This window comes from Salipiger sp. H15 (genome assembly GCF_040409955.1).
In the GTDB taxonomy this organism is placed as follows: Bacteria; Pseudomonadota; Alphaproteobacteria; order Rhodobacterales; family Rhodobacteraceae; genus Salipiger.
In genome coordinates, this window is the sequence record NZ_CP123384.1 from 1212501 (window position 1) to 1325312 (window position 112812).

Here is a 112812-nt window from a genome sequence, read left to right on the forward strand (position 1 = left end):
GTGGTGTTTCGCTAGGCGTCAGCCTTGCTCTTTCTGGATCGGATCAAGCGCGAGAAGGGCGTTTGGTGGATGCCTTGGCAGTAAGAGGCGATGAAGGACGTGATACTCTGCGATAAGTCCTGGGGAGCTGAGAATAAGCTTTGATCCAGGAATTTCCGAATGGGGCAACCCACCTGAAAGTTCGTTATAATTGCTTCGGCACTTTATAACGGGCTTAAACAGGTACTTTTAACCTGAATACATAGGGTTTTAAGAGCAAACCCGGGGAACTGAAACATCTAAGTACCCGGAGGAAAGGACATCAATAGAGACTCCCCTAGTAGCGGCGAGCGAACGGGGACCAGCCGAGTCCTGAGAGTGAATAGAATGGTCTGGAAAGGCCAACCATAGCGGGTGACAGTCCCGTATATGAAGCTCGATGGAACGTATCAAGTAGGGCGGGACACGTGAAATCCTGTTCGAAGATCGGAGGACCACCTCCGAAGGCTAAGTACTCCTTACTGACCGATAGCGAACCAGTACCGTGAGGGAAAGGTGAAAAGCACCCCGACGAGGGGAGTGAAACAGTACCTGAAACCGAACGCCTACAATCAGTCGGAGGGACCTCGAGTCCTGACGGCGTACCTTTTGTATAATGGGTCATCGACTTGGTCTATCTAGCAAGCTTAAGCCGTTAGGTGTAGGCGCAGCGAAAGCGAGTCTTAATAGGGCGTCGAGTTAGATGGATCAGACCCGAAACCGAGTGATCTAGGCATGACCAGGATGAAGGTTGGGTAACACCAACTGGAGGTCCGAACCCACACCTGTTGAAAAAGGTCGGGATGAGTTGTGCCTAGGGGTGAAAGGCCAATCAAACTCGGAGATAGCTGGTTCTCCGCGAAATCTATTTAGGTAGAGCGTCATCCGAATACCCCGGGGGGTAGAGCACTGGATGGGTAATGGGGCCCCACAGGCTTACTGATCCTAACCAAACTCCGAATACCCGGGAGTACTAGATGGCAGACACACTGCGGGTGCTAACGCCCGTAGTGGAGAGGGAAACAACCCTGACCTCCGGCTAAGGCCCCCAATTCATGGCTAAGTGGGAAAGCAGGTGGGACGACCAAAACAACCAGGAGGTTGGCTTAGAAGCAGCCATCCTTTAAAGATAGCGTAACAGCTCACTGGTCTAATCAAGTTGTCCTGCGGCGAAGATGTAACGGGGCTCAAGCCATGAGCCGAAGCCGAGGATGCGCATAGCGCATGGTAGCGGAGCGTAGTGTGACATAGCACCTATCCTCTTCTGCATCCTTCGGGATGCAATGGAGGACAAGGTGCTTTCTGTGAAGCCGGGCTGTAAGGCATCCGGTGGAGAGATCACTAGCGAGAATGATGACATGAGTAGCGACAAAGAGTGTGAGAGACACTCTCGCCGAAAGTCCAAGGGTGCCTGCTTAAAGCTAATCTGAGCAGGGTAAGCCGGCCCCTAAGGCGAGGCCGAAAGGCGTAGTCGATGGGAACCAGGTCAATATTCCTGGGCCATGTGGTGGTGACGGATCGCAGGGGTAGTTCTTCCTTATCGGATTGGAAGGGCTGCTGAGCGGTTCCTGGAAATAGCCCCACTTTTAGACCGTACCCTAAACCGACACAGGTGGACTGGTAGAGAATACCAAGGCGCTTGAGAGAACGATGTTGAAGGAACTCGGCAAAATACCTCCGTAAGTTCGCGAGAAGGAGGCCCAGTTTCAACGCAAGTTTTGGCTGGGGGCACAAACCAGGGGTGGCGACTGTTTACTAAAAACACAGGGCTCTGCGAAGTCGCAAGACGACGTATAGGGTCTGACGCCTGCCCGGTGCCTGAAGGTTAAAAGGAGGGGTGAGAGCTCTGAATTGAAGCCCAGGTAAACGGCGGCCGTAACTATAACGGTCCTAAGGTAGCGAAATTCCTTGTCGGGTAAGTTCCGACCTGCACGAATGGCGTAACGACTTCCCCGCTGTCTCCAACATCGACTCAGCGAAATTGAATTGCCTGTCAAGATGCAGGCTTCCCGCGGTTAGACGGAAAGACCCCGTGCACCTTTACTACAGCTTCACACTGGCATCAGGCCATGCATGTGCAGGATAGGTGGTAGGCTTCGAAGCAGGAACGCCAGTTTCTGTGGAGCCTCCCTTGAGATACCACCCTTGCATTGCTTGATGTCTAACCGCGGACCGTTATCCGGTTCCGGGACCCTGTGTGGCGGGTAGTTTGACTGGGGCGGTCGCCTCCTAAAGCGTAACGGAGGCGCGCGAAGGTTGGCTCAGAGCGGTCGGAAATCGCTCGTTGAGTGCAATGGCAGAAGCCAGCCTGACTGCAAGACTGACAAGTCGAGCAGAGTCGAAAGACGGCCATAGTGATCCGGTGGTCCCAAGTGGGAGGGCCATCGCTCAACGGATAAAAGGTACGCCGGGGATAACAGGCTGATACTGCCCAAGAGTCCATATCGACGGCAGTGTTTGGCACCTCGATGTCGGCTCATCTCATCCTGGGGCTGGAGCAGGTCCCAAGGGTATGGCTGTTCGCCATTTAAAGAGGTACGTGAGCTGGGTTTAGAACGTCGTGAGACAGTTCGGTCCCTATCTGCCGTGGGTGTAGGATACTTGAGAGGAGTTGCCCCTAGTACGAGAGGACCGGGGTGAACGATCCACTGGTGGACCAGTTGTCGTGCCAACGGCAGTGCTGGGTAGCTATGATCGGACAGGATAACCGCTGAAGGCATCTAAGCGGGAAGCCCCCCTCAAAACAAGGTATCCCTGAGGGCCGTGGAAGACCACCACGTCGATAGGCCGGAGGTGTAAGTGCAGCAATGCATTCAGCTGACCGGTACTAATGGCCCGATAGGCTTGATCCGATCCAGGAACAGCAAGGCTGTTCCGATCAGACAAAAGCATACAACCCCTACACATACTTGACTTGGAAATGCTGCATCCAGCACGTGAGACGTGTCGGCCCGCAACCTGCTTCGCAGGTCGCTTCCGCCGACCAGACCCACTTGCTGCCTGCAGCAAGTGGGTCTTTCTCGGTTTGGTGGTCATAGCGCAAGCAAAACACCCGGCTCCATTCCGAACCCGGCCGTTAAGTGCTGCCGCGCCAATGGTACTGCGTCTCAAGACGTGGGAGAGTAGGTCACCGCCAAACCTAGCAAGGCCCACAAAAACCGTATCTCTCAAAACGATCTCCCCTGTCGCGGGATGGAGCAGCCCGGTAGCTCGTCAGGCTCATAACCTGAAGGTCGCAGGTTCAAATCCTGCTCCCGCAACCAACCCCCCACCAGCCGCCCCTAGGGCGGCTTTCGTGCCTTTTGACTTTCCCCATCATGCGGCACCGACTGTTTCGAGACGTTGGGTCCTTGCGGCGCGCGATCTCCGCACTGGAGGTCGGTCGTCGAAGATGAATTGAGGAGCTGCGGGACCCGTGTGAGCCATTGCCGCGGTTCGAACGCAGGTGCAAATCACCGGCCAATTGCTGCACTTCGGCGCAACAGACGGCGGAAGCCGTCCTGGTCATCGCCATCAAAAGGGTCATATGTCTGGCTCTTGATGAGCCTGCTATTTGTCATTCTTAAATCGGAGACGAATTTTTCGCGGCTCTCAATAGTCAGGGAGTGCGATGCTTCTTGTCGAAAATAGTCTTACGTATCAAGTCTGATTGCGGCATTTATATTCCATCATGGTGCGGAAAATTGCATTAATGGATGCCGTCACAATTTCTTGAAACACTTCCAGTGCGGAATTGCAGAGAGCGCCTCTATTCCTAAACCCTCCTTCCCATAGGCCTCCCAGCGCCACCAAGACCCGCCTCCATGCCGCCTCGCCCCGTCCGCAAATGCGCCCGGTTTCCTCAAGGAATGGACATTTTGTCCCGACTTCCGCCCACCGAATCACCCCCGGCGGACATGACACCACGGTGATCCCGCCGATTCATGCGGTCACGATATTGCGCAATCCCGGCATTGCCCTTGCCAAGTCCATCTCTTTCAAGGCTTTTGGTGAAACCAATCCTTCAAGACGCTACGTCACCACGCATTACTGCATTGCGGGTATGCGCGTGGCGAGTATTTTGCCGCAATTCCCAGCCCCGGCTCCCGGGGCCGATCCGTCCGATGGGATCCGGACCGCAGATGTCACCACTACAGGGAGAGGACATGACCCGCTTTTCGCGACTGACGATGACAGCCCTTCTGTCGAGCACCATGCTCGTCGCAGGCATCACCGCCGCCACCGCCGCCACCCATCCGGAGACCGGCGAGGAACTGGCCGCTGACCAGACCTTCACCTACCGCCTGCTGGACGACATCAGCTCGCTCGATCCGCAGATCGTCGAGGACGTCGAGGGCTCGGCCGTTGCGCGCGACCTCTTCGAAGGCCTGATGAACCAGGACGAGCAGGGCAACCTCGAGCCCGGCGTCGCCACCGGCTACACCGTCAGCGACGACAAGCTCGTCTACACCTTCACCCTGCGCGACGAGGCCAAGTGGTCGAACGGCGATCCGGTCACCGCGGGCGATTTCGTCTTCGCCTGGCGCCGGGCCGTCGATCCCGCGACCGCCTCGCCCTACCAGTGGTTCATGGAGCTGATGTCGATCAACAACGCGAAAGCGATCGTTGCCGGCGAGATGGGCCCCGAGGAGCTGGGCGTGAAGGCGGTGGACGACCACACGCTGGAAGTCACCCTCAGCAAGCCGCTGCCCTACTTCGTGCAGATGACCACGCACTCGACGACCTACCCGGCGCCGCAGAAGGTGATCGAGCAGTTCGGCGCCGAGTGGACCAAGCCCGAGAACATCGTCTCGAACGGCGCCTACGTGCTGACCGAGTACCGCCCGGGCGAGCGCATCGTGCGCGAGCGCAACCCCCAGTACTGGGACAACGAGCACACCATCCTCGACAAGACCGTCGCGCTGGTGATCAACGACGAGAACGTGGCGCTGACCCGCTACCTCGCCGGCGAGCTCGACCGCACCGAGGTGCCCGCAGGCCAGTTCCCGCGCCTGCAGAAGGAGCACCCGGAAGAGGCGATCAGCTTCCCGCGCCTGTGCAACTACTACTACACCTTCAACCTCAGCGACTCGGGCCCCGAGGCGTTCAAGGATCCGAAGGTGCGCCAGGCACTCTCGCTGGCCGTCGACCGAGACATCATCGCCAACAACATCAAGGGTGGCGGCGAGCCGCCCGCCTACAGCTTCACGCCCGAGGCGGTTGCCGGCTTCGCCCCGCCGAAGAGCGAGATGGCGTCGATGACCCAGGCCGAGCGTGACGCCAAGGCCAAGGAACTTCTGGCCGAGGCCGGCTACGGCCCCGAGAACCCGCTCAGCTTCGAAGTCATGTACAACACCGACGAGGCGCACGAGAAGATCGCCGTGGTGATGACCCAGATGTGGAAGCAGAAGCTCGGCGTGCAGGCGAAGCTGGCCAACATGGAGTGGAAGGTCTTCCTCGACACCCGCGGTCGCCAGGCCTTCGACATGGCGCGTGGCGCATGGTGCGGGGACTACAACGAGGCCTCGACCTTCCTCGACCTGATCCAGAGCGACTCGGGCTACAACGACGGCAAGTACTCGAACCCCGAGTATGACGCGCTGCTGGCCGACGCGAAGACCGCCGAGGACACCACCCCGCTCTACACCGCGGCCGAAGAGATCATCGCCACCGATGTGCCGGTGATCCCCGTCTACCACTACGCCGGCGTCTACATGATGGACAGCGACGTGGGGAACTGGCCAGTCGAGAACGTCGAGCAGAACTGGTATTCGAAGAATCTCTACAAGATCGCCGAATAACCATCTCTAACCCGCCGCCCCTGCGCCGCGTGCGCCGGGGGCGGCGCCCTTTTCCGGATCCTCCAGAATGCTGACCTATGTCATTCGCCGCCTGCTGGTCGCGATCCCGACGATCCTTTTGCTGGTCGTCGCGTCCTTCCTGATGATGCATGTCGCGCCGGGCGGGCCCTTCACCTCGGAACGGCCGCTGCCGCCCGAAGTGCTGGCCAACATCAACGCGCAATACGGGCTCGACCAGCCGCTGTGGAAACAGCTCTGGGACTATTTCTACAACATCGTCATCCATTTCGATTTCGGACCCTCCTTCGTGCAGAAGGACCGCAGCGTGAACGACATCATCGCGCAGGGCTTCCCGATCTCGCTGACCTACGGCTCGCTGTCCTTCCTCGTCGCCACCGCCGTCGGTGTCGGCCTCGGCATTGCCGCCGCGATCCGCCACAACACCTGGATCGACTACCTTGCCGTGTCGCTGGGCATTGCCGCGCAGGCGCTGCCGAACTTCATCATGGGCCCGATCCTCATCCTGACCTTCACGCTCTGGCTCGGCATCCTGCCCGGCGGCGGCTGGAACGGCGGGCAGTGGCCCTATCTCGTGATGCCGGTCATCGCGCTCTCCACCTCCTACATGGGCTCGATCGCGCGGATCACGCGCTCGTCCATGCTGGAAGTGCTGAACTCGAACTTCATCCGCACCGCGCGGGCCAAGGGCCTGAGCAACAGCGCCATCGTCTTGCGCCACGCGATGAAGCCGACGCTGCTGCCGGTGATCTCGTATCTCGGCCCGGTCTTCGTCTACGTGCTCACGGGCTCGGTCTTCGTCGACCTCTACTTCTCGACCGGCGGTCTCGGGCAGTCCTACGTGAGCTCGGCGCTCACCCGCGACTATGCCGTGCTGCTCGGCGTGACCATCCTCTACGGCGCGCTGACCGTCGTGGTGAACCTGCTGACCGACCTCGCCTACGCGTGGTTCGATCCGAAAATCCGTTACTGAGGAGGCTGACCCCGTGTTCGGAAAATCCGAAAAGGCGGCGGAACTGGCCGCCGACATCACCGATTTCAAGGTCGTCCGCGGCCGCTCGCTGCTGCGCGACGCCATGGGGCGCTTCGTGCGCAACAAGGCCGCCATGGCCAGCGTCGTCGTGCTGGCGCTGATCGTCGCCTTCGTCGTGTTCGGGCCGCTCTTCGCGGTCTGGGACAACGAGGAAATCGACTGGGCCCGCATGGGCGACATCCTCGTGCAGGGCGCGCCCTCGATCGAGACCGGCCACTTCTTCGGCCTCGACGAGCTGGGCCGTGACCTCTACGCGCGCACCATCCAGGCGACGCAGACCTCGCTGCTGGTGGGCCTGATCGGCGCCGCCATGGCGCTGCTCGTCGGCACCGCCTGGGGCGTGATCGCGGGCTTCTACGGCGGCCGGCTCGACAGCATCATGATGCGCGTCGTCGACATCCTGCTGGCGATCCCGCTGACGCTGATCCTGATCCTCATCCTCGTGGTGGCCGGGCGGAACTTCGTCACGCTGTTCATCGCGCTCGGCGCGGTGTCGTGGCTGACCATGGCGCGGATCGTGCGCGGCCAGACGCTGGCGCTGAAGACTCGCGAGTTCATCGAGGCGGCGCGCGCCGGCGGCGTGAGCGAGGGGGCGATCATCTTCCGCCACATCCTGCCGAACCTCATCGGCGTGGTCATCGTCTACGCGTCGCTGCTGGTGCCCGAGATGATCCTGGCGGAGAGTTTCATCTCCTTCCTCGGCCTCGGCATCTCGGAGCCGATGACCTCGCTCGGGCGGCTGATCGCCGAGGGCGCGGGCACCATGGGCTACGGCACGCTCTGGCAGCTGCTCTTCCCGCTGTTCTTCTACGTCACCATCATCATCACGATGTTCTTCATCGGCGATGGCCTGCGTGACGCCCTCGACCCGAAGGATCGCTGACATGACCATTCTTTCCGTGAAGGACCTCAAGGTCGGTTTCGAGACCCAGGACGGCCGCGTTCAGGCGGTGAAGGGCGTCTCCTTCGACATCCGCGAGGGCGAGTGCCTCGGCATCGTCGGCGAGTCGGGCTCGGGGAAGTCGCAGAGCTTCATGGCCGCCATGGGCCTCTTGCCGAAGAACGGCGTGGCGACGGGCTCGGTGGCGCTGCAGGGCTCCGAGATCCTCAACCTGCCGGTCAGCAAGCTGAACCGCATCCGCGGCGACAAGGTCGGGATGATCTTCCAGGATCCGCTGACCGCGCTGACGCCGCACCTCAAGGTGGGCGAGCAGATGGCCGAGGTGCTGAAGGTGCACCGCGGCATGTCGGGCCGCGAGGCCGAGAAGCACTGCCTCGACTGGCTCGAGCGCGTGCGCATCCCCGAGGCGAAGCGCCGCCTGAAGCAGTACCCGCACGAGCTTTCGGGCGGCATGCGCCAGCGCGTGATGATCGCCCAGGCGATGCTCTGCGAGCCGCGGCTGCTGATCGCCGACGAGCCGACCACCGCGCTCGACGTGACCGTGCAGGCCGAGGTTCTCGACCTCATGGACCAGCTCAAGCGCGAGCTCGGCACCGCCATCGCCCTCATCACCCATGACATGGGCGTGGTGGCGCGCATGTGCGACCGCATCAAGGTCATGCGCCTCGGCGAGTTCGTCGAGGAAGGCGAGGTGACCGAAATCTTCTCGCAGCCCCGCCATGACTACACCCGCCGCCTGCTCGACGCGATGCCGCGCATCGACAAGGGCGAGGCCGGTGGCCGCGTCGAGGGCAAGGAGATCCTGCGCGTCGACGACATGAAGGTGCACTTCCCGATCAAGATCGAGGGCGGCATCTTCGGCAAGACCGTGCCGCTGAAGGCGGTCAACGGCGTCAGCTTCGGCCTGCGCGCCGGCGAGACGCTGGGCATCGTCGGCGAGTCCGGCTGCGGCAAGTCCACGCTGGCCCGCGCCGTGCTGCGGCTGGTCGATCCCACCGGCGGCAATGTCAGCTGGCTGGGCAAGCCGCTGCACGCGATGGACAAGCAGGCGCTGAAGAAGGAACGCAAGGACCTTCAGATCGTCTTCCAGGACCCGCTCGCCAGCCTCGACCCGCGGATGACCATCGCCGACTCGATCGCCGAGCCGCTGAAGACCTACCGCCCCGAGCTGACCAAGTCCGAGCGGCGCGAGGAAGTGCTGCGGATGATGACCCGCGTGGGTCTCGAGCCGGAGAAGTACAACCGCTACCCGCACGAGCTCTCGGGCGGCCAGAACCAGCGCGTGGGCATCGCCCGGGCGATGATCAACCGGCCCAAGCTGATCATCTGCGACGAGGCGGTCTCGGCGCTCGACGTGTCGATCCAGGCGCAGATCGTGAAGCTGCTGAAAGAGCTGCAGGCCGAGTTCGGCATGTCGATGCTCTTCATCTCGCACGACCTGTCGGTGGTGCGCGAGATCTCGAACCGGATCATGGTGCTCTACCTCGGACGGGTGGTCGAGATGGGCGATGCCGAGACGATCTGTTCGAAGCCCGCGCATCCCTACACCCAGTCGCTGATCTCGGCCGTGCCGATCCCCGACCCGGTGGCCGAGCGCGCGCGTACCCGCATCCGCCTGCCCGGCGAGCTGCCCTCGCCGCTCGATGCCAAGGCGGCGCTGCGCTTCCTGCCCTCGCGGCTGGCGGTGGGCGACGTGGACTACGTGCCGCAGCTCGACCAGATCGCGCCGGGTCACTACGTGGCCGAGCATGACGACATCGCCCGCATCATGAAGGCGGGCGCGGCCTGACCGGGCCCGGTTGCGAAGAGAGATGACAGGGGCGGGCCTTCGGGTCCGCCCCTTTTCGTTGCGCGGCTCCCTCGTTCCGACAACTGCCGTAGATTTATTGGACGGATCGGTCTATTAATGATTCATGACCATGCCCGACTCGCCCTCCGTCGTCCCCGAGAAGCCCCGCCGCGGCCGTCCGCGCGGCACGCCGGACGCGTCCGAGGCGCGGCAGAAGCTGATCCGCGCCGGGCTCGTCCACCTGACCGAGCGCGGCTATTCCTCGGTGGGCGTCGACGAGATCCTCAAGGCGGCGGGCGTGCCCAAGGGCAGCTTCTACCACCACTTCCGGGGCAAGGCCGATTTCGGCCTCGCCCTCGTCGCCGCCTACAACGCCTATTTCACCGAGCTTCTCGACCGCGCCTTCCTGAACGAGGGGCGCGCGCCGCTCGACCGGCTCCGCGTCTTCACCGAGAAGGCCGAGGAGGGCATGGCCCGGCACGGTTTCCGGCGCGGCTGCCTCGTCGGCAATCTCGGGCAGGAGATGGGCGCGCTGCCGGACGAATTCCGCGCCGCGCTGACCTGCGTGCTCGAGGACTGGCAGGCCCGCACCGCGCGGCTCCTGCGCGAGGCGCAGGCGCAGGGCACGCTGAGCCCCGATCATGACCCCGAGGCCTTGGCAGAGGTCTTCTGGATCGGCTGGGAGGGCGCCGTGCTGCGCGCCAAGCTCGAGCTTCGTCCCGAGCCCCTGCGCCGCTTCGCCACCACCTTCTTCCGTCTCATCGAGACCTGACCAGACAAGCTGAAAGGACGACACAATGAAGGCCATCCTGATCGAGAAACCCGGCGAGACGCAGACCGTCTCGGTGACCGAGGTCTCCGAGGACCAGCTGCCAGAGGGCGACGTGCTGGTCGAGGTCGCCTACTCGACGCTGAACTACAAGGATGCGCTGGCGATCACCGGCGCCGCGCCGGTGGTGCGCGCCTTCCCGATGGTGCCGGGCATCGACTTCTCGGGCACCGTGGCGGAAAGCGCGCACCCGGACTTCAAGCCGGGCGACCGGGTCGTGCTGAACGGCTGGGGCGTCGGCGAGGTGCACTGGGGCGGGCTGGCCGAGCGCGCCCGGGTGAAGGGCGACTGGCTGGTGCCGCTGCCCGCGGCGATCGACCTGCGGCAGGCGGCGGCGATCGGCACGGCGGGCTACACGGCGATGCTCTGCGTTCTGGCGCTGGAGCGGCACGGGGTGACCCCCGACAAGGGCGAGATCGTGGTCAGCGGCGCGGCGGGGGGCGTCGGCAGCGTCGCGACGGCGCTGCTGGCGGCAAAGGGCTACGAGGTGGCGGCGGTGACCGGCCGTGCCGCCGAGGCGGACTACCTGCGCGGCCTCGGCGCGGCCTCGGTGATCGACCGGGCCGAGCTGACCGGCAAGCTGCGCCCGCTGGCGAAGGAACGCTGGGCCGGCGGCATCGACGTCGCGGGCAGCACGGTGCTCGCCAACATGATCTCGATGATGAAATACCGCGGCGTCGTCGCGGCCTGCGGTCTGGCGGCGGGCATGGACCTGCCGGCCTCGGTCGCGCCCTTCATCCTGCGCGGCGTGACGCTGGCGGGGGTCGACAGCGTGATGTGCCCGAAACCCGACCGGCTCGAGGCCTGGTCCCGGCTCGCGACCGATCTCGACCTCGGCAAGCTCGAGGAGATGATCCACGAGCTGGCCTTCGACGAGGTCATCGGGGCCGCGCCGAAGTTCCTCGAGGGTGCGGTGCGCGGGCGCATCGTCGTCCGGGTCGGCGCGTGACGAGGCTGGAGACGCAGAGATGAACGAACGTGCCGACACACCGAACCTGGCGCTGCGCCTGCAGGATTGCCCGAACTGGCTCTACCTGCTGCGCGAGTTCGATGCGCTCTACCGCCACGGCTCGGCCGGCGGCAGCAAGCTCATCCGCGCGCACCGCAAGCGGGTGCGCGAGTCGCTGGCCGCGATCATCGACGCCGATCCCGAGGTCGTTGCGCGCCCGCCCGAGGCGAAGCCGGTCACCGCGCACCTGCCCCGCGCGCTCGACCTCGGCGAGCGCGGCGCGGTGAGCGGCATGGCACGGGCGCTGTCGCGCGTCGCGGAGCAGCTCACCTGGGAATACGGCTACGAGAAGGTGCCGAAGGCGCTGGCCCGCAAGTACGCCTATTGCGAGGTGCTCGGCCCGCGCGGCCCGGTTCAGGCCGAGAAGCTGGTGCTGGGCTTCGTGCTCTTCGCGCCGGGGACCACCTATCCGCAGCACAGCCACCACGAGATCGAGGAGAGCTACATCTCGGTCGCCGGGGACTGGTCCGAGAATGACGCCGCGGTTCATGCGCCGGGCTCGCTGATCTTCAACCGCCCCGGCCTCGAACACCGGATCACCACGGCCGAGCTCGACCCCTGCCTGCTGGCCTATGCCTGGACCGGGTCCGAGGAGCGGCTCACCACGCCCGGCATGAAGCTGACCTCGCCGCGCAAGGCACGGATGGCACAGGGAATCTGAGCGCGTTCGCGAGGCTCCGGAAAGACGAAAGGCGCCCCGAGGGGCGCCTTTGCGTAATTGGTCGGAGTGAGAGGATTCGAACCTCCGGCCCCTGCCTCCCGAAGACAGTGCTCTACCAGGCTGAGCTACACTCCGACCGTGCCGCGGGGAGTAGCCCAGCCTCAGACCTTTGGCAAGGGCCTATTCGCCCCTTTTTCTCGCCTTTTCATCGTGCGCAGAAGCGAGCCGACGCGCAGGGTGGTTCCGAACTCGATACGGGTGCGCGTGCGCAGCACCGGGGTGTTCTCGGAGGACTTCGCACGCCCCTCGCGCAGCACGATGTAGACGCCGCTGCCGATGATCAGCGATGCGCCGAGCAGGGTGATCGAATCGGGGAACTCGTCGAAGAAGATCGCGCCGTAGAGCGTGGCCCAGAGCAGCTGCGAATATTGCATGGGGGCGACGATCACCGCCTCGCCGGCGCGGTAGGCGGTGATCAGCAGCGCCCCCCCGGCCATGGCGAGAATCGCCATCAGTCCGACGGCGCCGAGATGCTCGATCGGCATCGGGTGATAGACGAAGGGCAGGGCGCAGCCCATGATGATGAAGTTGGCCATCATCGGGTAGAGCAGCAGCACCACCGAGCGCTCCTCGTGGCCGATCTTGCGCACCACGATGGACGAGAGGCTCCCGAAGACCGCCGCAACCAGCGCTGCCGCGTGTCCGAGGGTCAGTTCCGTCGCGCCGGGGCGCAGCACAACGAGCACGCCGGCAAGGCCGACCAGCACCGCCAGCCAGCGGCGCAGGCGCACCTGCTCGCCGAGGATGGGAATCGCCAGAACGGTGATCAGCAACGGCTGCGCGAAGATGATCGCGTAGGTCTCGGCCAGCGGCAGCACCGAGAAGGCGTAGAAGGCGCAGAGCCCGGTGATCACCGCCGAGAGCGTCCGCGTCGCGGTCCACCACGGATGGATCGGGCGCAGGTGGCCCGCCGTGGTGTCGCGGATCAGCATGAGGCTGACCAGCGGGAAGCTCAGCAGTACCGAGAAGAACACGATCTGCACGGGGCTGTAGTCGGCCCCGAGGAACTTCACGATCACGTCGTGAGTCGAGTAGATGCCAAAGGTGATCAGCGCGATGAGCGCGCCTTTTGCGTTTGATCCCATGGGTGCTGATCCGTCTGTTCCGCCTCGGGACTAGGGTTAGCGCCAATCGGGGGGAATTCAACGCAGGACCGCGCGGAACGTGAAAACGGGGCGGCCGATGACCGCCCCGTTCCAACCTGGACCGGCGATGCTTCGCCGTTCCGCCTCAGAGGCTCGCGTCGAGGGCGGCGAGGATCGCGGTGCCCATTTCCGAGGTCGAGACCGGCTGCTTGCCTTCCTCGCCCAGCAGGTCCGCGGTGCGGTAGCCCTCGGCCAGCACTTTCTCGATCGCCTGCTCGAGGCGGGCCGCCTCGTCGCCCTTGTCGAAGCTGTAGCGCAGCGCCATGGCGAAGCTGAGGATGCAGGCGATGGGGTTCGCCTTGCCCTGGCCCGCAATGTCGGGCGCCGAGCCGTGCACCGGCTCGTAGAGCGCCTTGGGACGGCCGTTGGCCATCGGCGCACCCAGCGAGGCCGAGGGCAGCATGCCGAGCGAGCCGGTCAGCATCGCCGCGAGGTCGGACAGCAGGTCGCCGAAGAGGTTGTCGGTGACGATCACGTCGAACTGCTTGGGCCAGCGGGTCAGCTGCATGGCGCCGGCGTCGGCGTACATGTGCGAGAGTTCCACGTCCGGGTACTCGGCATCGTGGATCTCCTGCACGACGTCGCGCCACAGGATGCCCGATTCCATCACGTTGGCCTTCTCCATCGAGCAGACCTTGTTGTTCCGCTTGCGCGCCATCTCGAAGGCCGAGCGGGCCACGCGGGCGATCTCGCTCTCGGTGTAGCGCTGGGTGTTGATGCCGACGCGCTCGTTGCCTTCCTTGATGATGCCGCGGGGCTCGCCGAAGTAGACGCCCGAGGTCAGCTCGCGGATGATCATGATGTCGAGACCGGCGACCACGTCCTTCTTCAGCGACGAGAAGTCGGCCAGCGCGTCGAAGCACTGGGCCGGGCGCAGGTTGGCGTAGAGGTCCATCTCCTTGCGCAGGCGCAGCAGGCCGCGCTCGGGCTTCACCGAGAAGTCGAGCTTGTCGTATTTCGGGCCGCCCACGGCGCCGAGCAGAACGGCGTCCACTTCCTGCGCCTTGGCCATGGTCTCGTCGGTCAGCGGCGTGCCATGCGCGTCATAGGCGCAGCCGCCCACGAGGTCTTCGCTGACATCGAACTTGAGGCCGCGCTTGTCGCCGAACCAGTCGATGACGCGGCGGACCTCTGCCATCACCTCGGGGCCGATGCCGTCGCCGGGCAGGATGAGAAGCGAAGGGTTGCTCATGGAAAGTCTCTCCTCGGAATGTTGCGCAATCGCGTAGCGGAGAGGGGCGGAATGGTCAAGAAATCAGGGGCGTTTCGCAATTTCAGGCACGCTGACTGTGACCGTGACCAGCCGGTGCGCCTGGCCCGTCAGCGGAGCGCCGACCCGCGCCCGCGCGATCCCGAGCGTTGCCGAGGGCAGGATGTAGCTGACCCGCAGCGGCCCGGTGGCGGGCCAGTCGGCGGTGGGCAGGCCCGGCAGGGGGTCCTGCAGGCGCGGATCAGCGAGCAGGCCCGCCATCTCGGAGCGCAGGCCCTCGCCCTTGTCCGGGTCGAGATTGGCGTTTCCGATCAAGACGTAAGGCTCCTCGGGCGGCGGGCCGAGCGCGCCGTCGAGGATGCGGCGCCAGAGCGCGATCTCGTCGGCGTTGCGCCGGCCGTTGCGATCCTCGGGCCCGTCGAAGACCGGCGGCGTGGCAGCGAGGCAGAGCAGCGTCAACAGGCCCGCGCCGCCCCCCATGCGTACTGCCCAGTGGCCGGTCGAGGACAGGCGTTGCAGATCCGCCGCAGGGTCGGCCGCGGTCATCCGGCTGCCGGGCAGGTCGCGCCAGAGCAGGTCCGAGACATCGCGGACCAGCGTCAGCGGCTCGCGCGAGAGCAGCGCCATGCCGTGCTGGCCCGAAAACTCGCCGAAGCCCTGCGCGTCGCGCGGGCCACCCAGCTGCCCGTCACCGTCGAGATCCGCGCCGCTGGCGAGCCCGGAATTCGGCCGCAGCGCGAGGCGGTGGGGATAGGCCGCGCCGCGCTCCTCGAGCCGGGCCGCCAGTTCGGCCAGCGCTGCGAGGCCTAGGTCGAAATCCATGTCGGTGAGCAGCAGCAGGTCGGCATCGGCGGTGACGATCTCGTCCAGCACCGCGGGCAGGGGATCGCGCAGCTCGGCAAGGTCGCGCAGCAGCAGGCCGGGGCCCTTGCGGCTGAGATCGGCATGCCAGGTGGCGAGGGTGATCTCGGCCGCGCGCGCGGGCAGGGCGCAGGCGAGGAGCGCGGCGAGCAGAAGCGCCGGCAGCCGCAGCCGGGTCAGATGGTCTGCGCCTCCGCCTGTGCATAGGCGCGGCGGCGCTTTTCCTCGATCAGCGCGGCGATGCGCATCAGCGCGACGCCCCGCATCACCAGGCTTGCCGGAAGGAAGGCCCATGCGCTCATCGTCCAGATCAATGTCTGCGGCTCGGTCAGCGACAGCAGGTCGATGGTCTGCGACGCCAGTTTCATCACCGCCGGGATCAGGAATGGCAGAAGGAAGCCTAAGGCGACGTTAACATTGCCGTCGCGGTTGAGCCGGTAGAGCACGTCCTTGCCGATCGTCGGATCGAAGAGCGGCAGGTTGACCCAGAAATTGAAGGCGCCATGGCGAATCGGCCAGTTCAGCAGCCGGACGGTCAGCACGAAGCCCAGCATGCTCGCCGCCGACAGCAGGTAGGCGATGCCGGCGTGGGTGCGGATGCGCGCGACATCCGCCGCGCTCATGTCGTCGGTGGCCAGCAGCACCATCAGCCGCACCGGCGAGAAGGGGAAGTCCAGCCAGTCGCCGACCGTCGTGGCGATGCGCTCGAGCCCCTGCGAGAGCGGCGTGGGCGCGATCTCGCCCCGGCAGAGCAGGGTCAGCACGAGCACCGTGACGAAAAGCGCGACGAAACGCAGCCGGTTGAAGGGCGGGGCGTCGCGGAACTCGAGAATCGAGGGGTAGTCGCCGACGTATTCGACGAAGGTCAGCAGCGCCGCCACCAGCGCGAGAAGGCCGGTGATCTGCGCCATGTCCGCGCCGCCGGGCAGCAGCACCGCGGGCATCGCAATGAGCAGGGCCATTGCAACGGCGCGGACTCCGGCTTTGAGAAAGCGCGTAATCACCAGTTCTGCCCTTTTTCCGGTCGTGCCGGGCCGGACGCTGTGCCGCGCCCCTCGTGCCCGCCGGGTGCGTTCCTGCCCCCTGGTTTTTCACTGACCCCGCCGCGCCGGCGGATTGCCTCATTATTGCCCAAATTTTGCCTACTTCTGACCTGCGCGGCAAGCGTGACCAAAGGGGACCGGCGAAATCCGGCGGTTTCATGGTGGAAAAGGTGCGAAATTGCATCAACTCCAACTGGCATCCGGCGGACCGGCAGCCCTGGCCCGGGACCCCGCGGACGGTCGGGAGCGGCCGGATCCGCGACGGCTTTCTCAAGGAAATCATTAAGCAACAGGTCGTCCCGGCGGGCATGGCGGGCCGGTCCTTGCGGGCAGCGCGTACGTCTTAAGCGCGAGTTTTCTTTCCTGTTATCATCTTGTGAGGGATATCCAAGACATTTGACCTGACGCAACGTCGAACGCAGAGTTTCCGTGTTCTGACTGGCGCCGTAGCGACATGTTCTTGGAGGGCGATGATGTACCAGGCACTTACGGTGGACGAGGCGGTGGCGCTGATCCCGGACGGGGCGCGGATCATGCTCTCGGGCTTCATGGGGGTCGGCACGCCGGACCGGATGGTCCGCGCGCTTGCCGCCTCGGGCAGGAAGGAGCTCACGGTCATCGTCAACGACGCCGCCCGGCCGGACCGCGGCGTCGGCCCGCTGGTCGCCGCGCGCTGCCTGCGCAAGTTCATCGGCAGCCACATCGGGCTCAACCCGGATGTGCAGGAGCAGATGCGCGAGGGCACGCTCGAGGTCGAGCTGGTGCCGCAGGGCACGCTGGTCGAGCGCATCCGCGCCGCCGGGGTGGGGCTCGGCGGAGTGCTGACGCCGACGGGGCTGGGCACCAAGGTGGCCGAGGGTAAGCAGGTGATCGAGGTCGAGGGCAGGCCCTACCTGCTCGAGCCGCCGCTGCGCGCGGATTTCGCGCTGATCGCGGCGCGCAGCTGCGATTACGTGGGGAACCTGACCTACATGCTGACCGCGACGAACTTCAACCCGATCATGGCGCTGGCCGGCGATGTGGTGATCGCCGAGCCCGAGGAGATCGTGCCGGTGGGGATGATCCCGCCCGACGCGGTGAAGACCCCCGGCGCGCTGGTCGATCACGTGATTCGGAGGGTGGCATGACCGAGGCCGTGATGGATCCCAAGGAACTCATCGCCCGTCGCTGCGCCGCCGAGGTGCGTCCGCACACGCTGGTCAACCTCGGCATCGGCATCCCGACGCTGGTCTCGGACCATCTCGACGAGGGCATGGGCGTGTTCTTCCAGGCCGAGAATGGCGTGGTCGGCATGGGGCGGCGCCCGCCCGAGGGCATGTCGGACCGGCACCTGACCGACGCGGGCGGCAGCTTCGTCTCGGCGGTGCCGGGCGCCTCGACCATCGACAGTGCCTTCTCCTTCGGGCTGATCCGCGGCGGGCACCTCGACCTGACGGTGCTGGGCGGGCTGCAGGTGGACGAGCGCGGCCATCTCGCCAACTGGATGATCCCCGGGGTCTACGTGCCCGGCATGGGCGGGGCGATGGATCTCGTCACCGGGGCGAAGCGGGTGATCGTGGCGATGATCCACTGCGCCAAGGGCGGGGCGCCGAAGATCGTGCCGGAATGCACCCTGCCGCTCACCGCCGAGCGGCGCGTCGATCTGATCGTCACCGAGCTTGCGGTGATCCGCCCCGAGGCGGACGGGCTGCACCTGATCGAGACCGCGCCGGGGATCACCGTCGAGGCTGTGCGCGCGGCGACCAGCGCGCGGCTCATCGTGACGGGCGAGGTGCCGGAGATGGATCTTTCGCGCTCGTGCTGAGGGAGGAGGGGGCTCTGCCCCCGCCGCAGGACTTGCGGCAAAGCGGGAAGGAGGGGGCTCTGCCCCCGCCGCAGGACTTGCGGCAAAGCGGGAAAGAGGGGGCTCTGCCCCCGCCGCGCTGCGCGCGACTCCCCCGGGATACTTGGACCATGTGGAAGCCGGGAGCGGCGCGGGTCTTCCACATGGGTCAAATATCCCCGCCGGAGGCAGGCCGGACGGTGGCGCGAGCGCGGCGCCGGGAAGGGGCGGGCGCGGGCAAGGAAAAAGGGCTGTCCCCGCGGGGACAGCCCTTCCTGTTCGCTGATGTGCCGGAGGCTCAGACCCAGGGGCGGGACTGGGCGGCGGCGGCCTCGAACGTGTCGATCGCGCCGGCCTTTTCCATGGTCAGGCCGATGTCGTCGAGCCCCTCGATCAGGCAGTGCTTGCGGAAGGGGTCGATCTCGAAGGCGAATTCCTCGCCGTCCGAGGTGGTGACCACCTGGTTCTCGAGGTCTACGGTCATGCGGGCGTTGGCGCCCTTTTCCGCGTCCTTCATCAGCACGTCGACGGCCTCTTGCGGCATGACGATGGGCAGCATGCCGTTCTTGAAGCAGTTGTTGTAGAAGATGTCGGCGAAGGAGGTGGAGATCACCACCTTGATGCCGAAGTCGGCGAGCGCCCAGGGCGCGTGCTCGCGCGAGGAGCCGCAGCCGAAGTTGTCACCGGCGACGATGACCTGCGCGGCGCGGTACTGCGGCTTGTTGAGCACGAAGTCCGGGTTCTCGGAACCGTCGTCGAGATAGCGCATCTCGTCGAAGGCATGCACGCCGAGGCCCGAGCGCTTGATCGTCTTCAGGAACTGCTTGGGGATGATCATGTCGGTGTCGATGTTCACCAGCGGCATGGGCGCCGCGATCCCGGTCAGCTTCTCGAATTTTTCCATCTGTCCCTCCTTGGGGATGGGGCGGGATCCGGGGGGCACATCCGATGCACATCTCATGCACAAGGCATGTGGCTGCGCGGGTGCCCGGCCGGAATCGCCGGAATAGGGGAAGGGGTCCCGCGCGGGGACCCCGGGATCGCTCAGGCCTCGACCGGCGCGGCCATGAAGTCGCGCACGTCGGTGAGGTAGCCGGTGACCGCCGCCGCCGCCGCCATGGCCGGGGACATGAGGTGGGTGCGCCCGCCCTTGCCCTGACGGCCCTCGAAGTTGCGGTTCGAGGTGGCGGCGCAGCGCTCGCCCGGCGCCAGCTGGTCGGGGTTCATCGCGAGGCACATGGAGCAGCCGGCAAGCCGCCACTCGAAGCCCGCGTCGATGAAGATCTGCGCAAGCCCCTCTTCCTCGGCCTGGGCGCGGACGAGGCCCGAGCCCGGCACGACCATGGCGCGCATGCCATCCTTGACCTTCTTGCCCTTGAGGATCTCGGCCGCGGCGCGCAGGTCCTCGATCCGGCCGTTGGTGCAGGAGCCGATGAAGACCGTGTCGATCTTGATGTCGGTCAGCTTCTGGCCGGGCTCGAGGCCCATGTACTGCAGCGCGCGCTTGGCCGCCTCGACCTTGCCGCCGGTGAAGCTTTCCGGCGCGGGAACCACGTCGGTGATCGCCAGCACGTCCTCGGGCGAGGTGCCCCAGGTGACGACGGGGGCGATGTCCTCGCCCTTGATCGTCACGACCTTGTCCCAATGCGCGTCCTCGTCGGAGAAGAGCGTCTTCCACCAGGAAAGCGCGGCCTCGAACTGCGCGCCCTTCGGCGCGTGCGGGCGGCCCTTCACGTAGTCGAAGGTGGTCTCGTCGGGCGCGATCAGGCCGGCGCGGGCGCCGCCCTCGATGGCCATGTTGCAGACCGTCATCCGGCCTTCCATCGACAGCGCGCGGATCGCCTCGCCGCAATACTCGATGACGTAGCCGGTGCCGCCGCCGGTGCCGGTGTGGCCGATGACCGAGAGCGTAATGTCCTTGGCGGTGACGCCCGGACGCAGCTGGCCGGTGATCTCGACCTTCATGTTCTTCGACTTGGACTGGATCAGCGTCTGGGTGGCGAGCACGTGCTCGACCTCGGACGTGCCGATGCCATGCGCCAGCGCGCCGAAGGCGCCGTGGGTGGCGGTGTGCGAATCGCCGCAGACCACGGTCATGCCGGGAAGGGTCCAGCCCTGCTCGGGGCCGACGATGTGCACGATGCCCTGGCGGACGTCGCTGACCGGGTAGTAGTTCACGCCGAAGTCGCGGGCGTTCTTGTCGAGCGCCTCGACCTGGATGCGGCTCTCCTCGTTCTCGATGCCGTTCTCGCGGTCGAGCGTCGTGGGCACGTTGTGGTCGGGCACGGCGATGGTGCGCTCGGGGGCGCGGACCTTGCGGCCGGACATGCGCAGGCCCTCGAAGGCCTGGGGCGAGGTGACCTCGTGCACGAGGTGGCGGTCGATGTAGAGCAGGCAGGTGCCGTCAGCGTCCTGCTGGACGACGTGGGCATCCCAGATCTTGTCGTAGAGCGTCTTGCCGGACATGGGGGTCCTCTCGGGGTGTATATGTCTTGGAATTTGGCTTGGGCTTGGCGCAGGAAGAGAGCCCCCGCGCCGGGGCGGGCTGCAAGACAGCCTTATAGGCGCGCCAGAACCGTGAAGTTCGCGCCGTGGAACCGTTCGCGCAGACGCACGCGGTCACCGAGGTCAAGAAGCCGAGTCATGCCGCCGGGATACCTCTTTGCCGCGCGCCGATCAACCCATCGCGCGCGATGGCGGAAGGTTTGGAACTTTCGCGGCGGCCGCGCGTAGTTTTGTTACCGCCGTGGAGGAGATGCCATGTCATTGATGAACGCCATGCACCTGGTCCTGATCGCAACGCTGCTCTGGGGGCTGCTGATGAGCCTGCCCCAGGCCGAGGCGCAGGAGATCACCCTGAACCTGCCGAAGCCCTGATCCGGGGCACCGCCCGGGCCCGGGGCCCCGCGAACGGGGCTCCGCCGCGACCGAGCCTTGGGGATCAGGGCCTTGAGCCGGAACGGGCGTGGTGCCACGCTGGCGGGGTGAGGAGCCCCGCGCACGCATGAACCCCGAGACCGACCTTCCCGACCCGGACCGGACGCCCTTCGAGGCGCTGAAGGAGACCGGGCTCACCCTGCTCGGGCAGGTCGACACCTTCCTTGCCATCGTGCTGCGGCCCTGGATGTTCTACCAGTTGGGGATCGCGCTGGCGCTGTTCGGCGCGGCGCACCTGCTGCGCGCGCTCCTGGGGCCAAGGCTCTACGAGTGGATGCGGGCGCGCGAGGGCTGGCCGAAATGGCGGATGCGCGTGCTGATCGTGCTGCACCGGCGGCTGCGGATGATCATCTTCGTCACGCTGATCTGGGTCGTCATCGCGGCGATGCACCAGATCACCTGGCCGTCGCGCACCTACCTGCTGGAGATCATCGCGCAGCTTTCGACCGCCTGGCTGCTGATCGCGCTGATCACCCGGCTGATCGGCAACCCGGCGCTGCGCTCGCTGGTGCGCTACGGGGCCTGGGGCTACGTCACCATGTGGATCCTCGGGCTGACCGACGAGGCGCAGGCGCTGCTGGAAAGCGCCGCGGTCAGCTTCGGCGAGTCCAAGCTCTCGCTCTGGCTCATCCTTCAGGCAGTGGTGATCCTCGTCGCGCTGATCGCGCTGGCGCGGTTCCTCGCCACGGCGGGGGCGGCGAGCATCCGCAGGAACGAGGGGATCAGCCCCTCGATGCAGGTGCTGGCGGTGAAGTTCCTGCAGGTGGCGCTCTACGGCGCGGCCTTCTTCCTGGCGCTGAAGCTGGCGGGGGTGGATCTCACCGGGCTCGCGGTGCTCTCGGGGGCGATCGGCGTCGGGCTCGGCTTCGGCTTGCAGAAGGTGGTGTCGAACCTCGTGTCGGGGATCATCATCCTGCTCGACAAGTCGATCAAGCCGGGCGACGTGATCTCGATCGGCGAGACCTTCGGCTGGATCAACGCGCTGGGCGCGCGCTACGTGTCGATCACCACGCGCGACGGCAAGGAATACCTCATCCCGAACGAGGACATGATCACCGGACAGGTGGTCAACTGGTCGCATTCGAACGAGCTGGTGCGCGTCGACATCACCTTCGGCACCTCCTACGGCGACGACCCGCACCTCGTGCGCGAGGTGGCGATCAAGGCGGCGCAGGGCGTCGGAAGGGTGCTGAGCAGCCGTCCGCCGGTCTGCCACATCACCGGCTTCGGCGACTCGGGCGTCGACTACATCCTGCGGTTCTGGATCATCGACCCGTCGCAGGGGCTGACCAACATCCGCGGCAACGTCTTCCTCGCGCTCTGGGATGCGTTCAAGGCGAACGGCATCTCGATCCCCTTCCCGCAGCGCGAGGTGCGGATGCTGGGCGGGAGCCGCGGCGGGGAGGCGGCCGGGGAGGGCGAAGGCGAGGTGACGGAACGTCCCGGCTGACAGCGCCGCTGCGCTGCGGCATGGTCCGCGCGACCTGCGAGACGCAACGGAAAGGGAGATCCGTCATGGCCATCGAAGCTTCGGAAGAAATCGTCATCCTCGGCGGCGCGCGCACCGCCATCGGCACCTTTGGCGGGTCGCTGAAATCGGTGCCGCCGATCGAGCTCGGCACCGTGGCGGCCAAGGCGGCGCTGGAGCGCGCCGGGGTCGAGGGCGGGCAGATCGGCCATGTCGTCTTTGGCCACGTGCTGAACACCGAGCCGCGCGACATGTACCTGTCGCGCGTCGCCGCGATGCAGGCGGGCATTCCCGACACCACCCCGGCGATGAACGTGAACCGGCTCTGCGGCTCGGGCGCGCAGGCGATCGTCTCGGGCGTGCAGGCGCTGATGCTGGGCGATGCCGACTTCGCGCTGGTCGGCGGCGCCGAGAGCATGAGCCGCGCGCCCTACATCGTGCCGGACCAGCGCTGGGGCGCGAAGATGGGCGACATCCGCACCGTCGACATGATGCTGGGCGCGCTCAGCTGCCCCTTCGGCACCGGCCACATGGGCATCACCGCCGAGAACGTCGCCAAGGAGCACGACATCCCGCGCGAGGCGCAGGACGCCTTCGCGCTGGAAAGCCAGCAGCGCGCGGCGCGGGCCATCGAGGCGGGTCTCTTCAAGGAGCAGATCGTGCCGGTCGAGATCGCCTCGCGCCGTGACACGGTGATCTTCGACACCGACGAGCATCCCAAGGCCACCACCGCCGAGGCGCTGGCGGGGCTGCGCCCGGCCTTCGACCGCGCCGGCTCGGTCACCGCGGGCAATGCCTCGGGGCTCAACGACGGCGCCGCGGCGCTGGTGCTGGCGCGCGGCGCGGCCGCTGCGGCGGCGGGGCTGACGCCGCGGGCGCGGGTGCTGGGCTACGCCCATGCCGGGGTGCGCCCCGAGGTCATGGGCATCGGCCCGGTGCCGGCGGTGCAGAACCTGCTCGCGCGCACCGGCCTGTCGCTTGCCGATTTCGACGTGATCGAGAGCAACGAGGCCTTTGCCGCGCAGGCGCTGGCGGTGAACAAGGGGCTGGGGCTCGACCCGGCGAAGGTCAACCCGAACGGCGGCGCCATCGCGCTTGGCCACCCGATCGGCGCGACCGGCGCGATCCTCGCGGTCAAGGCGCTCTACGAGCTGGAGCGGACCGGCGGGAAAAAGGCGCTGATCACCATGTGCATCGGCGGCGGACAGGGCATCGCGCTGGCCATCGAGCGGGTCTGAGCGGAGCGGAACAGCGCGGCACGTGAAGGGGCGAGGGGCGCTGCCCCGCGCGCCGGAGGCGCGGCAGGTGAAAAGGCGAGGGGCTCTGCCCCTCGCGCTCCCCGGCGTATTTGGAAAGAGAAGAAGGGGCGGGGTTCTTCGGGCGCGGCGCGTTTCGGGGGTGCGGCGCGTCTTGCGTTTCGGGGGCGGGCGTTTCGGGGGCGGGCGGCGTGGTCAGAGTTCGACGCGTTTCCAGAGGCCGGGATAGAGCGTCGGGAAGCCCTGCGGATCGACGGTGATCTGGGCATTGTGGCCGGTCTGCGTGGCCTCGTAGCCGATCAGCCCGCCGCGCTCGCGCGTGTAGCTCTGCTCGAGCGGGTCGAGGCGCGGGCCGGGCAGGCGCAGCCAGGCGGAACAGACGGTGAGGCGGCCGACCTCGGGCAGGCGGCGCAGCGGCACGAGGTTGGTGGCGGGGGTGAAGGCGAAGCTCACGTCGGTGCAGCCGGCAAGCTCGGGCTGCTCGGTGCCGTTGACCAGCCAGGCGCCGTTCCGGCGGGTGAGCCGGGTGCGGACCTCCTCGCCGCCGGCAGTGCCGGTGATGTCGGCGCTGCGCGGCAGCCAGTCGGGCCCGCAGCGCACCACGTAGTCGAGCGCCGCCCAGCCGGTGCCGTCGCGGAACCGGGCGTGGCCGACCAGCATGTAGCCGTCCTTGTGGCGGGCGAGGCGGCACTTGTCCTCGCCGTCGCGGTCGAGCGCCCGCCAGTGGATCGTTGCAAGGGTCTCGCTCATCAGGGTGCGCCGCGCCGGGACTCATGCCCGGGACCGGAAGACCCGGTCGGACCGGGGAAAAAACATCGCATGTCCAACTCCTCCCAAAGTCGGCCCTACCATGGTGCCCCTGCCCTTGCGTAAAGGCAAGCGAGCGTTTTGCATCGGTTTTCTTAAGGCAATCTTCACCTTGCCCCGCCCATGCTGGATCGGTCGCAGAGGGCTTGGAGCATGGAGATCGCGGCACGGCTGGCCGAGGAACGGCGCGCACGCCTCGCGGCGGAACGGCTGCTGGAGCTGAAGCAGGCGGAGCTTTTCGCCGCCAACCGCAAGCTCGGCACCCATGCGCGCCAGCTCAGCCACGAGATCACCGAGACCCGGGCCGAGGTCGCCACGGTGCGCGACGAGAACCTGCGGGTGAAGACCCAGCTCGGCGCCGCGCACCAGAAGATCGAGCTGGTCGAGGGGCAGCTCTGGACCGCGCTGTCCTGCATGCGCGACGGCTTTGCCACCTTCAACGCCGAGCGCCGGATGGAGCTTGCCAACCCGGCCTGGCTGGGGCTCTTCGACGGGCTCGACACGATCCGCCCCGGGGCGGGCTACGCGCATGTGCTCGACATGATGGTCGAGGAGGGGATCGTCGATCTGCAGGGCGAGCATGGCGACGACTGGCGCGCGCGCATGGCGGCGCGCTGGGAGGCCGACCCGATCCCCACCGAAACCATCCGCATCTACACCGGCCAGTTCCTGCAGCTGCAGGACCGGCACCTTCCCGACGGCGGGGTGGTGACGCTGAGCTTCGACATCACCGAGCTGATGCGCATGTGGTCGGCGCTCGAGGAGCTGCCGGACGGCTTCGTCATCTACGACGCCGAGGACCGGCTGCTGATGTGCAACGAGACCTACCGCGGCATCTACCGCGAGAGCGCCCCGGCGATCCGCCCCGGTGCCAGTTTCGAGGACATCCTGCGCTTCGGGCTCGAGCGCGGCCAGTACCGCGAGGCCGCCGGGCGCGAGGAGGACTGGCTGGCCGAGCGGCTGGCGGCGCATCGCAGCACCGGGCGCGAACTCGAGCAGCAGCTCGGCGACGGGCGCTGGCTGCGGGTCTACGAGCGGCCGCTGTCGGATGGCGGCCGGGTCGGGCTGCGCATCGACATCTCGGAGGCGAAGCGCATCCAGCAGGAGCTCGAGGAGGCGCGGCAGCGGGCCGAGATCGCCAGCCACGCGAAATCCTCCTTCCTCGCCAACATGAGCCACGAGATCCGCACGCCGATGAACGGTGTGGTGGGCATGGCCGAGCTGCTGATGGACGGCCCGCTCAGCGAGGCGCAGCGGCTCTGCGCCGAGACCATCCGCAGCTCGGGCGAGGCCCTGCTGCTGATCATCAACGACATCCTCGACTACTCGAAGATCGAGGCGGGGCGGATGGTGATCGCCGCCGAACCCTTCGACCTTGGCCGGGCGATCGACGAGGTGGCGCGGCTGCTGCTGCCGGCGGCGCAGGGCAAGGGCGTGGCACTCAAGGTGGACTACCCGGCGGAGCTGCCGCGCGGCTTCGTGGGTGACGGCGGGCGGATCCGGCAGATCCTCACCAACCTTGCCGGCAACGCGGTGAAGTTCACCGCCGAGGGCGAGGTGGGCATCGCCGTCTCGGGGCGGATCGAGGGCGAGATGGCGGGGCTGGAGATCCGCGTCTCGGACACCGGCATCGGCATCGCGCCGGACAAGCTCGAGCATATCTTCGGCGAGTTCAACCAGGTGGAGGACGCGCGCAACCGGACCTTCGAGGGCACCGGGCTCGGGCTGGCGATCAGCCGGCGGCTGGTGGCGATGATGGGGGGCGAGATCTGGGTCGAGTCCGAGGTCGGCAAGGGCGCGCTCTTCGGCCTGCGCCTGCCGCTGCCGCTGGGCGATGGTGCGGGCCTGCGCGGGGAGGCGGCGGCGGTGGCCGCGCCCTCGGCGCTGCCGCCGCTCGACGTGCTGCTGGCCGAGGACAACCGCACCAACCAGCTGGTGTTCCGCAAGATGGCCGAGGCGCTGGGGCGCGAGCTGGCGTTGCGCTTCGCCAGCGACGGGGCCGAGGCGGTGGGCGCCTTCGAGGCGCGGCGGCCGGATCTGGTGTTCATGGACATCTCGATGCCGGGGATGGACGGCAAGGAGGCGACGCAGCGCATCCGCGCGATGGAGGGGGAGGGGCCGCATGTGCCGATCATCGCGGTGACCGCCCATGCGATGAGCGGCGACCGCGAGGCGCTGCTGGCGGCGGGGCTCGACGATTACCTCACCAAGCCGCTGCGCAAGGCCGAGCTGGCGCGGCTGATCGAGCGCTGGGGCGTGCCCGGCGCGGCCGCCGCCACGCCGGACCTGCCGGATCAGGCGGCGTTGGAATAGGGGCGGATGAAGACCGGCTGGTCCGCAGTCGAGCGTTCCTCGTCATAGGCATAGCCGCCGAGGTCGAAGTCGCGCAGAGCCTCGGGGTCGGTGATGCGGCGGGTGACGATGAACCGCGCCATCGCGCCGCGGGCGCGCTTGGCATAGAAGCTGACCACCTTGGGCGCGCCATCCTTGTCCTCGAGGAACTGCGGGGTGATCACCCGCAGTTTCAGAGCCCTGGGGCAGACCGCGCCGAAATATTCCTGGCTGGCGCAGTTCACCAGAACCTCGGCGCCGACGCTGTCGCCCTGCGCGTTCAGCGCGTTGGACAGCTGCGCGCCCCAGTAGTCGTAGAGCGACTTGCCGCGGCTGGTCTTGAGGCGCGAGCCCATCTCCAGCCGGTAGGGCTGGATCGCGTCGCGCGGGCGCAGCACGCCGTAGAGGCCGGAGAGGATCCGCAGGTGGTCCTGCGCGTAGTCCATTTCCTCGGGGTCGAGCGAGGTGGCGTCGAGCCCCTGGTAGGTGTCGCCGGCGAAGGCCAGCGCGGCGGGGCGCAGCGCCTCGACCTCGGGGGTTTCGGCATAGTCGCGGAAGCGGTCGTGGTTGAGCTGGGCGAGCGTGTCCGACAGGTGCATCAGCTTCTTCAGGTCACCGGTGGTCAGGCCGCGCGCGGTCTCGACCAGCCGCAGCGCATCCTCGCCGAAATCCGGCGTGGTCATCTCGGTCTCGCGCGGGGCCCAATCCAGCTTCTTTGCGGGCGAAATCACCACGAGCATCCGCGGTCACTCCTCGAACATTTGCAGAACTTCGGGACGGGTCTAATCGGCTTCGGCGAGAAGGTCCATGAAGGCCGGGCCGAACCGGACAAAACGTCGCTCCCCGAGGATACGCTCGAGGTCCTCGGGCGCGGGATCGCGCAGCCCGGCGATCTTCGCCAGCAGCGAGGCCGAGCAGGAGAGCGGCTTTTCCGTGCCATCCTCGCCGCGGATCAGCTCGGCCTGGGCGCTCATCAGCCGGTCGTAGAGATCGCCGGTGCCCCGCGCCGCGGCGCGCATCCGCAGCGGGTGCGTCTCTTCCGGGGCGCCGCCGGTGATCACCGAGAGGAACTCGGCGCCGTAGCGTTCGAGCTTCTTGGCGCCGACGCCCGAGATCGCGCCCATCTGGTCCAGCGTCTCGGGGCGGCGCTCGGCCATCTCGATCAGCGTGCGGTCGGGGAAGATCATGTAGGCGGGCAGCGCGGCGGCCTCGGCCAGCGCGCGGCGCTTGGCCTTGAGCGCGGACATCAGCGGCGCGTCCTCCTCCGAGACCAGCGTCTTGACCTGCGGGCGGCGCTGGGCGGCCTTGTCGATCACGTCGCGGCGCAGCGAGATGCTCTCCTCGCCGCGCAGGATCGGGCGCGCGGCCTCGGTCATCACCAGCGCGCCGTGGCGCTCGGGGTCGGGGCGGACGAGATCGCGGCCCATCATCTGCCGGAACACCGCCTGCCACTGGCCCTTCGTGAGATCGCGGCCGACGCCGAAGGTCGGCAGCCCGTCGTGGCCGCGCTGGCGCACCTTGTCGGTGTCATTGCCGAGCAGGATGTCGATGAGGTGCCCGGCGCCGAAATTCTCGCCGGTGCGCAGCGCGGCGGAGAGCGCCTTGCGCACCGCCTCGGTGCCGTCGAAGACCTGCGGGGGGCTGTCGCAGAGATCGCAGTTGCCGCAGGGCTCGGCCGCTTCGCCGAAGTAGCGCAGCAGCGTCTGGCGGCGGCATTCCAGCGCCTCGGCGAGGCCCAAGAGCGCGTTGAGCCGGCCATGGTCGGCGATGCGGCGCTCGGGCGGGGCCATGCCCTCGTCGATCTGCGAGCGGCGCAGGCGGATGTCGTCGGCGCCGTAGAGGGTCAGCGTCTCGGCCGGGGCACCGTCACGCCCGGCGCGGCCGATCTCCTGGTAATAGGCCTCGATGCTCTTCGGCAGGTCGGCATGGGCAACCCAGCGGATGTCGGGCTTGTCGACCCCCATGCCGAAGGCGACGGTGGCGCAGACGATCAGCCCGTCCTCGGTGGCGAAGCGTTCCTCGACCTCGCGCCGGGCCTCGGCCTCCATGCCGCCGTGGTAGAAGCAGCTCGGATGCCCCTCTTCGCCGAGCGCCTTGGACAGAGCCTCGGTCTTGGCGCGGGTGCCGCAGTAGACGATGCCCGAGCGGCCGCGGCGGGCGGCGGCGAAGCGCAGGATCTGCGTGCGGGGACTGTCCTTGGGCGCGAAGGCGAGGTGGATGTTGGGCCGGTCGAAGCCGCGCAGGAAGGTCTCGGGCTGGGTGCCGTCGAAGAGCCGGGTGACGATCTCGGCCTGGGTCTCCTGGTCGGCGGTGGCGGTGAAGGCGGCGATCGGCACGCCGAGCGCGCGGCGCAGCTCGCCGATGCGCAGGTAGTCGGGGCGGAAGTCGTGCCCCCACTGGCTGACGCAATGCGCCTCGTCCACGGCGATGAGCCCGACCCCGGCCTGCGCCAGCATGCGCTGCGTGCCCGACGAGGCGAGCCGTTCCGGCGCCAGGTAGAGGAGCCGCAGCGAGCCGTCCTCTAGCCCCTGCCAGACCGCGTCGGTTTCCTCCTGGGTGTTGCCCGAGGTCAGCGCCCCCGCCGTCACCCCGGCCTCGCGCAGACCGCGTACCTGGTCGCGCATCAGCGCGATGAGCGGCGAGATGACCACGGTGAGCCCGCCGCGCAGCAGCGCCGGAAGCTGGTAGCAGAGCGACTTGCCGCCGCCCGTGGGCATGATGGCCAGAACATTGTGCCCCGCCGCCACCGCCTCGACGATCTCTCCCTGCCCGGGGCGGAAGGCGTCGTAGCCGAAAATGTCCTTCAGCAGCGCCTCGGCGGGCGCGGTGTCGCGTGGCATGGGCTGGGGGCCTGATTTTATGGTGACTGCTCTAGGACGCAGACTCTCACACTAAGATTCGGTGAACAAGGCCCCGCGCCCGCTTCCGACGCGCGGTTCGGCCTGTCGGAGGCCGGATTTGCGTATTTGAAAAGAGAGGAAGCAGGAGGCGGCGCCCCGTTGCGGTCACTCGGAGTCGATCCGGCCGCGCATCGCCTTGACCTCGCCGCGCTCCTTCTTGGCCTTGATGCGGCGGTTCTTGGAGCCGAGCGTCGGCTTGGTGGCGATGCGGCGGCGCGGCTTTTCCAGCGCCTTGCGGATCAGCTCGGCGAGGCGCTCGCGGGCGATCTCGCGGTTGCGGGCCTGGCTGCGGGTGTCCTCGACCTGCAGCACCAGCGCGCCGTCCTTGGTCCAGCGGCGGCCGGCGAGGCGCTTCAGCCGGGCCTTGACCGGCGGCGTCAGGCTGGGCGAGCGCTCGGCCTCGAAACGCAGCTCGACGGCGGTCGAGACCTTGTTCACGTTCTGCCCGCCCGGGCCGGAGGCGCGGATGAACTGCTCGGTAAGCTCCCAGTCCGAAATGCTTATGGTGTCGGTGATGCGCAGCATGGCGGGGACATTAGCGTGGAACGGGGGCGGTGCAAGCGGCGCGGGGCGGAAAGCACGAGACCCGCGCCGGGGCGCGGGTCCAATCGTAAATGGGCCACGCGGCCTGTCGCGTGACCCATTCGAGACGTCAAGGAGGCGGGGCCGGTTAGGGCAGCGCCAATTCGGGTTCCTTCACGCCAGGGGCTGCCCTAGCGTACTGCCCTCCGAACTGTCCCAACACCCTTCTCCAATGCTTCTCTAGACACTGGATCACCTCCTTTCAGCTGTTTTGAAAACGCAATTTCAGCGTGCCATGGAAAAGCACATCCGCAAAGCGTTTTTGCAGCCTCAGGCGATTGCCCTAGAGGAAAGTGCCTTAGAAACGATCATTCGGAAGGGAACGAGGGCGAGGATGGCCAGCGAGAGCTTCACCATCCAGTCCGCGAGGCCCAGCGAGACCCAGAGCGGCACGGTCGGACCGGCGCCGAGCAGCGGCAGGGTCTCGTTCGCCCAGGACACGTCGTTGCCGGGCTCGAGGAAGCTGAGCGCGCCGGCGAAGGCCACCGAGAAGAAGATCACCGTGTCGAGCGAGCTGCCGACGAGGGTCGAGGCCAGCGGCGCGCGCCACCAGGCGCCGTCGCGCAGCCGGTCGAAGATCGCCACGTCCATGAGCTGCGCGGTGAGGAAGGCGGCGCCGGAGCCGAGCGCCACGCGCAGCGTCACCGCCGGGTAGCTGTAGCCGTCGCCCTGCAGCATCACCTGCGTGCCGATGAGCGAGCAGATCACCCCGGTGACGAAGCCCGCGAGCACCACCTTGCGCGCCGCCCGCACGCCGTAGAGGCGGTTCATCAGGTCGGTGACGAGGAAGGCGACGGGGTAGGTGAAGGCGCCCCAGGTCAGCCACTGGCCGAAGAGGATCTGCACGAGGATGTTCGAGGCCAGCACGGTGGCGGCCATGGCGATGATGCCGGGAAGGAAGGAGCGTGTCATGATGGTGACCCGTTTTAGCAAGGTGGCGGGGAACTTGGCCCGCCTGCCGGGCGGACGGACGGGTCCTTACTGGCTGAGCCCGTGCAGATCAAGCGATTCCGGCACGTCGTATTCGACGAACTGGGTCTTCTGGAAGAACTTGAAGTTGTCGTCCGAGATCATCGTCAGCCGCAGCCGACCCGGGGACGAGCGCCAGACCGCGATGCCCTCGAGGTTGTCGTGCTGCAGCGGGCGGCTCTCGAACAGGGTCTGCTCGTTCGAGATCCTGTCGTCGGTGATGTCGAAGCGCCGCACCCGGCTGCGGAAGGCGTAGCCGGTGAACTCGCGCTCGAGCAGGTAGAAGCGCCCGTCGGGCCCGATGTCGGCGCCGACCGCGAGGAAGCCGCCGCGCCGGGGCAGGTCGAAGACGTGGCTCCAGTTTCCGTCCTCGAGCCGCCAGACCGGGAAGGGGCGGGTGAGCCGGCCGGAGCGCTCGGGCAGGGTCAGCAGCCGTCCCTGCGCATCGATGGCGAGCGCCTCCATCCCCGAGTTGCCCTCGAGGCTGCGGTAGAAGGGGCCCCTCGGCAGCACGGTGGCGGGCAGGTCGTAGCGCTCGGAGGCGTGGATGCGCGGCGGGCCCTCGAAGGAGACGTAGAGCCGCCCGTCGGGTCCGATGGCGAGCCCCTCGGCATCGTCGATCTCGGGGTCGATCCGGCTGCCGGTCTCGTCGAGCAGCTTTTCCACCGGCGTGGACTCGAGCCCGGTGATGCGGCTGTCCTCGCGCTCGAAACTGCCCATGACGATGCTGCCGCGATCGCTGATCGCGGTGAACTGCTGCCCGTCGTCGCTGACCTCGAGCCCGGAGAAGCCGCCGAAGCGGTCGTGCGAATTGCTCCAGGTGTAGGTGCCGACGTAGCGCACGCCGGGCGGCCCGTCGGGCGTGTCGGCGCAGGCCGACATCGCCAGCAGGCTCGCCAGTCCGGCGATGCGGGCCGCGCTCAGCGCGCGGCGAGAACGGAAGCGCATTGGGCCGGAAGGTCACCCATCACCAGTTCGCGCTTGGGTGTCGGGGTCACCTTGGGCGCGTTCGGGTCGGGTTTCGGAGGGTTGAGGATGTTGTTCACCCAGGCCTGCGCATCGGCGCAGCCGTCGCCGGCGGGCGGCGGGTCCTGGTTGACGCAGGAGGCATCGCCGCGCGGGCAGTTCAGGCGCACGTGGAAATGGTAGTGGTGCCCGTACCAGGGACGGATCTTGCGCAGCCAGGAGCGGTCGCCGGTCTCGTCCTTGCACATCTGCACCTTGGCGCCGGGGAAGACGAAGATGCGCGCGACGCGCGGGTCCTGCGCCGCGGCCTTGAGCAGCGCGTGGTGCTGCGGCGTCCACTTGTCGTTGACGTAGGCGCCCGCGGCGCGCTGCATCGAGATCGACGAGAGGTCCTCGCGCTGCTGGCGCGTCAGGTGCAGGTTGTCGGTGGGGCGCATCCAGATGTCGGCGTCGAGCCCCATCTGGTGGCTGGCATGGCCGGTCACCATCGGCCCGCCGCGCGGCTGGCTCATGTCGCCGACGTAGATGCCGTTCCAGCCGGGCAGCTGCGCCGCCTTGCGCGAGAGGTCCTCGAGGAAGCCGACCAGCTCGGGGTGGCCCCAGTTGCGGTTGCGCGACAGGCGCATCGCCTGCCAGGTCGGCCCGGTCTCGGGCAGCTGCTGCGCGCCGGCGACGCAGCCCTTGGCATAGGAGCCGAAGGCGGCGGGGGTCAGCTGCGCCGGCACGCTCTGCGCGCCGAAGAGCTGCTTGGCGTTCTTCGTCGAGATCACGCCGGTGACCTTGGGCAGCTCGGCGGTGCTGGTGGCGCGCGGGGCCGGGCGGTCGTCGCTGCAGGCGGCGAGGCCCAGGGCAAGCGCGGAGGCCAGGGTGAGGGTCGTCAGGGTGCGGATCATTCTGCTCGATCTCCGTCTGGTTTCACCCAGAGTAACAGACCGAGCCCCACGACGAAAAGCAGGATCAGCGGCGTGACGCCGATCCGCTGCGATCCGCTCAGCAGGGTGGCAGCGCCGATGAGCAGCGGCGCAAGGAACGAGGTCGCCTTGCCGGAAAGCGCGTAGAGCCCGAAGGCCTCGGTCATCCGCGCCGGGTCGGCCTGGCGCACCATCATGCTGCGCGAGGCCGATTGCAGCACGCCGCCGCCGGCACCGATGAGCACGCCGAAGAGATAGAAGGCGAGGTCCGGCAGCTTCGATCCCTCGGGGACCGGCAGGCCGAAGACGCTCTGCCGGTCGACCAGCACGATGGCGAGGGCGACCAGCGCCAGCAGCACGATCATCGCCACGATCACCGGCTTCGGGCCGAGCTTCGTGTCGGCCTTGCCGCCGAGCCAGGCGAAGAGCGCGCCCGAGACGATGGCGAGAATGCCGAAGACCCCGGTGTCGACCACCGACCAGCCGAGCACGCCCGCCGCGTAGATGCCGCCGAAGGCATACATGCCGTTGAGCGCGTCGCGGTAGAACATCGACGCGGCGAGATAGGCGAAAAGCGACGGGCGGCGGGGCAGGCGGCGCAGCGTGTCCTTGAGCTGCGCGAGGCCGCGGCGCAGCGCGCCCCTCGGCGCGGCCACGGGTTTCGGCTCCTTCACCCAGAGGAAGAACGGGATCATGAAGACCGCGTACCAGAGCGCGGTGAGCGGGCCGACGGCGCGGGTGCCCTCGCGCTGGGCGGCGTCGAGGCCGAGCACCGGGTCGAGCCCGAGCAGGGTCTTGCCGGTCGCCGCGCTCTCGGCGAAGAGCGCCAGCATCAGCGCCAGCGAGATCAGCCCGCCGACGTAGCCGAAGGCCCAGCCGTTGCCCGAGATGCGGCCGATCTCCTCGCGCGGGCCGAGGTCCGGCAGCATGGCATTGGTGAAGATCGTGGCGAACTCCATGCCGACGAGGCCGAGCGCGAAGAAGAACAGCGTGGCGGCAAGGTTGAACGCGCCGGGCGCCGCGAACCAGAGCATCGCCGAGCCGAGCACGTAGAGCACCGAGAAGAGCCAGATCCAGCGCATCCGGTGGCCGCCGCTGTCGGCCATGGCGCCGAGCACCGGGGCGAGGATCGCGATGACCAGCCCCGCCGCGCCGATGCCGAAGCCCCAGGCCGCCTGCGCGGCGCTGCCGTCACCCATCAGCTCCTTCACGTAGGGCGCGAAGATGAAGGTGATCAGCAGCGTGTTGTAGGGCTGGCTGGCCCAGTCGAAGAAGAACCAGCCCCAGATGCGCCTGCGCAAGCTCCTGTTCGTCGTCATGCCCTGTCCTGCCTGCACTGTCCTGCCCTGTCCCTGGCCGTTTGCGGCGATAGAACAGGGGCGGCGGCGCCAAGGCAAGGCCGCGCCGGGCTCAGGCGGCGTTTTCGCCGGCGCGGAGGTCGGCGGGCTCCGCCACCGCGGGCGCGGCGGCGGCGGGCAGGGGCGCCGGCACCGGCTCCTGCATCGGCGGCCAGGGGCGCTGGGTCTCGCTCTCGATCCAGGTCCCGACCCAGTCCGGCAGCGGCGGCGAGACGGTGTCCCCGCCGAGCAGGCCCATCACCCGCCCGGGCGCGATCATCCCCGCGCCGGAGGTGACGGCGGTGCGGAACACCGCGTGGCTGGCGCACTCCCCGTCCGATTTCCACATGCTCTGCTCGATGTAGAGGAACCGCGCGTCCCAGCCGATCAGCCGGCTGTGCATCTCGATCCGGTCGAAGAGCTTCACCCGCTTGCGGTAGCGCACCATGGTCCCGGCGATGGCAAAGCCCCAGCGCTCGCGCTTGAGCAGGGCGAGCAGGCCGCTGCGCCGGGCCATCGGCATGCGCCCGAGATCGTAGAGCGTCAGCACCCGGCCGTTGTTGAGCTCGGCGAACATGTCGAGATCCCAGGGCCAGCAGACGTGGCGCGTCACGCTGGTCTCGCCCGGCTCGAGCGGCAGGGCGTTGCGGACGAGGAACAATTCCTTGGCGAGGCGCAGAAACGGGTACATGGGCGCTCCTTTCGGAGGGCAAAAGGGTCGCAGGGTGACGCCTGCGTCAACCGCGACCTTGCGGCACTCTTGAGCTTTGCGCCGCGGCTGCCTAGGTCTTGGGACGGTTTCATTCACAAAGGGCGCACCCGCATGCAATCGCTGTTCCAGATCCTGATGCTGATCCTCGACGTGGTCTGGTTCATCATCATCGCGCATGTGATCATGAGCTGGCTGATCAACTTCCAGGTGCTGAACCTGCGCCAGCCGCTGGTCGCGCAGATCTGGGACGGGCTGAACCGCCTGCTCGAGCCGATCTATTCCACCATCCGCCGGGTGCTGCCGCCGATGGGCGGGCTCGACCTCGCGCCGCTGGTCACGCTGATCGCGGTCTACGCGATCCGCATCATCCTGCAGAATAACGCCGGGCTCTTCCTTAGCTACTGAGAAAGAGGGGGCTCCGCCCGCCGGAGGAAGTGGGGGCTCCGCCCGCCGGCAGTAAGTGGGGGCTCCGCCCCCGAGGCGCTGCGCGCCTCTCCCCCGGGATATTTGAGACAAGTGGAAGCGGGGGACGGGGCGCGTCCTCCGCTTCTTCTCTTTTCAAATACGCCCTTTCGGAGCGGCCTCACTCGGCGGCGCGGCGCCGGGTCTTGGGCGCGGTGATCGGCAGGTAGTCCAGCGGCTCGCGGTGCTCTTCGAAGTTGAAGACATTGGCGCGGATCTCGGCGCAGCGGTCGAGGTCGACCTCGGCGCAGATCACCTCGTCGCCCGATGTGCTGGCCTTGGCGACGATCTCGCCGGTGGGCGCGACGATGATCGAGCCGCCGATCAGCACCGAGCCCTCCTCGAGCCCGGCCTTGGCCACGGCGACGCCCCAGGTGCCGTTCTGGTAGCAGCCCGCCATGACCGAGAGCTCGTTGTGGAAATACTGCAGGTGGTCGTGCTCGGGCGCCGGGGCGAAATGGATCGGGGTGTTGTAGCCGAGGCAGACCAGCTCGGCGCCGCCGAGGCCGAGCACGCGCCAGGTCTCCGGCCAGCGGCGGTCATTGCAGATGCACATGCCGAGCTTGCCGCCCAACATGTCGAACACCGGCCAGCCGAGGTCGCCCTTCTCGAAATAGCGCTTCTCGAGGTGCTGGAAGGGGCGCCACTCCTCGTTCTCCCAGTGCCCGGGCAGGTGGATCTTGCGGTACTTGCCGGCGATCTCGCCGTCGGGGCCGACGAGGATCGCCGTGTTGTAGTGGTGCCCATCGGGGGTGAGCTCGGCATAACCGAGGTGGAAGCCGATCTCGAGCTCCCTTGCCAGCGCGAAGAGCGGCGCGGTGGCGTCGTTCGGCATCTCGGTCTCGAACCACTGGTCGAGCCCGGGGCCGGCCTCGATGAACCAGCGCGGGAAGAAGGTGGTGAGCGCAAGTTCGGGGAAGACCACGAGCGAGGCGCCGCGCGCCTTGGCGTCCCGCATCATCGCGCAGAGGCGGGCGACGGCGGAGCTGCGCGGCTCGTCCTTCGCGATGGGGCCGAGCTGGGCGGCGGCGACGGTGAACTTGCGGCTCATGGCGGATCCTTTCAGGGGGTTGATCTGATCTGGGAGGCGGGCGCGCCGACGAGCTCTTCGTAGAGCCCGGGGTCGGTGTCGCCCTCGGTGCCGAAGGTGAGGATGCGGGAGGCCTCGTCGAGGCCGAGCAGCGCGCGCGCCTCGGGGTCGGCCATGGCAAGGCGCAGCCCGGCGACGCCGGCGACGGCGGACTCGCCCGCGACCAGCGCGGGATCGCCGCCTGTGGGGAAGGCGAGGCGGCGCATGGCGGCGACGGCGGCGGCATCGGACAGCGCGATCACCGCGTCGCCGTGGTCCTGCAGGATTTCCCAGGCGAGGGCCGAGACCTCGCCGCAGGCAAGCCCGGCCATCAGCGTGCCGAGATCGCCGTGCACCGCGGTGCGCGTGCCGGTCCGGTAGGAGGCGAGGAAGCAGGCCGCCTGGTCGGGATCGCAGAGGATGATCCTCGGGCGGTTCGCGCCGTAGCGGCGCACCGCCTGCGCGGTCACCGCCGCGGCCATGCCGCCGACGCCGGTCTGCAGGAAGATGTGGGTGGGCGGCTGGTCCAGCGCATCCAGCGCCTCGGCCGCCATCAGCTCGTAGCCCTGCATCACGTCGCGCGGCACGTCCATGTAGCCGGGGTAGGAGGTGTCGGAGACCACGAACCAGCCTTGCGCCGTCGCCACCTCCTGCGCCGCGCGCACCGAGTCGTCGTAGTTGCCTGGGGTGCGGCGGACCTCGGCGCCGTAGGCCTCGATCGCCGCCTTGCGGCCCTCGGAGACGGTGGCATGGATGAAGATCACGCAGGCGCAGCCGAAGCTCTGTGCGCCCCAGGCGACCGAGCGGCCGTGGTTGCCGTCGGTGGCGCAGCAGACGGTGATCCCCGCCGCCTCGGGGATCGCGCGGGAGGTGATCTCGGACATGTCCACGGCGCGGCCGAGCCGGGTGGAGAGTTCCTTCTGCAGCAGCCGCGCCACGGCATAGGCGCCGCCGAGCGCCTTGAAACTGCCGAGGCCGAAACGACTGCCCTCGTCCTTGTAGTGCAGGCTGGCGACGCCGGTCTCGGCGGCCAGCGCCGGCAGCGCGGCGAGCGGCGTCTCGGCATGACCGGGCCAGCCGCGGATTGTCTCGGCCGCGGCGGCGAAGCCCGCGTCGCTGAGGATGGCGTCCTGGCCTTCGGTCCATTGCGTGCCGGGCACGGCCTGCGCGTTCAGGCAAAGCGTGAAGGCGGCATCGGTGCCTTCGTTTCGGGTGAGTTCCTCGGCCATGCTGTCCTTCCGGTGGTCTGCGGTACTGAAGAAGAAAGTTCGGACTCTTGCAAAGGTCCGCGGGGCGGTCACGCGCCCCAGGAGGAGCCTGTGCTGAATATTCGGGCAGCTCAAGCCGCGTGGCGGCTGCACCGGGGAGGGCGTGCGCCTCAGGCGGCGATCTCGCGCAGCAGCCAGTCGCGGAAGGCGGCCACCCCGGCGTTGCCGGCGCTGCGCTCGGGCAGGATCAGCGCGTAGCTCTCGCCGCTGGCGAAGCGGCGCTGGGCGGCGAGGGTGAGCCTGCCGCTGGCGAGCGCCGGGCGGGCGATGATCTCGGGGACGATGCCGACGCCGAGCCCGGCCATGGCGGCGTCGAGGATCATGTCGAAATGGTCGAAGCGGGCGCCGCGCAGGATGCGGCGGGCGTCGGTGTCGCGGCCCCTGAACCAGTCGAGCCAGAGCGTCGGGCGGGTGGATTGCTGCAGGAGGGGCAGCTCGAGCAGCGCTGCGTCCGAGAGCTCGGCGCGGCCCGAGAGCAGCGCCGGGGCGGCGACCACCACCATCTCCTCGCGGGCGACGGTCTCGGCGGTGGTGCCGGGGGTTTCATGCTGGCTGCGCATAAGCGCGAGGTCGAAGGGATCGCGGGCGAACTCCACCGGCTGCAGCCGCGCGGTGAGGTCGAGCGTGATGCCGGGGGCGGCGCGGGCAAAGCTCGGCAGGCGCGGGATCAGCCATGTGCGGGCAAAGCTCGGCAGCACGGCGAGGCGCAGCACGGTCGATTGCCCGCCGAAGGCCATCACCCCCATTGCCGCGCCGTCGAGCTCGCCCAGCACCTTCTCGGCCTGCAGCAGAAAGGCCTGCCCCGCCGGGGACAGCACCAGCCTTTGCCGCACGCGCAGGAAGAGCGCGACGCCGAGCCGGTCCTCGAGCGCCGCGAGCGAGCGCGAGATGGCGCTCTGCGTGAGGTTCAGGCTTTCGGCGGCCATGGTCGTGGTGCCGCGCCGGGCGCAGGCGACGAAGGCCTCGAGCTCGCCGACGCTGGGCATGTAGGGTTTGCGCATCCGGGTCTCCTTGGATGCGCAGACTATGAGTTTTTGTCATGACATGAGCAAATCAAATCGTTTTTCACCGGGCCGCGCGGGCGCTAGTCTCCGCGCCGAATACACCCTTCCCCGGAGGAGCCTCCCATGACCGACCTGTCCCATCTCAAGCCCAAGGAACGCCCCGAGCTGGCCTCGTTCGCCTGGGAGGACCCGCTGCTGTTCGGGGAGCAGCTCGAGGAAGAGGAGCGGATGATCCGCGACGCGGCCCATGCCTTCGCTCAGGACAAGCTGCTGCCGCGCGTCGAGCACGCCTATCTCGACGAGCACACCGACCCGGAGATCTTCCGCGAGATGGGCGCGCTCGGCCTGCTCGGCTCGACCATCCCCGAGGCCTACGGCGGCATCGGCGCGGGTTACGTGGCTTACGGGCTCGTCGCGCGCGAGGTGGAGCGGGTGGACAGCGGTTATCGCTCGATGATGTCGGTGCAGTCCTCGCTCGTGATGTACCCGATCTATGCCTACGGCTCGGAAGAGCAGCGCATGAAGTACCTGCCGAAGCTGGCCAGCGGCGAGTGGATCGGCTGCTTCGGCCTGACCGAGCCTGACGCGGGCTCGGACCCGGCGGGGATGAAGACCCGCGCGGTGAAGACCGAGGGCGGCTACGTGCTGAAGGGGTCCAAGATGTGGATCTCGAACGCGCCGATCGCCGATGTCTTCGTGGTCTGGGCCAAGTCCGAGGCGCATGGCGGCAAGATCCGCGGCTTCGTGCTGGAAAAGGGCATGAAGGGCCTCAGCGCGCCGAAGATCGGCGGCAAGCTGTCGCTGCGGGCGAGCATCACCGGCGAGATCGTCATGGATGACGTCGAGGTCGGCGAGGAGGCGCTGCTGCCCAATGTCGAGGGGCTGAAGGGGCCGTTCGGCTGCCTCAACCGCGCGCGTTACGGCATCGCCTGGGGCGTCATGGGCGCCGCCGAGTTCTGCTGGCACCAGGCGCGCCAGTATGGCCTCGACCGCAAGCAGTTCGGCAAGCCGCTGGCCGGCACGCAGCTCTTCCAGAAGAAGCTCGCCGACATGCAGACCGAGATCGCGCTGGGGCTGCAGGCCTGCCTGCGCACCGGCCGCCTGATGGACGAGGGCCGCGCCGCGCCCGAGATGGTCTCGCTGATCAAGCGCAACAACTGCGGCAAGGCGCTGGATATCGCGCGCATGGCCCGCGACATGCACGGCGGCAACGGCATCCAGATCGAATACGGCGTGATGCGCCACGCGGCCAACCTCGAGACGGTGAACACCTACGAGGGCACCCATGACGTGCACGCGCTGATCCTCGGGCGGGCACAGACCGGCATCCAGGCGTTCTTCTGATGCAACTGCCTCCCCAGTTGCCCCCCATGCACGGGGTGCGCGTGATCGAGCTTGCGCGCATCCTCGCCGGGCCCTGGGCCGGGCAGGTGCTGGCCGACCTCGGGGCCGAGGTGATCAAGGTCGAGGCGCCCGAGGGCGACGACACCCGTCGCTGGGGCCCGCCGTTCATCGAGCGCGAGGGCGACCGGTCTGCCGCCTATTTCCACGCCACGAACCGGGGCAAGCGCTCGGTGGTCGCGGATTTCCGCACCGCCGAGGGGCAGGCGCTGGTGCGCGAGCTGGTGGCGGATGCCGACGTGGTGATCGAGAACTTCAAGCTCGGCGGCCTGCGCAAGTACGGGCTCGACTACGAGAGCCTGCGCGAGGTGAACCCCCGGCTGGTCTATTGCTCGATCACCGGCTTCGGGCAGGACGGTCCCTATGCCGAGCGGGCGGGGTATGACTTCCTGATCCAGGGCATGGCGGGCTGGATGGACCTGACCGGCAGCCCGGACGGCGAGCCGCAGAAGGTCGGCGTCGCCTTTGCCGACATCTTCACCGGGCTCTACTCGGTGATCGGCATCCAGGCGGCGCTGGCCGCGCGCGAGCGCACCGGGCGGGGACAACTGGTCGACATGGCGCTGCTCGACTGCGCCGTCGGCGTGCTGGCCAACCAGGGGATGAACTTCCTCGCCACCGGCCGCGCGCCGCGCCGGCTGGGCAATGCGCATCCCAACATCGCGCCCTACGAGGTACTGCCGACCGGGTCGGGCGACCTGATCCTTGCCGTGGGCAATGACGGGCAGTTCGCCCGGCTCTGCGACGTGCTGGGGCTGACGCTGGCCGAGGATGCGCGCTTTGCCACCAATGAGGCGCGGGTGGCGCATCGCGAGCTGCTGCGCCCCGCGCTGGTCGAGGCGCTGGCAAAGTGGGGCCGGGCCGAGCTGCTGGCGGCTCTGGAAAAGGCCACGGTGCCCGCCGGGCCGATCAACTCGGTCGACCAGGTCTTCGAAAACCCGCAGGTGATCGCGCGCGGGATGCGGATCGAGGGAGATGGTGTGCCGGGCATCCGCACGCCCATCCGCCTGTCGGAGACGCCGCTCGCCCCGGCGCGGCCCTCGCCCAAGCTCGGGCAGGGCTGAGGTCCCAGGCGCTGGAGCGGGTCAGAACCGCTCCAGCAGCCTTTCCAGATAGTCGAGTTCTTCCTGCGGACGTTCGCCCTCGCCGGTGCGGCGGCGGATCTCGTCGAGCAGCTCGCGGGCGCGGCGGTAGACGTCCTCGCCCTGCAGCATGGTCTCGTCGGTGCCGAGCTGGCCGTTGCTGCCGGCGTTGCGGCCGAGCGGGTCGCGCTGCTGGCCGGGATCGCCGCCCTGCGCCATGCCCTGCTGGCCTTGACCCTGCTGCTGTTGCTGCTGCGCAAGCGCCTCGCCGAGGTTGCGCATGCCCTCGCGCAGCGCCTCCATGGCCTGCGACTGCTGGTCGAGCGCCTCGGCGAAATCGTCCTGCCGCAGCGCCTCCTCGGCCCCGTCCATCGCCTCGTCAGCGCGGCGCAGTGCGTCGCGCGCGGCCTCGCCGGCCTCGGTGCCCGCGCCGGGCAGGTTCTGGCGCTGGCGGTTCAGCTCGTCGCGCAGCGCCTGCTGGCGGTCGGCGAGGTTTTCCTCGAGCGTGCCGCCGTCGCCCTGCTGGCCGCCGCCCTGACCCTGGCCCTGCGCCTGGCCATCGCCCTGTCCGGGCTGGTCGCCGGGCTGGCCCTCGCCGGACTGGCCCTGCTGTTGACCTTGCTGGCCCTGTTGCCCCTGCTGGCCCTGCTGGCCCTGCTGGCCGGGGTTGAACTGGTCCTGCAGCTGGCGGAAGGCCTCGTCCGACAGGCCCTGCTGGTTGCGCAGCGTCTCGCCGAGCCCCTCCATCGCCTGCTCGCCGGGGGTCTGGCCCTGACCGGGCTGGCCCTGGGTGACCTGCATGTTCTCCATCATCTGCTGCAGCTGGCGCAGGGCTTCCTGCGCCTCGGCCATGCGGCCCTGCTCCATCAGCTCCTGGATGCGGTCCATCATCCGTTGCAGGTCGTTCTGGCTCAGCTCGATCATGTTCTGATCCTGGGCCATCTGCTGCTGGTCCTGGTCGGGGTTCTGCTGGGCCTGCCGCGAGAGCTGCCGCAGGTAGTCGTCGGTCGCCTCGCGCAGCTCCTGCATCAGCTCGGCGATCTCCTGGTCGGTGGCGCCGTTCTTCATCGCCTCGTTGAGCCGGTCCTGCGCGCGCTGCAGCCGTTCCAGCGCGCTCGAAAGATCGCCCTCCTCGAGCAGCAGCGCCAGATCCCAGAGCGCGGTGGCGATCTCGTCCTGCTGCTCGGCGCTCATGCCGTTGGCCATGAACTCCTCGAGCCGGCGCTGGATGGTGCGCAGCCGCAGGTAGGGCACGGCCGAGCGGAAGATGTCGTCGGGCTTGTAGCTGACGGCGCGCAGGATCTGCGCCACGTCGCCGGAATTGTCGCGGCTCCAGAGCAGCGCGCGGCGCTGCTCGATCAGCGCGGCGGCGAGCGGGTCGAAGAAGCGGCGGCCGGGCAGGGTGATGACCTGCGCCTCGGCAGCGCCGGTCTGGCCCGCCTCGTCGGCGACCTCGAGCGAGATGCGCACCGGCAGGTTGGCCCAGGGGTGCTGCGAGAAATTCTCGATCAGCGTCTCGGTGAACTCGGTGCGGCTGCCGGCGATCGGCATGGGCAGCGGCAGCTCGATCGCGTCGCGCGGCTCGGGCTCGGGGGCAAGCCCGTATCGGCGGTCGACCTCGTCGAGCGCCAGCTCGATGCGCGCGGTGCCCGAGACGACGCCGTAATCGTCGGTGGCGGCATAGGGGATCTGCGCGTCGCCCTCGTAGCTCGATTCGATCTCGCCCTGTTGCGACACGGTGGGGCGGCTGTCGGGGATCACGGCGATCTGCCACGCGCGGCCGCCGGGGCCGTCGATGGCGATCTGGCCGGATTGCGTGACCTCGAATTCCTGCGCGGTCTCGGCCGGGGTCTGCGGGTCCTGCGCCGGGTCGGGCGCGCGGCCCGAGACGGTCTCGGTCACGTCGAGCGCGCCGACCTCGCCGTAGAGCCGGAGGGTGATGCGCGCGCCCTCGGGCACGTCGAGCGAGGCGGCGGTGATGTCGTTGAGGTAGACCGACGGCAGGCGGGTGTAGGCGGGCGGCTCCATCCAGCCTTCCCATGTCGGGCCGGAGGCAAGGCCATCGCCCGAGGGGCCCATGGCGGTGACCGAGCGGATCTGCAGCACCGAGCCGAAGATCAGCGCGACGAAGAGCGCCAGCAGGGCGACGTAGCGCAGGGCATAGGGATCTGCGCGGGCGACGCGCAGGTCGGGGCGCACCGTGCGCGCCTCGAGCATCCGCGCGCGCATCCGCTGCTGGTGCGCCTTCCACAGCGCCTGCGAGCCGGGGTCCGTGGCGCCGATGGCGGGAGTGTCGAGCGCGGCGAGGATCGGGCTTCCGCGCAGGGTGGAGTCGAGCCGCAGCATCGCCTCCTCGCGGCGCGGCCAGCGCATCCGCCGGATGCCGCGCCAGAGCGCCCAGCAGGTGCCGCCGAGCGCGAGGACAGCGGCGGCCCAGACCCATTCCACGTCCACGAGATCCTGCAGGCCGAGCATCAGCGCGGCCAGCGTCACGAAGATGACCGACCAGAGCGGCCAGAAGGCGCGCACGAGCCGTTCCACCGCCATGCCCCAGAGGGTCAGGCGGATCTGCCATCTCACCGGCTTCAGGATCTCTGCGGGCGCGCGGTCCCTTGAGGCCATCGGTGTCTCCTGAGGTCTCTCCTGCGGTCCGGCGGCCGCAGGGGCCCGTCAGGGACGGGTGCTTACAGCCACTCGGGGAGCGTATCGCGGTTTATGATTTCCTCAAAGCTCGGTCTCCGGCGAATGACAGCGAATTGATCTCCATTCACCAGAACTTCGGGCACGAGTGCCCGCGTATTGTACTCCGAGGACATGACCGCGCCATAGGCGCCGGCCGAGCGGAAGGCGACCAGCTCGCCGGGGGCGACGGGCGGCATCTCGCGGCCGCGGGCGAAGGTGTCGCCGGTCTCGCAGACCGGGCCGACCACGTCATAGGTCCGCTGCTCGGTCGCCGCGGCGGGCTCGATGACCGGCACGATGTCGTGGTGCGCGTCGTACATCGCCGGGCGGATCAGGTCGTTCATCGCGGCGTCGAGGATGAGGAAATCACGCCCCTCGCCGTGCTTGAGGTAGATCACCTCCGACACGAGGATGCCGGCGTTGCCGACGATCAGCCGGCCCGGCTCGATCTCGATCTCGCAGCCGAGGTGGCCGAGCTCCTCGCGGACCATCTGGCCGTAGTCGGTGGGCAGCGGCGGCGCCTCGTTGCTGCGGGTGTAGGGAATGCCGAGCCCGCCGCCGAGGTCGAGCCGCTCGATCGTGTGGCCGTCGACGCGCAGCGCGTGGGTGAGATCGGCGACCTTGCGATACGCCAGCCGGAAGGGCTCGAGGTCGGTCAGCTGCGAGCCGATGTGCACGTCGATGCCGACCACCTTCAGCCCGGGCAGGGCGGCGGCGCGGGCATAGACCTCGCGGGCGCGGGCGATCGGGATGCCGAACTTGTTCTCGGACTTGCCGGTGGCGATCTTGGCGTGGGTCTTGGCGTCGACGTCGGGGTTCACGCGGATGGTCACCGGGGCGATGACGCCGAGGGTGACGGCAACCTCCGAGATCACCTCCATCTCGGGCTCGCTCTCGATGTTGAACTGGCGGATGCCGCCCTCGAGCGCGGTGCGGATCTCGGCGCGGGTCTTGCCAACGCCCGAGAAGACGATGCGCTCGCCCGGCACGCCGGCGGCCTTGGCGCGGGCGTATTCCCCGCCCGAGACCACGTCCATGCCGGCCCCGGCCTTGGCGAGGGTCTTGAGGATTGCCTGGTTCGAGGCGGCCTTCATCGCGTAGCAGACGAGGTGCGGGCCCCAGCTCAGGGCCTCGTCAAAGAGCAGGAAGTGCCGCAGCAGGGTCGCGGTGGAATAGACGTAGACCGGGCTGCCGACCTGCGAGACGATCTCGGGGACGGGCACGTCCTCGGCGTGGAGAATGCCGTTGCGATAGAGGAAATGGTCCATGTCGGTCCCCGGTAAACTGCTGCCGCCTTAGGGCTTCAGCGCGGAGATAAAGGATAACCCGTGGGAAGGGAACAGGCTCGCGCGCGGCCGTGGCCGCCCGCTAGACGGGGCGCGAGCGGATCCAGAGATAGAGCGGAAGCCCGCAGCCGACGCCGATGAGGAACGTCGCCGGGATCGCCAGCAGCGCCGCCCAGTTGCGGCGCACGGTGACCTCGGCGAGGATCCAGAGCGTCAGGGTGATGGCCGAGATCAGCAGGTCCCAGCCCAGCCCGGCCACCGCGCCGTTGGCCTGCCACGCGGCGAAGAGCCCGGACAGCGACCAGCCGTTCGCGGAAAGCCAGCCAAGCATGTGGACCATCGGGTGCACAGCGCCCCAGAGCGCCAGCGCCAGCCACAGGTGGCGCAGGCTCATGGATAGGCGACGCCCATCTTCACGGTGCCATGGACGCTGACACCGGGCTCGCGCGCGGTGTCCTTGGGTTCGGGGCGCGTGGGCACGCCGTCGGCGCCGCAGGCGGCGAGCATGGCGACAAGGCCGAGGGCCAGTGCGCTGCGGATGATCATGGGTGTTCCTCGCGGTCCTTCCTCGCCCGGGGCAGCCTTGGCGGCCCGGGCGGGGTCACTTTCGCTCAGGAAGGGACGCGCGGCAAGTCGGTGGCGCGGCTCAGGTGCCGACGCCGACATGGACGGGGCCGCGTCCGGCCGAGACGCCCACCGAGGGGTGGACGCCGCCGGGGCCGACCGAGACGCCGGTATGCACCCTCGGGCCGCGCGTGTTGGGATCCTCGCAGGCAGCGAGCAGCATCGTCACGGCGATCAGGGCAAGTCCGGCGAGTCGATTCATCCGAGGATTTCCTTCCATCGGGCCACCTGCTCGCGCACGCGGGCCGGGGCGGTTCCACCATAGCTCATTCGACTTGCGACCGAGTTATGCACGCCCAGCACGTCGAAGATACCCTCGGAGATTGCATCGTTGACCGACTTCATCTCCTCAAGCGAAAGATCGCTCAGGTCGCAGCCCTTTTTTTCAGCCATGGCGACAAGCGCGCCGGTGACGTGGTGGGCATCGCGGAACGGCAGGCCGGTCTCGCGCACCAGCCAGTCGGCAAGATCGGTCGCGGTGGAGAAGCCCGAGGCGGCGGCGGTCTCGAGGTTGGCGACGTTGGCGGTCATGTCCTTGACCATGCCCTCCATCGCGGCCAGCGCCAACATCAGGTTGTCGGCGGCGTCGAAGACCTGTTCCTTGTCTTCCTGCATGTCCTTGGAATAGGCCAGCGGCAGACCCTTCATCACCATCATGAGCGCGACGTTGGCACCGAAGATGCGGCCGATCTTGGCGCGGATCAGCTCGGCGGCGTCGGGGTTCTTCTTCTGCGGCATGATCGACGAGCCGGTCGAGAAACGGTCCGACAGGGTCACGAAGCGGAACTGCGCGGAGGACCAGATCACCAGCTCCTCGGCGAAGCGCGACAGGTGCATGGCGCAGATCGAGGCGGCGGCGAGGAATTCCAGCGCGAAGTCGCGGTCCGAGACGGCGTCGAGCGAGTTGGCCATCGGCCGGTCGAAGCCGAGCGCCTCGGCGGTCATCTGGCGGTCGATCGGGAAGCCGGTGCCGGCCAGCGCCGCGGCGCCGAGCGGGGATTCGTTCATCCGCTTGCGCGCGTCGCGCATCCGCGACAGGTCGCGGGCGAACATCTCGACATAGGCCATCATGTGGTGGCCCCAGGTGACCGGCTGCGCGGTCTGCAGGTGGGTGAAGCCGGGCATCACCCAGTCGGCCCCGGCGGCGGCCTGGCCGAGCAGCGCCTTCATCAGCGCGAGGATCCCGCCCTCGGCCGCGTCGAACTGGTCGCGCACCCAGAGCCGGAAGTCGGTCGCCACCTGGTCGTTGCGCGAGCGCGCGGTGTGCAGCCGGCCAGCCGGGTCGCCGATGATTTGTTTCAGTCGCGCCTCGACGTTCATGTGGATGTCCTCGAGAGCCGTCGAGAACTCGAAGTCACCCGCCTGGATCTCTGACAAGACCGTGAGCAGACCTTCCCGGATGGCCTCGGCGTCGCTACTGTCCACGATGCCTGTGGCGGCGAGCATGGCCGCATGGGCCCTCGAGCCGGCAATATCCTGCGCTGCCAGCCGCTTGTCGAAGCTGATCGAGGCGTTGATCGCCTCCATGATGGCATCGGGTCCAGCGGCGAAACGGCCGCCCCACATCTGGTTCGAGGTCTTGTCCGACATGTCCTGCCTTTCCGGAGGGAAGATGAAAAAACTGGCCTTGGCGATCCTCTATACCGCCGGTGTTGCGCTTGCAAATCCGGCGCTGGCCGATGTGGAGGCCGCAAGCGCCCTCAGGGAAGGCGAGATGAAGAAGCTTGTCTTCCATGCCGAGCCCAAGCCCGTCGGCACCGCCGGCTTCGTCGACTTCGACGGCGGCGACAAGGCGCTTTCCGATCTTCAGGGCAAGTGGGCGCTGGTGAATTTCTGGGCCACATGGTGCGCGCCCTGCCGCGAGGAGATGCCGGCGCTCTCCGCGCTGCAGGCGGACATGGGCGGTGCGGGCTTCGAGGTGGTGACCATTGCCACCGGGCGCAACCCTCCGCCCGCGATGACCACCTTCTTCGAGGAGATCGGCGTGGACAACCTGCCGCTCTACCGCGATCCGAAATCCGAGCTCGCGCGGCAGATGGCAGTGCTCGGCCTGCCGGTCACCGTGCTGATCAACCCCGAGGGGCAGGAGGTCGCGCGGATCACCGGCGACGTGGACTGGTCCTCCGAGAATGCCCGGGCGGTGCTTGCCGCGGCGATCGGCGACGAGGGCTGAGAGCGGCCCGCCCGGCTTCCGGGATGAAATGACGGCGAAATAAAACAGGGCGGGATATTTCCCGCCCTGTGTCACTGGTTACCACGTGAAGACGACTCGTTACGCTACAACTCGCTCAAAGACAGGGTTCGAGCGGCAACCGTTCCGTCACTGCGCAGTCCGTCCGGTTACCGGGAAATTCTCGTAAAAATTCGTTAAGCGTTTATTGAAGTGCCAGCGAAACCCGGTGGACGCGCGAGCGGTCCCCGTTCTGCAGGTCGTGCCGCCAGCTTTCGCGGGGGGCGCCGATCTCGTCGAGCCTCGTGCCGCCGGTGGCGAGCAGCCCCCCGAGACCCCATTCCTTCCACGACAGACCGGCGTCGGTCTTGCTCGTCTCGCGGATGCGCAGCTCGCGGCTGCCGTCGGCGTGGACGATCTCGTATTCGCATTCGCCGAGCGTGCGGGTGCAGCTGAACGGCTCGAACCGGGTCACGTCGCCCTGCGCCGAAACGCTCAGCAGCACCTCGCCGCGGGCATCGGTGTAGTAGCGTCCGGCGTAGAGCGCGTCGCCCGTCGCGCCGTCGTAGAGGTCGAAGCGGTAGAGGCCCTGCACCTCGCCCCGGGCAAGGTGGCTGACCACGTGGCCCTGGTCATCCTCCATGACGAGCAGCGAGCCGGGCGAGAAACGCGCGGTCTCCATCGCGATGTCGGCATGCAGCGGCGCGGACGACAGCGCCGCAAGGATGGCAGTGAAAAACAGACGCATGGCAGTGCGCTCCCTTTCGTGGGCCCCCCGGCCCGCGATTCAAAGGTGACGCCAATTCATGGAATAATCAAATTGATGCCGCATATTCGCCCAGATATGCCCGGCTTTTCGCGACAGTCGCGAATTGGAAATCGGGACTGTTTCCGAAGCCATCGGGAATCCGCCGCGAATCGAATTTCCGGCCCGCAAAGGCGTGCCACGAAATCGACACGTTGTCCCGCTCAGCGGCAGTAGCTGCCGGAACGGTAGCGGGCGGTGTCGAGGTGCAGGTGGTCCTTGTGGAAGGAGTCGGACTCGGGGCCGAGCACCGTGCCGAAGGGTCCGCAGGCGCCGCTGTGAAGCTTGCGCAGGATGCGGCCGTCGGAGCCCGAGCCCCAGTCCTTCAGCACCGAGATCTCGCTGCCGTCCTTCAGGCCGATGGCGGCGATGTCGATGGCGCGGCCGCGGCCGTGCTCGCTGATCTTGGCGCCGGCCTGGTTGTTGCGCCCGCGGCAGGCGTAGCTTCCGGCCACGCGCAGGCTGGCCACGCCGCCGCCGGTCGCGCCGACCGCGGGGACCACGGTCTTGTCGACCCAGGACTTGAGCGCGCGGGCGGTGGTGCAGTCGATCGTCGCGCGCGTGCTGAGCGCGAGGCCGGAGACCGAGCGCAGCTTGATCGCGTCGTCGAGCCCGCAGCCCGAGACGCGCCCGGGCACGCTGCCGATCACCGTGCCCTGCAGGTCGGGGTCGCCGCAGACGGCGCCGCGGGTGCGCTCGCGGCGGATGGCGAGCGCCTTCTCGACCACGTCGCGGCTGCGCGGGCTCGGGCGGAGCGACATCGGGATGGCAAGCGGCGAGCGGGCGGCGAAGGCGAGCCGCATGGCGATGTCGCGGGCGGCCCGTTCGGGGACGAAGGCCGGGACGTCGGCGGGCGGCTCCTGCGCCCCGGTGTCTCCGAGCGTCGCCTCGAGCGCGCCCGGGCGCGCCTTCGGCCGCTCGAGCGTGCCGCTTTCCGCCGCGGTGACGGGCGGGGTCGCGGAGGCGGGGGCCTCGGTCGTGGATGTGTCGGGGGCGGAGGTCTCGGCGGTGGAAGCGCCAGCGCCTTCGCGCGCCACGGGGCGCAGCGAGGCATCCGGCGCGGTTTCGGGCGCGGCGGCCAGCGACGATGCCAGAAGCATCGTTGCCACCAGTGCCGCTGCCCGAGAGATCATTTTTCCACCTTCACCCGTCCGAAATCCGGTGCATCCGTATCCTGCCCGGCCTGCACGATGCCGCGCCGAATTTCTCGCGTCCGGGTGAAGTAGTCAAAGAGCAATTGCCCGTCGCCCGTCCGGATGGCACGTTGCAGCGCAAAGAGCTCTTCGGTGAAACGCCCGAGGATCTCAAGCGTCGCCTGCTTGTTGGTCATGAAGACGTCGCGCCACATGGTCGGATCCGAGGCCGCGATACGGGTGAAGTCGCGGAAACCGGCGGCGGAGAACTTGATCACTTCCTGGTCCGACACGCGGCGCAGGTCGTCGGCGACCCCCACCATCGTGTAGGCGATGAGGTGCGGCACGTGGCTCACCACCGCGCAGACGAGGTCGTGGTGTTCGACCTCCATCTGCTCGGTCCGCGCGCCGAGCGCCTGCCAGAAGGCCTCGAGCCGCGCGGTCGCCTCTTCCGACGCGCCGTCCGGCACGATCAGGCACCAGCGATTGTCATAAAGCGAGGCGAAGCCCGCGTCGGGGCCGGAATGCTCGGTGCCCGCCATCGGGTGGGCGGGGACGAAATCCACCCCCTCGGGCAGGTGCGGGCGCACCGCCTCGATGACTTCCTTCTTCACCGAGCCCACGTCGGTCACGGTGCAGCCGGGCTTGAGGAAGGGGGCAATGGTCTCGGCGATCGGGCCCATGGCGCCCACCGGTACGGCAAGGATCACCAGGTCGGCATCCTTCACCGCCTCCTCGGCACTGTCCACGATCTCGTGGCAGAGGCCGAGGCGCTTCGCGGTCTCGCGCGTCTCTGCCGAGCGCGCGTAGCCGGTCACGTGGGCCTCCATGCCCGCGCGCTTCATCGCCCAGAAGATCGACGAGGCGATGAGGCCGAGGCCGATCAGCGCGACGCGCTGGTAGCTCTGCGTCTCGCTCATCGTGCGCCGGCCTTGAACTGCCCCACCAGATGCGCGACGCGGCGGCACGAGGCCTCGTCGCCGACGGTGATGCGCAGCGCGTGCGGCAGGCCGTAGCCGGTGGTGCGGCGCACGATCACGCCCTGCGACTGGAGGAAGGCATCACAGGCCTCGGCCTCGGCCTGCGAGCCGAAGCGGGCGAGGATGAAGTTCGCGGTCGAGGCATCCGACGACACGCCATGCTCGGCCAGCGCCTCGCCCAGCCAGGCGCGCATCCGGGCGTTCTCGGTGCGGCATTTCTCGACATAGGCGGTGTCGCGGATCGAGGCCTCGGCGGCGACCAGCGTCAGGCCGGCCACGTTGAACGGGCCGCGCACGCGGTTCAGCACGTCGACGATCTGCTGCGGGCCGTAGCCCCAGCCGATGCGCATCCCGCCCAGCCCGTAGAGCTTCGAGAAGGTGCGCGTCATGAAGACGTTGGGCCGGTCGGTGGCAAGCTTGGCGCCGCCGTCGTAGCCCTCGACATATTCAGCGTAGGCGCTGTCGATCACCAGCATGGCGGTCTCGGGAATGCCGTTCGCCAGCCGCTCGAGCTCGGCGAGGCCGATCATCGTGCCGGTCGGGTTGGCGGGGTTGGCAACGAAGATCAGCCGGGTGCGCTCGGTGCAGGCGGCGAGGATGTTGTCGACGCTGACCACGCGGTCCTGCTCGGCCACCTCGATCGGGGTCGCGCCCGCGGCCATGGCCGAGATCTTGTGCATGGCAAAGCCGTGCTCGGTGTGGATCACCTCGGTGCCCGGCCCGGCATAGGCCTGGCAGAGGAAGGCGATGATCTCGTCCGAGCCCGCGCCGCAGATGATGCGCTGCGGGTCGAGCCCCCAGACATCGCCGATCGCCTGGCGCAGTTCGGTATGATCCGAGGAAGGATAGCGATGCATTTCCTGCACCACGCGCCGCACCGCTTCCTGCGCCGCCGGGGACGGGCCGAAGGGGTTCTCGTTCGAGCTGAGCTTGATGACGTTCGAGACGCCCGCCACATGCGACGAGCCGCCGACGTAGAGCTCGATGTCCATGATGCCGGGTTGCGGTTCGATGCCAGCCATTGTGCGGTCTTTCCTCAGGTAAGAGTGCCGCGCCGTCATAGCGCGACGCCGCGGCACATGCCAGACTTGGAAGGGGAGGGGCGCGATCAGACCACGACGTCGCGGCGCTGCTGCTCGCCGACCTCGAAGACGCGCTTGTAGCGGGCGATCTCGTCCTCGGGGCCCATGGCCTTGTTGGGGTTGTCCGAGAGCTTCACCGTCGGCCGGCCGTTGGCGCTGACCGCCTTGCAGACGAGGCTGAAGGGCGCCAGCCGGTCGTCGGGCGCAAGCCCGCGGAAGTCGTTGGTCAGCAGCGTGCCCCAGCCGAAGGACACCCGCACCCGGCCCGAGAACTTGTGGTAGAGTTCGAGGATCTTCTCCTCGTCGAGCCCGTCCGAGAAGATCACCAGCTTCTCGCGCGGGTCCTCGCCGCGCTCCTGCCACCAGCGGATGGCGATCTCGGCCCCGGTCTCGGGATCGCCGCTGTCGATGCGGATGCCGGTCCAGCCGGCCAGCCAGTCGGGCGCGTTCCGCAGGAACCCCTCGGTGCCGTAGGTGTCGGGCAGGATCATCCGCAGGTTGCCCTCGTGCTCGCGGTGCCAGTCGGCGAGCACGTCGTAGGGCGCGCGGGCCAGCGCCGCGTCATCCTCGGCCAGTGCGGCATAGACCATCGGCAGCTCGTGGGCGTTGGTGCCGATCGCTTCCAGGTCGCGGTTCTTGGCGATGAGGCAGTTCGAGGTGCCGGTGAAGCCCGCGCCCAGCCCCTCGATCATCGCCTGCACGCACCAGTCCTGCCACAGGAAGCTGTGGCGGCGGCGGGTTCCGAAATCGGCGATCTTGATGCCCGGCTCCTGCCGCAGCCGCTCGATCTTCTCCCAGAGCTTGGTCGCGGCGCGGGCGTAGAGCACCTGCAGCTCGAACTTGCCCATGTGGTTGAGCACGGCGCGGCCGCGCAGTTCCATCAGCACCGCGAGCGCGGGGATCTCCCAGAGCATGACCTCGGGCCAGCTGCCCTCGAAGGTCAGCTCGTACTGGTCGCCGACGCGCTCGAGGAAATAGGGCGGCAGGCGCAGCTTCTCGAACCATTCCATGAAATCCGGGCGGAACATCTGGCGCTTGCCGTAGAAGGTGTTGCCGCGCAGCCATGTGCTTTCCCCGCGCGACAGGCTGAGCGAGCGGATGTGGTCGAGCTGCTCGCGCAATTCGCCCTCGTCGATCAGCTTGGCCAGCGGCACGTTGCTCGAGCGGTTGATCAGGCTGAAGGTCACCTGCGTGTCGCGCCGGTTGTGGTAGACCGACTGGCACATCAGCAGCTTGTAGAAATCGGTGTCGATCAGCGACCGGACGATCGGGTCGATCTTCCAGCGATGGTTCCAGACTCGGGTTGCGATTTCCACGGCGCACACTCCTCACGGGCAGTCGGAGCCCCTGTTACGCGAATGTGACAGGAAGGGCCAAGCGCTTTCTGCCGTTCAGGCAACGGCTTGAGGGGCGGATTGTTCCTTTCGCAGGCGGCTCAGGCGGCGTGCGACAGCGTCACGCCCGCCCCCTGCATCCCCGCGCGGGCGGCCGCGAGCGAGCCCTGCAGGTCGATCGCGCGGCAGAGGTCCTCGCGCACGGTGACGGCAAAGCCGAGCCGCGCCGCGTCGAGTGCCGAGTAGTTGACGCAGAAATCCGTCGCGAGCCCGACGAGGGTCAGCCGCTCGATCCCGCGCGTGTGCAGGTAGCCCTCGAGCCCAGTGGGCGTGCGGCGGTCGTTCTCGAAAAAGGCGGAATAGCTGTCGATCGCCGGGTTGAAGCCCTTGCGGATCATGAGATCGGCGCAGTCGGTGTTCAGCGCCGGGTGAAAGGCGGCGCCCGCGCTGCCGATCACGCAATGGTCGGGCCAGAGCACCTGCGGGCCGTAGGGCATCTCGGTCAGCTCGTAGGGCGCCTTGCCGGCATGCGCGCTGGCAAAGGAGGAATGCCCCGCCGGGTGCCAGTCCTGCGTCAGGATCACCGCGTCGAAGCCGGCCATCAGCGCGTTGATCGGGGCGACGATCTCGTCCCCGCCGGGCACGGCAAGCGCGCCGCCGGGGCAGAAATCGGTCTGGACGTCGATGACGATGAGCGCGTGCATGGCCTGAACTCCGGAGAACCGCGTTACCTTTCCAGAGGCTTACGCGTCGCGCCGCGGGCCCGTCAATGCTGCGGCAATCCGGTCGCTTGCCCGACTCGGACCTTGGGCGTAAACGCGCCCGCATGTTCACAGTCTGCGCCCTCTACCACTTCACCCGTTTCGACGATCCCGCCGCCCTGCGCGGCCCGCTTCTGGACCTGTGCCTCGCGCAGGCCGTCACCGGCACGCTGCTGCTCGCTGGCGAGGGGATCAACGGCACCATCGCCGGCCCGCGTGCCGGGATCGACGCGGTGCTCGCGCATCTGCGGGCGCTGCCCGGCTGCGCCGATCTGGAATGGAAATTCTCCGAGGCTTCCGAGCGCCCCTTCGCCCGCATGAAGGTACGGCTGAAGAAGGAGATCGTCACCATGGGCCAGCCCGGCGTCGATCCGCGCGCGCGCGTCGGCCATTACGTCGCGCCCGCCGACTGGAACGCGCTGATCCGCTCGCCCGACGTGGCGGTGATCGACACGCGCAACGATTACGAGATCGCCATCGGCACCTTCGAGGGCGCGGTCGATCCGCAGACCGCCTCGTTCCGCGAGTTCCCCGAGTGGTGGGAGCAGAACAAGGAGCGCTTCCACAACAAGCGCATCGCCATGTTCTGCACCGGCGGCATCCGCTGCGAGAAATCGACGAACTACCTGCTGAGCCAGGGGGTCGAGGACGTCTACCACCTCAAGGGCGGCATCCTGAAATACCTCGAGGAGGTCCCTGAGGAAGAGAGCAGCTGGCAGGGCAGTTGCTTCGTCTTCGACGGGCGCGTCTCGGTCGAACACGGGCTGCGCGAGGGGCCGCACGAGCTTTGCCACGCCTGCCGCCGCCCGATCCTGCCCGAGGACCGCGCCCGCCCCGACTTCGAGGAGGGCGTCTCCTGCCATCACTGCATCGCCGAGACCTCGGACGAGGACAAGGCGCGGTTCCGCGAGCGGCAGAAGCAGATCGCGCTCTCCCGGTCGCGCGGCGAGCGGCACCTGCACGCCGACACGCCGGGCGAGGGGCTCTGACCCTTTCCGGCGCGTCCCGGTTGTTTCCCGGTTTGACATGAAGACCTCCCGCGGCACCCGCCTGCGGGAGGTTTCGTTTCCGGGGACCCGCGCCGCTCAGAAATAGCTCCGCACCAGCGCACCCGAGAGCAGCGACCAGCCGTCGGCGATGACGAAGAAGGCGAGCTTGAAGGGCAGCGAGACGATCGCCGGCGGCACCATCATCATCCCCATGGACATCAGCACCGCCGCGACCACGAGGTCGATGATCAGGAAGGGCAGGAAGATCAGGAAGCCCACCTGGAAGGCGCGGGCGATCTCCGAGAGCATGAAGCTGGGGATGAGCAGCGAGAGCGGCGCCTCGGGGGCGAGCGCGGTTCCCCCGGTTCCGGGCCGCAGCTCGGACATGGTCTCGAAGGTGGCCGGATCGCAGCGCCCGGCCATGAAAGCGCGGAACGGGGCGATGGTCCGCTCGGTCGCCTCCACCAGCTCGATCCGCTCGTCTAGCAGCGGCGCGATCCCCTGAGTCCACGCTTCGGTGAAGGTCGGCTCCATCACGAAGAAGGTGAGGAAAAGCGCAAGGCTGACGATCAACATGTTCGGCGGCGACTGCTGCAATCCCAGCGCCTGGCGCAGGATCGCCAGCACGGTCACGATGAAGGGAAAGCAGGTCACCATGACCGCGATGCCCGGCGCGAGGCTGAGCAGGGTGATCAGCGCGATGAGCTGCAGGCTGACCGCGGTGACCGAGCCGCTCTCGCCGAGGTCGACCGAGATCTGCTGCGCCGCCGCAATGCCGGAAAGCAGCAGGAGCAGCGGCGGGGCCAGTGCAGCGGCGAGGAGAAGGCGGCGCATGGTCAGCCCGGGCTCTGGATGTCCATCACCTCGAGCAGGCGCACCGCGAGTTGCGCATTCTCGCCCTCGCCGGTGACCTCGAGCGCGCCGGTGCCGATCAGCTTGTCCCCGACGAAGAGCTCGACCGGGTCCTCGAGCCGGCGGTCGAGGGTCAGTACCGAGCCTTCGCCCAGGGTGAGCAACTCGCGCACCAGCGGGCGGGCGCGGCCGACCGACACGGTGATCTCGATCGGGACCGAGGTGAAGGCCGCCCCCGGGCTTCGTCCTCCGCGTCCCGCCCCGCCTTCACCGGGCAAGGCGCCGGGGCCTTCCGCAATCTCATCCATGCGCCGCGTTCCTCCGATTGTCATGGGCAAACCCCTCGACCGCGCGGCTCACCTCCTGCAGGAGGCCGCTGAGGTCGATCTGCCGTTCCGTCTCGCCGAAGCGCAGGTCGGCCTGCCCCTCGGCCAGGGTCTCGTCCTCCTCGAGCCGCAGCGGGAAGCCGAAATCCCGGGCGAGCAGCGGCGCGACCTGCGCCGCGGTGCCGGGGGCGACCGCGATCACCACCTCGCGCCGCGCGATCTCCTCGGCCATCTGCGCGAGCTGCTCGCTCAGGTGCAGTCCCAGCGTCTCGTGCAGCAGGCCGGGAAGCAGGGCGCGCAGCATCTCTTCGAGCAGCGGCGTCACCCCGTCAAGCACCTGCCGGTAGGCCTCGTTGTAGGTGAAGGAGAGGTCCTGCAGGTTCTGCGCGAAGTCGCTGGAAATGCGGCCGGTCTCCTCGGACTGCGCCTTGATCGCGTCGTCCCAGCCGGCGCGGTAGCCGGTGTCGAAGGACTCGAGCTTCGCGGTCTCGACCTCGGCCTCGCCCGGCGCGTCGCGGGAGGAGGCCATCCCCGCGGCCGGGGTGGAAAAATCCTCGAAGTAGCTGCGCAGGTCGCTCACTTCGCCTCTTCCTTCTCGTCAAGCCAGCTGCGCAGGATCTCGACCGTCTCGGTCTTGCGCTCCTCGATGAGGGCGCGCAGCCGGTCGACCGGGTCGGCCTCGGCGGGCGAGTCGAAATCCACCATGCCGAGCCCGCCGAAATCGGGGCCGCTGCCGAGGGTGGCAAGCGGCGCGAAATCGTCGCCCTCGTCGATCTCGCCGGTGAGGGCCATCTGCGCCGGCTCCGCGCCGGGCAGGGCGAGCGGGGCCGCGCCGCCGCCCCGGCCCGAGAGGATCGGGCGCACGACGAAGAGACCGAGCACCAGCGCCACGGTGGCCAGGACGCCGAGCTGGATCAGCGTCATCGGGTCCAGCGGCACCGCGAACCAGCCGGGCTCGATCGGCCCGGTGCCGAGGCCCTCGGGGCGCTCGAACGGCAGCGAGCGCAGGGTGATCTCGTCGCCGCGGGCCGCGTCGAAGCCGACGGCGGAGGCGACGAGGTCGCGCAGCGCGGCCAGCTCGGCGTCGGGCAGGGGCACGAAGCTCTGCGTGCCGTCGGCGGCGGTCGCGAAACTGCCGTTGACCAGCACCGCGACGGTCAGCCGCCGCACCGCTCCCGGCACGCGGGTGACCTCGCGCATGGTCTCGGACACCTCGTAATTCACCCGCTCGCGCGAATCGGTGCTCTGGCTCGACGAGCTCTGGTTCCCGCCGGCCTGGCCGTCGGGAAGGTTCGAGGCGACCGTCACGCCGGGGCTGCCGCTGTTCTGGTCGTTGCTGCTTTCCTGCTCGGTGTCGGTGGAGATCGCGACGCGCCCCGCGGGATCGAAGCGCCGCTCGCGGATCGATTCGCTCTCGGTGACCGTGTCGACGCTGACCTCGACCACCGCATTGCCCGCCCCGACGCGGGCCTCGACCAGGCGCTGCACGCGGTCGCGCAGCGCCACGGCGCGGTCCTCGGCGCTGGGCCCGCCGCCGGGATCGTCCTCGGTGCCGATGAGCCCGCCGGCGCTGTCGATGACCGCCACCTGGTCGGGCACCAGCCCGGGCACGGCGGAGGCCACGAGGTATTTCAGCGCACGCGCCTGGGCGGGGGTGATCGCGGCGCCGCTGGCACTGACCGAGATCGAGGCCGAGGGGGTGACGTCGCGCTGGAACGGATTGGCGCTGGAATTGGCGATGTGGACCCGGGCGGTGGCGATGAACGGGCTGGCGACGATGGTGCGCGCCAGCTCGCCCTCCTTCGCACGCCAGTAGGCGGCGTCGAACATCTGCGAGGTGGTACCGAAACCCGAGAGCGTATCGAGCAGTTCGTAGCCCTGGGTGCTGTTCGCCGGCAGCCCCTCGCTGGCGAGGGTCATGCGCAGCGCGTCGCGTTGGCTGTCGGGAACGAAGATCGCGCCGCCGCGCACCTCGTAGGGGACGCCGCGCGATTCGAGCGCCTCGACCACCTCGCCCGCGGCGCCGTTCTCGAGTCCGGCGTAGAGCAGCGACATCGGGGGAGAGCCCGCGACCTTCGCCAGCCCGAACACCGCGAGAATCATCGCGAGCGTGGCACCGATGACCACCGCGCGGCGGCGCGGGGTGAGCGCGTTCCAGACTGTCGCGAGCTGCTGCAAGAAGTCCTCCGTCCTGTCTGCCCTGCCTTTCGGCGCGCCCTTTGCCGGCCGGCCAGCGGCAGCGTCGGACAGAGGCATGTTTGGCCGAGCGGACTTAAGAATCGGTTAGCCTCTCCAGCCCTATAAGCGCTGAGCGAGAGATGAGGTGTCCCATGACCGACGCCACCGCCGACGCGGCCGGCGAAGACGATGCGCCGCGCAGGAAAGGTTCGAAACTTCCGCTCCTGATCGGGCTGCTGCTTGCCCTGCTCGGAGGTGGCGGCGGCTTTTTTGCCGCCTTCTCCGGGATGCTGCCGCTTGGCGGGGGGCCTTCCGCAGGGGCCTCCGAAGGTCACGGCGGCGCTGCCGGGACGGGGCACGACGCCGCGCCGGACGGCGCGCATGGCGACGCGCATGGCGGGGCCCCGGGGGCGGCGGGCTTCATCGAGTTGCCGCAGCTGGTCGCCTCGCTGGGGCCGGTCACGGCGCTGCATCACCTGCGCTTCACGGCGCAGCTCGAGGTCGCGCCGGAACACCAGGCGGCCATCACGCAGCTGATGCCGCGCATCCTCGACGTGCTGAACACCTACCTGCGCGCGCTGGAGCCGGGGGACGTCGAGGCGCAGGGCGCGCTCATCCGGCTCCGGGCGCAGATGCTGCGCCGCATCCAGATGGTCGCCGGAGAGGACCGTGTCCACGATCTTCTGGTGACCGAATTCGTCTTGAACTGAGGGGGCTCGAATGGAGACGATTGCCGATATTCTGCTTGCTGCCGGGGCACTTGGCACCGGGTTCTACTGTTTCATCCTGTCGCGGCGGCTGACCCGGTTCACCGATCTCGAGCAGGGCGTCGGCGGGGCCGTCGCCGTGCTGTCGGCGCAGGTCGACGACCTGACCCGCACGCTGGACGCGGCCCGGCAGACCGCCGGGGAATCCGGCGAAGTGCTGTCTGGGCTGACCACGCGGGCCGAGCAGGTGGCGCAGCGGCTCGAGCTTCACATCGCCTCGATGCATGACCTGCCGGAGGCGGCGGGAGAGAAGGCGAAGGCCGACGGCGAGCCGGTCTTCCTGCGCCATTCGCGCGGCGGCGCGGCGTGATGTTGCGCGGGATGGTGCCCGGCCGGGGGCGGGGCGTTCTGGCGGTGCTTGGCGCATTGCTGGTCGCCTCGGCGCTCGTCCGCATCGGAACCGGCGCCGCGCATGCCCTCGACAGCCTGCCGAAGGAAGCGGCTGCCTCGCCCGACGCCGCGGCCGTCGCGCAGGAGGCGCCCGCCGTGCCGGGAGCCTGCGTCGGCGAGAAGGACCTCGGGCCCGCGCTCGAGGCCCTGCGCGCCCGCGAGGCGCAGGTTGCACAGCGCGAGACCGAGATGCGCGACCGGGCGCAGGCGCTCAACGTCGCACAGACCACGATCGACCGGAAGCTCGCCGAGATGGAAGCGAGCGAGCAGCGGCTGCGCGCCACGCTCGCCATGGCCGAGACCGCGGCCGAGAATGACGTCGCCCAGCTCACCCAGGTCTACGCCAACATGAAGCCGCGCGAGGCGTCGGCAGTGTTCTCGCAGATGGAGCCGGATTTTGCCGCCGGCTTCCTCGGGCGGATGCGCCCCGATGCGGCCGCGGCGATCCTGTCGGGGATGGATCCGCAACTGGCCTACACGATCAGCGTCATGCTGGCGGGGCGCAATGCCAACGCGCCGAAGAACTAGCTCCCCGGCGCGCAGCGCGACTCAGGCCTTTGCAGAGGTGGCGCGCAGGGCGAAAGCCTCGATCTGCGCGGCGGGAATCGCCCCGGACTGGCGCGCGGCTTCGCGGCCCTTGCCGAAGGCGATCAGCGTCGGGATCCCGCGGATGCCGAACTGCGCGGCGGCGCTTTGGTGCTGCTCGGTGTTCAGTTTCACCAGCCGGGCCTTGCCCTTCAGCGCCGTGGCGGCCCGGGAATATTCCGGCGCCATCATTCGGCAGGGACCGCACCAGGGCGCCCAGAAATCCACGACCAGCGGCGTCTCGTCGGTGCGGATCGCCTTTGCCAGCGTCTCGGCGTCGATCTCGTGCGCCTTGCCGTCCATCAGCGCCGCGCCGCAGGTGCCGCATTTCGGCGCGGCATCAAGACGCTCTTGCGGGACACGGTTGGTCTGGCCACAATCGAGGCAGACAAGCTTGACCATTTCTCGATCTCCATACATTCATTTCATCTGATATGTGTTCTGCGCGCAATTGTGACAATACCCTTGAGTCAAACCCATTGATTTTGCGCGCCATGGACACAGACTCCGAAAGCCAGTCGTCCAATACAGAGAGTTGCCCATGATCACCCGTCGCAAATTCGTCGCCACGGCCAGCGCAGGGGCGCTTCTGGCCGCGGTAGCCCCGGCCTCCGCCTTCGCGCTCGACCCGAAATACACGCCCCAGACCGTCCGCATCCGCTCGGACATGCAGCCGGGGCAGATTCTCATCATGCCGCGCGCGCATTTCCTCTACTACGTCACCGCGCCCGGCGAGGCGCTGCGCTACGGCGTCGGCGTGGGCAAGGCCGGGCTGGAGTTCACCGGCGAGGCGGTGATCCAGGTCAAGAAGGAATGGCCGACCTGGCGCCCGACCAACGAGATGATCGAGCGCGAGCCGCAGACCTACGCCAAGTTCAAGGACAATGACTATGTCGAGCCCGGCGGCCCCGGGAACCCGCTCGGCGCGCGGGCGCTCTACCTGTTCCAGAACGGGCGCGACACGTTCTTCCGCATCCACGGCACGACCCAGCCGAACACCATCGGCTACTCGGTGTCGAACGGCTGCATCCGCATGATCAACGAGCATGTCATCGACCTCTACCAGCGCGTTCCGGTGGGCACGCGGGTCACCGTGGTCTGATTTCGGCCCATAGGCGGCACCGCAGGCGCGGAGCCCGGGACGGCGGCCTCGAAAGGGCCGCCGTTCGGCCCTTCGGCAACAGGAAAACACCGGTAAATTGCCCCATTTCGCGACCCGCAGCGCCACATTCGAGCCCGAATTCGCGGCGAGAAAAGGGGCATAAAACAGAGGCCCCGACGACCGGGACCCGAAGCGAAGGGTACGATTATGGCGATTGTTGCGCTCATGGCCGGAAGCATCTTCGGTGCGCTCTGCGGTCTCTTTTCCTGGATTTTCCTCGACAGTTCCGTGCTGAACGCCTTTGGCCTCTACCTCTCGGTGAGCCTCGTGACCGGCCTGTTCCCGCTGCTCTTCGCGACGCTGCGCGGCAACGACATGCGGACCGTCCCGGTGATCGCCCGCTCCTGATTCAGCCATAAAGACGCCGCGCCCGCGGGAGCACGGCGCGGCGCGCAGGGGCGATCTGCGGCGGAATTCCGGCACTTGACCCGAGCTTCTACCTGTCCTCGGCCTGCGCGATGAGCGCCTCGACGCTCGGACCCAGCGTCGCGACGACCCGCTTCACGCCCTCCGCGTTGGGGTGAATCCCGTCATCCTGCATCAGCGCCGAGAGCTCGGCAGGCGACGTCGCCCCCTCGCGCAGCCCGGTGAAGAAATCCGCGAAGAGCAGCGTGCCGTGCGCCTCGGAAAGCTCGGGATAGATGGCGTCGAACTGCGCCTTGTAGTCGGGGCCGTAGTTGCCCGGCGCGGTCATGCCGACCAGCAGCACCGGCAGGTTGCGCGCCTGCGCCTCGCCGAGGATGCCGTCGAGATTGCCGCGCGCGGTCGCGGGGTCGATGCCGCGCAGCATGTCGTTGCCGCCGAGCGTCACGATCATCGCGTCGATCTCGGGGGTCAGCGACCAGGCCACGCGCGAGAGCCCGCCCGCCGTCGTGTCGCCGGAGACGCCGCCGTTCACGATGGTCACCTCGTGCCCGTGCTCCGCGAGCCAGCCCTGCAGCTGCGGCACCAGACCGTCCGGCGCGGGCAGCCCGTAGCCCTGCGTCAGGCTGTCCCCGAGCGCGAGGATCTCCAGCGCCGAGGCGGGCAGGGGGGCTGCCAGAAAAGTGAGGCAGGCCGCAGCCTTGCTGAGGAGGGCAAAGCCCCCATATGTCAGTGAACGTGCCATTTCCCGAAAGGCCCTTTCGATGCCCGATCCCGTGATTGCCCTCAATGATGTCACCCTCAGCCTCAGGGGCAATGCCGGACCGGTCGAAATCCTTCACGGAATCTCGATGGAGGTCGCGCGGGGCGAGACGCTGGGGCTGATCGGGCCCTCGGGATCGGGGAAGAGCTCGCTGCTGATGGTCATGGGCGGGCTCGAAAGCGCGACGTCGGGCCGCGTGTCGGTGCTCGGGCAGGATTTCACCGGCATGGACGAGGACAAGATGGCGCGGTTCCGGCGCGATCACATGGGCGTGGTGTTCCAGTCCTTCAACCTCATCCCGACGATGACCGCGCTCGAGAATGTCGCGACGCCGCTGGAGCTGGCCGGGCACAAGGATGCCTTCGCCCGTGCCGAGGCCGAGCTCGAGCGGGTGAACCTTGGCCACCGCGCCGGGCATTACCCGTCGCAGATGTCGGGCGGTGAGCAGCAGCGCGTGGCGCTGGCCCGCGCCTCGGCGCCGAGGCCGCAGATCCTGCTGGCCGATGAGCCCACCGGCAACCTCGACGGCAGCACCGGGCAGGCGATCATGGACCTGCTCTTCGGGCTGCGCGACGAGCACGGCGCGACGCTGGTGCTGGTCACGCACTCCAACCGTCTGGCCGAGCGCTGCGACCGCGTGGTGCGGCTGACCGACGGGCGGATCGACCCCGCCGGGCTTCGGGCGCGGGCCGCCGAGTGAGGGTGGTTTCATGAGCCTCACCACCGCCGCCCGTTTCGCCCGTCGCGAGCTGCGCGGCGGCGTTCACGGCTTCCGCATCTTCATCTCTTGCCTCGCGCTCGGCGTCGCCGCCATCGCCGGGGTCGGCTCGGTGCGCACCGCCATCGAGGCGGGGCTCTCGGACCAGGGCGCGGTGCTGCTCGGCGGCGACGCGCAGGCCGAGTTCACCTACCGCTTCGCCTCGGGTGAGGAACGCGCCTGGCTCGAGGGCATCGCGACCGAGGTCTCGGAGATCACCGATTTCCGCTCCATGGCCACGGTCACACGGGACGGCGAGACCGAGCGCGGCCTGACGCAGGTGAAATCGGTCGACGAGGCCTACCCGCTGCTGGGCGAGATGCAGCTCGATCCGCCGATGCCGCTGTCGCAGGCGCTGGACGGGGGCGAGCACCCCGGCGCGGTGATGGCCCCGGTGCTGGCCGACCGGCTGGGGCTCAGGCCGGGCGACACGTTCCGGCTCGGCACGCAGGACTTCACGCTTTCGGCGGTGATCCTGCGCGAGCCCGATGACGCGGGCGACGGCTTCGGCCTCGGCCCGCGCACGCTGGTGCGCACCGCCGACCTCGGCAACAGTGGGCTCTTGGCGCCGGGATCGCTCTACGAGACCGAGTACCGCCTGCTGCTGCCGCCCGGCAGCGATCTCGACGCGCTGAAGGACGAGGCGGCGGAGCGCTACCGCGAAAGCGGCATCCGCTGGCGCGACGCGCGCAACGGCGCGCCGGGCATCTCGCGCTTCGTCGAGCGGCTCGGGCGGTTCCTCGTGCTCGTCGGCCTCTCGGGGCTGGCGGTGGGCGGCATCGGCGTCTCGGCCGCGGTGCGCGCCTATCTCGCGCGCAAGACTTCGGTGATCGCCACGCTGCGCACGCTCGGGGCGTCGCGAAACACCATCTTCCTCACCTATTTCCTGCAGATCGGCGCGCTGTCGCTGGTCGGCATCGCGCTCGGCCTCATTCTCGGCGCGGGCGTGCCGCTGCTCTTCGGCCCGCTCATTGCCAGCGCCCTGCCGGTGCCGGTGATCTTCACCGTCTACCCCGGGCCGCTGGCCGAGGCGGCGCTCTATGGCGTGCTGACCGCGCTGCTCTTCACACTCTGGCCGCTGGCCCGCACCGAGGAGGTGCGCGCCGCCACGCTGTTCCGCGACGCGCTCGACAGCGCGCGGGGCCTGCCGGCGAAGCGCTACGTCTTCGCCACGCTGGTGCTGCTGGGGCTGTTGGTGGGGGCTGCGACGCTCTTCTCGGGCGACCGCAAGATCACCCTCTGGACCGCGGGCGGGCTCATGGCGGCGCTGGTGATCCTCGCGCTGGCCGCGACCGGCATCCGCTGGCTGGCGCACCGCGCGGCACCCATGGCGCGCGGCCGCCCGGCGCTGCGTTGGGCGCTCTCGGCGATCGGCGGCCCGCGCGAGACCGCCGCCTCGGTGGTGCTATCGCTGGGGCTGGGCCTGTCGGTGCTGGCGGCCATCGGCCAGATCGACGGCAACCTGCGCGCCGCCATCTCGCGCGACCTGCCAGAAGTCGCGCCCTCGTATTTCTTCGTCGACATCCAGCCGGACCAGATCGAAGGGTTCAAGGCGCGGCTTGCCGGGGACAAGGCGGTCAGCCGGGTCGACACCGCGCCGATGCTGCGCGGCGTGCTCACCCGGATCAACGGGCGCGACGCGCGCGAGGTCGCGGGCGGGCACTGGGTGGTGCGCGGCGACCGCGGCGTCACCTACGCGGCGCAGCCGGACGCGCGCACCAAGGTCACCGTCGGAGAGTGGTGGCCCGAGGACTATTCCGGCGCGCCGCAGGTCAGCTTCGCCGCCGAGGAGGCCGCCGAGATCGGGCTCAAGCTCGGCGACGAGATCACCCTCAACATCCTTGGCCGCGACATCACCGCGACGGTCACCAGCTTCCGCGAGGTGGACTTCTCGAGCGCCGGGATCGGCTTCGTCATGACGCTGAACCCCGCCGCGCTGGCCGGGGCGCCGCACACGTGGATCTCCACGGTCTATGCCGAGCCGCAGGCCGAGGCGCAGATCCTGCGCGACCTCGCCAACGCCTATCCCAACATCACCGCGATCCGCGTGCGCGACGCCATCGACCGGGTCTCGGAACTGCTCGAGGGCGTGGCCGGGGCGATCCGCTGGGGCGCGGCGGCGACGCTGCTGACCGGCTTCCTGGTGCTGATCGGCGCGGCCTCGGCCGGCGAGGCGGCGCGCAGCTACGAGGCGGCGGTGCTGAAGACCCTCGGCGCCTCGCGCGCACGCATCCTGCAGAGCTTTGCCCTGCGCTCGGCGCTGCTCGGCGCGGCGGCGGGGGTCGTGGCGCTGGTCGCGGGCATCCTCGGGGGCTGGGCGGTGAGCCACTTCCTCATGGAGACGGAGTTCGACGTGATGTGGGGCTCGGCCTTCGGCATCATCCTCGGCGGCGCACTGGCGACGCTGCTGGCGGGGCTAGCCTTCGCCTGGCGGCCGCTGTCGGCAAGACCTGCCCGGGTTCTGCGCGCGCGCGAATAGGTGGCTTGAACCTTGCGTCAGGGGCTGGCAGTTCAGCCCTGACCAAAGGCTGAAAAGAACGGACCTCTTCCATGACCGATTCCCTGCCGATGCCGATCTCGGCCCCGATCACCCCGGCGCAGCGCACCAGCATCCTCAACCTGCTGCGCCGCGCCGCCAAGGCCGAGATCCTGCCCCGCTTCCGCGCCCTCGACCCGTCCGAGATCTCCGAGAAGACCGGGCGGCAGGACCTCGTGACCGCCGCCGACAAGGGCGCCGAGGCGATGATCGCGCGCGGCCTGCAGCGCATGTACCCGCACGCGCTGATCGTCGGCGAGGAGGCGGTGGCCGAGCATCCCGAGATCCGCGACCGCATCGGCGACGCGGAACTGGCCTTCACCATCGACCCGGTGGACGGGACGTGGAACTACGCGCACGGGCTCGCGACCTTCGGCATCATCCTGTCGGCCACGCGCTTCGGCGTTCCGGTCTTCGGGATGATCTACGATCCGATCATGGACGATGTGGTCATCGCCGAGACCGGCGGCCCGGCCGAGCTGCTCTTCCCGCGCCGCCGCCTGAGCCGTCACCTCTCGGTCTCGCCCGGCGGGCAGCTTTCCGAGCTGCAGGGCTTCGTGCCGCTCTACCTCTTCCCCGAGGAGAAGCAGGCGCAGGCCGCCGCCGTGCTGCCGCGCTTCGAGCGCAGCCACACGCTGCGCTGCTCGGCGCACGAGTTCCGGCTCTTCGCGCAGGGCTCGGTGGACTTCCTCTTCTCGGCGCGGCTGACCCCCTGGGACCACGCCGCGGGGGCGCTGATCTCGAAATGCGCGGGCGGCCACGTGGCGATGCTCGACGGCTCGGACTACAACGCCAAGCTGCGCGAGGGCGTGCTGCTCTGCGCCTCCAACAAGGAGACCTGGGAGCGCATCCGCGACGCCTTTTCATTCCTGCTGGAGGCGCCCGCGACGGCCTGAGCCGCGGTGCAGGACGAACGAAAAGGGCGGGACCGAGGTCCCGCCCTTTTGCGTTGAAAGCCTTCGGCTTTGCCTCCGGCGGGGATATTTGGACCATGTGGAGGCGCAGGCCGCGCGGCACCCCGGGCCGGGATCCCGGGGGCGCCCGGCGAGGGGCGCCGCCCGTTGTGCGTGCTTACTCTGCCGCCTCGGCGTAGTCGCTCATCGGCGGGCAGGTGCAGGTCAGGTTGCGGTCACCCCAGGCGTTGTCGACGCGGTTGACCGGCGGCCAGTACTTGTCGACCCGGAAGGCGCCCGGCGGGAAGCAGCCCTGTTCGCGGCTGTAGGGCCGGTCCCAGTCGCGCACGAGGTCTTCCATCGTGTGCGGCGCATGCTTGAGCGGGTTGTTCTCGGGGTCGGAGTTGCCCTCTTCGACCGCGCGGATCTCCTCGCGGATCGCCAGCATCGCCTCGCAGAAGCGGTCGAGCTCGGCCTTGGTCTCGGACTCCGTCGGCTCGATCATCAGCGTGCCGGCGACCGGGAAGCTCATGGTCGGGGCGTGGAAGCCGCAGTCGATCAGGCGCTTGGCGATGTCGTCCACGGTGATGCCGCAGCTGTCGGCGAAGGGGCGCATGTCGAGGATGCACTCATGCGCCACGCGGCCCTCGTGGCCGGTGTAGAGCACCTCGTAGGCACCCGAGAGCCGGGTCGCGATGTAGTTGGCGTTGAGGATCGCCACCCGCGTCGCCTGCGTCAGGCCCGCGCCGCCCATCATCTGGATGTAGCCCCAGGAGATCGGCAGCAGCGAGGGCGAGCCGTAGGGCGCGGCCGAGACCGGCCCCGCGATGCCGTCCTCGAGCGGGTGCGAGGGCAGGTGCGGGATCAGGTGCTCCTTCACGCCGATCGGGCCCATGCCGGGTCCGCCGCCGCCATGCGGGATGCAGAAGGTCTTGTGCAGGTTGAGGTGGCTGACGTCCCCGCCGAGATCGCCGGGGCGCGAGAGCCCCACCATGGCGTTCATGTTGGCGCCGTCGATGTAGACCTGCCCGCCGTGCTCGTGGGTGATCGCGCAGACGTCGCGCACCGTCTCCTCGAAGACGCCATGCGTCGAGGGGTAGGTGATCATGCAGGCCGCCAGAGTATCGCTGTACTGCTCGGCCTTGGCGCGGAAGTCGACGAGGTCGATCGAGCCGTTGTCGTCGCAGCGCACCGGCACCACCTTCCAGCCGACCATCTGGGCGGTGGCGGGGTTGGTGCCATGCGCGTTGACCGGGATCAGGCAGACGTTGCGCTGGCCTTCGCCGCGCTCGCGCTGCCACGAGGCGATGGTCAGCAGCCCCGCGTATTCGCCCTGCGCGCCGGAGTTCGGCTGCATGGTGAAGGCGTCGTAGCCGGTGACCTTGCAGAGCTTGTCGGACAGGTCGTCGATCATCTCCTTGTAGCCGAGCGCCTGGTCCTCGGGCACGTAGGGGTGCAGACCGGCGAACTCGGGCCAGCTGACCGGCATCATCTCGGCGGCGGCGTTCAGCTTCATCGTGCAGGACCCGAGCGGGATCATCGCCCGGTCGAGCGCGAGGTCACGGTCCGCGAGACGGCGCATGTAGCGCATCATCTCGGTCTCGGCCCGGTTCATGTGGAAGACCTCGTGGGTGAGGTAGCTGCTAGTGCGGATCGAGGCCTCGGGCAGGCGGTAGCGCGGGGCGAAGTCCTCGTCCTTGCGCAGGAGGCCGAAGGCGCGCCATACCGCCTCGATCGTCGCCGGGCGGGTGGTCTCGTCGAGCGTGATGCCGACGCGGGTCTCGCCCACCTTGCGCAGGTTGACGCCCTCCTTCACGGCGGCGCGCAGCACGCCCTGCTGCAGCAGGCCGACATCCACGGTGATCGTGTCGAAGAAGGTGCCGGGCTCGACCTTGAAGCCGGCCTCTTCCAGGCCGCGCGCCAGGCGCTCGGTCTTGCGGTGGATGCGCTGCGCGATGGCCTTCAGCCCCTCGGGGCCGTGGAACACCGCGTAGAAGCCCGCCATCACCGCCAGCAGCGCCTGCGCGGTGCAGACGTTCGAGGTGGCCTTCTCGCGGCGGATGTGCTGCTCGCGGGTCTGCAGGGCAAGCCGGTAGGCGCGGTTGCCGTGGCTGTCGATCGACACGCCGACGATGCGGCCGGGCATCGAGCGCTTGTAGGCGTCGCGGGTGGCCATGTAGGCGGCGTGCGGGCCACCGTAGCCGAGCGGCACGCCGAAGCGCTGGGTCGAGCCGACGGCGATGTCGGCCCCCATCGCGCCCGGCTCCTTCAGCAGGCAAAGCGCCATCGGGTCGGCGGCGACGATGCCGATCGCCTTGGCCGCGTGCAGGGCCTCCATGGCGCCGGTGAAGTCACGGACGTGACCATGCGTGCCCGGGTACTGGAAGATCGCGCCGAAGACCTTGTCGGCCTCCAGCTCGTCCGGGCTGGCGACGATGATCTCGATGTTCAGCGGCGCGGCGCGGGTCTTCATCACCGCGATGTTCTGCGGGTGGCAGTTCTCGTCGACGAAGAAGGCCATGGCCTTCGACTTCGCCACGCGCTGCGCCATGGTCATCGCCTCGGCGCAGGCGGTGGCCTCGTCGAGCAGCGAGGCGTTGGCGATCTCGAGCCCGGTGAGGTCCGACACCATGGTCTGGTAGTTCAGCAGCGCCTCGAGCCGGCCCTGCGAGATCTCGGGCTGGTAGGGCGTGTAGGCCGTGTACCACGCGGGGTTCTCGAAGATGTTGCGCTGGATCGCCGGCGGGGTGACGGTGCCGTGGTAGCCCTGGCCGATCAGCGAGGTCAGCACCTTGTTCTTCTTGGCGACCTCGCGCATGTGCCAGAGCATCTCGCGTTCGGAGAGCGGCTTGCCGAATTCCAGCGCGTCCGCCTGCCGGATGCCGGCGGGGACGGTCTGCTTGATCAGCGCGTCGAGGTCCTTGACGCCCAGCACCTCGAACATCTGCGCCATTTCCTTGGGCGAGGGTCCGATGTGGCGGCGGTTGGCGAAATCGTAAGGCAGGTAGTCGGTGGGCGTGAAGGCCATGTCGATCCGTCCCGAATAGGTCGTGGAGTGGCAGCAGTGTAACAGCTGTTCCGGGGGCAAGGCGCGGCCCTGCCCCTTTCATCTTTCCTCAAATACTCACCGGCCCGGCGTCGCCGCCCGCGAAGGCGGCGGGGCAGGGCGCGGGGACCTCAGCCGATGAAGTCCTTGTAGGCGGCCTCGTCCATGAAGTCGTCGAGCGCCGAGAGGTCCTCGATCTTCATCTTGAAGAACCAGGCGTCGCCCTCGGGGTCGTCGTTGACCTTGGACGGCTCATCGGCGAGCGGGCTGTTCACCTCGACGATCTCGCCGTCGAGCGGGGCGAGGATGTCGGAGGCGGCCTTGACCGACTCGATCACCACCACCTCGTCATCCTTGCTGACCGTGGTGCCCTCTTCGGGCAGTTCCACGAACACGACGTCGCCCAGCTGTTCGGCGGCGTGGGTGGTGATGCCCACGACGACCAGGTCGCCCTCGACGCGGAGCCATTCATGCTCTTCGGTAAATTTCATCGTCCTGTCCCTGACTGTCTCAGCGTTTGTAAGTCTGCGTCACGAAGGGCATCTCTGCCACTTCCACGGCGAGGCGCTTGCCGCGCACCTCGCCGAAAAGCTTGGTTCCGGTCACCGCGTGGTCACTGTCGACGTAGCCCATGGCGATCGGAGTGCCCGTGGTCGGCCCGAATCCGCCCGAGGTGACCCGTCCGATCGGCGCGCCGCCCTCGGCTTCGGCGAAGATCTCGACGCCTTCGCGCATCGGGGCACGGCCCTCGGGGCGCAGCCCGACGCGGGCGCGGGGCGCGCCGCCGTCGAGCTCGGCGAGGATCTTCGCGGCTCCGGGGAAGCCGCCCTCGCGGTCGCCGCCGCTGCGGCGGATCTTCTGGATCGCCCAGGTCAGCGCGGCCTCGACCGGCGTGGTGGTGGTGTCGATGTCATGGCCGTAGAGGCAGAGCCCGGCCTCGAGCCGCAGCGAGTCGCGCGCGCCAAGGCCGATCGGCTCGACGTCGTCATGCGCCAGCAGGGCGCGGGCCAGCTCGACGGCCTTGTCCTCGGGCACCGAGATCTCGAACCCGTCTTCGCCGGTGTAGCCCGAGCGCGAGATCCAGCACTCGGCGCCGCAGAGCTCGATCGTGGCGACATCCATGAAGCGCATGTCGCGGACCGCGGGGTTGAGCGAGGCCAGAACCTCCTCGGCCGCCGGACCCTGCAGCGCCAGCAGCGCGCGGTCGCCGAGCAGGCGGGGCGTCACGCCTCTCGGCTCGAGCCCGGCGCGCATCAGCGCCATGTCCTGGGTCTTGCAGGCGGCGTTGACCACGACGAAGAGGTGATCGCCGCGGTTGGCGATCATCAGGTCGTCCTCGATCCCGCCCGCGTCATTGGTGAAGAAGCCGTAGCGCTGGCGGTTCTCGGCCAGCCCGGCGATGTTCACCGGCACCAGCGCCTCGAGCGCCAGCGCGATGGCGTCCACGCTCTCGCCGGACAGGATCACCTGCCCCATGTGGCTGACGTCGAACAGCCCGGCCTTCTCGCGCGTGTGCAGATGTTCCTTGAGTACGCCGAGCCTGTACTGAACCGGCATCTCGTAACCGGCAAAGGGCACCATCTTGGCGCCCAGCTCGATGTGCAAATCATGTAAGGGCGTGCGTTTAAGCTCGTCCATGCGCTCCCCGATCCTCTCGTCCCGGAACGGCGCAGGGCCCCCGGGCATTTCCCGCGCGGATCTGTCCCGCGCCCGAAATGCCCCCTCTGTCCTTTCGCCTGAGATCGTTATCCCTTCGGCGGGCGCTTGGAACGCCTCTCTCCAGAGTTTTTAGGTGTCGCGAAGGTCCTGTGGCCTGAGAGTTTCCGGGGCGGTTGCTCCTTCGGCACCGGTCTGACCGGTTCTCCCATCGCGATGGCCGGAAACTATTATACTTGCGCGACCGCCGCAAGCGCGCCCGTGCCACGCGGGACCGAGCAGGCCCTGCCCGGGACGAGGATGTCGATCAGCGGGGCATTGTCGCAGACCAGCTCGTCGAGGGTGATCGGATCGAGCGTCGCGTAGAAGGCGTTCGCCGCCTCGGTGAGCGCGAGTCGCAGCCGGCAGGCATCGGTCAGCGGGCAGGTATTGTCCGCGTCGGCGAAGCATTCGGCCAGCGGCACGGGGGATTCGAGCGTGCGGAACACCTCGCCGATCTGGATCTGGTCGGCCGGGCGCGCCAGTTCGAGCCCGCCGTTGCGGCCGCGATGGGTGCTCAGAAATCCAAGCTGCGCCAATTGGTTGATCACCTGAGCCAGGTGATTTTCCGAAGCGTTGCAGCATCTCGCGATCTCGGATTTCGTCACCAGCCGCCCGGTATTTGCGGCGCAATGCATCAGGACGCGGATCGCGATATTCGTTCTCTTGGTCACGCGCACGGAAATGTCCTCGCTTTGAATGATTGCCGGTTTAGATACAGGGCGTGGTCAAAGACTGATTTGACTCACATCAATTTGAAGAAAGAAAATGCGTGGAATGAGCACATCTTATTTTTTCGGTTATGGCTCGCTCGTCAACCGCAGAACGCACGGGTTCGAACCGGCGCACCGGGCCTCCGCCTCGGGCTGGCGGCGGGTCTGGGCGCGGGTGCCGGGGCGGCCGGTGTCGCTGCTGACCGTGCTGCGTGATCCCTCCTGCGAGATCGAGGGGCTGATCGCCCCGGTCGATGCCGAGGGCTGGGCGGCGCTCGACCTGCGCGAGGCCGGCTACGACCGCACCGATGCGTTGCGCGACGTGCGCCATCCCGCGCAGACCGTGGCCGAGATGGCGATCTACGTGGTGCCCGAGGTGGACCGCATGGCGCCCGACACCGACCACCCGGTGCTGCTGAGCTATCTCGACGTGGTGCTGCAGGGCTACCTCGACGAATTCGGCAAGCCGGGGGCCGAGCGTTTCCTCGCCAGCACCGCCAACTGGGACGCGCCGATCCTCAACGACCGCGCCGCGCCGCAATACCCGCGCGCGCAGAGCCTGAGCGACGCCGAGCGGGCCTTCGTCGACGCGGCGCTGGCAGGGTTGGGCGCGAAGGTCTTCGCCTGATGACACCGCGCTGGCTGCTGATGCTCGGCCGCGTCTCGAAGCGGCTCGGGGTCCGCGTGCTCACCGGCGCGGTGCTGGCATTGCTCGCGGTCGCGCTGGCGCCGGTCTTCCAGGGGTTCATCCCGGACTGGATGAAGGATCGGTTCGGCAAGGACGCGGTGACGCCGATCCTGTCGATCCTCGCCACCACAATGCTGACCGTCACCACCTTCTCGCTCTCGGTCATGGTGCAGGCGTTCCAGTCCGCCGCCAGCCAGGCGACGCCGCGCGCCTATCGGCTGCACCTCGAGGACAGCACGGCGCAGACCGCGCTCGCCGCGTTCACCGGGACCTTCCTCTTTTCGCTGACCGCGCTCGTGCTGTTCAACGCCGGCCTCTATTCCGAGGAGTCGGCGGTGGTGATCTTCTTCCTGACCATCGCCAGCATCGTCGCGGTGATCGCCGCCATGCTGCGCTGGATCGGGCACCTGAGCGTCATGGGCAGCATGGACCACACGCTGGACCGCGTGATGGAAAACGCGCTGCCGCCGCTCGAGCGCGCGATGGAGCGGCCATCGCTGGGCGCGGCACTGCCCGGCGGGGAACTACCATCGGACGCGCGCGAGGTCCCCGCGAGCCGGGCGGGATACGTGCAGTACATCAACCTCGAGGCGCTGGAAGAGAAGCTTGCCGCCGCCGAGGCGGTGTTCCGCGTCATCGCCCATCCCGGCGCGCATCTCGTGCCGGGCATGCCGCTGGGGCAGGTCGCCGGCGGGCATGTCGCGCCGGAGGAGATCGCCCGGTGCTTCACCCTCGGCCCGGCGCGCACCATGGAACAGGACGCCCGCTACGGGGTCATGGTGATGAACGAGGTCGCCATCCGCGCGCTCTCGCCTGCGGTCAACGATCCCGGCACGGCGATCGACGTGGTGCAGCGGCTCGAGCGGATGCTGATGGGGCTCGGTGTTCCGGCGCAGGCGCCGCCCGAGTTCCCGCATGTGCAGATGGCGCCGCTGGACCCGGCGCACCTGCTCGAGGACGGGTTCTACCCGCTGATCCGCGACGGCGCGGCGCGGCCCGAGGTGATCTCCTGCGTGCTCTCGGCGATGAAGGTGCTGCGGCGGGCGGAGTGGCTGGCGCTTGCCGAGGCGGCGGAGGTCACGCGCGCCTACACCTTCGCCCATGCCGAGGCGGCGCTGACCGTCGAGGCGGATCGGCGCTGGCTGGAGGAGAAACGCGCCGAGGCGTGACCCGGCACCCCGGCACCCCGAATGAAAAAGGCGGACCCGGGGGTCCGCCTTTCGCATTTCGATCGGGCGAGGCTTACTTCGCCAGGTCCTTTGCCGGGATCTTCTCGAGCAGCGGCAGCACGTCGGCCATCTCGGGCCCGCGCTCGAGCCCGGTGAGGGCCTTGCGCAGCGGCATGAAGAGGCCCTTGCCCTTGCGGCCCGTGGCCTCCTTCACCGCCTGGGTCCACTCGCCCCAGGTCGCCTGGGTGTAGGGGCCCTCGGGCAGCAGTGCCATCGCCTCGGCGATGAACGCGCGGTCCTCGTCGGCGATCAGCGGCTCGGCGCCGTCGCGGAACAGCTCCCACCAGCCGGCGATGTCCTTGCGGGTGACGATGTTCTCGCGCGCGACGTTCCAGAACGCCTCCTGCTTGCCGGCGGGCACGCCGAGCGCGGTCAGCTCCTCGGCCACGTCGGCCAGCGGCAGCTGGTGCAGCTTGCGCGCGGTCAGCGGGTAGAGGTCCTGCTCGTCGAACTTGGTCGGGGCAGCGCCGAACTGGCTGAGGTCGAAGCCATCGGCGATCTCTTCCAGCGACAGGCGCAGTTCGACCGGCTGGCTCGAGCCGAGCCGGGCCATCAGCGACAGCAGCGCCTCGGGCTCGACGCCCGCCTCGCGCAGGTCGCGGATCGACAGCACGCCGAGGCGCTTCGACAGCGACTCGCCCTGCGGGCCGGTGAGCAGCGAGTGGTGCGCGAAGCCGGGGGCGGTGCCGCCGAGCGCCTCGATGATCTGGATCTGCGTCGCGGTGTTGGTCACGTGGTCCGAGCCGCGCACGATGTTGGTCACGCCCATGTCGATGTCGTCGACGACCGAGGCGAGCGTGTAGAGGATCTGCCCGTCACCGCGGATCAGCACCGGGTCCGACACCGAGGCCGCATCGATCGAGATCGGGCCGAGGATGCCGTCGGGCCAGTCGATGCGTTCCTGGATCAGCTTGAAGCGCCACACGCCGTTGCCGCGCTCGGCGCGCAGCTTGTCCTTCTCGGCCTCGGACAGCTCCAGCGCGGCGCGGTCGTAGACCGGCGGCTTGCCCATGTTGAGCAGCTTCTTGCGCTTGAGGTCGAGTTCGGTCGGCGTCTCGAAGGCTTCGTAGAAACGGCCCATGGCGCGCAGCTCGTCGGCGGCGGCGTGGTAGCGGTCCAGCCGCGCGCTCTGTCGCTCCGTCTTGTCCCAGTGCAGACCGAGCCATTCGAGGTCGCGCTTGATGCCGTCGACATACTCTTCCTTGCTGCGCTCGGCATCGGTGTCATCGATGCGCAGGATGAAGGTGCCGCCGGACTTGCGCGCGATCAGGTAGTTGAACAGCGCGGTGCGGAGGTTGCCCACATGGATGTGACCGGTGGGCGACGGTGCGAAACGGGTGGTGGTCATGGAAGCCTCCTGCATACGCGGGTGGCAATTTCACAAGCGCGCGCATTTGTCCAGTTCGCGGACCCTTGGCGGAGTGCCGAAGCGGTGTATTCTCCGCCCCATGAGAGACATCCTGACCGTCACGCTCAACCCCGCCCTCGATCTGTCGACCTCCGCCGATCGCGTGGTCGCCGGGCCGAAGCTGCGCTGCACCGCGCCAAGCGCGGATCCGGGCGGCGGCGGCATCAACGTGGCGCGGGTCGCGGCCGAGCTCGGCGGCCCGGCGCGGGCCTTCGTGGCGCTTGGGGGGCCGACGGGAATGCGGCTCGAGGCGGCGCTGGTCGAGCTTGGCCTGCCGCTGGTGCGGATGCGCGCGCCGGGCGAGACGCGCGAGAGCATGGCGGTCCACGACCGGCACAGCGGCGAGCAGTACCGCTTCGTCATGCCGGGCCCGGATTGGGAAGAGGAAGACGTGCTCGACGCGCTCTCCTCGATCGCCAGCGCGGTGCACGAAGGCGGCATCGTGGTGCTGAGCGGAAGCCATCCGCCGGGGGTGCCGGACGATTTCCCGGTGCGGCTTGCCCGGGTGCTGCAGGGGCGCGGCGCCTGCCTGATCGTCGACACCTCGGGGCCGGTGCTCGAGCTTCTGGCGCGCGGCACCGATCCCGCGCCCGCCGTGCTGCGCATGGACAGCCTCGAGGCCGAGGAGCTTGCCGGGCGTCCGCTGATGACCCGCGCCGACTCGGCGCGGTTCGCCGCGGAGTTGGTGTCGCGCGGCGCGGCCGAGCGGGTGATCCTCGCCCGCGGCCCGGACGGGTCGGTGATGGCGGGGCCGGAGGGGCTCTGGCAGGTGAACGCCGCCAAGGTCACGGTGCTGTCGGCGGTCGGCGCGGGTGACAGTTTCGTCGGCGCCTATGCCTTCGGCATTTCCGGGGGGCTGAGCGCGCCCGAGGCGCTGGCGCTCGGCGCGGCGGCGGCCAGCGCGACGGTGACCACGCCGGGCACGCGGCTCTGCACGCGGGCGATGGTGCAGGACCTGCTGGCCCAGTGCGGCGCGAGCGAGATCGCGGTCTAGCGCCGCACCGGCGGGACAACGCTTGGCATCACTAGGTGGTTCGGCCCTTCAGGGGCGCTCCTTTCCCCCGACCAGAGAGAGATGGCCGGGGGAGACGGAGAGGCCGGGTCAGGCGACCGCGGCGTGTTCCAGACGATGCAGCTGCAGCCGCACCATTGTCTGGTTGAGAAGTATGTAGGCGATCTCGCCGAAAGTGACAGGGCCGGTGAAGCTGCCGGTGCGTTTTTCTTCCAGCTCGCCGTAGAGGAAGTTGAGGATGCAGTTGCACGAGAGCTCCTGCGCGCCGTCCCCCTGCGCGCGCTGTGCGAAGATCGTGGCATAGTCGCCGGGGCTGTGAGCGATGCGGTAGGACACGCCCTCGATCACCGGCGCGTAGAAGGCGACCCCCTCGGCCCCGACCGACTGGAACGAGACGTTGATCATCGCGCCGGCGTAATTGGCCACCAGCGGCAGGCGCGTGTCGATGCCCTGCGCCTGCACCCACTCGGCGAAATCCACCTCCGCGCCGTCGACCATGGCGCGGCGCGCCGAGAAGCCGGTGGCGGCAAAGCTGATCTCGGCCCCGCCGGTGTCCTGCTCGAAGAGGTTGAGGATCTCGACATTGGCGATCCGGTCGGCGGGCAGCTTCACGTGCAGCACCAGCGCGCCCTCGTCGTAGGCGGTGCCGCGGCTGCCGTCGAAGACCTTGGGCTTGCGCGTCGCGAGGTCGTCGAGATGCACCCCGGTGACCCAGCCCATCACCGGCTGGTCGAAGAGGCCGGGGAATTCCGCCGCGCCGATCGCATAGGCCTCGTGCGCCTTGCTGAAGGCGGGGATCAGGATGACCGAGAGCCCGTCCTCGTAGCGGCCCATGGTCAGGCTCGGCAGGTCCTCGCCCTCGTAGAGCACGGGGCGGGCATCCTCGGCTGCCTCGATCTCGGTGACGAAGAGGTTCTCGCGGTCCACGTGGCCGCCGTCCTCGGTCATGAAATAGACCGAGGTGCCGCCGATCCAGCGGCCGCGCGGCAATGCCGTCAGCGCCTCTTCCGCACCGGCGATGACGAGCGTCGCGCCCGCCGCGATGCGCTCTGCAGCCTGCGCCGGGGTCATCAGGGTGTTCTTCATCGGCTTTCCTTTCCGTGGCCTGCCCTGTCAGAAGAGGGCGATGTCCTTGGTGGCGAAGGCGTTCTTCTCGAAGTAGCCGCGCAGCTCGGCGATCTTGCCGGTCATGTCCGCAGGCTTCGACCTCACCTCGCGCCGCAGCCGGGTGACGAGGATCTTCGTGGCAAGCACGGCGCCCGACAGTTCCGCCTCGGAGGTCAGAACGCGGCGCCAGCAGGGGTTAGATGCGTCCGGGATCATCCACGGCTCCTTCACTGGTCATGATCGCGGACACCGGGCTATCCCGATTCCGTTTAACGCCGCGCAAATACGCGGATGTGATGAGGCGCAGAATTCGGTGTTATGGCCTGTTGACGCTGGGGAGCTATGCTTTCGCGCAGAACAGCAGGAGAGGACGACGACAATGCAAAAGGACAAGATCACCCGCCGCACGGCGCTGACCTGCGCCGCGGCGCTTCCGCTTGCCGCCGGGCTCGGCGGGGCCGCCCCCGCCCGCGCGCAGGCGGCGCAGGGGCCGCAGGTGCCGCGCGTCTACCGCGTGCCGCTCGGCGAGTTCGAGGTCACCGCGATGATGGCGGGCACGCGCACCGTGCCGGACCCGCAGGGCACCTTCGGGATGAACGTCAGCCCCGAGGAATTCGCCGAGGTGTCGGAGGCCGCGCACATTCCCACCGACAAGGCGCAGTTCTTCTTCACCCCGACGCTGGTCAACACCGGCAGCGCGCTGATCCTCTTCGACACCGGGCTCGACCCGGCGGGGATCGTGGCGGCGGTCGAGGCGGCGGGCTACACGGCGGAAGACGTCAGCCACGTGGTGATCACCCACATGCACGGCGACCATATCGGCGGCCTCTCGGACGGCGGCACGCCGACCTTCGCCAATGCCGCGCTGCTGACCGGGCAGGCGGAATGGGACCACTGGACCGCCGCCGGCAACGAGACCTTCGAGGACAAGGTGCGCCCGCTCGAGGCGGAGTTCGCCTTCCTCAGCAACGGCGGCGAGGTGGCGCCGGGGATCACCGCGGTGCTCGCCCCGGGGCACACGCCGGGGCACATGTGCTTCATGCTCGAGAGCGGCGGGAAGAAGATGATGCTCACCGCCGATCTTGCGAACCACTACGTCTGGTCGCTGGGCAAGCCCGACTGGGAGGTGCGCTTCGACATGGACAAGGAGCTCGCCGCCTCGTCGCGGCGCAAGATCCTCGGCACGCTGGCCGAGGACGGCACGCCCTTCATCGGCTACCACATGCCGTTCCCGGCGATCGGCTACGTCATCGCCGAGGAGGACGGGTTCCGCTACCTGCCGCACAGCTACCAGTTGCTGATGAGCTGAGACGGCGGGGCAAAGGAAAAGGCGGCGCGGTCCGGTGGGCCGCGCCGCCCTTGTCTTGGTCGCACAGGCTCAGCGGAAGGCCGGACCGTGCGCCCAGATGGTCAGCGAATGCCGCTCGCCGCCGGTGACCGGGGTGACCCGGTGCAGCATGTAGGAGGGGAAGAGCGTCGCCGTGCCGCGCGCCTTCTCGGCGGTGATCACGTGGTTGGACGGCATCACTTCCAGCGCGCCGCCGTCGTAGGCGGTGGGCTCCGACAGCTGCACCACCATGGTCAGCTTGCGCCGCGAGGCGAGCCGGCCCTCGCCGATGTCCGAATGCCAGTCGAAATGCCCCTCGCGCTCGGCGCCGTAGCGGGCGACCTGGGCGCTTTCGTCGAAGGCGTCGAGCGCGAAGTCATAGGCGCTGCGGTTGGCCTCACGCACGAGGTCGATGATCCGGTCCATCACCCAGCCGGTGCCCTCGACGTCATCGAGCCAGACGAGGTCCGCCCGGCGCAGGTCGTGCGCGCGCTGCTGCCCGACGAGCCGCGCATCCGAGGCCTCGGCATTGCGCGCGATCTCGACGAGGCGCGTGCATTCCGCCTCGGAAAAGGCTTCGGGGATGCTGTGGACGGTGATCATGGGCAATTCTCCTTGGGCGAAGCGCGCAGCTAAGGGCGGCGGCGGCGAAGTTCTGTGCCATTTGCGACGCAATGGCCCGAAAGCGACCTGTCTTCGCGTCATTTGCGGGGTCTGTGAGGGGACTCCGGCCACGCCGGTTTCGCAGGCTTCTACGCCACCGGGCGGGGCGGGGGATGGGACACGGCGTCGCGGGGACGGGCCGCCTCAATTCGCCCGCCGCGGCGTGCTGCCCCCTTTTCCGCCGCGCGGACGCAGGCCATATCTGGCGCATGAAAGATCCCGATCTCGCCGCCTTCGAGACCATGGCCCGCGCCGCGGTCGATGCCCTGCCTCCGCCCTTCCGCGCCGCCGCCGCCGAGGTGGTGCTGCGCGTCGAGGACTGGCCGCCGGACGCGATCCTCGACGAGATGGAGATCGACGACCCGCTCGAACTCACCGGGCTCTACGAGGGCATCCCGATGACCGAGAAGTCCTCGAGCTGGCCATCGCCCTATCCCGACACGGTCTGGCTGTTCCGCGAGCCGATCCTGCAGGAATGGCGCGAGCGCGACGACGTGACTCTCGAAGAGCTGGTCACCCACGTGACGGTGCACGAGTTCGCCCACCATTTCGGCTGGTCCGATGACGACATCGCCAGCATCGACCGCTGGTGGGAGTGACCGGGCTCAGCCCCTGACGCCGCTCTCGCGCATCAGGTCGCGCATCCGGGCGACGAAGCGCTCGGCCCCCAGCTCTCCCTGCGCGGTCTCCTTCGCGGCGCCGCCGAGGCGCTGGCGCAGGGCCAGGTCCTCGATCAGCCGGGTCAGCGCCTCCTCGACCGCGCCGGGGCGCTCGACATCGACATGCAGGCCGTTCTCGCCGTGCCGCACGTAGCCCGCCGAACCCGCGTCGGTCGAGATCACCGGAACGCAGCCATGGGCCATGGATTCCACCGGGGCGAAGCCGAGCGGCTCGCGCACCGAGGGCAGGATGCAGATGTCCGCCTGCGCGTAGAGCCCCGGCATCTCCATGAAGGGCACGTTGGCGCGCAGGTCGAGCCAGGGCTCGGCCGCCGCTTCCGCCTGCAGCGCGGCGATCTGCGCGGCGTGCTTCTGCGGATCGCCCGTGGTGCCGACGAGCATCAGCCGCACCTTGCCCGCACGGCCCGCCGCGCGCAGCGCCTCGATCACGAGGCCATGGTTCTTGCGCGGGTTGTAGAGCTTGGCGACGCAGAGCACGGTCACCGGCCCCTCGCCGCTGCGGGCCGGGGCCTCGGGCGCGGCGACCACCGGCCAGGGGATGTAGCGTGCGCCGCGGTCCGGCGGGACCGAGGTGTCGAGCCCCAGCACCGGCGTCACGCGGCGCAGCGGCAGGCCGTGGAAGCGGCGGGTCAGCTTGCGCTTCAGCGGCTCGCGCCAGTGGTAGGGGTTGAGGTCGTAGAACCACATCGGTGTGCCGCTGGCGCGGGCCAGCCGGGCAACGGCGCGGCGGTGCGGGGCGACGTTGCGCAGGATCACGAGGTCGGGCTTCAGCGCCTCCCAGGCGGCGCGCAGCTCGGCGGGCGCGACATCCTCGGGAAAGAGCTTCGGCGCGACGATGCTGTGATCCTCGGTCCTGCCGTGCCCGGCGCCCCAGACCGCCACGTCGACCCCGGCCTCGTTCAGCGCGCGCGTGGCTTCCCAGAGGTTCGTGTGGAACCGCTGCACGACGAAGAGGATCCGCGGCCGCATCGCGCTCACCCGTTGTCGCGCCAGCGGTTGGCGATCGGGTAGCGCCGGTCGAGCCAGAACGCCTTCTGCGAGAGCCGCGCGCCGGGGGCGGACTGGAAGCGCTTGTATTCCGAGATGTAGAGCAGGTGCTCGACCTTCTTGGCATCGGCCCGGTCGTAGCCCGCCGCGACGCAGTCGGCGATCGAGCCGTCGCGGTCGACGAGAATCTCGAGGATCGCGTCCAGCACCGGGTAGTCGGGCAGGCTGTCGCTGTCCTTCTGGTCGGGGCGCAGCTCTGCCGAGGGCGGCTTGGTGATGATCCGCTCGGGGATCACCTCGCCCGCGGGGCCCATCATCCACGGCCGCGCGTTCTCGTTGCGCCAGCGGCAGATGGCGAAGACCCGGGTCTTGTAGAGATCCTTGATCGGATTGTAGCCGCCCGCCATGTCGCCGTAGATCGTGGCATAGCCCACCGCCACCTCGGACTTGTTGCCGGTGGTCAGGAGCATCTCGCCGAACTTGTTGCTGAGCGCCATCAGCAGCAGCCCGCGCAGGCGCGACTGGATGTTCTCCTCGGTCAGGTCGGCCTTCCGCCCCTCGAAGAGCGGCGCCAGCGTGTTGGTGATGGCAGTGCGGCCCTCGGAGATCGGCACGAAATCGTAGTGGCAGCCGAGGTTCGTGGCGCAGGCCTTGGCGTCCTCGAGCGAATGCTCGGAGGTGTATTCCGACGGCAGCATCACGCAGCGCACGTTCCCGGCGCCGAGCGCATCGGTGGCGATGGTCGCGACCAGCGCCGAGTCGATGCCGCCCGACATGCCGAGCAGCACCTTGCCGAAGCCGGTCTTGCGGCAATAGTCGCGCAGGGCCAGCACCATGGCGTGGTAGTCCTGCTCCATGTCGCTCGGGTGCTGCACGAAGCGCCCGTCCTCGGCGCGCCAGCCCTCGGGGGTGCGGATAAGGTCGACCTGCGCGATCTCCTCCTCGAAGACGGGAAGCTGCAGCGCCGCCTCTCCGCCGGGGTTCAGCACGAAGGAGCCGCCGTCGAAGATCTGGTCGTCCTGCCCGCCCACCATGTTGAGGTAGACCAGCGGCAACCCGGTCTCGATCACGCGGGCCACCATCTTGTTGAGCCGGGTGTCGTGCTTGCCGCGGCGATAGGGCGAGCCGTTCGGCACCAGCAGGAACTCGGCGCCGGTCTCGGCATGGGTCTCGGCCACGTCCTCGTACCATGCGTCCTCGCAGATCGGCGAGCCGATGCGGACGTTGCCCACCGCGTAGGGACCGCCGATGTCGCCGCTGTCGAAGACCCGGACCTCGTCGAAGACCCCGTAGTTGGGCAGGTGGTGCTTGAAGACCTCGGTGACGATGCGTCCGCCGCGGCAGATCAGGTAGGCGTTGAAGAGCTCGGTGCCCTCGATCCACGGGCAGCCGATCCCGAGGGCGGGACCGTCGGCGCAGTCCTCGGCAAGTTTCCGCACCACCGCCATGCAGTCCAGCGTGAAGGCGTGCTTCATCGGCAGGTCCTGGGCGTTGTAGCCGGCGATGAACATCTCGGGCAGGGCGACGAGCTGCGCCCCGGCCTCGCGGCCCTCCTCCCAGGCGGCCTTGGCCTTGGCGGCATTGCCGGCAAGATCGCCCACCGTGGGGTTCAGCTGCGCGATGGTCAGGCGGAAACGGTCAGCCATGAGCCACATCCTTTTGGTCACATCCGCGTGCCCACATAGCAGAACCACGCCGGAGGGGAAGGAGGCGAGGGGAAAGAACGGGCAAAAGAGATTGTCAGCCAAGGGGGTGTTGGTTAGTTTCGCGACGGCAGAAGGGCCGAATATCGGCGCAGAACAACAGGCATCCGGCAGGGGCCGGCAGGGAAGGCGCATGAAGCTCTCAGGCAGAACCATCCTTACGGCGGCGGCGGTGGCGGCGCTCACCTATCCCGCGCTCGCGCAGGTCGCGGGGGGCGAGGTTCAGACCAAGCAATACGACGACGGCGGGGTCTACGAGGGCACCTTCCAGAACGGGTTGCAGCACGGCACCGGCACCTACCGCCTGCCGAACGGCTACGAGTACACCGGGCAATGGGTCGAGGGCGAGATCCGCGGCGAGGGCGTCGCGCGCTTCCCCAACGGCTCGGTCTACGAGGGGCAGTTCGCCAAGGGCAAGCCCGAGGGCGTCGGTCGCATCGTCTTTGCCGACGGCGGCACCTACGAGGGCTCCTGGCTCGACGGCAAGATCACCGGCAAGGGCGTCATGCAATACGCCAACGGCATGCGCTACGAGGGTGCCTTCCGCAACGCGTTGCACCACGGGCGCGGCGTGATGACCGGCCCCAACGGCTACCGCTACGAGGGCGACTGGGTCAACGGCGTGAAGCAGGGCAATGCCGAGATCGCCTATCCCGACGGCTCGGTCTTCGAGGGCCGGGTGGCCAACGGGCTGCGCGACGGCCAGGGCAAGCTCACCATGCCCGACGGGCTGGTCTACGAGGGCACCTGGCGCGAGGGCCAGATCGACGGCATCGGCAAGCTCACCCAGCCCAACGGCGACGTCTACGAGGGCGAACTGGTCGACGGCCGCCGCGAGGGCCAGGGCAAGGTCACCTATGCCAACGGCGACGTCTACGAGGGCGCCTTCGACAATGACCAGCGCCAGGGCATCGGCGCCTTCATCGGCGAGGACGGCTATCGCTACGAGGGCGACTGGGTCTCCGGCCAGATCGAGGGTCTGGGCAAGGTCACCTATCCCGACGGTTCGGTCTACGAGGGCGCCTTCCTCGGCGATCTCGCGAATGGCGCGGGCAAGATCACCTATCCCGACGGCTCGACCTACGAAGGCGCCTGGGTCGAAGGGGTGATCGAGGGCGAGGGCGTGGCGCGCTACGCCAACGGCCTCGTCTACGAGGGGACCTTCAGGAACGCCCGCAACGACGGCAAGGGCACCATGACCTACCCCGACGGCTACCGCTACGAGGGCGACTGGAAGGATGGCCAGCGCCATGGCGAGGGGGTCGCGACCTATCCCGACGGCACGGTCTACACCGGCGCCTTCCGCGACGGGCAGCGCCACGGCCAGGGCACGATCACCATGCCCGACGGCTTCCGCTACGAGGGTGCCTGGGCGAATGGCGAGATCGAGGGCGAGGGCGTCGCGACCTATGCCAACGGCGACGTCTACGAGGGCCATTTCAAGGACGGCAAGCGCCAGGGCGAGGGCACCATGCGCTATGCCACCGGCGAAGAGAGCACCGGCGACTGGGTGAACGGCGTGCTGACCACCGACACGCCGGTGCAGGAGAGCGAGAAGCCCGCCGGCGCCGAGGCTGGGACCCCGGACACCCCGGAGGCCGACGCGGTTCCCGCCGAGCCCGACGCCGCCACCGCCACCACGCCCGGCGAATAGGCGCGGAACATCCTGCCGCGCCACGGGTTTTCCTCCCAGCCAAGGGAGAAGACGCGATGAGCAGGTTTCAGGTCGGAGAGACGGTGCGATGGAACTGGGGCGACGGGGTCGCCACCGGCAGGATCACCGAGCGGTTCGACAGGAAGGTCTCGCGCCGCATCAAGGGGCACGAGATCACCCGCAACGGCTCGGCCGCCGCCCCGGCCTTCCTGATCGAGCAGGACGACGGCGGCCGGGTGCTGAAGCTGGAAAGCGAGCTCGAGAAGACCTGAGGCGCGCCGCACCTCCCTAACCGCGCCCGCCCTTCTTCTCTTTCCAAATACGCAAATCCCGCCCCCTCCACCCGCGCGGCGCCGCCGCTCAGGTGGCGGAGGGACACCCGCAAAGGCACCGCGTCAGCCGCAACTCAGCCCAGTTCCAGCGTCGCGACCGCGTGCAGCCCGGGGCCGGGCAGCGGCGCCGGGCCGCGGTACATGCGCGCGGTGTGGAACATCGGCTCCATCCCCATCTTGAGGCAATGTCCCGCGAGCGCCGCCGACTCCGCCGGCAGGTCGATCATCACCTGCGCGTCGCCGCTGTGCTGCGCCGCCGCCTCGAGCAGCGCCTTCGCAACGTCGAGGTCCGGCGCGCAGAGCGGGCCGATCTTCCAGCCGTCGCGGCAGCGACGGAGCGTCAGGAAGCCGTTCACCGCGCCGTTGACCCGGTGCACCAGCGTGAAGCGGGTCTGTTCGGGCTCGAGCCAGGCCGCGCAGAAGGCGGGCTTGGCATAGCCGCAGGCGCGGCGCTCCATCTCCATCAGCAGCGGGTGGTCCGCCGCCGCGGCCGAGGTCACCCCCTTGCCGTGCCCGGGGCGCAGCGGGCCGGCGAAGCGCTTGGTCTGCCCGGCCAGCACGAAGCCCGACTTGCGGTAATTCTCCTGCTGCGCCGGCACGCCGTCGAGCCCGACGGTCCGCTCGCCGGCATGTTTCAGCGCGTGCAACCACAGCGCGTGGGCGATGCCCTGCCCGCGGTAGGCCGGGGCGCAGAGGTAGAGCCCCAAGAAGGCGAGGCTCTCGGAATGGTTCACCACCGAGATCGCCGCCGCCATGTTCCCGCCGAGCTCGGCGCAGAAGAATCCGTTCGGATCGGTGGCGTGAAAGACCTCCAGATCCTCGAGCCCCGGGTTCCAGCCTTCCGCGGCTGCCCAGTCGAGCGCCCGGCCCAGGTCGGCCCGGGTCATGGTCCGCAGCATCATGGCCGCAGCGCGTCGCGCAGGGTCTGCGGCGGAGGCGGCGCCTCGCGCAGGTCGAGCGAAGACAGCAGGTCGAGCAGGTGGCCCTTCATCATCTCCTCCGCCGTGGCACCGTCGCCCCGCTCCAGGGCGTTCAGCAGCGCCTCGTGCGCATGAGTTTCGCACATTGCCTTGGGTCTGCGCCAGTAAAGAGCGATGACCAGCGAGGATCTCGCGATCAGCTGGGTGATGAACTCGGCGATGGTGGACTGGTCGGCGATGCGCGCGATCTCGATGTGGAACGCGCCCGAGAGCCGCAGCGCGGTGCCGTAGTCGCCCCGGTCGAGCGCCTCGTGCTCGGCCTTGTTGTGGGCGCGCAGCCGGGTCACGGCCTCGGGCGTCATGCGCTCGGCGGCCGAGCGGGCGGTGCGCGGCTCGAGCAGGGCGCGCGCCTCGAAGACCTCGCGCGCCTCGCGGATCGAGGGCTCGGCAACAAAGGCGCCGCGGTTCGGCTCGATGGTCACCAGCTGCTCGTGCGCCAGCATCTGCAGCGCCGAGCGCACGATGGTGCGGCCGACGCCGAAGATCTCGCCGACCTCGTCCTCGTTCAGCTTCAGCCCCGGTGCCAGCCGGTGCTCGTGCACGGCCAGCGTCAGCGCGTCGGCCACCGCCCGCGCTTTCGACCCCTTGCCGCGACCCGGCTCGGACGCCGGTTTTCCAGACCCTGTGCTCACGCCTGTCTCCCTTTCGCGTCACTGTTTCCGAGCGGGAGGCCGGGCACAAGCTGCGAAGGGATCGCATGGGATGATTGAATGGATCGTATACAATCTGATCTCAAAAAGCGCACATCGACGGGCGATATTGGTGAAAATTTGAGCGGGCCGCAGAATTTCTCCTGCCGTAGCGTCGGCCGCGCTTCGTTTTTCGCGGGCAGGGGGCACAGGATCGGGAAGCAAGAGGCATCCGCGCAACGCCGCGGGGCAGGGCCGGACCAGCGGGGAACACATGCGCCAAGGACTCGATCTCGAACTCGTCGGCCTGACCAAGCGCTACGGCGACACCGTTGCCGTCGACGGCATCAACCACCACTTCGGCTCGGGGGTCTACGCCTGCCTGCTCGGCCCGTCGGGCTGCGGCAAGTCCTCGACCCTGCGGATGATCGCCGGCCACGAATCGGTCAGCGACGGTTCGATCGTGCTCGGCGGGGCCGACATCTCGCACCTGCCGCCCGCCAAGCGCGGCACGGCGATGATGTTCCAGAGCTACGCGCTCTTCCCGCACCTCAGCGTCGCCGACAACGTCGCCTTCAGCCTCAAGATGAAGGGCGTCGACGCCGCCACCCGGCGCGCCAAGGCGATGGAGATGCTGGCGCTGGTCGACATGACCAAATACGCCGGGCGCCTGCCCTCGCAGCTCTCGGGCGGCCAGCAGCAGCGCGTGGCGCTGGCCCGCGCGCTGATCACCGAGCCGCAGATCCTGCTGCTCGACGAGCCGCTCTCGGCGCTCGATCCCTTCCTGCGCATCCGCATGCGCTCCGAGCTGAAGCGCCTGCAGCGCGAGCTCGGCATCACCTTCGTGCACGTCACCCACGGCCAGGACGAGGCGCTGGCGCTGGCCGACGAGATCGTGGTGATGAACAACGCGGTGATCGAGCAGGCCGGCAGCGCGCGCGACGTGTTCAACGCGCCGCAGACCGAGTTCGTCGCCCGCTTCATGGGCGGGCACAACGTGCTGGCGCTGCCGCAGGGCCGCTTCGCCATCCGCAACGACCTGACGCGGCTCGGCCCCGAGGCCGGCGCGCGGCTCGAGGGGCGGGTCACCTCGGTGGAATTCCAGGGCGCGCACGTCGCGGTGACCGTGGTCGCCGCGGGCGACCAGGACGTCACCGCCTGGGTGCCGGAAGAGCAGTTCTTCTCCGATCCGAAATCCCCGGGCGACGGGGTGGGGCTCAGCTGGGACGAGCGGGCGCTGCACCCGCTCTCGGCCTGACGGGAAGGCAGGAGCGGTCCTGCCGCTTCTTCTCTTTCCAAATACGCATCTGCAACGACCACAAACCACAAAACACAAGACAGGGAGACTACAATGACCAAACCGACCCTCAGCCGCCGGACGCTCCTCAAGGGCGCCGCCGCGGCCGGCGCCGCAAGCGCCTTCCCGGCACCGATGATCTGGGCGCAGAACATCAAGGACGTGACCCTGCGCCAGTTCGGCACCGGCGTGTCGAACCTCAACGAGGTGGCGCAGAAGGTGAAGGAAGACCTCGGCTTCACGCTCGAGATGACCGCGCTCGATTCCGACGCGGTGACCCAGCGCGCCGCCACCCAGCCCGGCAGCTTCGACATCGCCGACATCGAGTACTGGATCTGCAAGAAGGTCTGGCCGACCGGCAACCTGCAGGCGATGGATGTCAGCAAGATCAAGAACTACGACAAGATCGTCGGCATCTTCAAGGACGGCAAGCTGACCCCCGAGTCGACCATCGCGCAGGGCACCGCGCCGCACACCGTGGGCTTCACCGACGGCCCGGACGGCACCACCTTCGCCTCGGAACAGACCAACTGGATGACCCTCATCCCGACGATCTACAACGCCGACACGCTGGGCATCCGCCCCGACCTCATCGGCCGTCCGATCGAGACCTGGGCCGAGCTGCTGAACCCCGAGTTCAAAGGCAAGGCCTCGATCCTCGACATCTCGTCGATCGGCATCATGGACGCCGCGATGGTCTGCGAGTCGATGGGCGAGATCGCCTATGGCGACAAGGGCAACATGACCCGCGAAGAGATCGACAAGACCATGGCGATCTTCACCGAGGCCAAGAAGGCCGGCCAGTTCCGCTCGTTCTGGAAGACCTTCGACGAGAGCGTCAACCTGATGGCCTCGGGCGAGGTGGTGATCCAGTCGATGTGGTCGCCCGCGATCACCGCGGTGAAGTCGCGCGGCATCGACTGCGTCTACCAGCCGCTCAAGGAAGGCTACCGCTCGTGGGGCGGCGGCATCGGCCTGTCGAAGAACCTCTCGGGTCTCGAGCTCGACGCGGCCTACGAGTACATCAACTGGTACCTCGACGGCTGGGTCGGCGGCTTCCTGATGCGCCAGGGCTACTACTCGGCGGTCCCGGAAACCTCGAAGAACTTCATGACCGAGAACGAGTGGGGCTACTGGTTCGAGGGCAAGGAAGCCACCGACACCATCACCAACCCGTTCGGCGACGCCATGGCGAAGGCCGGCGAGAAGCGCGACGGCGGCTCCTTCCAGGAGCGCATGGGCTCCGTCGCCTGCTGGAACGCTGTCATGGACGAGAACCAGTACATGGTCCGCAAGTGGAACGAGTTCATCTCCGCCTGATCCGCGCCCGCTGGTCCTGACCAAGACCGCCGCGCCCCGGTTCTTCCCGGGGCGCGGCACGCTGCGGGCCCCGCCCGCACCGAACGACCCACCTTCCGGAGGCCCCATGCGCGCTGGCGAAACGAACCGACACCTGACCGGCTGGCTGCTGGCATCGCCCCTGACCCTCGTCCTGATCTTCTTCCTCGTCCTGCCCATCGCGATGATCGTCGTCGTCAGCTTCTGGCAGGCGACGGAATTCTCGATCGTCCCGGCCTTCAGCTGGGAGAACTACGAGTTCCTCTTCGGCTCTCCGGTGACCTACCGGGTGTTCGGCAACACGATGAAATACGCGCTGATCGTCTGGGCCTTCACCCTGGTGATCGGCTTCACCGTCGCCTATTTCCTCGCCTTCCACGTGCGCACCCAGACCTGGCAGATCGCGCTCTTCCTGCTCTGCACGATCCCGTTCTGGACCTCGAACATCATCCGGATGATCTCGTGGATCCCCTTCCTCGGGCGCAACGGGCTGGCCAACTCGGCGCTGATCTCGGCGGGCATCGTCGACGAGCCGGTGGACTGGCTGCTCTATTCCGATTTCTCGGTGATCCTCGCCTTCGTGCACCTCTACACGCTGTTCATGGTGGTGCCGATCTTCAACACCATGATGCGCATCGACAAGTCGCTGATCGAGGCGGCCTATGACGGCGGCGCCAGCGGCTTCCAGACGCTGACCAACGTGATCATCCCGCTCTGCAAGCCCGGCATCATGATCGGCACGATCTTCGTCGTCACATTGGTGATGGGCGACTTCGTTACGGTGCGATTCATGTCAGGCTCGCAATCGGCCAACGTCGGCCGCCTCATCCAGAACGATATCGCGCTGCTGCAATACCCCTCGGCCTCGGCCACGGCGGTGGTGCTGCTGATCACCGTGCTGATGGTCATCGGCATCCTTCTGCGCTTCGTCGACATCCGCAAGGAGCTCTGATCCATGGATTCCCGCCCCCGCTCCTTCTACGTGCTCGGTGCCTTCTTCGTGCTGTTCCTGCTGTTCCTCTACGGGCCGACCTTCACCATCGGCATCCTCAGCTTCCAGGGCCCGCAGGGCGGGCTCACCTTCCCGATGCGCGGCGCCTCGCTGCACTGGTTCCACGACCTCTTCGAGCAGCAGGCGGTGGGCGACATCTGGGGCAGCTTCCGCCGCAGCTTCGCGCTGGGGCTGATGGTGATGGTCACCACCGTCGTCGTCTCGGTGATGGGCGGGCTCGCCTTCCGCAAGCGCTTCGCCGGCAACGCGGTGCTGTTCTACCTGGTGATCACCGCGCTGGTGATCCCGTCGATCCTCGTCTCGCTGGGGGTGGGCCTCATCTTCAGCCAGGCCGGGCTGCCGATCCACTGGGCGACCTCGGGCTTCGGCGCGCAGCTGACCTGGACGCTGCCCTTCGGCCTGCTGATCATGTTCGCCGTGTTCAACCGCTTCGACAAGTCCTACGAGGAGGCGGCCCGCGATCAGGGCGCGAGCAACTGGCAGATCGTCCGGCACGTGATCCTGCCGATCATCGCGCCCTCGCTGATCGGCGTCGCGCTCTTCGGCTTCACCCTCAGCTACGACGAGTTCGCCCGGACGTTGCTGACCGCGGGTAGCTACAACACCCTGCCGCTCGAGATCTACGGCATGACCACCAACGTCACGACGCCGGTGATCTTTGCGCTCGGCACGCTGACCACCGCCTTCTCCTTCGGCATCATCGGGGTCTTCCTGCTCACCGTCTGGTCGATGAACCGGCGGCGGGCGAAGCAGGGCTCGGACGCCGGCAAGGGCATGGTCTGAGCATGGCCTACGTCATCATCAACCCCAACAGCACCGAGGCGATGACCGAGGCGATGCTCGCCGTGGCGCGCAGCGCGGCGCCGGGCATCGAGATCGAGGGCTGGACCAATGCCGGTGGCCCGCCCGCGATCCAGGGCCATGCCGACGGGCTGAAGGCGGCGCCGCCGCTGCTGGAACTGGTGGGCAGGGCCAATGCCGAGGGGATGCAGGGAATCATCATCGGCTGTTTCGACGACACCGCGCTCGAGGAGGCGCAGGCGCGCTCGAAGGTGCCGGTGATCGGCATCGGGCAGGCGGCCTATCACATGGCCGCCCTGCGCGGCTGGAGCTTTTCCGTTGTGACCACGCTCTCGATCTCGGTGCCGGTGCTCGAGGGCAATATCGTCGGCTACGGTTTCGAGCACCTGCTGGCCAGGGTGCGCGCCTCGGAGGTGCCGGTGCTGGCGCTCGAGGAGGACCCCGAGGCGGCGACCGAGGCGGTGGCCGCCGAGACCGCCCGCGCCATCGCCGGGGACGGGGTGGATTGCGTGATCCTCGGCTGCGCCGGCATGGCGAAGCTGACGGCGCACCTGCGCGGGCGGTTCAACAAGCCGATCCTCGACGGCGTGGAAAGCGCGGCAAAGCTGATCTCGGTGCTCTGAGCGAACGCCGCGGGTCCCGGCCCCCGGGTCAGGCGGAGACCGTCGCGGTCGCGCGCCTCGTCACCCCGCCTTCCGCCATCTTCGGCCAGCTCGCAATGATCGCCGCGCAGCCGGTCACCTCGTGGCGCGCCAGCAGCTCCGGCAGGTCCACCAGCCGCCCGGTGATGATCCGCTCGCCGGGTTTCGAGACCTCGACCGCGATGGTCAGCGGCGCATCCTCGGGCATCCCGGCCTCGAGCAGCGAGCGGGTGATCCGCCCGGACTGGCTCACCGCCATGTAGAGCGCCAGCGTGACGCCGGGCCTTGCATGGCGGGCACAGTCGGGCATCGGGTCCCCGGCGCGGGCATGGCCGGTGGCCAGAACCAGCGCCTCGGTCTCGCCGCGCGTCGTAAGCGGGATGCCGGCGCGGGCGGCGGCGGCCATGGCGGCGGTCACGCCCGGGACGATCTCGGTCTCGATGCCGTGCATGTGCGCGGCCTCCAGTTCCTCGGCGGCGCGGCCGAAGATGCCCGGGTCGCCGGACTTCAGCCGGACCACGTTGCGGCCCTGCAGCGCGGCGGCGACGATCACTGCGTTGATCTGTTCCTGCGGCCAAGCATGGGCGCCGACTTCCTTGCCGACGAAGACCAACTCGGCGCGCGGCCCGGCCAGCGCCAGCACCCCGGGATCGACCAGCCGGTCGTAGAAGATCACATCGGCCGACTGCAGCCGCGCCACCGCGCGCAGGGTCAGCAGGTCCGCCGCTCCCGGCCCGGCACCGACGAGGGCGATGGTCCCTTTCGCCGGCATCTCGTCCGGCGCGGCGATCGGAAAGCTGGGAAGAACGCTCATCTCGGGATCCTCATTCGGCGGCTTCGGGGGCGGGGGTCTTCACGCGGGCCAGAAGGGCGGCGAGCTCGGGGCGGCAGGAGCCGCAGTTGGTCCCGGCCTGCAGCGCCGCGCCGATGGCGTCGACGCTCATCAGCCCCTGCGTCTCGATCGCGCCGAGGATGGTGTTCACGCCCACGTTGAAGCAGGCGCAGACCACCGCGCCCGGATCGGGCTGGTCGGCGGGAGCGCGGCCGGTCAGCACGTGCGGCGCGGCCTCACCGGGCAGCGTCGCGACATGGCTGCGCATCACCGCCACCGGCTCGGGCGAGACGAAGAGCGCGGCGAGCAGCCGGCCCTCGGCATGGAAGGCGATGCGCACCGAGCCGCGGCGCGGGTCGCTGACCACCTGCGCCTCGGCGCGGGGCAGGCCGAAGAGCCGGCGCGCCGCGGCCTCCCAGTCGGCGGGGGCCTCGGCGCCGGCCATCTCCAGCCGCCAGCCGCTCTCGGTGCGGGCGACCGCCCAGTAGTCGCTCTCGGGGGCCATCTCGGTGCAGGAGACCGCGAAGCCGTACCACTTGGCCGCGAAGGGGGCGAGCGCGACCACCGCGCCCTTGCTCTCGGGCTGGCCCGAGATCGGGTCGGTGATCGGCGGCACGAGGGCATCCACCCGCGCCGCGGGCGCTGTCTCACCGGTCCAGTGCATCGGAGCGAAGACCTCGCCCTTCTGTACCTTGTCGGTGACCAGCGCCCGCAGCAGCGCCGTTCCGTGAGTGGAGGTGACCCGGACGAGGCTCGCAGGCGAAATGGCAAGCTCTGCCGCGTCCGAGGGGTGGATCTCGAGGAAGGGCTCGGCGAGGTGGGCAGAGAGCCGCGGCGAGCGCGCCGTGCGGGTCATCGTGTGCCACTGGTCTCGGATGCGCCCGGTGTTGAAGCGGAACGGGAAGCGCGGCGCGGTCCGGTTGGCGAAGTCCTTCCACTTCACCGGCACCATGCGGGCGCGGCCGCTCTCGGTGAAGAAGGCGCCGTCGCCGAAGAACCGCCCGCCCCTGCGAGCCCCGGCAAAGGGCCAGCGGAAGGGCTCGAGCGCGGCGTAGTCGACGTCGGCAAGATCCGCGTGGCCCGAGATGTCGAAATCCTTGCCGAAGCCGCCCGCGATGCCCGAGAGCGCGGCGTATTCGCGGAAGATCTCGGCGGGCGAGGCGTAGTCGAAGGCCTGCCGCCAGCCCATGCGCTTTCCCACTTCCGAGAGGATTTCCCAGTCCGGCATCGCCTCGCCCGGCGCGGGCAGCGCGGCGCGCTGGCGCGAAATTGTCCGGTCGGAATTGGTGACCGTGCCCTCCTTCTCGCCCCAGGCGGTGGCGGGCAGCAGCACGTGGGCAAGCCGCGCGGTGTCGGTGGCGGCGGTGATGTCGCTGACCACGACGAAGGGGCAGTCCTTGATCGCGTCGCGCACGCGGTCGGCATCGGGCATGGTCACGGCAGGGTTGGTGTGGATCACCCAGAGCGCCTTGATCCGGCCCTCGCCCACCGCCTGGAAGAGGTCCACCGCCTTCAGCCCGGGCTTGTCAGGGATGGTCGGCGACGACCAGAACTCGCGCACGGCGGAGCGGTGGGAAATATTCTCTATATCGAGATGGCAGGCGAGCATGTTGGCCAGCCCGCCGACCTCGCGCCCGCCCATGGCGTTGGGCTGGCCGGTGACCGAGAGCGGGCCCATGCCCGGCTGCCCGATGCGGCCGGTGGCGAGGTGGCAGTTGAGGATGGCATTGACCTTGTCGGTGCCGGAGGAGGACTGGTTGACCCCCTGGCTGAACACCGTGACCACCTTCTCGGTGCGCACGAAGAGATCGTAGAAGGCGCGCAGCTGCGCCCCGGAGAGCCCGGTGCGGGAGGGATCGTCGTCAGAGGCGGCCTCCAACGTTTCCACGAACCCCTCGACATGCGGCATGAAACCCTCGTCCACCGCGCCCTGAACGGCGATCTCGGTCAGGAGCCCGTTGAACAGCGCCACGTCGGTGCCCGGCTTCAGCGGCAGGTGCAGGTCGGCGATGTCGCAGGTGGCGGTGCGGCGCGGGTCGATGACGACGACCTTCATCTTCGGGCGCGCCTTCTTGGCCGCGACGACGCGCTGGTAGAGCACCGGGTGGCACCAGGCGAGGTTGCTGCCCACCAGCACCACGAGGTCGGCCTCGTCGAGGTCCTCGTAAGTGCCGGGCACGGTATCGGTGCCGAAGGCGCGCTTGTGGCCCGCCACGGTCGAGGCCATGCAGAGCCGAGAATTCGTGTCGATGTTGGCCGAGCCGATGAAACCCTTCATCAGCTTGTTGGCGACGTAATAGTCCTCGGTCAGCATCTGGCCGGAGACGTAGAAGGCGACGCTGTCCGGCCCGTGCTCGGCGATGGTCTCGCGGAAGCGCAGGGCAACGAGATCGAGCGCGGCGTCCCAACCCGTCTCGATTCCGTTGACACGCGGGGTCAGGAGCCGCCCCGCGAGGCCCAGCGTCTCGCCCAGCTGCGAGCCCTTGGAGCAGAGCCGCCCCTTGTTGGCCGGGTGCGCGGGATCGCCGCGCACGTCGAGCCCGCCCGCCCCGTCGGGGCGCAGCAGCACGCCGCAGCCGACCCCGCAATAGGCGCAGGTCGAGCGGATTTCAGGCAGGCCCGATCCGTCCATCACGCGGCACTCCTCTTTCCAACGGCATGGCCGTCGAGCAGGATGCGGCCCGCGTCGAGCCGCACCGGGTAGGTGGCGATGCGGCCCTCGTCGGCACCCTGCGCCTCGCCGGTATTGAGGTCGAACACCCAGTTGTGCAGCGGGCAGGTGACCTTCCCGCCGTGCACGATGCCCTCCGACAGCGGCCCGGCCTTGTGCGGGCAGGCGTTGGAGGCGGCGAAGACCTCGGCCTCGGCGGTGCGGAAGATCGCGACGCAGCCCACCGGCGTCTTCACCAGCCGCGCCCCGCGCAGGGGGATGTCGTCGATATGTCCGATGTCGATCCAGCTCATTCCGCGGCCTCCAGCGTGAGATCGGCGAGCGGATGGAAGCGGCGCGCCGCCTCCGGCTTGGCCCGCTCGGCCCAGGGGTCCTTTTGGTAAACGGACTGGAAGAGATCGAAGCGTTCGACCAAAGCCTGCCGCTCGGCGGCGTCGGCGAGGGTCTCCTTCACCCAGTCGAGCCCGACCTTGGCGACCCACTTGTAGGGCCGGTCGAGATATTTCGCGTGCTCGCGGTAGAGCTGGATGAAGGCGACGGTCCAGTCGATCGCCTCTTCCTCGGTCCGCACGTCGACCAGCCGCTCGGTTTCTTTCACGTCCATCCCGGCCGCGCCGGCGACGCCGATCTGGAACCCCGAGTCGACGCAGACGATGCCGACGTCCTTGCAGGTGGCCTCGGCGCAGTTGCGCGGGCAGCCCGAGACGCCGAGCTTGACCTTGTGCGGGGTCCACGAGCCCCAGAGCCGCCGCTCGAGCGCGATGCCGAGCCCGGTGCTGTCCTGCGTGCCAAAGCGGCACCATTCGCTGCCGACGCAGGTCTTCACCGTGCGCAGACCCTTGCTGTAGGCGTGGCCCGAGACCATGCCGGCCGCGTTCAGGTCGGCCCAGATCGCCGGCAGGTCTTCCTTGCGGACGCCCAGGAGGTCGATGCGCTGGCCGCCGGTGACCTTGACCGTGGCGCCGTAAGTCTCGGCCGCCCGGGCGATCGCCATCAGCTCCTGCGGGGTGGTCATGCCGCCCCACATGCGGGGCATCACGGAATAGGTGCCGTCCTTCTGGATGTTGGCGTGGTTGCGCTCGTTGACGAAGCGGCTCTGCGGGTCGTCCACGTAGTCGAGCGGCCAGTCGGCGAGCAGGTAGAAGTTCACCGCCGGGCGGCAGACATGGCAGCCGTTGCGGCTGGTCCAGCCGAGCTCCTGCCAGACGGCCTCCTGCGACTTCAGCTCCTGCGATTTGATCAGGCGGCGCAGGTCCTCGTGGCTGAGGTCGGTGCAGCCGCAGATCGGCTGCGCGGTCGGCAGCACGAAGGCATCACCCAGCGTCGCGCCGAGGATCTGCTCGACCAGTCCGGTGCAGGTGCCGCAGGAGGCGCTGGCCTTGGTCCTTGCCCGCACGGCGCCGAGATCCCCGGCACCGGCATTGATTGCGTCTTCGATCTGTCCCTTGCAGACGCCGTTGCAGCCACAGATCTCCGCGTCACGCGGTAAGGCTGCAACGGCCGCCATAGGGTCCGCGGCGGGCCCCCCCTGGTAGGCCGGGCCGAAGATCAGCGTCTCGCGCATCTCCCCGACGTCGGTGGCGTCCTTGATGAGGCCGTGGAACCACGCGCCGTCGCCGGTGTCGCCGTAGAGCACCGCGCCGATGAGGCGGTTGCCCTCGAGGATCAGCCGCTTGTAGACGCCGCGCGCCGGGTCGCGGAAGACGATGTCCTCGCGGCCCTCGCCCTCGGCGAAATCGCCCGCCGAGAAGAGATCGCAGCCGGTGACCTTGAGCTTGGTGGCGAGCTCCTTCTGCACGAAGGTGGCCTTTTGTCCGAGCAGGGTCTGCGCCAGCACCTTGGCCTGATCGTAGAGCGGTGCGACGAGGCCGAAGATCGCCCCGGCGTGTTCGACGCATTCGCCAAGCGCCAGCACGTCGGGGTCCGAGGTGACCATCTGGTCATTCACCACGATGCCGCGGTTCACCTCGAGTCCCGCCGCCTTGCCGAGCGCGGTGCTCGGGCGGATGCCGACCGCCATGACCAGCAGGTCGCAGGGCAGCTCGGTGCCGTCGTCCAGTTGCAGCGCGCGGACATGGCCCTTGCCGTCCGAGAGGATCTGCTTGGAGTTGGCCTTGCAGTGGACGCGGATGCCCTTCTGCGTCAGCGAGCGGCGCAGCAGGTAGCCCGCCGCCTCGTCGAGCTGGCGCTCCATGAGGTGGCCCATGATGTGCACCACGTCGACCTCGGTGCCGCGCGCGGCCATGCCGGCGGCGGCTTCGAGCCCCAGCAGACCGCCGCCGATGATCACCGCGCGCTTGCCCGCGCCGAGGGCCATCATCGCCTCGGTGTCCTCGAGGTCGCGGTAGGGGATCACCCCCTGCAGGTCGTGGCCGGGCAGGGGGATGATGAACGGGCTCGAGCCGGTGGCGATGACCAGCTTGTCGTAGGGCAGGGCGCCCTGCTCGCCGGTCACTATCCTCGCCGCGGTGTCGACCCTCAGTACCTTCTCGCCGAAGCGGCAGGTGACGCCGCGCGCCGCGTACCAGGCATCGTCATGGGTGACGATCTCGGCATAGGTCTTTTCGCCGGCCAGCACCGGCGAGAGCATCAGGCGGTTGTAGTTGCCGCGCGGCTCGGCGTTGAAGAGGGTGATGTCGTAGGCATCGGGGGCCGCGTCGATGAGGTGTTCCAGCATCCGGCCAGAGGCCATGCCCGCCCCGATCACGATGAGTTTCTGCGCCATGCCGGTCACTCCGCTGCCAGCGCCGCCGGGGCGGGTTTCGGTTTCGGACGTGCGCCGTGCTCGTATTCCTCGAGGAAGTCGAGCACCTCCTGCCGGTAGGCGTAGTAGTCGGGGTGCTCGAGCAGCGCCTTGCGGGTGCGCGGGCGCGGCAGGTTCACCTCGGTGATCTTGCCGATGGTGGCCTGCGGGCCGTTGGTCATCATCACCACGCGGTCGGCGAGCAGGATCGCCTCGTCGACGTCATGGGTGACGCAGATCGCGGTGACCTTGGTGCGGCTCCAGACCTCCATCAGCACCTCCTGCAGCTCCCAGCGGGTGAGGCTGTCGAGCATGCCGAAAGGCTCGTCGAGCAGCAGCAGCTTGGGCGAGAGGGCGAAGGCGCGGGCGATGCCGACGCGCTGCTTCATGCCGTTCGACATGTCGGCGGCGCCGCGGTCCATCGCATCGGCAAGCCCGACCCGCTCGAGGTAGTATTCGACCACGTCCTGCCGCTCGGCCTGCGACGCCTTGGGATAGACCTTGTCGACGCCGATGGCGCAGTTCTCGCGGGCGGTGAGCCAGGGGAAGAGGTTCGGCGACTGGAAGACCACGGCGCGCTCGGGATCGGCGCCCTCGACGTGGCGGCCGTCGAGCTTGATCGCGCCCTTGGAGATCGAGTTGAGCCCCGCCGCCATGGTCAGCACGGTGGACTTGCCGCAGCCCGAATGGCCGATCAGCGAGATGAACTCGCCGCGGTTGATCTTGAGGTTGAAGTCCTCGACCACGGTGAGCGGGCCCTTGGGGGTCGGGTAGATCTTGTGCAGTTGGCTGAAGTCGAGGAAGCGCTCGTCGATCAAGCCCTCCTGCGCCTGCTGCACGGCCAGCGGCACGGCGTGGATCGGGGTGACGTTCGGGAGCAGGCGCGAGCCCTCGACCTTGCCCTTGATCCCGACGTCCATGAGATAGCCGGTGACCTCGGCGCGCAGCTTCTTGAAGCCCTCGTGGTGGTTCATCTCGCTCCGCTCGCGCGGGCGGGGGATGCTCACGCGGAATTCCTTCCCCAGCGTGCCGTCGGGGTTCAGCGCGATGATCCGGTCGGCGAGGGTGATCGCCTCGTCGACGTCGTTGGTGATCAGCACGCAGGTCTTCTTGTCCTGCTCCCAGATGCCCTCGATCTCGTCGGCGAGGTTGGCGCGGGTCAGCGCGTCGAGCGCCGAGAGCGGCTCGTCGAGCAGCAGCATCTCGGGCGACATGGCGAGCGCGCGGGCGACGTTGACCCGCTGGCGCATGCCGCCCGAGAGCTCGGCGGGGCGGCGGTGGGTGGCGTGGCTCAGGCCGACCATCTTGATGTAATGGGCGGTCTTCTTCGCCTTCTCGGTCTTGGTCATCTCGGGGAAGACCGTGTCGAGCGCGAGGCGCACGTTGCCCTCGACCGTCAGCCACGGCATCAGCGAGTAGTTCTGGAAGATCACGCCGCGCTCGGGGCCGGGGCCCTCGATGTCGAAACCCTTGAAGGCGACACGGCCCCTGCTGGGTTTCTCGAGCCCGGCCATCAGGTTGATCAGCGTGGTCTTGCCGGTGCCGGAGAAGCCGAGGATCACGAGGAACTCGCCCTCCTCGACGCTCAGGTTGATGTCCTTCAGCACGTGGGTCGCGTGGGTGCCCTCGCCGAAGCTTTTCGAGACGTTCTGGAACTCAAGGATGGCCATGGCGCTCACCGGTTGTTCGAGAAGGTGAAGAGGGACTGCAGGGCGAACATCACGCGGTCGAGCAGGAAGCCGATGATGCCGATGGTGAAGACCGCGACCATGATCTTGGCCAGCGAGGAGGAGGAGCCGTTCTGGAACTCGTCCCAGACGAACTTGCCGAGGCCGGGGTTCTGGGCGAGCATCTCGGCGGCGATCAGCACCATCCAGCCAACCCCGAGCGACAGGCGCAGGCCGGTGAAGATCAGCGGCAGGGCCGAGGGCAGCACCAGCTTGGTGATCTTCGTCCAGGTGTTCATCTTGAGCACCTTCGAGACGTTCACCAGGTCCTTGTCGATCGAGGCGACGCCGAGCGCGGTGTTGATCAGCGTCGGCCAGAGCGAGCAGAGCGTCACGGTGATCGCCGAGATGAGGAAGGACTTCGAGAACATGCCGTCGTTGCTGGCATAGGCGGCCGAGACCACCATGGTCACGATCGGCAGCCATGCCAGTGGCGAGACCGGCTTGAAGATCTGCACCAGGGGGTTGATCGCGGCGTTGGCGGTGGGCGAGAGCCCCGCGCAGATGCCGAGCGGAATGGCGACGGCGCTGGCAATCAGGAAGCCGAAGAACACGGTTTTGATCGAGGTCCAGATCTGCTGGTAGTAGCTGGGCGAGCCGGTATAGGCGACCTCCTTGACCTGGTCGGCCTTGCCCGCCGCGATCAGCTTTTCGTTGCGCTGCGCCACCATGGCCTCGAACTTGGCCTGCTTGACGGCCTTGGCCTCGGCGTCGTGGTGCAGGTTCACCGCCTCGGCCCAGACCTGCGCCGGGCCGGGCACCGCGCCGAGCGAGGTCTGCACCTGCGGCGCCAGCGTGCCCCAGAGCACGAGGAAGGCGGCGATGGCCACCAGCGGCACGCCCAGCAGGCGCCAGACGTCCGCCAGCTGCGCCTTGGGGTTGTCGCCGGCGGCCGCCTTGAGCAGCGGGGTGATCCAGGCAAGGCCGAGCAACTTGAACCAGGCGTCCGCCTTGTTGATGCGGGTGAAGAGACGCGCCCGGCGAGCCTCGCGCTCGGCGTCTCGGGCGAATTCGGGATCGACGGTGGTCATGGGTCCGGTCCTTGGTCTGGATGGCGCAAGGGGGGAGCGGCGCGCATCGGGATGAGGAAGAGGGTGCTATGTGATGGAGGGGGACCGGGGGGTGAGGGTGCCCCGGTCCCCCGGTCGATCAGCCCTGGACTTCGTTGCCGACGACCTTCTGGTCGCCCTTGAGGCCGATCGGCAGGCTGTCGAGATAGGCGTTCGGGGCCTTGCCGTCGTAGGCGATGCCGTCGATCACGTCCGCGGCCGGGGTCGGTGCCTTGTAGCCGTCGCTGTCCCAGTCGAAGTCGGCTTCGTTCGCCAGGCCCTCGTCGACCAGCGCACGGGCGGCCTCGAGGTAGATGTCGGGGCGGTAGACCGACTTGGCGACCTCGTCGTACCAGCTGTCGGGCTTGGCCTCGGCGATCTGGCCCCAGCGGCGCATCTGGGTCAGGTACCAGACCGCGTCGGAGTAGTAGGGGTAGGTCGCGTTGTAGCGGAAGAAGACGTTGAAGTCGGGAACCTCGCGCTTGTCGCCCTTCTCGTATTCGAAGGTGCCGGTCATCGAGTTGGCGATCACCTCGGCGTCGGCGCCCACGTACTCCGGCTTCGACAGCAGCTCGACCGCCTCCATGCGGTTGGCGTTGTCATTCTCGTCGAGCCACATGGCGGCGCGGATCAGCGCCTTGACGATGGCCTTGGTGGTGTTGGGGTTCTCTTCGGCGAACTCGGCGGTGATGCCGAAGACCTTCTCGGGGTTGTTCTTCCACAGCTCGTAGTCGGTGATCACCGGCACGCCGATGCCCTTGAACACGGCCTGCTGGTTCCACGGCTCGCCGACGGCGTAGCCCGAGATGGTGCCGGCCTCGAGCGTGGCGGGCATCTGCGGCGGCGGGGTGACCGAGAGCATCACGTCGGCGCCGATCTGGCCCGAGATGTTCTCGGGCGAGTAGAAGCCCGGATTCAGGCCACCGGCGGCGAGCCAGTAGCGCAGCTCGTAGTTGTGGGTCGAGACCGGGAAGACCATGCCCATGTTGAAGGGCTTGCCCTCGGAGCGGAACTTCTCGACCACCGGCGCCAGTGCCTCGGCGCTGACCGGGTGCTGCGGCAGGCCCGCGTCGGTCTCGGCGATATTGGGCTTCATCATCTCCCAGACCTCGTTGGAAACGGTGATGCCGTTGCCGTTCAGGTCCATCGAGAAGGGGGTGATGATATGCGCCTCGGTGCCGTAGCCGATGGTGGCGGCGATCGGCTGGCCCGCCAGCATGTGCGCGCCGTCGAGGGTGCCGCCGATCACGCCGTCGAGCAGGACCTTCCAGTTGGCCTGCGCCTCGAGGGTGACGAAGAGCCCCTCGTCGAGGAAGTAGCCCTGCTCGTAGGCCACCGCGAGCGGCGCCATGTCGGTCAGCTTGATGAAGCCGAAGGTCAGTTCGTCCTTTTCGAGCTCCTGGGCCAGCGCCGGGGAGACGAGCGCGGTGGAGGTGGCGAGAGCGATGAGAAGTTTCTTCATGGTCGTTCCGTCCCTTGTTGGAAGGTCCGGAGTGCGATCTGCCCGGACCAAGACAAAAAAGCCGCTGACACGCCGTGACGGATGTCACGGGGGTCGAGCGGCTTTGCTCATGGATCCCAGGCATTGGGAGAAATCTTCGGGTCGGGCGCCATTGCCTGACCATGAGGAAGCTTGTGGCTCAGCCGGCCACGCGGATCAAAGGAAAATCGTTAATGATGCGCCGGCAGCGAAGGATTTCACGCCGCGGTCATGCTGCATGCGCAAAATGGCGGCATCAGGTTTCGCGGGGCTCAAAAATTCGGCCATCGAAGAACCGATCGGGGCCGAGGTAGAGCTTGCCCGATTCCGACGCGACGGGGAGTCGCGCGGTGAGGCTGCCCTCGAGTTTCGACGAGGCGCCGGGCAGGTCGGCGCTGGTTCCCGCGAGCGCGGCGCGGTGCAGGTCCGAGCGGAAGGTGGCGCGCGCGGCCCTGCCGGCGGCGTCCGGGTCGATGCCGGCGCGGGCGGCAAGCTGGCGGCCGATCCACTCGGCCTGGCTGCGCCAGGGGAAGGTTGCGGCACCGGCGTGGAACTCGAGCATGCCCGGCACCTGACGCTCCTCGCCCTGCGCCGAGATCACCATGCGCCCGGCCAGCGCCCGGTCGAGCACCTCGGCGGGAACGCCCAGGTATTCCGGGCGCGAGAGGATCTCGGCGGTGAGGCTGCGCGAGTCGGGCTCGGACAGCCAGCGCCCGGCCCGCCAGGTCGCGCGGATCAGCCGTCCGAGCAGCGATTGCTCGGTCTCGGCCCAGTCGGAGCGCACCGCCAGCACCTTTTCCGGCGCAAAGGACCAGATCGCGGTGCCGGGCAGCAGCAGCGCGCCGACGCCATTCTCCACCGCCATCGAGCCCCAGGGTTCGCCGACACAGAAGGCGTCGATCTCGCCCGCCTCCATCGCGTCGGCCATGAGCGGCGGCGGCACGGTGCGCACCTGCAAAGCCTCGGGCACCGAGAGGCCGAGCGCGGAGAGCCAGTAGTAGAGCAGCTCGGCATGCATCGAGAAGGGGAAGGGCACGCCGATGCGCAGCGTGGTGTCGGTGGCGGCGATCAGCGCCTCGCCCGCGGCGCGCGCGTCGTCGAAGCCGAAATCGTGCCCCTGCGCGCGCAGCTTCTCGGCCAGCGCGTTGCTGACGCCGATGACATTGCCGTTCACCGACAGCACCGAGACCGCCGAGAGCGCCGCGCCCGCGCCGCCGAGACCGAGCGCCGCGGCCACGGGCACCGGCGAGAGCATGTGCGCCGCATCCACCCGGCCGAAGCTCAGCATGTCGCGCAGGCTCGACCACGACGGCGCGCGCTTGAGGTCGAGCGCGATGCCCTCCTCGGCGGCATAGCCCATCTCCTGCGCGAGGATCAGCGGCGCGGCATCGGTGAGCGGGATGAACCCGACGGCAAGCGTGGTGGTCTTCATCCCAGCAGCCCCGCCGCCGTCACCAGCGCCTGCGCCACGTCGGCGACGCGCTTGCCCTGGTCCATGGCGGCCTTTCGCAAGAGCGCGTAGGCCTCGTCCTCGCCGACGCCGCGGGCCTTCATCAACATGCCCTTGGCGCGGTCGATGACCTTGCGCTCCTCGAGCGCGCGCTTGGTCTCGGCGAGCTCGGTGCGCATCCGCTGGAACATGCGGAAGCGGGCGATGGCGGCGTCGAGCACCGGCTTCACCCGCTGTGGCTTCAGCCCGTCGACCACGTAGGCCGAGACCCCCGCCTCGATCGCCGCGTCGGTGAGCCCGTCGCCCGAGCGGTCGACGAACATGGCGACCGGGCGCTCGAGCGGACCCGAGGCCAGCGCCAGTTCCTCGAGCGTGTCGCGCGACGGGCTTTCGAGGTCGATGAGCACCACGTCGGGGCTGAGCTGCTGGATACGGCGGGCGAGGCCGGTGATTTCCGAGACCACGTGGATCTCGTACTCACCGGCGTCGCGCAGGCTCTGCTGGATGAGCAGGGCGCGTTCCCGGTCGGTTTCCACGATGGCGATGGAGAGCTGGGCGGAGGACATGGTTCCTATCCGCCACGCCGGCGCGGGCTTGTAAAGCCGGGCCGTGCCGGGGAGGGGCTAGAAATCGGGCAGGCGGTGAAATCTTGGGCGTTTGCGCGGCAGGGAAGGGGGAGGGGGCGCAGCCCCCTCTTGGCCTGCGGCCAATTCACCCCGGCGTATTTGGAAAGAGAAGAAGCCGGGGGTGGCCTCAGAGGTCGAAGAGCGCGGCGCCGACGTAGGCCGGGGCGAGCAGGGCGCGGCGGAAGCGGCCGAGCGGGAAGCGGCTCGGCGGCGTCTGCAGGAGGGCAGGGGAGCGGGCGCGCGCGGGCTTGCCCTGCACGAGGTCGGCGAGCAGCAGGCCGGCGTGGCTGCCCATGGCGACGCCGTTGCCGTGGAAGCCCATTCCGGCGAAGAGGCCGGGATGCTCGGGCATCGCGCCGACGAAGGGGGTGAGCCGCGCCATGAGGCAGACGAGACCGGCCCATTCGTGGCCGATCGTCACGCCCTTCCAGGCGGGGAACATGGCGACGAACTCGCGGCGGATACGGGCGCTGATCGCCCGCTGCGCCCGGGGTGTGGCGGTGAGCCCGCCGCGCATGCCGAAGAGGAAGCGGTTGTCCGGCAGCAGGCGGAAATAGTGCAGCAGCTGGCGCGTGTCATAGGCCATCTGGCGCGAGGTCCAGCCGGCAGCGGCGCGCTGCATCTCGGTGAGCGGCTCGGTGACGATGACGCTCGACTGCACCGGCATGTAGCGCCCGCGCAGCCAGTCTGGCAGGTCCTCGGAGGAATAGCCGTTGGTGGCGAGGATCACCCGGTCGGCGGTGAGCACCGCTTCCGGCGTGGTGAGGTGCCACTTGCCTTCCGCGCGGCGCAGCGCGGTGACCGGGCTGTGGCCGTGCAGCGTGGCGCCGGCGGCCTGGGCGGCGCGGGCGAGCCCGGCGTGGTACTTGCGCGGGTTGAGCGCGAAGCCGAGCGGGGTGGTCATCGCGCCCTGGAACGGCCCGGCCAGCCCCTCGGCGGCGAGCTCCTCCTGCGGGATGAGGCGGGGGGTGACGCCGTAGAGCGCGGGCATCGCCTCGGCGCTCTCGGCGAAGCCGCGCCAGGCGCGGGGGGTGTGGGCGAGCAGGGTCTCGCCGTCGGAATGGGTGTCGGCGTCGATGCCGTGCTCGGCGATGAGACCCGCGGCGGTCTCGATGGCGGCGCGCTCGGTCTGGCACCAGTCGCGCAGGCCCTCCGCGCCGTGGCGCTGGCGGAGCAGCGCGTGGGGGGCCTTGGCGCCACCGAGGCAGCAGAATCCGCCGTTGCGCCCCGAGGCGCCGTAGCCCGGGTGCTCGGCCTCGAGCAGCGCCACCTCGACGCCGTCCTGCGCAAGATGCAGCGCGGCCGAGAGGCCGGTGAAGCCGCCGCCGATCACCGCGACCTCGGCATGGCGCGGGGCGGCCAGCGGTGCCCAGTCCATGACCGGCACGGTGTCCGCCCAGAAGCAGGCGCCCTGCGGCCCGTAAGCCGCAGTCTCGTAGATGCGTTTCATGCCCGTCTTTCCGTTACTCGGCGCGCACCGCCGCCTGTTCGTCGCGGCGCTGCGCCACCGCCGCCCGCTTCGACAGCAGCGAGGCGATGATCACCCCGACCGTGACGATGCCGATCATGATCGTCGAGAGCGCGTTGATCTGCGGGCTGACGCCGAGGCGCACGGCCGAGAAGATCTTGATCGGCAGGGTGGTGGCCGAGGGGCCGGTGGCGAAGCTGGCGATCACCAGGTCGTCGAGCGACAGGGTGAAGGCGAGCAGCCAGCCGGAGATCACCGCCGGGGCGATGATCGGCAGGGTGACCAGCCGGAACGCCTCGAAGGGCGAGCAGCCGAGGTCGAGCGCCGCCTCCTCGAGCGACTTGTCGAAGGTGGTCAGCCGCGAGGAGACCACCACCGAGACGTAGCACATGGCGAAGGTGGTGTGCGCGAGCACGATGGTGAACACGCCGCGGTCGAGGTTGATGCCGATGAAGAGCAGCAGCAGCGCGAGGCCGGTGATCACCTCGGGCATCACCAGCGGCGCGTAGATCATCCCGGAAAAGAGCGTGCGGCCGTGGAAGCGCCCGGCGCGGACCAGCACGTAGGCGGCCATGGTGCCGAGGATCGTCGCCAGCGTCGAGGAGAAGACCGCGACCTTCAGCGTCACCCAGGCGGCGTCGAGGAAGGCCTGGTCGCGGAAGAGCTCGCCGTACCACTTGGTCGAGAAGCCTGCCCAGACCGTGACGAGGCGGCTTTCGTTGAAGCTGTAGAAGACCAGCAGCACCATCGGCAGGTAGAGGAAGGCGAAGCCGAGGGTCAGCGAGACCGTGTTGAACCAGCTGAAGCGTCTCATGCCCTGACTCCGGCTTTCTGGCCGTCGGCGGGCCGGGTGCGTATTTGGAAAGAGAAGAAGCGGGGGAGGCTCATCCTTCGGCCTCCCGCTGCTTCTGCTCGTTGCGCTGGAAGAGGATGATCGGGACGATCAGGATCAGCAGCAGCACCACGGCCACCGCCGAGGCCACCGGCCAGTCGCGGTTCGAGAAGAACTCTTCCCAGAGCACCTTGCCGATCATCAGTGTCGACGACCCGCCGAGCAGCGAGGGGATGACGAACTCGCCGATGGTGGGGATGAAGACGAGGAAGCAGCCGGCGATGATGCCGTTGCGCGACAGCGGCCAGGTGACCAGCCAGAAGGCGGCGAAGCGCGAGCAGCCGAGGTCCTCGGCGGCCTCGAGCAGCGAGCCGTCGAGCTTTTCCAGCGCCGAGTAGATCGGCAGGATCATGAAGGGCAGGTAGGTGTAGACCACGCCGATGTAGACGGCGGTTGTGGTGTTCATGATCTGCAGCGGCGCGTCGATGATGCCGAGCCAGAGCAGCACCTGGTTGAGCACGCCCTCGTTCGACAGGATCCCCATCCACGAGTAGACGCGGATCAGGAAGGAGGTCCAGAACGGCAGGATCACCAGCATCAGCAGGGTCGGGCGCCATTCCTCGGGGGCGCGGGCCATGGCATAGGCCACCGGGTAGCCGGCGCAGAGCGTCAGGAAGGTCGAGATCGCGGCGATCTTCAGCGAGGAAAGATAGGCCTTCCAGTAGAGATCGTCGGTGGTCAGGAAGGTGAAGTTCTCGAAGTCGAGCTCCGAGAAGAAGCTCTTCAGCCCCTCCCAGCCGGCGGTGAGGTCGAGCTGCGGCGTGTAGGGCGGGCGCGACAGGGCGATGTCCGAGAGCGAGATCTTCAGGACGATCAGGAAGGGGATGAGGAACAGCGCCAGCAGCCAGACGTAGGGGATCGCGATGAGGACGAAGCGGCGCATGGCTCAGCCCTCCAGCACGACGCCGGCGGTGTCGGTGAAGCCGACCCAGACCTCGTCTTCCCAGGTGATGTGGCGGTTGGCGAGACGGCGCGCGTTGACCATCTGCGCCTTGATCATCTGACCGCCGGCGAGCTCGACGTGGTAGGTCGAGATGTTGCCGAGATAGGCGATGTCGATGACCTTGCCGCGGAAGGTGTTGGGGCGGTCGGGCCTTTCGACGTCGATCGTCACCTTCTCGGGGCGGATGGCGAAATGCACGCTCTGCCCGGCCTGCAGGCTCTTGGCGGGCGTGGCGAGGATCGGCGGCTGGCCCTCGGCCCAGGCGATGCCGGTCTTCTCGCCGGGCTGGGTGGCGCGGCCCTCGATGATGTTCACGTCGCCGATGAAGTCGGCCACGTAGACCGAGTTCGGCGCCTCGTAGATCTCGGCGGGGGTGGCGACCTGCACGAGGTGGCCCTCGTCCATCACCGCGATGCGCGAGGCGACGGTCATCGCCTCTTCCTGGTCGTGGGTGACGATGACGAAGGTGGTGCCGGTCTTTTCCTGGATGTCCATGAGCTCGAACTGGGTCTGCTCGCGCAGCTTGCGGTCGAGCGCGCCGAGCGGCTCGTCGAGCAGCAGCAGCTTCGGCGCCTTGGCGAGCGAGCGGGCGAGCGCGACGCGCTGGCGCTGGCCGCCGGAAATCTGGTGCGGCTTGCGGCGGGCGAACTTGGTCAGCCGGGTGAGGCGCAGCATCTCCTCGACGCGGTCGCCGATGAAGGCCTTGTCCCGGCTCTCGCGGCGCAGGCCGAAGGCGATGTTGTCCCAGACCGACAGGTGCGGGAAGAGCGCGTAGCTCTGGAACATCATGTTCACCGGGCGCTGGTTCGGCGGCACGTGGCCGATGTCCTTGCCCGACAGGAAGATGTCGCCGGAGGTCGCCGTCTCGAAGCCCGCGAGCATCCGCATCATCGTGGTCTTGCCGCAGCCCGAGGGGCCGAGAAGGGCGAAGAATTCGCGCTCGTAGATGTCCAGAGACAGGTCATGGATCGCGGTGAAGTCGCCGAACGTCTTGGTCACGTTGCGGAATTCGATGATCGGTTTCTGGGCCGGGTCGGTCCAGGGGGCAAAGACGGTCTGAGCCATGCGCAAGGGTCCTAGGTGAGAATGGCCCGCCCCCCGGATCGGAGGGGCGGGCCGAGGCGTCAGGTTCAGGAGCCGGATTTGATCTTGGTCCAGAGGCGGGTCACCACGCGCTGCACGTTCGGCTCGTAGGGGGTGGTGGTGTAGAGGTTCTCGAGCGCCTCGGGCGACGGGTAGATCGCCGGGTCACCGATCACGTCATCCACGAGGAACTCCTGCGAGGCCTTGTTGCCGTTGGCGTAGTAGACGTAGTTCGACGCCGCCGCCATGTTCTCGGGGTCCATGATGAAGTTCAGGAACTTGTGCGCCCCGTCCGGGTTCGGTGCGTCGACCGGGATCGCCATCTGGTCGAACCACATCTGCGCGCCTTCCTTGGGCGCGTTGTAGGCCACCTCGACGCCGTTCTCGGCCTCGGCGGCGCGATCGCGCGCCTGCAGCACGTCACCCGACCAGCCCACGGCCACGCAGATGTCGCCGTTGGCCAGCGCGTTGATGTACTCGGACGAGTTGAACTTGCTGATGTAGGGGCGGATCGCCATGTAGACCGGCTCGGCCTTGGCGATCACGTCGGGATCGTGGCTGTCGGGGTCCTCGCCGATGTACTTCAGCGCGGCGGGGATCATCTCGGAGGGCGCGTCGAGGAAGTAGACGCCGCAGGCGGCGAGCTTTTCCATGTTCTCCGGCTTGAAGACGAGGTCCCAGCTGTCGATCGGGGCGTCCTCGCCGAGGGCCTCCTTGACCTTGCTGACGTTCACGCCGAGGCCGGTGGTGCCCCACATGTAGTTGATAGAGTACTCGTTGTCGGGGTCGTACTTGGCGGTGCGCGACGAGATCACGTCCCACATGTTCTTCAGGTTCGGAAGCTTCGACTTGTCGAGCTTCTGGAACGAACCGGCCTCGATCTGGCGCTGCAGGAAGGTGCCGGTGGGCACGACCACGTCATAGCCCGAGCCGCCTGCGAGCATCTTGGTCTCGAGGACCTCGTTGCTGTCGAACACGTCGTAGATCAGGTCGATGCCGGTCTCCTGCTCGAACTTCTCGAGCAGCGATTCGTCGATGTAGTCGGACCAGTTGTAGACGCGGACCTCCTCGGCCTGTGCCGAGGCGGCGACAAGCGCGAGAGTCGCGGTGAAAGTGAGAAGAGATGTCTTCATCATGTGCTCCCGTTGGTTGCGGGGTCTTCCACGCCCCGGTCACCGAATTTGATCAAATGTTGCATCTCTTGGCAACATCTCGGATGTTTTCATGGGCCGCGGCAGGGTGCAAGATGACGTCGCGACCGATGTGATCAAATGAAAGGCAGCTGATGAATATAAGGGCAGAGGGCGCGGGTCCGCCGGCGCATGAGCTGGTTTACCGGCGCCTGCGCGAGATGGTGCTGTTCGGCGAGCTGGAGCCGGGCCAGGCGGTGACCATCCAGGGGCTGGTCGAGCAGCTCGAGGCCGGGATGACCCCCGTGCGCGAGGCGCTGCGGCGGATGATTTCCGAGGGAGCGCTGGCCTTCCGGGGCAATCGCCGGATCATGGTGCCGGTGCTGGACGCCGACGCGGTGGAGCAGTTGCTGCTGGCCCGGGTTGCGCTCGAGACGCAGCTTGCCCGCCGCGCCGCCGAGCGCTGCACCCCCGAGGACATCGCGCGGCTGCGCGCCACCGATGGGCGGCTCGACCATGCCATCGCGCGCGGCGACGTGCGCGGCTATCTCGAGGAGAATCACCGGTTCCACGCCGAGGTGAACGCGCTCGCCGCGGCCCCGATCCTCACCGAGCTCGTCGAGGGGCTGTGGCTGCGCTTCGGCCCGTCGCTGCGCGTGGTCTGCGGCATGTTCGGCACGCGCAACCTTCCCGACCGCCACAAGGACCTGCTGGAGGCGCTGCAAAAGGGCGACGCCGCGGGGGCGGCCGTCGCGATGGAGGCGGACATCGTGCAGGGCATGACGCAGATCCGGGAGGGGCTCTCGTGATTCGGCCGAGCGAGATTGACGCGGAATAATTTGATCATATTATTGGCGACAACGTCCCGAACCGTCGAAAGGTGTCTGCCATGACGCTCATCTCCGTGAACTCGCCGACCTCCGAGCTGCAGGCTCTGGACGCGGCGCATCACATGCATCCGTTCACCACCGCCTCGGATCTCGCGCGCAAGGGCGCGCGGGTCATCACCCGCGCCGAGGGCTGCTGGCTGACCGACAGCGAGGGCGAGCGCATCCTCGACGGCATGGCCGGGCTCTGGTGCGTGAACGCCGGCTACGGGCGCAAGGAACTGGCGCAGGCCGCCGCCCGCCAGATGGAAGAGCTGCCCTATTACAACACCTTCTTCCAGACCACCCACGTGCCGGTGATCCAGCTCTCGGCCAAGATCGCCGAGCTGGCGCCGGGGGATCTCAACACGATCTTCTACGCCTCCTCGGGCTCCGAGGCGAATGACACCAACATCCGCCTCGTGCGCACCTACTGGGCCGAGAAGGGCCAGCCCGAGCGCGACGTGATCATCGGGCGCTGGAACGGCTACCACGGCTCGTCGGTGGGCTCGGGCTCGCTCGGCGGGATGAAGGGAATGCACGCGCAGGGCGGCATGCCGATTCCCGGCATCCACCACATCGACCAGCCGCACTGGTACGCCGAGGGCGGCGACATGTCCCCTGAGGAGTTCGGGCTCGAGCGCGCCCGCCAGCTCGAGGCGGCGATCGAGGAGATCGGCCCGCACCGCGTCGCGGCCTTCATCGCCGAGCCGATCCAGGGCGCCGGCGGGGTGATCATCCCGCCCGCGACCTACTGGCCCGAGATCAACCGCATCGTGAAGAAATACGGCATCCTGCTGATCGCCGACGAGGTGATCTGCGGCTTCGGGCGCACCGGCAACTGGTTCGGCTCGCAGACCATGGGCATCGAGCCCGACATCATGACCATCGCCAAGGGCCTCAGCTCGGGCTACCAGCCGATCGGCGGCTCGATCCTGTCGGACGAGGTGGCGGGTGTGATCGCGCGCACCGAGTTCAACCACGGCTACACCTATTCGGGCCACCCGGTGGCCTGCGCCGTGGCGCTCGAGAACCTGCGCCTTCTCGAGGAGGAGAAGATTGTCGAGCGCGTGCGCGACGTGACCGGCCCCTACCTCAAGGAGAAGTTCGAGAGCCTGACCGAGCACCCGCTGGTCGGCGAGGCGAAGATCGCCGGCATGATGGGCTCGATCGCGCTGACCCCGGACAAGGCGGCGCGCGCGCCCTTCGCGGCCGAGGCGGGCACCGCCGGCTACATCACCCGCGAGCGCTGCTTCGCCAACAACCTGATCATGCGCCACGTCTACGACCGCATGATCATCTCGCCGCCGCTGGTGATCTCGAAGGAGGAGATCGACGTGCTGATCTCCCGCGCCTGGAAGGCGCTGGACGAGGCCCATGCCGAGCTGAAGAAGCAGGGGCTGATGAAGGCCGGCACGCGCTGAGCGGAAAAGGGGGAGGGGGCGCTGCCCCCTCGCCCTCCGGGCTCACCCCCGGGATATTTGACACATGTGGAAGGCCGGGGCCGGGCAGGGCTCCGGCCTTTCGCGTTTCCCGCGGGCGCGCGCTTCCCGGTGGCGGGTGTCCGGGCAACAAAAAACCCGGGCGCGAACGCCCGGGCAAGTTGGTCAAAAGCTGATAGGAAGGAGGAAATCAGCCCTTGGAGAATTCGGGGTAGGCTTCCATCCCGAGCTCGGCCATGTCGAGCCCGTTGATTTCTTCCTCTTCCGAGACGCGGATGCCGAAGACCATCTTGAGGATGAACCAGAGCACCAGCGAGACGACGAAGGTGAAGATGCCGACCACGACGATGCCGTAGAGCTGGGCGCTGAGCGTTGCCGCCGGGTTGGTGAAGACCACCGCGATGGTGCC

At 68.5% G+C, this 112812-nt stretch carries 102 protein-coding genes, 2 tRNA genes, 2 rRNA genes and 1 riboswitch (1 of these 107 cut by a window edge); of the genes, 42 read left to right on the forward strand and 64 right to left on the reverse strand.

The features are described from left to right. Positions 1 to 41: 41 nt before the first annotated feature. From PVT71_RS05865 to PVT71_RS05910, 10 genes are all read left to right on the forward strand, one after another. Positions 42 to 2870, forward strand: a 23S ribosomal RNA gene (locus tag PVT71_RS05865). Between the two features lie 172 nt (positions 2871 to 3042). Next, positions 3043 to 3157, forward strand: a 5S ribosomal RNA gene (gene rrf / locus PVT71_RS05870). Positions 3158 to 3204: 47 nt separating this feature from the next. Next, positions 3205 to 3281, forward strand: a tRNA-Met gene (locus tag PVT71_RS05875). Positions 3282 to 4163: 882 nt separating this feature from the next. Further along, on the forward strand, positions 4164 to 5798 hold the full coding sequence (locus PVT71_RS05880; RefSeq protein WP_353473567.1) for a peptide ABC transporter substrate-binding protein: 1635 nt from the start codon (positions 4164 to 4166) through the stop codon (positions 5796 to 5798). 67 nt (positions 5799 to 5865) lie between these two features. Next, positions 5866 to 6789: an ABC transporter permease subunit gene (locus tag PVT71_RS05885; RefSeq protein ID WP_353473568.1), complete on the forward strand. Its 924-nt coding sequence runs from the start codon at positions 5866 to 5868 to the stop codon at positions 6787 to 6789. A 13-nt stretch (positions 6790 to 6802) separates the two neighbouring features. Next, entirely contained in the window at positions 6803 to 7732 is a 930-nt protein-coding gene (locus PVT71_RS05890) for an ABC transporter permease subunit (RefSeq protein ID WP_353473569.1), read from the forward strand. A 1-nt stretch (position 7733) separates the two neighbouring features. Beyond that, positions 7734 to 9539: an ABC transporter ATP-binding protein gene (locus tag PVT71_RS05895; RefSeq protein ID WP_353473570.1), complete on the forward strand. Its 1806-nt coding sequence runs from the start codon at positions 7734 to 7736 to the stop codon at positions 9537 to 9539. 124 nt (positions 9540 to 9663) lie between these two features. Continuing rightward, positions 9664 to 10311, forward strand: a complete 648-nt coding sequence (locus tag PVT71_RS05900; protein WP_353473571.1) for a TetR/AcrR family transcriptional regulator — start codon at positions 9664 to 9666, stop codon at positions 10309 to 10311. 25 nt (positions 10312 to 10336) lie between these two features. Further along, positions 10337 to 11317 carry an MDR family oxidoreductase gene (locus PVT71_RS05905; RefSeq protein WP_353473572.1) on the forward strand — a complete coding sequence of 327 codons (981 nt, stop codon included), beginning with the start codon at positions 10337 to 10339 and terminating at the stop codon, positions 11315 to 11317. A gap of 19 nt (positions 11318 to 11336) precedes the next feature. Continuing rightward, positions 11337 to 12038, forward strand: coding sequence for a dimethylsulfonioproprionate lyase family protein (locus PVT71_RS05910; protein ID WP_353473573.1), 702 nt, complete (start codon positions 11337 to 11339; stop codon positions 12036 to 12038). Between the two features lie 58 nt (positions 12039 to 12096). Here the strand turns inward: PVT71_RS05910 and PVT71_RS05915 are convergent. The 5 genes from PVT71_RS05915 to PVT71_RS05935 all read right to left on the reverse strand — a co-directional run bounded on the left by PVT71_RS05915 (position 12097) and on the right by PVT71_RS05935 (position 16276). Continuing rightward, positions 12097 to 12173 (reverse strand) — tRNA-Pro (locus PVT71_RS05915). 26 nt (positions 12174 to 12199) lie between these two features. Beyond that, positions 12200 to 13183, reverse strand: a complete 984-nt coding sequence (locus PVT71_RS05920) for a DMT family transporter (protein WP_353473574.1) — start codon at positions 13181 to 13183, stop codon at positions 12200 to 12202. A gap of 145 nt (positions 13184 to 13328) precedes the next feature. After that, positions 13329 to 14435, reverse strand: a complete 1107-nt coding sequence (leuB, locus tag PVT71_RS05925) for a 3-isopropylmalate dehydrogenase (protein WP_353473575.1) — start codon at positions 14433 to 14435, stop codon at positions 13329 to 13331. Between the two features lie 63 nt (positions 14436 to 14498). After that, entirely contained in the window at positions 14499 to 15608 is a 1110-nt protein-coding gene (locus tag PVT71_RS05930; RefSeq protein ID WP_353473576.1) for an endonuclease/exonuclease/phosphatase family protein, read from the reverse strand. Beyond that, complete coding sequence (locus PVT71_RS05935) at positions 15491 to 16276, reverse strand: hypothetical protein (protein WP_353473577.1); 786 nt, start codon at positions 16274 to 16276, stop codon at positions 15491 to 15493. The genes PVT71_RS05930 and PVT71_RS05935 overlap by 118 nt, the downstream gene beginning before the upstream one ends. A 554-nt stretch (positions 16277 to 16830) precedes the next feature. Between PVT71_RS05935 and PVT71_RS05940 the strand changes: the two genes are divergently transcribed. Together PVT71_RS05940 and PVT71_RS05945 are read left to right on the forward strand one after the other, a co-directional pair. After that, the gene (locus PVT71_RS05940) at positions 16831 to 17484 is read left to right on the forward strand and encodes a 3-oxoacid CoA-transferase subunit A (protein ID WP_353473578.1); all 654 of its coding nucleotides are present in this window, start codon (positions 16831 to 16833) and stop codon (positions 17482 to 17484) included. Between the two features lie 11 nt (positions 17485 to 17495). Further along, the gene (locus PVT71_RS05945; protein ID WP_353473843.1) at positions 17496 to 18161 is read left to right on the forward strand and encodes a 3-oxoacid CoA-transferase subunit B; all 666 of its coding nucleotides are present in this window, start codon (positions 17496 to 17498) and stop codon (positions 18159 to 18161) included. A 316-nt stretch (positions 18162 to 18477) separates the two neighbouring features. Here PVT71_RS05945 and leuD read toward each other — a convergent pair whose 3' ends face one another. Both leuD and leuC read right to left on the reverse strand, forming a co-directional pair. Next, the gene (gene leuD, locus PVT71_RS05950) at positions 18478 to 19083 is read right to left on the reverse strand and encodes a 3-isopropylmalate dehydratase small subunit (RefSeq protein ID WP_353473579.1); all 606 of its coding nucleotides are present in this window, start codon (positions 19081 to 19083) and stop codon (positions 18478 to 18480) included. A gap of 140 nt (positions 19084 to 19223) precedes the next feature. Continuing rightward, on the reverse strand, positions 19224 to 20645 hold the full coding sequence (leuC, locus tag PVT71_RS05955) for a 3-isopropylmalate dehydratase large subunit (protein ID WP_353473580.1): 1422 nt from the start codon (positions 20643 to 20645) through the stop codon (positions 19224 to 19226). 538 nt (positions 20646 to 21183) lie between these two features. Here leuC and PVT71_RS05960 point away from each other — a divergent pair. Together PVT71_RS05960 and PVT71_RS05965 are read left to right on the forward strand one after the other, a co-directional pair. Next, entirely contained in the window at positions 21184 to 22566 is a 1383-nt protein-coding gene (locus PVT71_RS05960; RefSeq protein ID WP_353473581.1) for a mechanosensitive ion channel domain-containing protein, read from the forward strand. Positions 22567 to 22631: 65 nt separating this feature from the next. Further along, positions 22632 to 23822, forward strand: coding sequence for an acetyl-CoA C-acyltransferase family protein (locus PVT71_RS05965; RefSeq protein ID WP_353473582.1), 1191 nt, complete (start codon positions 22632 to 22634; stop codon positions 23820 to 23822). Between the two features lie 213 nt (positions 23823 to 24035). On the opposite strand, the gene PVT71_RS05970 is transcribed toward PVT71_RS05965, so the two are convergent. Continuing rightward, a complete protein-coding gene (locus PVT71_RS05970) occupies positions 24036 to 24590 on the reverse strand; it encodes a putative glycolipid-binding domain-containing protein (protein WP_353473583.1) in 555 nt (184 codons plus the stop codon). Between the two features lie 210 nt (positions 24591 to 24800). Between PVT71_RS05970 and PVT71_RS05975 the strand changes: the two genes are divergently transcribed. Further along, positions 24801 to 26960, forward strand: a complete 2160-nt coding sequence (locus PVT71_RS05975; protein ID WP_353473584.1) for a PAS-domain containing protein — start codon at positions 24801 to 24803, stop codon at positions 26958 to 26960. On the opposite strand, the gene yaaA is transcribed toward PVT71_RS05975, so the two are convergent. The 8 genes from yaaA to PVT71_RS06015 all read right to left on the reverse strand — a co-directional run bounded on the left by yaaA (position 26942) and on the right by PVT71_RS06015 (position 35334). Further along, the gene (yaaA, locus tag PVT71_RS05980) at positions 26942 to 27718 is read right to left on the reverse strand and encodes a peroxide stress protein YaaA (RefSeq protein WP_353473585.1); all 777 of its coding nucleotides are present in this window, start codon (positions 27716 to 27718) and stop codon (positions 26942 to 26944) included. The genes PVT71_RS05975 and yaaA overlap by 19 nt on opposite strands. 42 nt (positions 27719 to 27760) lie before the next feature. Further along, positions 27761 to 29818: a DNA helicase RecQ gene (gene recQ, locus PVT71_RS05985; protein WP_353473586.1), complete on the reverse strand. Its 2058-nt coding sequence runs from the start codon at positions 29816 to 29818 to the stop codon at positions 27761 to 27763. Between the two features lie 165 nt (positions 29819 to 29983). Then, entirely contained in the window at positions 29984 to 30403 is a 420-nt protein-coding gene (gene arfB / locus PVT71_RS05990; protein WP_353473587.1) for an alternative ribosome rescue aminoacyl-tRNA hydrolase ArfB, read from the reverse strand. A gap of 327 nt (positions 30404 to 30730) precedes the next feature. Beyond that, positions 30731 to 31372: a queuosine precursor transporter gene (locus PVT71_RS05995; protein ID WP_353473588.1), complete on the reverse strand. Its 642-nt coding sequence runs from the start codon at positions 31370 to 31372 to the stop codon at positions 30731 to 30733. 66 nt (positions 31373 to 31438) lie between these two features. Further along, positions 31439 to 32377, reverse strand: a complete 939-nt coding sequence (locus PVT71_RS06000) for an esterase-like activity of phytase family protein (RefSeq protein WP_353473589.1) — start codon at positions 32375 to 32377, stop codon at positions 31439 to 31441. Continuing rightward, positions 32350 to 33288, reverse strand: coding sequence for a penicillin-insensitive murein endopeptidase (mepA, locus tag PVT71_RS06005; RefSeq protein WP_353473590.1), 939 nt, complete (start codon positions 33286 to 33288; stop codon positions 32350 to 32352). The genes PVT71_RS06000 and mepA overlap by 28 nt, the downstream gene beginning before the upstream one ends. Next, complete coding sequence (locus tag PVT71_RS06010; protein ID WP_353473591.1) at positions 33285 to 34703, reverse strand: MFS transporter; 1419 nt, start codon at positions 34701 to 34703, stop codon at positions 33285 to 33287. The genes mepA and PVT71_RS06010 overlap by 4 nt, the downstream gene beginning before the upstream one ends. A 13-nt stretch (positions 34704 to 34716) precedes the next feature. Continuing rightward, positions 34717 to 35334: an acyl-CoA thioesterase gene (locus PVT71_RS06015; protein ID WP_353473592.1), complete on the reverse strand. Its 618-nt coding sequence runs from the start codon at positions 35332 to 35334 to the stop codon at positions 34717 to 34719. 132 nt (positions 35335 to 35466) lie between these two features. On the opposite strand from PVT71_RS06015, the gene PVT71_RS06020 reads away from it, so the two are divergent. Then, a complete protein-coding gene (locus PVT71_RS06020) occupies positions 35467 to 35760 on the forward strand; it encodes a YggT family protein (protein ID WP_353473593.1) in 294 nt (97 codons plus the stop codon). Between the two features lie 178 nt (positions 35761 to 35938). Here PVT71_RS06020 and PVT71_RS06025 read toward each other — a convergent pair whose 3' ends face one another. The 3 genes from PVT71_RS06025 to PVT71_RS06035 all read right to left on the reverse strand — a co-directional run bounded on the left by PVT71_RS06025 (position 35939) and on the right by PVT71_RS06035 (position 39155). Next, a complete protein-coding gene (locus PVT71_RS06025; RefSeq protein ID WP_353473594.1) occupies positions 35939 to 36868 on the reverse strand; it encodes an N-carbamoyl-D-amino-acid hydrolase in 930 nt (309 codons plus the stop codon). A gap of 11 nt (positions 36869 to 36879) precedes the next feature. Next, complete coding sequence (locus PVT71_RS06030; RefSeq protein WP_353473595.1) at positions 36880 to 38115, reverse strand: diaminopropionate ammonia-lyase; 1236 nt, start codon at positions 38113 to 38115, stop codon at positions 36880 to 36882. A 149-nt stretch (positions 38116 to 38264) separates the two neighbouring features. Continuing rightward, positions 38265 to 39155: a LysR substrate-binding domain-containing protein gene (locus PVT71_RS06035; protein ID WP_353473596.1), complete on the reverse strand. Its 891-nt coding sequence runs from the start codon at positions 39153 to 39155 to the stop codon at positions 38265 to 38267. Positions 39156 to 39281: 126 nt separating this feature from the next. On the opposite strand from PVT71_RS06035, the gene PVT71_RS06040 reads away from it, so the two are divergent. Then, on the forward strand, positions 39282 to 40502 hold the full coding sequence (locus PVT71_RS06040) for an acyl-CoA dehydrogenase (protein WP_353473597.1): 1221 nt from the start codon (positions 39282 to 39284) through the stop codon (positions 40500 to 40502). Next, positions 40502 to 41623, forward strand: a complete 1122-nt coding sequence (locus PVT71_RS06045) for a CaiB/BaiF CoA-transferase family protein (protein ID WP_353473598.1) — start codon at positions 40502 to 40504, stop codon at positions 41621 to 41623. Before PVT71_RS06040 ends, PVT71_RS06045 begins: the two co-directional genes overlap by 1 nt. A gap of 21 nt (positions 41624 to 41644) precedes the next feature. Here PVT71_RS06045 and PVT71_RS06050 read toward each other — a convergent pair whose 3' ends face one another. From PVT71_RS06050 to argH, 6 genes are all read right to left on the reverse strand, one after another. Further along, positions 41645 to 44263, reverse strand: a complete 2619-nt coding sequence (locus tag PVT71_RS06050) for a TIGR02302 family protein (RefSeq protein ID WP_353473599.1) — start codon at positions 44261 to 44263, stop codon at positions 41645 to 41647. A gap of 62 nt (positions 44264 to 44325) precedes the next feature. Further along, positions 44326 to 45591, reverse strand: coding sequence for a diaminopimelate decarboxylase (lysA, locus tag PVT71_RS06055; protein WP_353473600.1), 1266 nt, complete (start codon positions 45589 to 45591; stop codon positions 44326 to 44328). Positions 45592 to 45691: 100 nt separating this feature from the next. Beyond that, on the reverse strand, positions 45692 to 46003 hold the full coding sequence (locus PVT71_RS06060; protein ID WP_353473602.1) for a DUF2834 domain-containing protein: 312 nt from the start codon (positions 46001 to 46003) through the stop codon (positions 45692 to 45694). Then, complete coding sequence (locus PVT71_RS06065) at positions 46000 to 46155, reverse strand: argininosuccinate lyase (protein ID WP_353473603.1); 156 nt, start codon at positions 46153 to 46155, stop codon at positions 46000 to 46002. Before PVT71_RS06065 ends, PVT71_RS06060 begins: the two co-directional genes overlap by 4 nt. Before the next feature lie 100 nt (positions 46156 to 46255). Next, a complete protein-coding gene (locus PVT71_RS06070; RefSeq protein ID WP_353473604.1) occupies positions 46256 to 46435 on the reverse strand; it encodes a hypothetical protein in 180 nt (59 codons plus the stop codon). Further along, positions 46432 to 47823: an argininosuccinate lyase gene (gene argH / locus PVT71_RS06075; RefSeq protein WP_353473605.1), complete on the reverse strand. Its 1392-nt coding sequence runs from the start codon at positions 47821 to 47823 to the stop codon at positions 46432 to 46434. Before argH ends, PVT71_RS06070 begins: the two co-directional genes overlap by 4 nt. A gap of 22 nt (positions 47824 to 47845) precedes the next feature. Between argH and PVT71_RS06080 the strand changes: the two genes are divergently transcribed. After that, positions 47846 to 48406, forward strand: coding sequence for a TlpA disulfide reductase family protein (locus tag PVT71_RS06080; protein ID WP_353473606.1), 561 nt, complete (start codon positions 47846 to 47848; stop codon positions 48404 to 48406). A gap of 202 nt (positions 48407 to 48608) precedes the next feature. Here the strand turns inward: PVT71_RS06080 and PVT71_RS06085 are convergent, their stop codons facing one another. From PVT71_RS06085 to pncA, 6 genes are all read right to left on the reverse strand, one after another. After that, positions 48609 to 49151, reverse strand: a complete 543-nt coding sequence (locus tag PVT71_RS06085) for a hypothetical protein (RefSeq protein WP_353473607.1) — start codon at positions 49149 to 49151, stop codon at positions 48609 to 48611. A gap of 221 nt (positions 49152 to 49372) precedes the next feature. Beyond that, positions 49373 to 50308 (reverse strand): extensin family protein, encoded by a 936-nt coding sequence (locus PVT71_RS06090; protein ID WP_353473608.1) that lies wholly within the window; start codon positions 50306 to 50308, stop codon positions 49373 to 49375. Positions 50309 to 50337: 29 nt separating this feature from the next. After that, on the reverse strand, positions 50338 to 51261 hold the full coding sequence (locus PVT71_RS06095; protein ID WP_353473609.1) for a prephenate/arogenate dehydrogenase family protein: 924 nt from the start codon (positions 51259 to 51261) through the stop codon (positions 50338 to 50340). Continuing rightward, positions 51258 to 52343 (reverse strand): histidinol-phosphate transaminase, encoded by a 1086-nt coding sequence (gene hisC, locus PVT71_RS06100; protein ID WP_353473610.1) that lies wholly within the window; start codon positions 52341 to 52343, stop codon positions 51258 to 51260. The genes PVT71_RS06095 and hisC overlap by 4 nt, the downstream gene beginning before the upstream one ends. Positions 52344 to 52429: 86 nt before the next feature. Then, positions 52430 to 53719 carry a nicotinate phosphoribosyltransferase gene (pncB, locus tag PVT71_RS06105; RefSeq protein ID WP_353473611.1) on the reverse strand — a complete coding sequence of 430 codons (1290 nt, stop codon included), beginning with the start codon at positions 53717 to 53719 and terminating at the stop codon, positions 52430 to 52432. A gap of 119 nt (positions 53720 to 53838) precedes the next feature. Continuing rightward, the gene (gene pncA / locus PVT71_RS06110) at positions 53839 to 54441 is read right to left on the reverse strand and encodes a bifunctional nicotinamidase/pyrazinamidase (RefSeq protein WP_353473612.1); all 603 of its coding nucleotides are present in this window, start codon (positions 54439 to 54441) and stop codon (positions 53839 to 53841) included. A gap of 122 nt (positions 54442 to 54563) precedes the next feature. Between pncA and PVT71_RS06115 the strand changes: the two genes are divergently transcribed. Next, a complete protein-coding gene (locus PVT71_RS06115) occupies positions 54564 to 55487 on the forward strand; it encodes a rhodanese-related sulfurtransferase (protein ID WP_353473613.1) in 924 nt (307 codons plus the stop codon). A gap of 96 nt (positions 55488 to 55583) precedes the next feature. On the opposite strand, the gene fliP is transcribed toward PVT71_RS06115, so the two are convergent. Genes fliP through fliF form a run of 4 tightly spaced genes read right to left on the reverse strand, consistent with a single transcriptional unit; the run spans position 55584 to position 58843 of the window. Continuing rightward, positions 55584 to 56321, reverse strand: coding sequence for a flagellar type III secretion system pore protein FliP (gene fliP, locus PVT71_RS06120; protein WP_353473614.1), 738 nt, complete (start codon positions 56319 to 56321; stop codon positions 55584 to 55586). Positions 56322 to 56323: 2 nt separating this feature from the next. Then, positions 56324 to 56647, reverse strand: a complete 324-nt coding sequence (locus tag PVT71_RS06125) for a FliM/FliN family flagellar motor switch protein (protein ID WP_353473615.1) — start codon at positions 56645 to 56647, stop codon at positions 56324 to 56326. Further along, positions 56640 to 57245, reverse strand: a complete 606-nt coding sequence (locus PVT71_RS06130; protein ID WP_353473616.1) for an ABC transporter ATP-binding protein — start codon at positions 57243 to 57245, stop codon at positions 56640 to 56642. Before PVT71_RS06130 ends, PVT71_RS06125 begins: the two co-directional genes overlap by 8 nt. After that, positions 57242 to 58843, reverse strand: a complete 1602-nt coding sequence (gene fliF, locus PVT71_RS06135) for a flagellar basal-body MS-ring/collar protein FliF (RefSeq protein WP_353473617.1) — start codon at positions 58841 to 58843, stop codon at positions 57242 to 57244. The genes PVT71_RS06130 and fliF overlap by 4 nt, the downstream gene beginning before the upstream one ends. 152 nt (positions 58844 to 58995) lie before the next feature. Here fliF and PVT71_RS06140 point away from each other — a divergent pair, with 152 nt between their 5' ends. Genes PVT71_RS06140 through PVT71_RS06150 form a run of 3 tightly spaced genes read left to right on the forward strand, consistent with a single transcriptional unit; the run spans position 58996 to position 60528 of the window. Beyond that, entirely contained in the window at positions 58996 to 59553 is a 558-nt protein-coding gene (locus PVT71_RS06140; protein WP_353473618.1) for a flagellar basal body-associated FliL family protein, read from the forward strand. Positions 59554 to 59563: 10 nt separating this feature from the next. Next, positions 59564 to 59920 (forward strand): hypothetical protein, encoded by a 357-nt coding sequence (locus PVT71_RS06145; protein WP_353473619.1) that lies wholly within the window; start codon positions 59564 to 59566, stop codon positions 59918 to 59920. After that, positions 59920 to 60528, forward strand: a complete 609-nt coding sequence (locus tag PVT71_RS06150) for a hypothetical protein (protein WP_353473620.1) — start codon at positions 59920 to 59922, stop codon at positions 60526 to 60528. The genes PVT71_RS06145 and PVT71_RS06150 overlap by 1 nt, the downstream gene beginning before the upstream one ends. A gap of 21 nt (positions 60529 to 60549) precedes the next feature. Here the strand turns inward: PVT71_RS06150 and trxC are convergent, their stop codons facing one another. Continuing rightward, positions 60550 to 60987 (reverse strand): thioredoxin TrxC, encoded by a 438-nt coding sequence (gene trxC, locus PVT71_RS06155; protein ID WP_353473621.1) that lies wholly within the window; start codon positions 60985 to 60987, stop codon positions 60550 to 60552. Positions 60988 to 61126: 139 nt separating this feature from the next. Here trxC and PVT71_RS06160 point away from each other — a divergent pair, with 139 nt between their 5' ends. Together PVT71_RS06160 and PVT71_RS06165 are read left to right on the forward strand one after the other, a co-directional pair. Continuing rightward, on the forward strand, positions 61127 to 61687 hold the full coding sequence (locus PVT71_RS06160; protein ID WP_353473622.1) for a L,D-transpeptidase: 561 nt from the start codon (positions 61127 to 61129) through the stop codon (positions 61685 to 61687). 207 nt (positions 61688 to 61894) lie between these two features. Continuing rightward, positions 61895 to 62095: a hypothetical protein gene (locus PVT71_RS06165; protein ID WP_353473623.1), complete on the forward strand. Its 201-nt coding sequence runs from the start codon at positions 61895 to 61897 to the stop codon at positions 62093 to 62095. Positions 62096 to 62183: 88 nt separating this feature from the next. Here PVT71_RS06165 and PVT71_RS06170 read toward each other — a convergent pair whose 3' ends face one another. Continuing rightward, positions 62184 to 62855, reverse strand: coding sequence for an arylesterase (locus PVT71_RS06170; RefSeq protein ID WP_353473624.1), 672 nt, complete (start codon positions 62853 to 62855; stop codon positions 62184 to 62186). Between the two features lie 19 nt (positions 62856 to 62874). Between PVT71_RS06170 and PVT71_RS06175 the strand changes: the two genes are divergently transcribed. The 3 genes from PVT71_RS06175 (at position 62875) to PVT71_RS06185 (ending at position 67062) form a co-directional block, all read left to right on the forward strand. Continuing rightward, the gene (locus tag PVT71_RS06175) at positions 62875 to 63573 is read left to right on the forward strand and encodes an ABC transporter ATP-binding protein (protein WP_353473625.1); all 699 of its coding nucleotides are present in this window, start codon (positions 62875 to 62877) and stop codon (positions 63571 to 63573) included. 10 nt (positions 63574 to 63583) lie between these two features. Further along, entirely contained in the window at positions 63584 to 66109 is a 2526-nt protein-coding gene (locus PVT71_RS06180; protein WP_353473626.1) for an FtsX-like permease family protein, read from the forward strand. 71 nt (positions 66110 to 66180) lie between these two features. Next, positions 66181 to 67062 (forward strand): inositol monophosphatase, encoded by an 882-nt coding sequence (locus PVT71_RS06185; protein WP_353473627.1) that lies wholly within the window; start codon positions 66181 to 66183, stop codon positions 67060 to 67062. Between the two features lie 175 nt (positions 67063 to 67237). Here PVT71_RS06185 and gcvP read toward each other — a convergent pair whose 3' ends face one another. The 4 genes from gcvP to PVT71_RS06205 all read right to left on the reverse strand — a co-directional run bounded on the left by gcvP (position 67238) and on the right by PVT71_RS06205 (position 72480). Then, positions 67238 to 70087 (reverse strand): aminomethyl-transferring glycine dehydrogenase, encoded by a 2850-nt coding sequence (gcvP, locus tag PVT71_RS06190; RefSeq protein WP_353473628.1) that lies wholly within the window; start codon positions 70085 to 70087, stop codon positions 67238 to 67240. Between the two features lie 149 nt (positions 70088 to 70236). Then, positions 70237 to 70596 (reverse strand): glycine cleavage system protein GcvH, encoded by a 360-nt coding sequence (gene gcvH / locus PVT71_RS06195; RefSeq protein ID WP_353473629.1) that lies wholly within the window; start codon positions 70594 to 70596, stop codon positions 70237 to 70239. 19 nt (positions 70597 to 70615) lie between these two features. Next, complete coding sequence (gene gcvT / locus PVT71_RS06200) at positions 70616 to 71743, reverse strand: glycine cleavage system aminomethyltransferase GcvT (protein ID WP_353473630.1); 1128 nt, start codon at positions 71741 to 71743, stop codon at positions 70616 to 70618. A 153-nt stretch (positions 71744 to 71896) separates the two neighbouring features. Then, positions 71897 to 71982, reverse strand: a riboswitch (glycine riboswitch). 9 nt (positions 71983 to 71991) lie between these two features. Continuing rightward, positions 71992 to 72480 (reverse strand): Rrf2 family transcriptional regulator, encoded by a 489-nt coding sequence (locus PVT71_RS06205; RefSeq protein ID WP_353473631.1) that lies wholly within the window; start codon positions 72478 to 72480, stop codon positions 71992 to 71994. Between the two features lie 97 nt (positions 72481 to 72577). Between PVT71_RS06205 and PVT71_RS06210 the strand changes: the two genes are divergently transcribed. Beyond that, on the forward strand, positions 72578 to 73141 hold the full coding sequence (locus PVT71_RS06210) for a gamma-glutamylcyclotransferase family protein (protein WP_353473632.1): 564 nt from the start codon (positions 72578 to 72580) through the stop codon (positions 73139 to 73141). Further along, positions 73141 to 74370: a DUF2254 domain-containing protein gene (locus PVT71_RS06215; RefSeq protein WP_353473633.1), complete on the forward strand. Its 1230-nt coding sequence runs from the start codon at positions 73141 to 73143 to the stop codon at positions 74368 to 74370. Before PVT71_RS06210 ends, PVT71_RS06215 begins: the two co-directional genes overlap by 1 nt. Positions 74371 to 74443: 73 nt before the next feature. On the opposite strand, the gene gltX is transcribed toward PVT71_RS06215, so the two are convergent. Continuing rightward, a complete protein-coding gene (gltX, locus tag PVT71_RS06220) occupies positions 74444 to 75778 on the reverse strand; it encodes a glutamate--tRNA ligase (RefSeq protein ID WP_353473634.1) in 1335 nt (444 codons plus the stop codon). A 100-nt stretch (positions 75779 to 75878) separates the two neighbouring features. Between gltX and PVT71_RS06225 the strand changes: the two genes are divergently transcribed. Continuing rightward, the gene (locus tag PVT71_RS06225; protein WP_353473635.1) at positions 75879 to 76832 is read left to right on the forward strand and encodes a 1-phosphofructokinase family hexose kinase; all 954 of its coding nucleotides are present in this window, start codon (positions 75879 to 75881) and stop codon (positions 76830 to 76832) included. A gap of 108 nt (positions 76833 to 76940) precedes the next feature. Here the strand turns inward: PVT71_RS06225 and PVT71_RS06230 are convergent, their stop codons facing one another. Next, a complete protein-coding gene (locus PVT71_RS06230) occupies positions 76941 to 77936 on the reverse strand; it encodes a hypothetical protein (protein ID WP_353473636.1) in 996 nt (331 codons plus the stop codon). 27 nt (positions 77937 to 77963) lie between these two features. Then, positions 77964 to 78173 carry a hypothetical protein gene (locus PVT71_RS06235; RefSeq protein WP_353473637.1) on the reverse strand — a complete coding sequence of 70 codons (210 nt, stop codon included), beginning with the start codon at positions 78171 to 78173 and terminating at the stop codon, positions 77964 to 77966. Between the two features lie 163 nt (positions 78174 to 78336). On the opposite strand from PVT71_RS06235, the gene PVT71_RS06240 reads away from it, so the two are divergent. Continuing rightward, on the forward strand, positions 78337 to 79266 hold the full coding sequence (locus PVT71_RS06240; protein ID WP_353473638.1) for an MBL fold metallo-hydrolase: 930 nt from the start codon (positions 78337 to 78339) through the stop codon (positions 79264 to 79266). A gap of 69 nt (positions 79267 to 79335) precedes the next feature. On the opposite strand, the gene PVT71_RS06245 is transcribed toward PVT71_RS06240, so the two are convergent. Continuing rightward, entirely contained in the window at positions 79336 to 79887 is a 552-nt protein-coding gene (locus PVT71_RS06245; RefSeq protein ID WP_353473639.1) for a 2OG-Fe(II) oxygenase, read from the reverse strand. 269 nt (positions 79888 to 80156) lie between these two features. Here PVT71_RS06245 and PVT71_RS06250 point away from each other — a divergent pair, with 269 nt between their 5' ends. Next, the gene (locus PVT71_RS06250) at positions 80157 to 80546 is read left to right on the forward strand and encodes a metallopeptidase family protein (RefSeq protein ID WP_353473640.1); all 390 of its coding nucleotides are present in this window, start codon (positions 80157 to 80159) and stop codon (positions 80544 to 80546) included. Positions 80547 to 80552: 6 nt separating this feature from the next. On the opposite strand, the gene PVT71_RS06255 is transcribed toward PVT71_RS06250, so the two are convergent. Continuing rightward, complete coding sequence (locus PVT71_RS06255; protein WP_353473641.1) at positions 80553 to 81596, reverse strand: glycosyltransferase family 4 protein; 1044 nt, start codon at positions 81594 to 81596, stop codon at positions 80553 to 80555. Between the two features lie 5 nt (positions 81597 to 81601). Further along, positions 81602 to 83260 (reverse strand): NAD+ synthase, encoded by a 1659-nt coding sequence (locus PVT71_RS06260; RefSeq protein ID WP_353473642.1) that lies wholly within the window; start codon positions 83258 to 83260, stop codon positions 81602 to 81604. A gap of 190 nt (positions 83261 to 83450) precedes the next feature. Between PVT71_RS06260 and PVT71_RS06265 the strand changes: the two genes are divergently transcribed. Next, positions 83451 to 84971, forward strand: a complete 1521-nt coding sequence (locus PVT71_RS06265) for a 2-isopropylmalate synthase (RefSeq protein WP_353473643.1) — start codon at positions 83451 to 83453, stop codon at positions 84969 to 84971. Between the two features lie 56 nt (positions 84972 to 85027). Beyond that, positions 85028 to 85243, forward strand: coding sequence for a DUF2945 domain-containing protein (locus tag PVT71_RS06270; protein ID WP_353473644.1), 216 nt, complete (start codon positions 85028 to 85030; stop codon positions 85241 to 85243). A gap of 134 nt (positions 85244 to 85377) precedes the next feature. Here PVT71_RS06270 and PVT71_RS06275 read toward each other — a convergent pair whose 3' ends face one another. Next, positions 85378 to 86190 carry a GNAT family N-acetyltransferase gene (locus PVT71_RS06275; protein WP_353473645.1) on the reverse strand — a complete coding sequence of 271 codons (813 nt, stop codon included), beginning with the start codon at positions 86188 to 86190 and terminating at the stop codon, positions 85378 to 85380. Between the two features lie 11 nt (positions 86191 to 86201). After that, positions 86202 to 86849 (reverse strand): GntR family transcriptional regulator, encoded by a 648-nt coding sequence (locus tag PVT71_RS06280; protein WP_353473844.1) that lies wholly within the window; start codon positions 86847 to 86849, stop codon positions 86202 to 86204. Between the two features lie 337 nt (positions 86850 to 87186). Here PVT71_RS06280 and PVT71_RS06285 point away from each other — a divergent pair, with 337 nt between their 5' ends. The 5 genes from PVT71_RS06285 (at position 87187) to PVT71_RS06305 (ending at position 91983) form a co-directional block, all read left to right on the forward strand. After that, a complete protein-coding gene (locus PVT71_RS06285) occupies positions 87187 to 88170 on the forward strand; it encodes an ABC transporter ATP-binding protein (protein WP_353473646.1) in 984 nt (327 codons plus the stop codon). Positions 88171 to 88263: 93 nt separating this feature from the next. Next, positions 88264 to 89529, forward strand: coding sequence for an extracellular solute-binding protein (locus tag PVT71_RS06290; protein WP_353473647.1), 1266 nt, complete (start codon positions 88264 to 88266; stop codon positions 89527 to 89529). Positions 89530 to 89635: 106 nt separating this feature from the next. Beyond that, positions 89636 to 90499: an ABC transporter permease gene (locus PVT71_RS06295; RefSeq protein WP_353473648.1), complete on the forward strand. Its 864-nt coding sequence runs from the start codon at positions 89636 to 89638 to the stop codon at positions 90497 to 90499. 3 nt (positions 90500 to 90502) lie between these two features. After that, positions 90503 to 91342 (forward strand): ABC transporter permease, encoded by an 840-nt coding sequence (locus tag PVT71_RS06300; RefSeq protein WP_353473649.1) that lies wholly within the window; start codon positions 90503 to 90505, stop codon positions 91340 to 91342. Positions 91343 to 91344: 2 nt separating this feature from the next. After that, the gene (locus tag PVT71_RS06305; RefSeq protein ID WP_353473650.1) at positions 91345 to 91983 is read left to right on the forward strand and encodes an aspartate/glutamate racemase family protein; all 639 of its coding nucleotides are present in this window, start codon (positions 91345 to 91347) and stop codon (positions 91981 to 91983) included. A gap of 28 nt (positions 91984 to 92011) precedes the next feature. Here PVT71_RS06305 and cobA read toward each other — a convergent pair whose 3' ends face one another. From cobA to PVT71_RS06375, 14 genes are all read right to left on the reverse strand, one after another. Next, positions 92012 to 92815: a uroporphyrinogen-III C-methyltransferase gene (gene cobA / locus PVT71_RS06310; protein WP_353473652.1), complete on the reverse strand. Its 804-nt coding sequence runs from the start codon at positions 92813 to 92815 to the stop codon at positions 92012 to 92014. Between the two features lie 10 nt (positions 92816 to 92825). Beyond that, a complete protein-coding gene (locus PVT71_RS06315; protein WP_353473653.1) occupies positions 92826 to 95465 on the reverse strand; it encodes a molybdopterin-dependent oxidoreductase in 2640 nt (879 codons plus the stop codon). Next, positions 95465 to 95797, reverse strand: coding sequence for a nitrite reductase small subunit NirD (gene nirD / locus PVT71_RS06320; RefSeq protein WP_353473654.1), 333 nt, complete (start codon positions 95795 to 95797; stop codon positions 95465 to 95467). Before nirD ends, PVT71_RS06315 begins: the two co-directional genes overlap by 1 nt. Beyond that, positions 95794 to 98229 (reverse strand): nitrite reductase large subunit NirB, encoded by a 2436-nt coding sequence (gene nirB, locus PVT71_RS06325; protein ID WP_353473655.1) that lies wholly within the window; start codon positions 98227 to 98229, stop codon positions 95794 to 95796. The genes nirD and nirB overlap by 4 nt, the downstream gene beginning before the upstream one ends. A gap of 5 nt (positions 98230 to 98234) precedes the next feature. After that, positions 98235 to 99917 carry an ABC transporter ATP-binding protein gene (locus tag PVT71_RS06330; protein ID WP_353473656.1) on the reverse strand — a complete coding sequence of 561 codons (1683 nt, stop codon included), beginning with the start codon at positions 99915 to 99917 and terminating at the stop codon, positions 98235 to 98237. A gap of 5 nt (positions 99918 to 99922) precedes the next feature. Next, entirely contained in the window at positions 99923 to 101005 is a 1083-nt protein-coding gene (locus tag PVT71_RS06335) for an ABC transporter permease (protein WP_353473657.1), read from the reverse strand. 118 nt (positions 101006 to 101123) lie between these two features. Beyond that, positions 101124 to 102485, reverse strand: coding sequence for a CmpA/NrtA family ABC transporter substrate-binding protein (locus PVT71_RS06340; protein ID WP_353473658.1), 1362 nt, complete (start codon positions 102483 to 102485; stop codon positions 101124 to 101126). A 274-nt stretch (positions 102486 to 102759) separates the two neighbouring features. Beyond that, positions 102760 to 103935, reverse strand: coding sequence for a CmpA/NrtA family ABC transporter substrate-binding protein (locus PVT71_RS06345; RefSeq protein WP_353473659.1), 1176 nt, complete (start codon positions 103933 to 103935; stop codon positions 102760 to 102762). Further along, a complete protein-coding gene (locus tag PVT71_RS06350) occupies positions 103932 to 104519 on the reverse strand; it encodes an ANTAR domain-containing protein (RefSeq protein ID WP_353473660.1) in 588 nt (195 codons plus the stop codon). Before PVT71_RS06350 ends, PVT71_RS06345 begins: the two co-directional genes overlap by 4 nt. Before the next feature lie 187 nt (positions 104520 to 104706). After that, entirely contained in the window at positions 104707 to 106029 is a 1323-nt protein-coding gene (locus PVT71_RS06355) for an FAD-binding oxidoreductase (RefSeq protein WP_353473661.1), read from the reverse strand. 13 nt (positions 106030 to 106042) lie between these two features. Further along, a complete protein-coding gene (locus PVT71_RS06360) occupies positions 106043 to 106861 on the reverse strand; it encodes an ABC transporter permease subunit (protein WP_353473662.1) in 819 nt (272 codons plus the stop codon). Between the two features lie 70 nt (positions 106862 to 106931). Then, positions 106932 to 107822: an ABC transporter permease subunit gene (locus PVT71_RS06365; RefSeq protein ID WP_353473663.1), complete on the reverse strand. Its 891-nt coding sequence runs from the start codon at positions 107820 to 107822 to the stop codon at positions 106932 to 106934. 3 nt (positions 107823 to 107825) lie between these two features. Continuing rightward, a complete protein-coding gene (locus PVT71_RS06370; RefSeq protein ID WP_353473664.1) occupies positions 107826 to 108947 on the reverse strand; it encodes an ABC transporter ATP-binding protein in 1122 nt (373 codons plus the stop codon). Positions 108948 to 109012: 65 nt separating this feature from the next. Further along, positions 109013 to 110101, reverse strand: coding sequence for a polyamine ABC transporter substrate-binding protein (locus PVT71_RS06375; protein ID WP_353473665.1), 1089 nt, complete (start codon positions 110099 to 110101; stop codon positions 109013 to 109015). 149 nt (positions 110102 to 110250) lie between these two features. Between PVT71_RS06375 and PVT71_RS06380 the strand changes: the two genes are divergently transcribed. After that, positions 110251 to 110904 carry a GntR family transcriptional regulator gene (locus PVT71_RS06380; RefSeq protein WP_353473666.1) on the forward strand — a complete coding sequence of 218 codons (654 nt, stop codon included), beginning with the start codon at positions 110251 to 110253 and terminating at the stop codon, positions 110902 to 110904. Positions 110905 to 110984: 80 nt separating this feature from the next. Further along, positions 110985 to 112385 carry an aspartate aminotransferase family protein gene (locus tag PVT71_RS06385; protein ID WP_353473667.1) on the forward strand — a complete coding sequence of 467 codons (1401 nt, stop codon included), beginning with the start codon at positions 110985 to 110987 and terminating at the stop codon, positions 112383 to 112385. Between the two features lie 208 nt (positions 112386 to 112593). On the opposite strand, the gene PVT71_RS06390 is transcribed toward PVT71_RS06385, so the two are convergent. Then, positions 112594 to 112812: the end of an ammonium transporter gene (locus PVT71_RS06390; protein WP_353473668.1), read on the reverse strand. 1119 nt of this gene lie beyond the right edge of the window; only the last 219 of its 1338 coding nucleotides appear in the window; its start codon lies off the right edge, out of view — the gene reads right to left on this strand; it ends in the stop codon at positions 112594 to 112596.

Coding starts and splice junctions, on each gene's coding strand:
- PVT71_RS05880 (WP_353473567.1), top strand. CDS start 4,164: ATGACCCGCTTTTCGCGACTGACGATGACAGCCCTTCTGTCGAGCACC.
- PVT71_RS05885 (WP_353473568.1), top strand. CDS start 5,866: ATGCTGACCTATGTCATTCGCCGCCTGCTGGTCGCGATCCCGACGATC.
- PVT71_RS05895 (WP_353473570.1), top strand. CDS start 7,734: ATGACCATTCTTTCCGTGAAGGACCTCAAGGTCGGTTTCGAGACCCAG.
- PVT71_RS05900 (WP_353473571.1), top strand. CDS start 9,664: ATGACCATGCCCGACTCGCCCTCCGTCGTCCCCGAGAAGCCCCGCCGC.
- PVT71_RS05905 (WP_353473572.1), top strand. CDS start 10,337: ATGAAGGCCATCCTGATCGAGAAACCCGGCGAGACGCAGACCGTCTCG.
- PVT71_RS05910 (WP_353473573.1), top strand. CDS start 11,337: ATGAACGAACGTGCCGACACACCGAACCTGGCGCTGCGCCTGCAGGAT.
- PVT71_RS05920 (WP_353473574.1), bottom strand. CDS start 13,183: ATGGGATCAAACGCAAAAGGCGCGCTCATCGCGCTGATCACCTTTGGC.
- leuB (WP_353473575.1), bottom strand. CDS start 14,435: ATGAGCAACCCTTCGCTTCTCATCCTGCCCGGCGACGGCATCGGCCCC.
- PVT71_RS05930 (WP_353473576.1), bottom strand. CDS start 15,608: ATGGGCCTTCCTTCCGGCAAGCCTGGTGATGCGGGGCGTCGCGCTGAT.
- PVT71_RS05935 (WP_353473577.1), bottom strand. CDS start 16,276: ATGGCCCTGCTCATTGCGATGCCCGCGGTGCTGCTGCCCGGCGGCGCG.
- PVT71_RS05940 (WP_353473578.1), top strand. CDS start 16,831: ATGTACCAGGCACTTACGGTGGACGAGGCGGTGGCGCTGATCCCGGAC.
- PVT71_RS05945 (WP_353473843.1), top strand. CDS start 17,496: ATGGATCCCAAGGAACTCATCGCCCGTCGCTGCGCCGCCGAGGTGCGT.
- leuD (WP_353473579.1), bottom strand. CDS start 19,083: ATGGAAAAATTCGAGAAGCTGACCGGGATCGCGGCGCCCATGCCGCTG.
- leuC (WP_353473580.1), bottom strand. CDS start 20,645: ATGTCCGGCAAGACGCTCTACGACAAGATCTGGGATGCCCACGTCGTC.
- PVT71_RS05960 (WP_353473581.1), top strand. CDS start 21,184: ATGAACCCCGAGACCGACCTTCCCGACCCGGACCGGACGCCCTTCGAG.
- PVT71_RS05965 (WP_353473582.1), top strand. CDS start 22,632: ATGGCCATCGAAGCTTCGGAAGAAATCGTCATCCTCGGCGGCGCGCGC.
- PVT71_RS05970 (WP_353473583.1), bottom strand. CDS start 24,590: ATGAGCGAGACCCTTGCAACGATCCACTGGCGGGCGCTCGACCGCGAC.
- PVT71_RS05975 (WP_353473584.1), top strand. CDS start 24,801: ATGGAGATCGCGGCACGGCTGGCCGAGGAACGGCGCGCACGCCTCGCG.
- yaaA (WP_353473585.1), bottom strand. CDS start 27,718: ATGCTCGTGGTGATTTCGCCCGCAAAGAAGCTGGATTGGGCCCCGCGC.
- recQ (WP_353473586.1), bottom strand. CDS start 29,818: ATGCCACGCGACACCGCGCCCGCCGAGGCGCTGCTGAAGGACATTTTC.
- arfB (WP_353473587.1), bottom strand. CDS start 30,403: ATGCTGCGCATCACCGACACCATAAGCATTTCGGACTGGGAGCTTACC.
- PVT71_RS05995 (WP_353473588.1), bottom strand. CDS start 31,372: ATGACACGCTCCTTCCTTCCCGGCATCATCGCCATGGCCGCCACCGTG.
- PVT71_RS06000 (WP_353473589.1), bottom strand. CDS start 32,377: ATGCGCTTCCGTTCTCGCCGCGCGCTGAGCGCGGCCCGCATCGCCGGA.
- mepA (WP_353473590.1), bottom strand. CDS start 33,288: ATGATCCGCACCCTGACGACCCTCACCCTGGCCTCCGCGCTTGCCCTG.
- PVT71_RS06015 (WP_353473592.1), bottom strand. CDS start 35,334: ATGTACCCGTTTCTGCGCCTCGCCAAGGAATTGTTCCTCGTCCGCAAC.
- PVT71_RS06020 (WP_353473593.1), top strand. CDS start 35,467: ATGCAATCGCTGTTCCAGATCCTGATGCTGATCCTCGACGTGGTCTGG.
- PVT71_RS06025 (WP_353473594.1), bottom strand. CDS start 36,868: ATGAGCCGCAAGTTCACCGTCGCCGCCGCCCAGCTCGGCCCCATCGCG.
- PVT71_RS06030 (WP_353473595.1), bottom strand. CDS start 38,115: ATGGCCGAGGAACTCACCCGAAACGAAGGCACCGATGCCGCCTTCACG.
- PVT71_RS06035 (WP_353473596.1), bottom strand. CDS start 39,155: ATGCGCAAACCCTACATGCCCAGCGTCGGCGAGCTCGAGGCCTTCGTC.
- PVT71_RS06040 (WP_353473597.1), top strand. CDS start 39,282: ATGACCGACCTGTCCCATCTCAAGCCCAAGGAACGCCCCGAGCTGGCC.
- PVT71_RS06045 (WP_353473598.1), top strand. CDS start 40,502: ATGCAACTGCCTCCCCAGTTGCCCCCCATGCACGGGGTGCGCGTGATC.
- PVT71_RS06050 (WP_353473599.1), bottom strand. CDS start 44,263: ATGGCCTCAAGGGACCGCGCGCCCGCAGAGATCCTGAAGCCGGTGAGA.
- lysA (WP_353473600.1), bottom strand. CDS start 45,591: ATGGACCATTTCCTCTATCGCAACGGCATTCTCCACGCCGAGGACGTG.
- PVT71_RS06060 (WP_353473602.1), bottom strand. CDS start 46,003: ATGAGCCTGCGCCACCTGTGGCTGGCGCTGGCGCTCTGGGGCGCTGTG.
- PVT71_RS06065 (WP_353473603.1), bottom strand. CDS start 46,155: ATGATCATCCGCAGCGCACTGGCCCTCGGCCTTGTCGCCATGCTCGCC.
- PVT71_RS06070 (WP_353473604.1), bottom strand. CDS start 46,435: ATGAATCGACTCGCCGGACTTGCCCTGATCGCCGTGACGATGCTGCTC.
- argH (WP_353473605.1), bottom strand. CDS start 47,823: ATGTCGGACAAGACCTCGAACCAGATGTGGGGCGGCCGTTTCGCCGCT.
- PVT71_RS06080 (WP_353473606.1), top strand. CDS start 47,846: ATGAAAAAACTGGCCTTGGCGATCCTCTATACCGCCGGTGTTGCGCTT.
- PVT71_RS06085 (WP_353473607.1), bottom strand. CDS start 49,151: ATGCGTCTGTTTTTCACTGCCATCCTTGCGGCGCTGTCGTCCGCGCCG.
- PVT71_RS06090 (WP_353473608.1), bottom strand. CDS start 50,308: ATGCTTCTGGCATCGTCGCTGGCCGCCGCGCCCGAAACCGCGCCGGAT.
- PVT71_RS06095 (WP_353473609.1), bottom strand. CDS start 51,261: ATGAGCGAGACGCAGAGCTACCAGCGCGTCGCGCTGATCGGCCTCGGC.
- hisC (WP_353473610.1), bottom strand. CDS start 52,343: ATGGCTGGCATCGAACCGCAACCCGGCATCATGGACATCGAGCTCTAC.
- pncA (WP_353473612.1), bottom strand. CDS start 54,441: ATGCACGCGCTCATCGTCATCGACGTCCAGACCGATTTCTGCCCCGGC.
- PVT71_RS06115 (WP_353473613.1), top strand. CDS start 54,564: ATGTTCACAGTCTGCGCCCTCTACCACTTCACCCGTTTCGACGATCCC.
- fliP (WP_353473614.1), bottom strand. CDS start 56,321: ATGCGCCGCCTTCTCCTCGCCGCTGCACTGGCCCCGCCGCTGCTCCTG.
- PVT71_RS06125 (WP_353473615.1), bottom strand. CDS start 56,647: ATGGATGAGATTGCGGAAGGCCCCGGCGCCTTGCCCGGTGAAGGCGGG.
- PVT71_RS06140 (WP_353473618.1), top strand. CDS start 58,996: ATGACCGACGCCACCGCCGACGCGGCCGGCGAAGACGATGCGCCGCGC.
- PVT71_RS06145 (WP_353473619.1), top strand. CDS start 59,564: ATGGAGACGATTGCCGATATTCTGCTTGCTGCCGGGGCACTTGGCACC.
- PVT71_RS06150 (WP_353473620.1), top strand. CDS start 59,920: ATGTTGCGCGGGATGGTGCCCGGCCGGGGGCGGGGCGTTCTGGCGGTG.
- trxC (WP_353473621.1), bottom strand. CDS start 60,987: ATGGTCAAGCTTGTCTGCCTCGATTGTGGCCAGACCAACCGTGTCCCG.
- PVT71_RS06160 (WP_353473622.1), top strand. CDS start 61,127: ATGATCACCCGTCGCAAATTCGTCGCCACGGCCAGCGCAGGGGCGCTT.
- PVT71_RS06165 (WP_353473623.1), top strand. CDS start 61,895: ATGGCGATTGTTGCGCTCATGGCCGGAAGCATCTTCGGTGCGCTCTGC.
- PVT71_RS06170 (WP_353473624.1), bottom strand. CDS start 62,855: ATGGCACGTTCACTGACATATGGGGGCTTTGCCCTCCTCAGCAAGGCT.
- PVT71_RS06175 (WP_353473625.1), top strand. CDS start 62,875: ATGCCCGATCCCGTGATTGCCCTCAATGATGTCACCCTCAGCCTCAGG.
- PVT71_RS06180 (WP_353473626.1), top strand. CDS start 63,584: ATGAGCCTCACCACCGCCGCCCGTTTCGCCCGTCGCGAGCTGCGCGGC.
- PVT71_RS06185 (WP_353473627.1), top strand. CDS start 66,181: ATGACCGATTCCCTGCCGATGCCGATCTCGGCCCCGATCACCCCGGCG.
- gcvP (WP_353473628.1), bottom strand. CDS start 70,087: ATGGCCTTCACGCCCACCGACTACCTGCCTTACGATTTCGCCAACCGC.
- gcvH (WP_353473629.1), bottom strand. CDS start 70,596: ATGAAATTTACCGAAGAGCATGAATGGCTCCGCGTCGAGGGCGACCTG.
- gcvT (WP_353473630.1), bottom strand. CDS start 71,743: ATGGACGAGCTTAAACGCACGCCCTTACATGATTTGCACATCGAGCTG.
- PVT71_RS06210 (WP_353473632.1), top strand. CDS start 72,578: ATGAGCACATCTTATTTTTTCGGTTATGGCTCGCTCGTCAACCGCAGA.
- PVT71_RS06215 (WP_353473633.1), top strand. CDS start 73,141: ATGACACCGCGCTGGCTGCTGATGCTCGGCCGCGTCTCGAAGCGGCTC.
- gltX (WP_353473634.1), bottom strand. CDS start 75,778: ATGACCACCACCCGTTTCGCACCGTCGCCCACCGGTCACATCCATGTG.
- PVT71_RS06225 (WP_353473635.1), top strand. CDS start 75,879: ATGAGAGACATCCTGACCGTCACGCTCAACCCCGCCCTCGATCTGTCG.
- PVT71_RS06230 (WP_353473636.1), bottom strand. CDS start 77,936: ATGAAGAACACCCTGATGACCCCGGCGCAGGCTGCAGAGCGCATCGCG.
- PVT71_RS06235 (WP_353473637.1), bottom strand. CDS start 78,173: ATGATCCCGGACGCATCTAACCCCTGCTGGCGCCGCGTTCTGACCTCC.
- PVT71_RS06240 (WP_353473638.1), top strand. CDS start 78,337: ATGCAAAAGGACAAGATCACCCGCCGCACGGCGCTGACCTGCGCCGCG.
- PVT71_RS06245 (WP_353473639.1), bottom strand. CDS start 79,887: ATGATCACCGTCCACAGCATCCCCGAAGCCTTTTCCGAGGCGGAATGC.
- PVT71_RS06250 (WP_353473640.1), top strand. CDS start 80,157: ATGAAAGATCCCGATCTCGCCGCCTTCGAGACCATGGCCCGCGCCGCG.
- PVT71_RS06255 (WP_353473641.1), bottom strand. CDS start 81,596: ATGCGGCCGCGGATCCTCTTCGTCGTGCAGCGGTTCCACACGAACCTC.
- PVT71_RS06260 (WP_353473642.1), bottom strand. CDS start 83,260: ATGGCTGACCGTTTCCGCCTGACCATCGCGCAGCTGAACCCCACGGTG.
- PVT71_RS06265 (WP_353473643.1), top strand. CDS start 83,451: ATGAAGCTCTCAGGCAGAACCATCCTTACGGCGGCGGCGGTGGCGGCG.
- PVT71_RS06270 (WP_353473644.1), top strand. CDS start 85,028: ATGAGCAGGTTTCAGGTCGGAGAGACGGTGCGATGGAACTGGGGCGAC.
- PVT71_RS06275 (WP_353473645.1), bottom strand. CDS start 86,190: ATGACCCGGGCCGACCTGGGCCGGGCGCTCGACTGGGCAGCCGCGGAA.
- PVT71_RS06285 (WP_353473646.1), top strand. CDS start 87,187: ATGCGCCAAGGACTCGATCTCGAACTCGTCGGCCTGACCAAGCGCTAC.
- PVT71_RS06290 (WP_353473647.1), top strand. CDS start 88,264: ATGACCAAACCGACCCTCAGCCGCCGGACGCTCCTCAAGGGCGCCGCC.
- PVT71_RS06295 (WP_353473648.1), top strand. CDS start 89,636: ATGCGCGCTGGCGAAACGAACCGACACCTGACCGGCTGGCTGCTGGCA.
- PVT71_RS06300 (WP_353473649.1), top strand. CDS start 90,503: ATGGATTCCCGCCCCCGCTCCTTCTACGTGCTCGGTGCCTTCTTCGTG.
- PVT71_RS06305 (WP_353473650.1), top strand. CDS start 91,345: ATGGCCTACGTCATCATCAACCCCAACAGCACCGAGGCGATGACCGAG.
- cobA (WP_353473652.1), bottom strand. CDS start 92,815: ATGAGCGTTCTTCCCAGCTTTCCGATCGCCGCGCCGGACGAGATGCCG.
- PVT71_RS06315 (WP_353473653.1), bottom strand. CDS start 95,465: ATGGACGGATCGGGCCTGCCTGAAATCCGCTCGACCTGCGCCTATTGC.
- nirD (WP_353473654.1), bottom strand. CDS start 95,797: ATGAGCTGGATCGACATCGGACATATCGACGACATCCCCCTGCGCGGG.
- nirB (WP_353473655.1), bottom strand. CDS start 98,229: ATGGCGCAGAAACTCATCGTGATCGGGGCGGGCATGGCCTCTGGCCGG.
- PVT71_RS06330 (WP_353473656.1), bottom strand. CDS start 99,917: ATGGCCATCCTTGAGTTCCAGAACGTCTCGAAAAGCTTCGGCGAGGGC.
- PVT71_RS06335 (WP_353473657.1), bottom strand. CDS start 101,005: ATGACCACCGTCGATCCCGAATTCGCCCGAGACGCCGAGCGCGAGGCT.
- PVT71_RS06340 (WP_353473658.1), bottom strand. CDS start 102,485: ATGAAGAAACTTCTCATCGCTCTCGCCACCTCCACCGCGCTCGTCTCC.
- PVT71_RS06345 (WP_353473659.1), bottom strand. CDS start 103,935: ATGAAGACCACCACGCTTGCCGTCGGGTTCATCCCGCTCACCGATGCC.
- PVT71_RS06350 (WP_353473660.1), bottom strand. CDS start 104,519: ATGTCCTCCGCCCAGCTCTCCATCGCCATCGTGGAAACCGACCGGGAA.
- PVT71_RS06355 (WP_353473661.1), bottom strand. CDS start 106,029: ATGAAACGCATCTACGAGACTGCGGCTTACGGGCCGCAGGGCGCCTGC.
- PVT71_RS06360 (WP_353473662.1), bottom strand. CDS start 106,861: ATGAGACGCTTCAGCTGGTTCAACACGGTCTCGCTGACCCTCGGCTTC.
- PVT71_RS06365 (WP_353473663.1), bottom strand. CDS start 107,822: ATGCGCCGCTTCGTCCTCATCGCGATCCCCTACGTCTGGCTGCTGGCG.
- PVT71_RS06370 (WP_353473664.1), bottom strand. CDS start 108,947: ATGGCTCAGACCGTCTTTGCCCCCTGGACCGACCCGGCCCAGAAACCG.
- PVT71_RS06375 (WP_353473665.1), bottom strand. CDS start 110,101: ATGATGAAGACATCTCTTCTCACTTTCACCGCGACTCTCGCGCTTGTC.
- PVT71_RS06380 (WP_353473666.1), top strand. CDS start 110,251: ATGAATATAAGGGCAGAGGGCGCGGGTCCGCCGGCGCATGAGCTGGTT.
- PVT71_RS06385 (WP_353473667.1), top strand. CDS start 110,985: ATGACGCTCATCTCCGTGAACTCGCCGACCTCCGAGCTGCAGGCTCTG.